At 46.5% G+C, this 110,931-nt stretch carries 132 protein-coding genes and 2 pseudogenes; 38 read left to right on the forward strand and 96 right to left on the reverse strand.

What is annotated here, in order from left to right:
- Positions 1-308 (forward strand): annotated as a pseudogene (locus tag M0P91_RS07455) (chemotaxis protein); the annotation flags it as partial.
- Positions 305-1,048, forward strand: coding sequence for a methyltransferase domain-containing protein (locus M0P91_RS07460; protein ID WP_295066140.1), 744 nt, complete (start codon positions 305-307; stop codon positions 1,046-1,048). The pseudogene M0P91_RS07455 and the gene M0P91_RS07460, both read left to right, overlap by 4 nt.
- A 225-nt stretch (positions 1,049-1,273) precedes the next feature.
- Here M0P91_RS07460 and M0P91_RS07465 read toward each other — a convergent pair whose 3' ends face one another.
- Positions 1,274-1,402, reverse strand: a complete 129-nt coding sequence (locus M0P91_RS07465; protein WP_295066141.1) for a hypothetical protein — start codon at positions 1,400-1,402, stop codon at positions 1,274-1,276.
- Positions 1,403-1,568: 166 nt separating this feature from the next.
- Here M0P91_RS07465 and M0P91_RS07470 point away from each other — a divergent pair, with 166 nt between their 5' ends.
- A complete protein-coding gene (locus M0P91_RS07470; protein WP_295066142.1) occupies positions 1,569-2,774 on the forward strand; it encodes a diguanylate cyclase in 1,206 nt (401 codons plus the stop codon).
- A 20-nt stretch (positions 2,775-2,794) separates the two neighbouring features.
- On the opposite strand, the gene M0P91_RS07475 is transcribed toward M0P91_RS07470, so the two are convergent.
- From M0P91_RS07475 to M0P91_RS07500, 6 genes are all read right to left on the reverse strand, one after another.
- Positions 2,795-3,394 (reverse strand): hypothetical protein, encoded by a 600-nt coding sequence (locus M0P91_RS07475; protein ID WP_295066143.1) that lies wholly within the window; start codon positions 3,392-3,394, stop codon positions 2,795-2,797.
- A gap of 87 nt (positions 3,395-3,481) precedes the next feature.
- Positions 3,482-3,823, reverse strand: a complete 342-nt coding sequence (locus M0P91_RS07480; protein WP_295066144.1) for a type II toxin-antitoxin system RelE/ParE family toxin — start codon at positions 3,821-3,823, stop codon at positions 3,482-3,484.
- Complete coding sequence (locus M0P91_RS07485) at positions 3,820-4,017, reverse strand: hypothetical protein (protein ID WP_295066145.1); 198 nt, start codon at positions 4,015-4,017, stop codon at positions 3,820-3,822. Before M0P91_RS07485 ends, M0P91_RS07480 begins: the two co-directional genes overlap by 4 nt.
- Positions 4,018-4,097: 80 nt before the next feature.
- Complete coding sequence (locus M0P91_RS07490; RefSeq protein ID WP_295066146.1) at positions 4,098-4,442, reverse strand: VanZ family protein; 345 nt, start codon at positions 4,440-4,442, stop codon at positions 4,098-4,100.
- Positions 4,443-4,478: 36 nt separating this feature from the next.
- Complete coding sequence (locus M0P91_RS07495; RefSeq protein WP_295066147.1) at positions 4,479-4,778, reverse strand: hypothetical protein; 300 nt, start codon at positions 4,776-4,778, stop codon at positions 4,479-4,481.
- A gap of 176 nt (positions 4,779-4,954) precedes the next feature.
- Positions 4,955-5,326, reverse strand: coding sequence for a hypothetical protein (locus M0P91_RS07500; protein WP_295066148.1), 372 nt, complete (start codon positions 5,324-5,326; stop codon positions 4,955-4,957).
- 155 nt (positions 5,327-5,481) lie between these two features.
- On the opposite strand from M0P91_RS07500, the gene M0P91_RS07505 reads away from it, so the two are divergent.
- The 3 genes from M0P91_RS07505 to M0P91_RS07515 all read left to right on the forward strand — a co-directional run bounded on the left by M0P91_RS07505 (position 5,482) and on the right by M0P91_RS07515 (position 6,926).
- Positions 5,482-6,246 (forward strand): hypothetical protein, encoded by a 765-nt coding sequence (locus M0P91_RS07505; RefSeq protein WP_295066149.1) that lies wholly within the window; start codon positions 5,482-5,484, stop codon positions 6,244-6,246.
- 177 nt (positions 6,247-6,423) lie between these two features.
- A complete protein-coding gene (locus M0P91_RS07510; RefSeq protein WP_295066150.1) occupies positions 6,424-6,717 on the forward strand; it encodes a BrnT family toxin in 294 nt (97 codons plus the stop codon).
- Complete coding sequence (locus tag M0P91_RS07515; RefSeq protein ID WP_295066151.1) at positions 6,714-6,926, forward strand: BrnA antitoxin family protein; 213 nt, start codon at positions 6,714-6,716, stop codon at positions 6,924-6,926. Before M0P91_RS07510 ends, M0P91_RS07515 begins: the two co-directional genes overlap by 4 nt.
- On the opposite strand, the gene M0P91_RS07520 is transcribed toward M0P91_RS07515, so the two are convergent.
- From M0P91_RS07520 to M0P91_RS07540, 5 genes are all read right to left on the reverse strand, one after another.
- On the reverse strand, positions 6,910-7,560 hold the full coding sequence (locus M0P91_RS07520) for a 3-methyladenine DNA glycosylase (RefSeq protein WP_295066152.1): 651 nt from the start codon (positions 7,558-7,560) through the stop codon (positions 6,910-6,912). The two genes, M0P91_RS07515 and M0P91_RS07520, sit on opposite strands and share 17 nt — an antisense overlap.
- A gap of 1 nt (position 7,561) precedes the next feature.
- The gene (locus M0P91_RS07525; RefSeq protein ID WP_295066153.1) at positions 7,562-8,371 is read right to left on the reverse strand and encodes a TIGR00282 family metallophosphoesterase; all 810 of its coding nucleotides are present in this window, start codon (positions 8,369-8,371) and stop codon (positions 7,562-7,564) included.
- Entirely contained in the window at positions 8,368-8,949 is a 582-nt protein-coding gene (locus tag M0P91_RS07530; RefSeq protein WP_295066154.1) for a hypothetical protein, read from the reverse strand. The genes M0P91_RS07525 and M0P91_RS07530 overlap by 4 nt, the downstream gene beginning before the upstream one ends.
- Before the next feature lie 308 nt (positions 8,950-9,257).
- Complete coding sequence (locus tag M0P91_RS07535) at positions 9,258-10,526, reverse strand: GGDEF domain-containing protein (RefSeq protein WP_295066155.1); 1,269 nt, start codon at positions 10,524-10,526, stop codon at positions 9,258-9,260.
- The gene (locus M0P91_RS07540; protein ID WP_295066156.1) at positions 10,526-11,086 is read right to left on the reverse strand and encodes a hypothetical protein; all 561 of its coding nucleotides are present in this window, start codon (positions 11,084-11,086) and stop codon (positions 10,526-10,528) included. The genes M0P91_RS07535 and M0P91_RS07540 overlap by 1 nt, the downstream gene beginning before the upstream one ends.
- A 227-nt stretch (positions 11,087-11,313) precedes the next feature.
- Here M0P91_RS07540 and M0P91_RS07545 point away from each other — a divergent pair, with 227 nt between their 5' ends.
- Positions 11,314-11,826, forward strand: a complete 513-nt coding sequence (locus M0P91_RS07545; protein WP_295066157.1) for a YgjP-like metallopeptidase domain-containing protein — start codon at positions 11,314-11,316, stop codon at positions 11,824-11,826.
- Between the two features lie 44 nt (positions 11,827-11,870).
- Here the strand turns inward: M0P91_RS07545 and rlmC are convergent, their stop codons facing one another.
- The 10 genes from rlmC to yajC all read right to left on the reverse strand — a co-directional run bounded on the left by rlmC (position 11,871) and on the right by yajC (position 25,719).
- Entirely contained in the window at positions 11,871-12,989 is a 1,119-nt protein-coding gene (gene rlmC / locus M0P91_RS07550) for a 23S rRNA (uracil(747)-C(5))-methyltransferase RlmC (RefSeq protein ID WP_295066158.1), read from the reverse strand.
- Positions 12,989-15,976 carry a DEAD/DEAH box helicase gene (locus M0P91_RS07555; protein ID WP_295066159.1) on the reverse strand — a complete coding sequence of 996 codons (2,988 nt, stop codon included), beginning with the start codon at positions 15,974-15,976 and terminating at the stop codon, positions 12,989-12,991. Before M0P91_RS07555 ends, rlmC begins: the two co-directional genes overlap by 1 nt.
- Before the next feature lie 79 nt (positions 15,977-16,055).
- Positions 16,056-16,931, reverse strand: a complete 876-nt coding sequence (locus M0P91_RS07560) for an Abi family protein (RefSeq protein ID WP_295066160.1) — start codon at positions 16,929-16,931, stop codon at positions 16,056-16,058.
- Positions 16,932-17,180: 249 nt separating this feature from the next.
- Positions 17,181-18,326: a bifunctional folylpolyglutamate synthase/dihydrofolate synthase gene (locus M0P91_RS07565; protein WP_295066161.1), complete on the reverse strand. Its 1,146-nt coding sequence runs from the start codon at positions 18,324-18,326 to the stop codon at positions 17,181-17,183.
- Positions 18,323-19,858: a GGDEF domain-containing protein gene (locus M0P91_RS07570; protein ID WP_295066162.1), complete on the reverse strand. Its 1,536-nt coding sequence runs from the start codon at positions 19,856-19,858 to the stop codon at positions 18,323-18,325. The genes M0P91_RS07565 and M0P91_RS07570 overlap by 4 nt, the downstream gene beginning before the upstream one ends.
- 3 nt (positions 19,859-19,861) lie before the next feature.
- Positions 19,862-20,365, reverse strand: coding sequence for an LPS assembly lipoprotein LptE (lptE, locus tag M0P91_RS07575; RefSeq protein ID WP_295066163.1), 504 nt, complete (start codon positions 20,363-20,365; stop codon positions 19,862-19,864).
- A gap of 2 nt (positions 20,366-20,367) precedes the next feature.
- A complete protein-coding gene (gene leuS / locus M0P91_RS07580) occupies positions 20,368-22,797 on the reverse strand; it encodes a leucine--tRNA ligase (protein ID WP_295066304.1) in 2,430 nt (809 codons plus the stop codon).
- Positions 22,798-22,905: 108 nt separating this feature from the next.
- A complete protein-coding gene (secF, locus tag M0P91_RS07585) occupies positions 22,906-23,883 on the reverse strand; it encodes a protein translocase subunit SecF (protein ID WP_295066164.1) in 978 nt (325 codons plus the stop codon).
- A 2-nt stretch (positions 23,884-23,885) separates the two neighbouring features.
- Positions 23,886-25,463, reverse strand: coding sequence for a protein translocase subunit SecD (secD, locus tag M0P91_RS07590; protein ID WP_295066165.1), 1,578 nt, complete (start codon positions 25,461-25,463; stop codon positions 23,886-23,888).
- Positions 25,453-25,719 (reverse strand): preprotein translocase subunit YajC, encoded by a 267-nt coding sequence (yajC, locus tag M0P91_RS07595; protein WP_295066166.1) that lies wholly within the window; start codon positions 25,717-25,719, stop codon positions 25,453-25,455. The genes secD and yajC overlap by 11 nt, the downstream gene beginning before the upstream one ends.
- Positions 25,720-25,788: 69 nt before the next feature.
- Between yajC and M0P91_RS07600 the strand changes: the two genes are divergently transcribed.
- The 4 genes from M0P91_RS07600 (at position 25,789) to M0P91_RS07615 (ending at position 29,052) form a co-directional block, all read left to right on the forward strand.
- Complete coding sequence (locus tag M0P91_RS07600) at positions 25,789-27,006, forward strand: apolipoprotein N-acyltransferase (protein WP_295066167.1); 1,218 nt, start codon at positions 25,789-25,791, stop codon at positions 27,004-27,006.
- Between the two features lie 75 nt (positions 27,007-27,081).
- On the forward strand, positions 27,082-28,005 hold the full coding sequence (cysK, locus tag M0P91_RS07605) for a cysteine synthase A (RefSeq protein ID WP_295066168.1): 924 nt from the start codon (positions 27,082-27,084) through the stop codon (positions 28,003-28,005).
- Complete coding sequence (locus M0P91_RS07610) at positions 28,006-28,575, forward strand: aminotransferase class IV (RefSeq protein WP_295066169.1); 570 nt, start codon at positions 28,006-28,008, stop codon at positions 28,573-28,575.
- A gap of 18 nt (positions 28,576-28,593) precedes the next feature.
- A complete protein-coding gene (locus tag M0P91_RS07615; RefSeq protein ID WP_295066170.1) occupies positions 28,594-29,052 on the forward strand; it encodes a hypothetical protein in 459 nt (152 codons plus the stop codon).
- A gap of 77 nt (positions 29,053-29,129) precedes the next feature.
- On the opposite strand, the gene M0P91_RS07620 is transcribed toward M0P91_RS07615, so the two are convergent.
- Positions 29,130-30,029: a LysR family transcriptional regulator gene (locus M0P91_RS07620; RefSeq protein ID WP_295066171.1), complete on the reverse strand. Its 900-nt coding sequence runs from the start codon at positions 30,027-30,029 to the stop codon at positions 29,130-29,132.
- Positions 30,030-30,155: 126 nt separating this feature from the next.
- Here M0P91_RS07620 and M0P91_RS07625 point away from each other — a divergent pair, with 126 nt between their 5' ends.
- The 8 genes from M0P91_RS07625 (at position 30,156) to M0P91_RS07660 (ending at position 35,929) form a co-directional block, all read left to right on the forward strand.
- Entirely contained in the window at positions 30,156-32,204 is a 2,049-nt protein-coding gene (locus M0P91_RS07625; RefSeq protein WP_295066172.1) for an ATP-dependent helicase, read from the forward strand.
- Positions 32,205-33,035, forward strand: a complete 831-nt coding sequence (gene truB / locus M0P91_RS07630) for a tRNA pseudouridine(55) synthase TruB (protein ID WP_295066173.1) — start codon at positions 32,205-32,207, stop codon at positions 33,033-33,035.
- Positions 33,029-33,259: a carbon storage regulator CsrA gene (gene csrA, locus M0P91_RS07635; protein WP_295066174.1), complete on the forward strand. Its 231-nt coding sequence runs from the start codon at positions 33,029-33,031 to the stop codon at positions 33,257-33,259. The genes truB and csrA overlap by 7 nt, the downstream gene beginning before the upstream one ends.
- A complete protein-coding gene (locus M0P91_RS07640; protein WP_295066175.1) occupies positions 33,256-34,020 on the forward strand; it encodes a 4-(cytidine 5'-diphospho)-2-C-methyl-D-erythritol kinase in 765 nt (254 codons plus the stop codon). Before csrA ends, M0P91_RS07640 begins: the two co-directional genes overlap by 4 nt.
- Positions 34,021-34,085: 65 nt before the next feature.
- Positions 34,086-34,373, forward strand: coding sequence for a toxin (locus tag M0P91_RS07645; RefSeq protein ID WP_295066176.1), 288 nt, complete (start codon positions 34,086-34,088; stop codon positions 34,371-34,373).
- Positions 34,363-34,653 carry a hypothetical protein gene (locus tag M0P91_RS07650; protein ID WP_295066177.1) on the forward strand — a complete coding sequence of 97 codons (291 nt, stop codon included), beginning with the start codon at positions 34,363-34,365 and terminating at the stop codon, positions 34,651-34,653. The genes M0P91_RS07645 and M0P91_RS07650 overlap by 11 nt, the downstream gene beginning before the upstream one ends.
- A 47-nt stretch (positions 34,654-34,700) precedes the next feature.
- Positions 34,701-35,153 (forward strand): SsrA-binding protein SmpB, encoded by a 453-nt coding sequence (smpB, locus tag M0P91_RS07655; protein ID WP_295066178.1) that lies wholly within the window; start codon positions 34,701-34,703, stop codon positions 35,151-35,153.
- A 2-nt stretch (positions 35,154-35,155) separates the two neighbouring features.
- Positions 35,156-35,929 (forward strand): CorA family divalent cation transporter, encoded by a 774-nt coding sequence (locus M0P91_RS07660; RefSeq protein ID WP_295066179.1) that lies wholly within the window; start codon positions 35,156-35,158, stop codon positions 35,927-35,929.
- A 100-nt stretch (positions 35,930-36,029) separates the two neighbouring features.
- On the opposite strand, the gene rplS is transcribed toward M0P91_RS07660, so the two are convergent.
- The 12 genes from rplS to M0P91_RS07720 form a co-directional block, all read right to left on the reverse strand.
- A complete protein-coding gene (gene rplS / locus M0P91_RS07665; RefSeq protein WP_295066180.1) occupies positions 36,030-36,389 on the reverse strand; it encodes a 50S ribosomal protein L19 in 360 nt (119 codons plus the stop codon).
- A complete protein-coding gene (trmD, locus tag M0P91_RS07670; protein WP_295066181.1) occupies positions 36,379-37,074 on the reverse strand; it encodes a tRNA (guanosine(37)-N1)-methyltransferase TrmD in 696 nt (231 codons plus the stop codon). Before trmD ends, rplS begins: the two co-directional genes overlap by 11 nt.
- Positions 37,074-37,649 carry a ribosome maturation factor RimM gene (gene rimM, locus M0P91_RS07675; protein ID WP_295066182.1) on the reverse strand — a complete coding sequence of 192 codons (576 nt, stop codon included), beginning with the start codon at positions 37,647-37,649 and terminating at the stop codon, positions 37,074-37,076. The genes trmD and rimM overlap by 1 nt, the downstream gene beginning before the upstream one ends.
- On the reverse strand, positions 37,609-37,848 hold the full coding sequence (locus M0P91_RS07680) for a KH domain-containing protein (protein WP_295066183.1): 240 nt from the start codon (positions 37,846-37,848) through the stop codon (positions 37,609-37,611). The genes rimM and M0P91_RS07680 overlap by 41 nt, the downstream gene beginning before the upstream one ends.
- Before the next feature lie 2 nt (positions 37,849-37,850).
- A complete protein-coding gene (gene rpsP, locus M0P91_RS07685; RefSeq protein WP_295066184.1) occupies positions 37,851-38,081 on the reverse strand; it encodes a 30S ribosomal protein S16 in 231 nt (76 codons plus the stop codon).
- Positions 38,082-38,230: 149 nt separating this feature from the next.
- Positions 38,231-39,577: a signal recognition particle protein gene (gene ffh, locus M0P91_RS07690; protein ID WP_295066185.1), complete on the reverse strand. Its 1,347-nt coding sequence runs from the start codon at positions 39,575-39,577 to the stop codon at positions 38,231-38,233.
- A 75-nt stretch (positions 39,578-39,652) separates the two neighbouring features.
- Positions 39,653-40,387 carry an RNA pseudouridine synthase gene (locus M0P91_RS07695; protein WP_295066186.1) on the reverse strand — a complete coding sequence of 245 codons (735 nt, stop codon included), beginning with the start codon at positions 40,385-40,387 and terminating at the stop codon, positions 39,653-39,655.
- Entirely contained in the window at positions 40,384-41,556 is a 1,173-nt protein-coding gene (gene waaA, locus M0P91_RS07700) for a lipid IV(A) 3-deoxy-D-manno-octulosonic acid transferase (RefSeq protein WP_295066187.1), read from the reverse strand. Before waaA ends, M0P91_RS07695 begins: the two co-directional genes overlap by 4 nt.
- The gene (locus M0P91_RS07705) at positions 41,549-42,274 is read right to left on the reverse strand and encodes a zinc ribbon domain-containing protein (protein WP_295066188.1); all 726 of its coding nucleotides are present in this window, start codon (positions 42,272-42,274) and stop codon (positions 41,549-41,551) included. The genes waaA and M0P91_RS07705 overlap by 8 nt, the downstream gene beginning before the upstream one ends.
- Positions 42,275-42,310: 36 nt before the next feature.
- A complete protein-coding gene (locus M0P91_RS07710; RefSeq protein ID WP_295066189.1) occupies positions 42,311-43,033 on the reverse strand; it encodes a Nif3-like dinuclear metal center hexameric protein in 723 nt (240 codons plus the stop codon).
- Positions 43,030-43,779, reverse strand: coding sequence for an NYN domain-containing protein (locus tag M0P91_RS07715; RefSeq protein WP_295066190.1), 750 nt, complete (start codon positions 43,777-43,779; stop codon positions 43,030-43,032). The genes M0P91_RS07710 and M0P91_RS07715 overlap by 4 nt, the downstream gene beginning before the upstream one ends.
- Positions 43,776-44,366, reverse strand: coding sequence for a tetratricopeptide repeat protein (locus M0P91_RS07720; protein ID WP_295066191.1), 591 nt, complete (start codon positions 44,364-44,366; stop codon positions 43,776-43,778). Before M0P91_RS07720 ends, M0P91_RS07715 begins: the two co-directional genes overlap by 4 nt.
- Positions 44,367-44,431: 65 nt before the next feature.
- Here M0P91_RS07720 and M0P91_RS07725 point away from each other — a divergent pair, with 65 nt between their 5' ends.
- Genes M0P91_RS07725 through M0P91_RS07755 form a run of 7 tightly spaced genes read left to right on the forward strand, consistent with a single transcriptional unit; the run spans position 44,432 to position 49,943 of the window.
- Positions 44,432-46,531 carry an RNA degradosome polyphosphate kinase gene (locus tag M0P91_RS07725; RefSeq protein ID WP_295066192.1) on the forward strand — a complete coding sequence of 700 codons (2,100 nt, stop codon included), beginning with the start codon at positions 44,432-44,434 and terminating at the stop codon, positions 46,529-46,531.
- Positions 46,532-46,542: 11 nt separating this feature from the next.
- Positions 46,543-47,079 carry a gamma carbonic anhydrase family protein gene (locus tag M0P91_RS07730; protein WP_295066193.1) on the forward strand — a complete coding sequence of 179 codons (537 nt, stop codon included), beginning with the start codon at positions 46,543-46,545 and terminating at the stop codon, positions 47,077-47,079.
- Positions 47,072-47,698, forward strand: a complete 627-nt coding sequence (locus M0P91_RS07735) for a TRIC cation channel family protein (protein WP_295066194.1) — start codon at positions 47,072-47,074, stop codon at positions 47,696-47,698. Before M0P91_RS07730 ends, M0P91_RS07735 begins: the two co-directional genes overlap by 8 nt.
- Positions 47,698-48,564, forward strand: a complete 867-nt coding sequence (gene mtgA, locus M0P91_RS07740) for a monofunctional biosynthetic peptidoglycan transglycosylase (RefSeq protein WP_295066195.1) — start codon at positions 47,698-47,700, stop codon at positions 48,562-48,564. The genes M0P91_RS07735 and mtgA overlap by 1 nt, the downstream gene beginning before the upstream one ends.
- A 51-nt stretch (positions 48,565-48,615) precedes the next feature.
- Complete coding sequence (locus tag M0P91_RS07745; RefSeq protein ID WP_295066196.1) at positions 48,616-49,383, forward strand: carbonic anhydrase; 768 nt, start codon at positions 48,616-48,618, stop codon at positions 49,381-49,383.
- Positions 49,384-49,435: 52 nt separating this feature from the next.
- Complete coding sequence (locus M0P91_RS07750) at positions 49,436-49,645, forward strand: hypothetical protein (protein ID WP_295066197.1); 210 nt, start codon at positions 49,436-49,438, stop codon at positions 49,643-49,645.
- On the forward strand, positions 49,635-49,943 hold the full coding sequence (locus M0P91_RS07755; RefSeq protein ID WP_295066198.1) for a type II toxin-antitoxin system RelE/ParE family toxin: 309 nt from the start codon (positions 49,635-49,637) through the stop codon (positions 49,941-49,943). The genes M0P91_RS07750 and M0P91_RS07755 overlap by 11 nt, the downstream gene beginning before the upstream one ends.
- Positions 49,944-50,278: 335 nt before the next feature.
- Here M0P91_RS07755 and M0P91_RS07760 read toward each other — a convergent pair whose 3' ends face one another.
- The 14 genes from M0P91_RS07760 to M0P91_RS07825 all read right to left on the reverse strand — a co-directional run bounded on the left by M0P91_RS07760 (position 50,279) and on the right by M0P91_RS07825 (position 61,927).
- The gene (locus tag M0P91_RS07760) at positions 50,279-51,505 is read right to left on the reverse strand and encodes an MFS transporter (RefSeq protein WP_295066199.1); all 1,227 of its coding nucleotides are present in this window, start codon (positions 51,503-51,505) and stop codon (positions 50,279-50,281) included.
- A gap of 120 nt (positions 51,506-51,625) precedes the next feature.
- Positions 51,626-52,645 (reverse strand): tRNA 2-thiouridine(34) synthase MnmA, encoded by a 1,020-nt coding sequence (gene mnmA, locus M0P91_RS07765; protein ID WP_295066200.1) that lies wholly within the window; start codon positions 52,643-52,645, stop codon positions 51,626-51,628.
- Positions 52,645-53,427: a TIGR00730 family Rossman fold protein gene (locus M0P91_RS07770; protein WP_295066201.1), complete on the reverse strand. Its 783-nt coding sequence runs from the start codon at positions 53,425-53,427 to the stop codon at positions 52,645-52,647. Before M0P91_RS07770 ends, mnmA begins: the two co-directional genes overlap by 1 nt.
- A 2-nt stretch (positions 53,428-53,429) precedes the next feature.
- Positions 53,430-54,293, reverse strand: a complete 864-nt coding sequence (fliY, locus tag M0P91_RS07775; protein ID WP_366934068.1) for a flagellar motor switch protein FliY — start codon at positions 54,291-54,293, stop codon at positions 53,430-53,432.
- Entirely contained in the window at positions 54,283-55,380 is a 1,098-nt protein-coding gene (gene fliM / locus M0P91_RS07780) for a flagellar motor switch protein FliM (RefSeq protein WP_295066202.1), read from the reverse strand. The genes fliY and fliM overlap by 11 nt, the downstream gene beginning before the upstream one ends.
- Positions 55,380-56,072 (reverse strand): RNA polymerase sigma factor FliA, encoded by a 693-nt coding sequence (locus tag M0P91_RS07785; protein WP_295066203.1) that lies wholly within the window; start codon positions 56,070-56,072, stop codon positions 55,380-55,382. Before M0P91_RS07785 ends, fliM begins: the two co-directional genes overlap by 1 nt.
- Entirely contained in the window at positions 56,069-56,392 is a 324-nt protein-coding gene (locus tag M0P91_RS07790) for a hypothetical protein (protein ID WP_295066204.1), read from the reverse strand. Before M0P91_RS07790 ends, M0P91_RS07785 begins: the two co-directional genes overlap by 4 nt.
- A 65-nt stretch (positions 56,393-56,457) precedes the next feature.
- Positions 56,458-57,330, reverse strand: coding sequence for a MinD/ParA family protein (locus M0P91_RS07795; protein ID WP_295066205.1), 873 nt, complete (start codon positions 57,328-57,330; stop codon positions 56,458-56,460).
- Positions 57,327-58,592 carry a flagellar biosynthesis protein FlhF gene (flhF, locus tag M0P91_RS07800; RefSeq protein WP_295066206.1) on the reverse strand — a complete coding sequence of 422 codons (1,266 nt, stop codon included), beginning with the start codon at positions 58,590-58,592 and terminating at the stop codon, positions 57,327-57,329. The genes M0P91_RS07795 and flhF overlap by 4 nt, the downstream gene beginning before the upstream one ends.
- Entirely contained in the window at positions 58,573-59,097 is a 525-nt protein-coding gene (folK, locus tag M0P91_RS07805; RefSeq protein ID WP_295066207.1) for a 2-amino-4-hydroxy-6-hydroxymethyldihydropteridine diphosphokinase, read from the reverse strand. The genes flhF and folK overlap by 20 nt, the downstream gene beginning before the upstream one ends.
- 3 nt (positions 59,098-59,100) lie before the next feature.
- The gene (aroQ, locus tag M0P91_RS07810; protein WP_295066208.1) at positions 59,101-59,574 is read right to left on the reverse strand and encodes a type II 3-dehydroquinate dehydratase; all 474 of its coding nucleotides are present in this window, start codon (positions 59,572-59,574) and stop codon (positions 59,101-59,103) included.
- Between the two features lie 68 nt (positions 59,575-59,642).
- Positions 59,643-60,938 (reverse strand): sensor domain-containing diguanylate cyclase, encoded by a 1,296-nt coding sequence (locus tag M0P91_RS07815; RefSeq protein ID WP_295066209.1) that lies wholly within the window; start codon positions 60,936-60,938, stop codon positions 59,643-59,645.
- Positions 60,935-61,552 carry a chemotaxis protein CheC gene (locus M0P91_RS07820; protein WP_295066210.1) on the reverse strand — a complete coding sequence of 206 codons (618 nt, stop codon included), beginning with the start codon at positions 61,550-61,552 and terminating at the stop codon, positions 60,935-60,937. The genes M0P91_RS07815 and M0P91_RS07820 overlap by 4 nt, the downstream gene beginning before the upstream one ends.
- 15 nt (positions 61,553-61,567) lie before the next feature.
- Positions 61,568-61,927: a response regulator gene (locus tag M0P91_RS07825; RefSeq protein ID WP_295066211.1), complete on the reverse strand. Its 360-nt coding sequence runs from the start codon at positions 61,925-61,927 to the stop codon at positions 61,568-61,570.
- 184 nt (positions 61,928-62,111) lie between these two features.
- Here M0P91_RS07825 and M0P91_RS07830 point away from each other — a divergent pair, with 184 nt between their 5' ends.
- Together M0P91_RS07830 and sppA are read left to right on the forward strand one after the other, a co-directional pair.
- Positions 62,112-63,326, forward strand: a complete 1,215-nt coding sequence (locus M0P91_RS07830; protein WP_295066212.1) for an aminofutalosine deaminase family hydrolase — start codon at positions 62,112-62,114, stop codon at positions 63,324-63,326.
- A gap of 2 nt (positions 63,327-63,328) precedes the next feature.
- Positions 63,329-64,201: a signal peptide peptidase SppA gene (sppA, locus tag M0P91_RS07835; protein WP_295066213.1), complete on the forward strand. Its 873-nt coding sequence runs from the start codon at positions 63,329-63,331 to the stop codon at positions 64,199-64,201.
- A gap of 3 nt (positions 64,202-64,204) precedes the next feature.
- Here sppA and M0P91_RS07840 read toward each other — a convergent pair whose 3' ends face one another.
- The 7 genes from M0P91_RS07840 to M0P91_RS07870 all read right to left on the reverse strand — a co-directional run bounded on the left by M0P91_RS07840 (position 64,205) and on the right by M0P91_RS07870 (position 66,832).
- Positions 64,205-64,429 (reverse strand): DUF2442 domain-containing protein, encoded by a 225-nt coding sequence (locus M0P91_RS07840; protein ID WP_295066214.1) that lies wholly within the window; start codon positions 64,427-64,429, stop codon positions 64,205-64,207.
- Positions 64,430-64,461: 32 nt separating this feature from the next.
- On the reverse strand, positions 64,462-64,869 hold the full coding sequence (locus M0P91_RS07845; RefSeq protein WP_295066215.1) for a type II toxin-antitoxin system VapC family toxin: 408 nt from the start codon (positions 64,867-64,869) through the stop codon (positions 64,462-64,464).
- On the reverse strand, positions 64,862-65,155 hold the full coding sequence (locus M0P91_RS07850; RefSeq protein WP_295066216.1) for a hypothetical protein: 294 nt from the start codon (positions 65,153-65,155) through the stop codon (positions 64,862-64,864). Before M0P91_RS07850 ends, M0P91_RS07845 begins: the two co-directional genes overlap by 8 nt.
- A gap of 148 nt (positions 65,156-65,303) precedes the next feature.
- A complete protein-coding gene (locus tag M0P91_RS07855; protein WP_295066217.1) occupies positions 65,304-65,696 on the reverse strand; it encodes a type II toxin-antitoxin system HicB family antitoxin in 393 nt (130 codons plus the stop codon).
- Positions 65,697-65,885, reverse strand: a complete 189-nt coding sequence (locus M0P91_RS07860; RefSeq protein WP_295066218.1) for a type II toxin-antitoxin system HicA family toxin — start codon at positions 65,883-65,885, stop codon at positions 65,697-65,699. It lies immediately after the preceding gene.
- Between the two features lie 307 nt (positions 65,886-66,192).
- Positions 66,193-66,546 (reverse strand): DUF86 domain-containing protein, encoded by a 354-nt coding sequence (locus M0P91_RS07865; protein ID WP_295066219.1) that lies wholly within the window; start codon positions 66,544-66,546, stop codon positions 66,193-66,195.
- Positions 66,539-66,832, reverse strand: a complete 294-nt coding sequence (locus M0P91_RS07870; RefSeq protein WP_295066220.1) for a nucleotidyltransferase domain-containing protein — start codon at positions 66,830-66,832, stop codon at positions 66,539-66,541. Before M0P91_RS07870 ends, M0P91_RS07865 begins: the two co-directional genes overlap by 8 nt.
- Positions 66,833-67,064: 232 nt before the next feature.
- Here M0P91_RS07870 and M0P91_RS07875 point away from each other — a divergent pair, with 232 nt between their 5' ends.
- The 3 genes from M0P91_RS07875 (at position 67,065) to M0P91_RS07885 (ending at position 68,460) form a co-directional block, all read left to right on the forward strand.
- The gene (locus M0P91_RS07875; protein WP_295066221.1) at positions 67,065-67,463 is read left to right on the forward strand and encodes a hypothetical protein; all 399 of its coding nucleotides are present in this window, start codon (positions 67,065-67,067) and stop codon (positions 67,461-67,463) included.
- A gap of 22 nt (positions 67,464-67,485) precedes the next feature.
- Positions 67,486-67,941, forward strand: coding sequence for a hypothetical protein (locus M0P91_RS07880; RefSeq protein WP_295066222.1), 456 nt, complete (start codon positions 67,486-67,488; stop codon positions 67,939-67,941).
- Positions 67,942-68,046: 105 nt separating this feature from the next.
- Entirely contained in the window at positions 68,047-68,460 is a 414-nt protein-coding gene (locus M0P91_RS07885; RefSeq protein ID WP_295066223.1) for a hypothetical protein, read from the forward strand.
- A gap of 59 nt (positions 68,461-68,519) precedes the next feature.
- Here the strand turns inward: M0P91_RS07885 and xseA are convergent, their stop codons facing one another.
- The 37 genes and pseudogenes from xseA to nadA all read right to left on the reverse strand — a co-directional run bounded on the left by xseA (position 68,520) and on the right by nadA (position 99,333).
- Entirely contained in the window at positions 68,520-69,800 is a 1,281-nt protein-coding gene (gene xseA, locus M0P91_RS07890) for an exodeoxyribonuclease VII large subunit (RefSeq protein WP_295066224.1), read from the reverse strand.
- Between the two features lie 11 nt (positions 69,801-69,811).
- Positions 69,812-71,779 (reverse strand): RNA-binding domain-containing protein, encoded by a 1,968-nt coding sequence (locus tag M0P91_RS07895; RefSeq protein WP_295066225.1) that lies wholly within the window; start codon positions 71,777-71,779, stop codon positions 69,812-69,814.
- A gap of 47 nt (positions 71,780-71,826) precedes the next feature.
- Positions 71,827-72,537 carry a bifunctional demethylmenaquinone methyltransferase/2-methoxy-6-polyprenyl-1,4-benzoquinol methylase UbiE gene (gene ubiE, locus M0P91_RS07900; RefSeq protein WP_295066226.1) on the reverse strand — a complete coding sequence of 237 codons (711 nt, stop codon included), beginning with the start codon at positions 72,535-72,537 and terminating at the stop codon, positions 71,827-71,829.
- Positions 72,538-72,545: 8 nt separating this feature from the next.
- Positions 72,546-73,547 (reverse strand): bifunctional diaminohydroxyphosphoribosylaminopyrimidine deaminase/5-amino-6-(5-phosphoribosylamino)uracil reductase RibD, encoded by a 1,002-nt coding sequence (gene ribD / locus M0P91_RS07905; protein WP_295066227.1) that lies wholly within the window; start codon positions 73,545-73,547, stop codon positions 72,546-72,548.
- On the reverse strand, positions 73,547-73,978 hold the full coding sequence (locus tag M0P91_RS07910) for a ribosome maturation factor RimP (RefSeq protein WP_295066228.1): 432 nt from the start codon (positions 73,976-73,978) through the stop codon (positions 73,547-73,549). The genes ribD and M0P91_RS07910 overlap by 1 nt, the downstream gene beginning before the upstream one ends.
- Complete coding sequence (gene rbfA / locus M0P91_RS07915; RefSeq protein WP_295066229.1) at positions 73,968-74,333, reverse strand: 30S ribosome-binding factor RbfA; 366 nt, start codon at positions 74,331-74,333, stop codon at positions 73,968-73,970. The genes M0P91_RS07910 and rbfA overlap by 11 nt, the downstream gene beginning before the upstream one ends.
- Positions 74,330-76,870: a translation initiation factor IF-2 gene (gene infB, locus M0P91_RS07920; protein ID WP_295066230.1), complete on the reverse strand. Its 2,541-nt coding sequence runs from the start codon at positions 76,868-76,870 to the stop codon at positions 74,330-74,332. The genes rbfA and infB overlap by 4 nt, the downstream gene beginning before the upstream one ends.
- Positions 76,860-77,114 carry a DUF448 domain-containing protein gene (locus tag M0P91_RS07925; protein ID WP_366934069.1) on the reverse strand — a complete coding sequence of 85 codons (255 nt, stop codon included), beginning with the start codon at positions 77,112-77,114 and terminating at the stop codon, positions 76,860-76,862. The genes infB and M0P91_RS07925 overlap by 11 nt, the downstream gene beginning before the upstream one ends.
- Positions 77,115-77,135: 21 nt before the next feature.
- Positions 77,136-78,017: a homoserine kinase gene (gene thrB / locus M0P91_RS07930; RefSeq protein WP_295066232.1), complete on the reverse strand. Its 882-nt coding sequence runs from the start codon at positions 78,015-78,017 to the stop codon at positions 77,136-77,138.
- A gap of 9 nt (positions 78,018-78,026) precedes the next feature.
- Positions 78,027-78,479 carry a hypothetical protein gene (locus tag M0P91_RS07935; protein WP_295066233.1) on the reverse strand — a complete coding sequence of 151 codons (453 nt, stop codon included), beginning with the start codon at positions 78,477-78,479 and terminating at the stop codon, positions 78,027-78,029.
- Entirely contained in the window at positions 78,472-79,353 is an 882-nt protein-coding gene (gene lpxC, locus M0P91_RS07940) for a UDP-3-O-acyl-N-acetylglucosamine deacetylase (protein WP_295066306.1), read from the reverse strand. The genes M0P91_RS07935 and lpxC overlap by 8 nt, the downstream gene beginning before the upstream one ends.
- Before the next feature lie 42 nt (positions 79,354-79,395).
- Entirely contained in the window at positions 79,396-80,766 is a 1,371-nt protein-coding gene (locus tag M0P91_RS07945; protein WP_295066234.1) for a M23 family metallopeptidase, read from the reverse strand.
- A complete protein-coding gene (locus M0P91_RS07950; protein WP_295066235.1) occupies positions 80,763-81,713 on the reverse strand; it encodes a DHH family phosphoesterase in 951 nt (316 codons plus the stop codon). Before M0P91_RS07950 ends, M0P91_RS07945 begins: the two co-directional genes overlap by 4 nt.
- Before the next feature lie 191 nt (positions 81,714-81,904).
- On the reverse strand, positions 81,905-82,813 hold the full coding sequence (locus M0P91_RS07955) for a DUF302 domain-containing protein (protein WP_295066236.1): 909 nt from the start codon (positions 82,811-82,813) through the stop codon (positions 81,905-81,907).
- A gap of 9 nt (positions 82,814-82,822) precedes the next feature.
- A complete protein-coding gene (locus M0P91_RS07960) occupies positions 82,823-83,257 on the reverse strand; it encodes a DsrE family protein (RefSeq protein WP_295066237.1) in 435 nt (144 codons plus the stop codon).
- A 2-nt stretch (positions 83,258-83,259) separates the two neighbouring features.
- Positions 83,260-84,162, reverse strand: coding sequence for an MBL fold metallo-hydrolase (locus M0P91_RS07965; RefSeq protein WP_295066238.1), 903 nt, complete (start codon positions 84,160-84,162; stop codon positions 83,260-83,262).
- An 11-nt stretch (positions 84,163-84,173) separates the two neighbouring features.
- A complete protein-coding gene (locus tag M0P91_RS07970; RefSeq protein WP_295066239.1) occupies positions 84,174-85,664 on the reverse strand; it encodes an OprD family outer membrane porin in 1,491 nt (496 codons plus the stop codon).
- 29 nt (positions 85,665-85,693) lie between these two features.
- Complete coding sequence (gene soxB / locus M0P91_RS07975) at positions 85,694-87,460, reverse strand: thiosulfohydrolase SoxB (RefSeq protein ID WP_295066240.1); 1,767 nt, start codon at positions 87,458-87,460, stop codon at positions 85,694-85,696.
- A gap of 9 nt (positions 87,461-87,469) precedes the next feature.
- The gene (soxA, locus tag M0P91_RS07980) at positions 87,470-88,243 is read right to left on the reverse strand and encodes a sulfur oxidation c-type cytochrome SoxA (RefSeq protein ID WP_295066241.1); all 774 of its coding nucleotides are present in this window, start codon (positions 88,241-88,243) and stop codon (positions 87,470-87,472) included.
- 3 nt (positions 88,244-88,246) lie between these two features.
- A complete protein-coding gene (soxZ, locus tag M0P91_RS07985) occupies positions 88,247-88,573 on the reverse strand; it encodes a thiosulfate oxidation carrier complex protein SoxZ (protein ID WP_295066242.1) in 327 nt (108 codons plus the stop codon).
- A 260-nt stretch (positions 88,574-88,833) separates the two neighbouring features.
- Positions 88,834-89,306 (reverse strand): annotated as a pseudogene (gene soxY, locus M0P91_RS07995) (thiosulfate oxidation carrier protein SoxY).
- Positions 89,307-89,406: 100 nt separating this feature from the next.
- Positions 89,407-89,928, reverse strand: a complete 522-nt coding sequence (gene soxX, locus M0P91_RS08000; protein ID WP_295066245.1) for a sulfur oxidation c-type cytochrome SoxX — start codon at positions 89,926-89,928, stop codon at positions 89,407-89,409.
- Positions 89,929-90,290: 362 nt separating this feature from the next.
- The gene (locus tag M0P91_RS08005; RefSeq protein ID WP_295066246.1) at positions 90,291-91,457 is read right to left on the reverse strand and encodes a HAMP domain-containing sensor histidine kinase; all 1,167 of its coding nucleotides are present in this window, start codon (positions 91,455-91,457) and stop codon (positions 90,291-90,293) included.
- Entirely contained in the window at positions 91,447-92,100 is a 654-nt protein-coding gene (locus M0P91_RS08010; protein WP_295066247.1) for a response regulator transcription factor, read from the reverse strand. Before M0P91_RS08010 ends, M0P91_RS08005 begins: the two co-directional genes overlap by 11 nt.
- Positions 92,097-93,224 (reverse strand): cache domain-containing protein, encoded by a 1,128-nt coding sequence (locus M0P91_RS08015; RefSeq protein ID WP_295066248.1) that lies wholly within the window; start codon positions 93,222-93,224, stop codon positions 92,097-92,099. Before M0P91_RS08015 ends, M0P91_RS08010 begins: the two co-directional genes overlap by 4 nt.
- A complete protein-coding gene (gene flhB, locus M0P91_RS08020; protein ID WP_295066249.1) occupies positions 93,224-94,291 on the reverse strand; it encodes a flagellar biosynthesis protein FlhB in 1,068 nt (355 codons plus the stop codon). The genes M0P91_RS08015 and flhB overlap by 1 nt, the downstream gene beginning before the upstream one ends.
- A 3-nt stretch (positions 94,292-94,294) precedes the next feature.
- A complete protein-coding gene (nadC, locus tag M0P91_RS08025; protein ID WP_295066250.1) occupies positions 94,295-95,110 on the reverse strand; it encodes a carboxylating nicotinate-nucleotide diphosphorylase in 816 nt (271 codons plus the stop codon).
- Positions 95,111-95,144: 34 nt separating this feature from the next.
- Entirely contained in the window at positions 95,145-95,381 is a 237-nt protein-coding gene (locus M0P91_RS08030) for a BrnA antitoxin family protein (RefSeq protein WP_295066251.1), read from the reverse strand.
- Positions 95,374-95,652, reverse strand: a complete 279-nt coding sequence (locus M0P91_RS08035) for a BrnT family toxin (protein WP_295066252.1) — start codon at positions 95,650-95,652, stop codon at positions 95,374-95,376. Before M0P91_RS08035 ends, M0P91_RS08030 begins: the two co-directional genes overlap by 8 nt.
- Positions 95,653-95,973: 321 nt before the next feature.
- Positions 95,974-96,219 (reverse strand): DUF2442 domain-containing protein, encoded by a 246-nt coding sequence (locus M0P91_RS08040; RefSeq protein WP_295066253.1) that lies wholly within the window; start codon positions 96,217-96,219, stop codon positions 95,974-95,976.
- Between the two features lie 10 nt (positions 96,220-96,229).
- Positions 96,230-96,490 (reverse strand): DUF4160 domain-containing protein, encoded by a 261-nt coding sequence (locus tag M0P91_RS08045; RefSeq protein WP_294871052.1) that lies wholly within the window; start codon positions 96,488-96,490, stop codon positions 96,230-96,232.
- Positions 96,491-96,507: 17 nt separating this feature from the next.
- The gene (locus M0P91_RS08050) at positions 96,508-96,801 is read right to left on the reverse strand and encodes a nucleotidyltransferase family protein (RefSeq protein WP_295066254.1); all 294 of its coding nucleotides are present in this window, start codon (positions 96,799-96,801) and stop codon (positions 96,508-96,510) included.
- 58 nt (positions 96,802-96,859) lie between these two features.
- On the reverse strand, positions 96,860-97,270 hold the full coding sequence (locus M0P91_RS08055; RefSeq protein WP_295066255.1) for a HEPN domain-containing protein: 411 nt from the start codon (positions 97,268-97,270) through the stop codon (positions 96,860-96,862).
- Complete coding sequence (locus M0P91_RS08060) at positions 97,251-97,589, reverse strand: nucleotidyltransferase domain-containing protein (protein ID WP_295066256.1); 339 nt, start codon at positions 97,587-97,589, stop codon at positions 97,251-97,253. The genes M0P91_RS08055 and M0P91_RS08060 overlap by 20 nt, the downstream gene beginning before the upstream one ends.
- A gap of 105 nt (positions 97,590-97,694) precedes the next feature.
- Entirely contained in the window at positions 97,695-97,952 is a 258-nt protein-coding gene (locus M0P91_RS08065) for a Txe/YoeB family addiction module toxin (protein ID WP_295066257.1), read from the reverse strand.
- Positions 97,930-98,199: a type II toxin-antitoxin system Phd/YefM family antitoxin gene (locus M0P91_RS08070; protein ID WP_295066258.1), complete on the reverse strand. Its 270-nt coding sequence runs from the start codon at positions 98,197-98,199 to the stop codon at positions 97,930-97,932. Before M0P91_RS08070 ends, M0P91_RS08065 begins: the two co-directional genes overlap by 23 nt.
- Before the next feature lie 135 nt (positions 98,200-98,334).
- Positions 98,335-99,333 carry a quinolinate synthase NadA gene (gene nadA, locus M0P91_RS08075; RefSeq protein WP_295066259.1) on the reverse strand — a complete coding sequence of 333 codons (999 nt, stop codon included), beginning with the start codon at positions 99,331-99,333 and terminating at the stop codon, positions 98,335-98,337.
- Positions 99,334-99,483: 150 nt separating this feature from the next.
- On the opposite strand from nadA, the gene plsY reads away from it, so the two are divergent.
- The 4 genes from plsY to hsrA all read left to right on the forward strand — a co-directional run bounded on the left by plsY (position 99,484) and on the right by hsrA (position 102,008).
- Positions 99,484-100,098: a glycerol-3-phosphate 1-O-acyltransferase PlsY gene (gene plsY, locus M0P91_RS08080; protein WP_295066260.1), complete on the forward strand. Its 615-nt coding sequence runs from the start codon at positions 99,484-99,486 to the stop codon at positions 100,096-100,098.
- Positions 100,095-100,421 carry a dihydroneopterin aldolase gene (locus tag M0P91_RS08085; protein WP_295066261.1) on the forward strand — a complete coding sequence of 109 codons (327 nt, stop codon included), beginning with the start codon at positions 100,095-100,097 and terminating at the stop codon, positions 100,419-100,421. The genes plsY and M0P91_RS08085 overlap by 4 nt, the downstream gene beginning before the upstream one ends.
- Positions 100,422-100,516: 95 nt before the next feature.
- Positions 100,517-101,158 carry an OmpA family protein gene (locus tag M0P91_RS08090; protein WP_295066262.1) on the forward strand — a complete coding sequence of 214 codons (642 nt, stop codon included), beginning with the start codon at positions 100,517-100,519 and terminating at the stop codon, positions 101,156-101,158.
- Between the two features lie 175 nt (positions 101,159-101,333).
- A complete protein-coding gene (hsrA, locus tag M0P91_RS08095; protein WP_295066263.1) occupies positions 101,334-102,008 on the forward strand; it encodes a homeostatic response regulator transcription factor HsrA in 675 nt (224 codons plus the stop codon).
- Positions 102,009-102,060: 52 nt separating this feature from the next.
- Here hsrA and M0P91_RS08100 read toward each other — a convergent pair whose 3' ends face one another.
- Both M0P91_RS08100 and M0P91_RS08105 read right to left on the reverse strand, forming a co-directional pair.
- Positions 102,061-103,650 (reverse strand): DUF3365 domain-containing protein, encoded by a 1,590-nt coding sequence (locus tag M0P91_RS08100; RefSeq protein WP_295066264.1) that lies wholly within the window; start codon positions 103,648-103,650, stop codon positions 102,061-102,063.
- A complete protein-coding gene (locus tag M0P91_RS08105; RefSeq protein ID WP_295066265.1) occupies positions 103,640-105,157 on the reverse strand; it encodes a response regulator in 1,518 nt (505 codons plus the stop codon). Before M0P91_RS08105 ends, M0P91_RS08100 begins: the two co-directional genes overlap by 11 nt.
- A gap of 215 nt (positions 105,158-105,372) precedes the next feature.
- Between M0P91_RS08105 and M0P91_RS08110 the strand changes: the two genes are divergently transcribed.
- The 3 genes from M0P91_RS08110 (at position 105,373) to M0P91_RS08120 (ending at position 108,516) form a co-directional block, all read left to right on the forward strand.
- Positions 105,373-106,677 carry a HAMP domain-containing sensor histidine kinase gene (locus M0P91_RS08110; RefSeq protein WP_295066266.1) on the forward strand — a complete coding sequence of 435 codons (1,305 nt, stop codon included), beginning with the start codon at positions 105,373-105,375 and terminating at the stop codon, positions 106,675-106,677.
- 123 nt (positions 106,678-106,800) lie between these two features.
- Positions 106,801-107,055, forward strand: coding sequence for a YfhL family 4Fe-4S dicluster ferredoxin (locus M0P91_RS08115; RefSeq protein ID WP_295066267.1), 255 nt, complete (start codon positions 106,801-106,803; stop codon positions 107,053-107,055).
- Positions 107,056-108,516 (forward strand): Ppx/GppA phosphatase family protein, encoded by a 1,461-nt coding sequence (locus M0P91_RS08120; protein ID WP_295066268.1) that lies wholly within the window; start codon positions 107,056-107,058, stop codon positions 108,514-108,516.
- Positions 108,517-108,558: 42 nt separating this feature from the next.
- Here the strand turns inward: M0P91_RS08120 and bamA are convergent, their stop codons facing one another.
- Positions 108,559-110,811: an outer membrane protein assembly factor BamA gene (bamA, locus tag M0P91_RS08125; protein ID WP_295066269.1), complete on the reverse strand. Its 2,253-nt coding sequence runs from the start codon at positions 110,809-110,811 to the stop codon at positions 108,559-108,561.
- Positions 110,812-110,931: the final 120 nt, after the last annotated feature.

Here is a 110,931-nt window from a genome sequence, read left to right on the forward strand (position 1 = left end):
CCGACCTGATCGGTGAGATCTCCATCTCCGGCCGTGAACAAGCAGAGGGGATGAACCAGATCAATCAGGCTATGGGACAAGTGGATCAAGTGACCCAACAAGTGGCCGCCAACTCCGAAGAGGCGGCGGCCGCCGCCGAAGAGCTCAACGCCCAAGCCAGCGCAATGATGGAGACGATTGCCGTACTGGCCCAAATGGTGGGGATGCAGAGCGAAACCCATGTCCCCGCACCGAAACGGCAACAACGCAGTTCTCTGGAACTCAAACCCTCAAGCGCCCCGCGTAAAAGCGCTCAAATTTATCTATGATGCAGAATAGAGCTAACCATTTTGACACCATCGCCGATGAATTTAACGGCCTTTGGCAAATGACCCCGGATTATCGAAACTGGATGAGCGAAACCATTGTCTCTGTTCTGGATTTGCGCTCCGATGAATGTTTTGTCGATCTGGGAGGGGGAACGGGATCCTACACCCGACTCATCGCCAAAAAAGCGGATCTGCAAAGCCCTGCACTCTGTGTTGAACCATCAAAAAAGATGCTCTCTCAAATCGAAGAATCCGATCATCTCAAACCGGTACATGCCGATGCATTATCCTTTTGCACAAGCGAAATCCGCTACGACAAAATCCTCCTCAAAGAGATGATCCATTTTGTTGAAGAGAGAAAAGCTTTATTTCAAGGGATTAAACGGCAGCTTTGCGAAAACGGAAGGGTATTGATCGTTACCCGTCCGAAAAATACCCCTCTGCCGTTTTTTACTGCGGCATTAGAGCGATTTGCCCAAGGGCAGCCTTCCGTTGAATCGCTTGAAAAAGAGCTTGAAGATGCCGGCCTACGCCCCTTTTCACGCACCGAGGAGTTCTCCTTCGGTATCTCCAAAGAGCGGTGGTACGGTATGCTACGAAACCGTTTTATGTCCAATCTTCAGAACTTTACCGATGAAGAGATCGAAGAGGGGATCGTTCAGCTGGAAAAAACGTTTGAAGCACAAACAATTATCGCGTTTAGAGACCGGATCATCTTTATCTGCGGGGAACCGCTCTAAGCTCCGGCTTAGTTACTGACCTTACGCACCTTGTCTAAACAAGTGCGAAAAGGTTAGTAATCTCCCGTATCCGAAAGATACGGGAAGCTTTAGGGGGTTGTATGGGTGAAAAGCGTCAAAAAAGCCAACTGCTTGGCTTTTTTAGCTTAGGAGCCGATGCACGAAGTGCCGGCTGGGCCGTCCCTGCCACTTTCCGGGCTATGAGCGAAAAGTGCGTAACATCACTTAGTTATTCGTTCCGCGTATCACCCGTTTCACATCATCGAACCCTTCGCTCACCCCTTGATTAAACTCTTTTGCACTGCACCCTCCCAGTATAACAACCGTAAGCAGTGAGATCATCACGTAACGCATCCATTCTCCTAATTTTTTTGAAATTATAGCTATCTTACGGTTTGCATTTGGTTTGCACCCTCTTTTTTTTCGGAGAGCAACATAAATCACAAAAAAATTACTTTTTTTTCCCTAATCACCCCATTTTCGCTACAATAACCGCTCCATTAAAAAATGACTTGCAGTTATGAAAAAGGTAAGCGATTTGTTCCGATATCTTCTTCCCGAAAAGGGTGATTTTGCCGTCACAGCAGAGCAGATTCGCCTCCTCTACCATCAAGGAAATACGATCCAGATATTGGGGATAGTGGCGGCGGGTGTCAGTGTAATTATGTTCTGGAACGTAGCGGATCATCTTCTCCTCTCCCTTTGGTTCACTGCTCTTTTTCTCCTCTCCGTTATCCGCCTTATCGCCAATTTTCGCTTTACCCAAATCTCTTTTGAGAATCCCGACACCTTCAATAAATGGAAAAATATCTATCTTTTGGGGACCTTTCTCTCCGGATGCCTATGGAGTATGCTTGCATTTTTTTACGATCCCTCCTGGCCTGCCCCCAATCAGGTGATGTTATTTATCCTCTTTACCGGCATTATTGCGGGTGCTTTAAACAGTAACTCCTCCGTATTTATCGCTTTCCCCGCGTTCTACCTCCCGCTGGTTTTTAGCCTGATGTACGTTATGCTGAGCCAAACGGATGAGGGGTTTTATCCCCTCTTGACGCTCTTCATCATATATACCGCATTGATGTATATCTCTTCGCTCAAATACCATAACCGCCTGACACACTCGCTCCGATTGCGGTTCGAAAATGAACAGCTGGCGGAAAAACTGGCCCAATACAACAAAAGGTTGTTGGAACTTGCCGACACGGACGAACTGACCGGCCTCCATAACCGACGTTCACTCAACCGATATCTCAGGATGGCATCGAATCAACATTTTCTAGATCAGCACTCTCTCTCACTCATTTTTATCGATTTGGACTACTTCAAACAATACAATGACACCTATGGGCATGAACGGGGGGATCAGTGTCTGGTCCAAATCGCCACCATTCTTAAATCCAATGCGCGCCAATCCAGCGACATGATGACACGCTACGGAGGCGAAGAGTTCACCCTGATACTGGCCAACACAAACGCACGGCAGGCACGCCTGATAGCCGAAAGGATCCGACAGGATCTGAATCAGCTGCATCTTCCCCATGCAGCGTCACCGATCTCCGATCACGTTACAATCAGTATCGGCATCGTGACGATGATCCCCCAACAACCCGACAGTTGCGCACATCTCCTCTCTATCGCGGACAAAGCCCTTTATGAAGCCAAAAAAACGGGACGAAACCGTATCGTTCATGCTTCCGAAGAGTCATTTGCTGATAAAGCCGATTAAATAGGGACCGGTAATGGAGATTACCGCTTGCGAAATCCGAACAGTTCGAGCGAACTTTTCGTCGCGCGGGCGATGATGCTCTGCTCCGGCCGAAACATCGCGTTCGATATCACTTTCACGCACTCCGTGATCCCCTCAAACCCGTGATCGGGGTAGGTGCTTTGCAATACGATTTGATCCATACTCATGGCACTGAGCACCTCCGTATCGAACGCCCCGACATTGCCCGCACCCATGGCGAGCAAAAAATTCGGCAATGCGGGGTACTCCTGCGTCGCATTGAGGATGATCCCCCGGCATTCGCCCAACAAAGCGATGAGCCCCTCATTCAGCACCGATTCGTCAATGACAACCGGTTTGTCGGAAATCGGAAGGAGTCCACCGTCTTCCTCACTTTTTATCGAGAACGCAACGCAGCGATTGTCCGCTTTAGCGCGCAAATGGAGCGGAACGGAGTAGAAGAGACTCCCGTATTCTTCCGCAAGCGCTTTGGTCTCATCGATCTCGACAAGCGATGAAGGGTGGAGAATAAACATCTGCACCATCGACTCTTCGATGATATCCTCCAGATTATCGATGAACTCCGCATCGGCACGGTATAAATTGACGTCGATCGTCATGTTTCCCCTTTGAACGGTTATCCCTCAGGGTATGCAAATGCGGTTCCAGCCACAGGGGAGCGGGACGGGTTAAAGAGGTGTTTAATGCTATTTCAATGAAGCCAATACTAACCCATCTATCTCATTTTCACTGAGATTTTCGAAATCACATTTATCATAGATAAACAATAAGTAGAGTTCATTATCGATGAGTTTGAAATAGGTGATGAGTCGATAGCCACCGCTTTTGCCACTTTTTTTGTCTGAGTTGGCAATGCGCGCTTTATACACTCCATCACCCAAATGAACCCCTAAATCTTCTTCATGCTCGATATTGTCGACAAACTTCGCACAATCATCTTCGATATGTCGAAATCGTTTTTTGAGTTTTTTTACGGATTTGGAAAATTTTTCGGTCTCAAAGATAACGACGGAGGAGAGTTTTTTCACTTTATCGTTCGGATACTTTTTACCCGTCCGGCTTTGACATCCTCAAAAGCTTCTTTGATATTATTTTGCAGAGTTTCAATCTCTTGGGATTTTTTATCTTCGGCGATTTTTACCGCTTTTTTCGGGAGCATATCCACAAATGCGACAAATCGATCAAAATAATCATCACTGATTTTAAGTGTCAGTGTACGCATTTTATACTCCTTGTAAATTCATTATGGAAATTATAGCACAAACGGAGAAATGGGAATGATGAGCAGGGAAATGGAACGAGTTAAAGAGGTGTTTTGATTTTTATGATGAGCTTATAGACTCCGATCCCGATCACAATCCCTATACAATCTGCGACAATATCCATGAGAGAACAAAATCTATTGGGGATAAAGTATTGTGTTATCTCGATTTGGAAACCGACGAGTAGCAAAAGAGCGCTTTTCGCGCGTGTGGATAGATGTGTATATGCCAAACTTAACAATACATAGAGGGTAAAAAAAGCGATAAGGTGGTTTTGTTTATCCCAAAAGCTCGCTACCATTTCGATATTTTGTGGCGTAATGGCGAGATATTCGATACCTAAAAATGCTGTGTAAAACGCTGTTTTAAAAAGATTTATTTTCACTAAGTTCCTATGTCATTCACTTCGAAGTATAGATGTTTATTGCAATAGAGCCAAAAAGCGAGGATCACTATAGAGGGATTTTAAAAATGCCTCGATCCCTCGTGTAAAGTTTTGTCCTGTCGCATTGCACACATTTGCCGCAACAAAGTATGTACCGTATTCGTGTTTGTAAGAAAATGTTTCACTTTTATTATTGTTTGAGAGGGTCATTTCATATTCCCATGTGGCTGTGCCGACCGTATTGAAATTGGTTTTGATGCTATCTATAGCCGTCCTTTCGCACCCAATTCTTTGAATTAATTTGCGTATTTTTAGCCGATAAAGAGCTGTTTTCATGTAATTTCAGAGAAAAAGTTCATTTTTTTAAGAGCTTATTCAGGATCATATTGATCTCTTATTGAGTCAATAGATGGCAAAGCTATTCAAGCAAGTAAATTTGTATGCAGATTAAAACCAATGTTCCTATTCATAAATTTAAAATCAGTTCATAAAACCCCGTAAAATAGGGATTTTTAATTATTCAAATAGAGGTGCGAAAGGACGGCTATAGAGATAACTACTCCGTCTTTGTCAGATAAAATCCCCCCTTGCGCCAACTCTTGTGAAAATGCTTTTTCGATTACACTCTCAAATGTTTCGGATTGCGTTGTAACGATAGGAAACCATCCTCGGCATAGTAGACTGTTGGAGCTTGTATTTTCGTCCACTTTGTTCCGCAAAACAATGTGAATATTTTTTTCTTTTAGGGTTGATAGTACCGATACGTTTTTAGCGGCTACTTGATAGGTGTCGATTGGCATCCTGCTGGAGGGTTGAAGTAAAAGCACCTGACCCCACACACTGCTTGAAAAAATAATCGCCACTAAAAAAACAAAACCTCTCATGAGTCCTCTTTCCGATAATTTATCTGATAGTATCTTATCTCGTTGTATTTTGTCAAATTAGGCGTAGGAAGTGGAACGGGTAAAAGAGATATTTTAGTCAATTTTGAAAAAAGTCAGATAAAATAATTTTCACTTATTCTCTTCAAAGGTATATAATGAATCTCAGTAAAATAGAACAAGAAGAATATTGTACGTTTTTATTATTTAAACGTCATGTAGAAGTTTTACATACTTTACGCCCTGATTTATATATGTCATTTGGGAATGATGAGCATACTTTTAGCATAAAAGGAGAAGATGCAAAAGGTATGGATGACTATGAGTCAAAAAGGCAAATAGTAATGGCATTAAATGCTTCTATCATCCTAAACACAACAAGTTTTTTTGAAGGTTTTTTAGAAAATATTCTACTTAGAAAAATTGGAAAAACAACCTCTCTTCCTGAGCATATAAAAAGTATTATCGAAGAATATCAACAACAAATATTACGAATAAGCTCATTTGCTGAATTCAAAAAGTACTTTCAAAAGCTTTTTCACAAAAAAATCACTGACGTCCTTAATATGAAAAAAAATGATTTAGATTTTATTGATAAGTTCTATACTGTAAGGCATTTATTATCTCATGGTTCATGTTTAGATACTGCATCAATAAAATTAGAAATAGGCAGAAAGCTTTTTCATACGGATAGTGCTTACATCGCATTGATGAAAGCCATGCAAGAAAGATACTCCCATAAATATGATTTGAATATTGATTTTATGAGCCTATTAAATTTCAGTGAAGTTATAGATGATTTTAGTAACACAATTTTTGATATTGCAACAGAATTAGCTGAAGAATTGAAAAAAAATAACTTGATTGATTCTTCAGGATTCTGGGGAGATTTTTCAGGACGAGGAATGTGGGGGGAAATTTAATCTACTCTTTTAATCTTAAAGGCTATTTGAAAGTGTACTAATTTTAACTTCTTTCCCCTTACTATTCCCCTTCACATGCTCCACTATCATCCCATGAAACCGCGCAAACGCGGTGGGAAGTACAAAACAAAATAAAAATATCTTGACAAATCATGATATTATCATTATAGTATCTATATGAAATCGTTAAAATTTGAATGGGACGAACCAAAAGCGTCGTCAAATATCACCAAACACGGCGTATCATTTGAAGAAGCCAAAACGGTATTTGATGATGATTTTGCCCGTATGATTCCCGATCCTGACCATTCGGAACAAGAAGAACGATTTATCTTGTTGGGGATGAGCTATACACTAAAAATATTAGCGGTAGTCCATTGCTACAGAGATCAAGAGGGAATAATACGGATCATATCCGCCAGACGATCGACCAAAAACGAAGAACGCCAATACAAGGAGCTATTACAATGAGAGAAGAATACGATTTTTCACAATCCGTCCAAAATCCCTATGCCAAAGCGGTAAAAAAACAGATTTCGCTCAATGTCGAAGTAGAGACGATAGAGTATTTCAAACAACTTGCCCTCAAAACGGGATTACCGTATCAAACGCTGATGAATTCGTATCTAACCGACTGTGCCATCCGACACGTCGAACCGCAGGTTAAATGGTCGAGCTGATCCGCTCTACATTGACCGCTTTCCCCTTACAATTGCTCTTCACATACTCCACAATCATCCCGTGAAACCGCGCAAACGCGGCAGGGAGCTGTACCTCATCAAAAGAATTTCTCACCCCTGCTTCGCACCACTCGCTCATATCATCATAACTCTCGAACTCATACCCAAACGCGTTTAACAGCCGCGCCGTGTAGCTATCAACGACCATAGCAGGACGCTCGCAGGCGTAGCATAGTATGGAATCCGCTGTCTCAGGGCCGATCCCTTTTTGAGATAACAGCCAGTCACGATCTACGCTGAGTGAAAAAGTCTCGAAATCGCCGAAATCCTCGATCATGTTATGGGACAAACGGATGAGATTGGAAGCTTTGGCTTTAAACAATCCGCTCGGACGGATCAGCTCCATCAGTACTTCAACATCGCAATGAGCTAAAGCATCAGGAGATAAGAGTCCGTTATTACGAAGATGATCGAGAGAGATTTGGACCCGAGACCATTGGGTGTTTTGGGTGAGGAGGGCACCGACGACCACCTCAAAAGTGCCGTAGGCGGGCCACCATAGCGGCGGGGAGTTTTCGAGGAGTTTAAGACGCTCTAATGCGCAAAAAAGCTCCCACGAATCGTGCAGCTCCACCTTATCCCTCTCTCCACGCATCGGTGCGGATGGTTCTGCCGTCGTCGAAAATTTTGAGCTTGAACGCTTCGGTGCATCTCCCCTCTTCGAGGTTCATGATGGCGATCTGGAGAATCTTGCGGCACTTTTCGGGGACTTCAAACCGTCCGGCCATACCGGTGAGGAACCGTTCCAACGGCACTTTGGCATCCATCCCGATGACGTTGTCGCGGCATCCGGAGAGGCCGATGTCGGTGACGTACGCCGTGCCGTGAGCAATCTGCAAGTCGTCGCTCCCTACGTGGGTGTGGGTCCCCATGATGCCGCTCACTTGTCCTTGGAGGAGCATCATCATCCCCCGCTTCTCGCTGGAGGCTTCGGCGTGAAAATCGAGGAAGATGTGTTTTACCCCCTCTGCTTTAAGCTGGGCAACGGTGTCGCGGGCGCAGCGGAACGCGTTATCGACGTAGGGCATCCCGTAGTGCCCCATGATGTTGAGGACCGCCAGTTTCTCTCCCGCAACGTCGAAAATGCGGCATCCGCTCCCCGGAACCCCCTCGGGGTAGTTGTGCGGACGCAGCAGGGGGAGCGACTCAAGGAGGGGGAGGATGTCTTTTTTATCCCACGTGTGGTTCCCTCCGCTCATGCAGTCGATCCCGCTCTCCAGCAGCTCATGGGCATTTTTGACGGTCAGCCCGAAGCCGTGGGAAGCATTTTCGTAGTTGGCGATGACGAAATCGATAGCGTGCTCGCGGCGTAGTTTTTTAAGATGCTCTTTGATCATCACCCGTCCCGGACGGCCGACGATATCCCCGATAAAGGCTAGTTTCAATTCTTCTCCTCCTGTAATTCTTCACGCAGCTTTTTCTGCCCTTTGCGGTAGCTGTCACTGTCGCCGTATTCAAAAAAGTTTTTGTAGTTGCTGTGCATGATTTTCACCCGCGATGCATGGCGGATCGGGCACCAATACTGCTCCGTCCGCCCCGCGATCTCGCTGACATAGCCCATCAGCCCGTTGAAGTAGCCGCAATAGAGGCAGTTGAGCTTTTCGATCGCATTCAGATACCCCAGACGGTGACGGTCGATGATGATGTAATCGCTCCGCTTTACTTTAATAATCTTATACACCGGAAAACAGAGCGCCTGATAAAGCGTTACCACACCATCTAAAAACAGAGCCGGAATCAGGCAGGCCCAGATAAAGGGGACGGTAAGGAGGTGGAGGGCCGGCGTCGTTAGCAGATAACGCAGCAATCCTTCCCGGTCACGACGGTACGAGGCGAGGATCTCTTCACCCTTTTTGGTGATTTCGCAGGTAAACGTTTCATACTCTTTGTGCAGTTCGGATTCAAGTTCGGCTTCAAGCACTTTGATTTTAGCAACCAGTTCATCAATTTTGGTATGCTCCATCCCTCATCCCTTATTATAAATATCCGCCCTAAGCAAGGTGAGCTTAAGTGCTCAAGCATACTCAACTCCATGAAACTATACAACAAGATTGCCAAAGGTCTCGTAAGCCCTATGAGCGCAGTGTCCCTTCCCGCGATCCTAGACTGACTTTCCGGGTAATAACTGAGATCTTACGCACCTTGTCTAAAGAAGTGCGAAAAGGTTAGTAATCTCCCGTATCCGAAAGATACGGGTAGCTTTAGGGGGTTGTATGGGTGAAAAGCGTCAAAAAAGCCAACTGCTTGGCTTTTTTAACATCAGGTATTAAGTTAATTTCCGACGGATACGATACGATCGCGTCCGCTCTCTTTTGCCTGATACAAAGCCCTGTCTGCCAGCTTGATTAAATTATGATATTCACTCATCTCATTCGGCACGATACTTCCTATCCCGAAGCTCATGGTCACCGGTTTCAATTTCACATCATGATATTCAAATCCATTTGCCGCTTTAAGGTTATTTTGAATCGTACGGCCCAGCTCTTCCGTCCCCATAAGATCCGTATCATACAAAACGATAATAAACTCTTCACCGCCGTATCGCGCAATAAAATCGGTACTTCTCTTAATCGATGACTGAATGATCCGTGCGACGTCTTTAAGTACAAAATCCCCAATGATATGGCCATAGATATCATTCACCTGCTTAAAATGGTCAATATCCGACATAATAATCGAGATATTGACCGAATTACGCTTCGCAAGCTCCCATATCTTCTGGAGATGATTCTCAAGATGCCTTCGATTCGGAAGCTGTGTCAAAGGATCCGTCGTGGAAAGTTCCTGAAGTTTCAAGTTTGCGTCCTGAAGTTCTTTGGTCCGTTCTTCGACTTTTAACGCCAAAGATTTATTAATCTCATCTAGCATGACGGTAAAGGTATTGATATTCTCCACCATCCCGACAATAGCGTTATGGATAATTCCGACTTCATCTTTTCGATCGGTTTTAGTCAGGGCAAAATGGTTGCTATAGGGATCGTACTGTAGGACATTTTCACTCAGCTTTTTCAAAAACGTGAACTCTTTTCGAATATAAAAGATAAACCCGGCCAAAATAATCAAAGCAATCGCAAAAATTTTAATGGAAACGTATTGATTTTTTTGAAGCATAACCTGATATTCATGATGATCGAAAAAGAGAGAAACGGTTGCGATTTTTTCACCGGTTACCGGATCTTTGATCGATTCGACTGCATGATAGATACCGTCAATGTGCGGTGTAGACGCTATCAGTCCCCCCTGCGTATGGTGGTAAAGCATTTGACCGTCTGCTCCGGTGAGGTCAAACCGAAGTAAATCCGGATTTTGTTTGACAATCTTTGTCAGATACTCCTGATTTGCACTCTCCAGTCCCAAAGAAATATTCAATCCGATGACAGGTGAAATCGTATCGATCAGCAGTTTGTTTTTCGCTTTTTTGGATTCCAGAAACTGCGCCACAAGATTCTGAGAAAATTCGTACCGCTCCAAACCTACCAATAACAATGCGAAAAAGATAGCACCGAAAATCATTTTTATCTCTATACTGATATTTCGCATTATCGGCCATCTCCTTTCGAATAGATTTTGGATATTTGGACCAATGCATTGTCCAGTTCAATTCTACTTTGTTGCAGTGCGCCGATATTGAAGTAGGGAGTCACTTGTCTTCCGAGAAAAAGGGAAGAATCGACTCCATATTCAAGATAATTCGGATTATAAGAGACTGAAAATATCCCGTTTTTATTCAAATAATGGACCGTAGCGGTTATTGTCCGCAAATCGGTGTCAAACATGAACGCAATCTGGCTTTTCCGGCATACCTCGATATTATTATATTCACTCATAAGCAATTCAATCGGATAGTTTTTAATGCCGGAAGGATAATTTTTTCGGATTTTCTGAATGAGCGCATAAGCATCTCTTTCATCCAGCTTCTCATGTACAATACAAATATTAAGCTGATGTTGGATGCTGTTTTTCTGGGAGCTCATCAGGACAAAACGGGGAATTATTTTTGAAAAAATCTCTAAGGTATTCTCATCATACGAAGATCCATACGATGCATTGAAGAGAAGGCTTATGGTGATAAAAGCAAAAAAGACAAAACGTTGGATCAAAACTTTCTCCCCCAATCACGGCCATTTAATGTATTTTTACTGACCTTTTGACACAAGGTCCACCCCCCATGACAAAACGTTTCATCCTATTATAGTGTTTTATTGACATCCTTCTCTACATCTTATCCAAATAATCTCACCAATATCAACGATTTTAAGTCTCTTTGAGTAATTTGGCAAAAAAAATCGTAAATATAAAGCACAGTGAACCTGTATTACAATTGCACATGCAACGACTCAAATATTTACACCACTACAACGAAGAGATACGGCATCAGGTGCGGCAATTGATCGATCAAGAGACGTTGGGGGGGTATATCCTCTCCCGTTATCCCGAATGTCACCCTTATGCTACCGACAAAACCCTCTATGATTACGTCGTAGGGTTCAAAAACACCCATTTTCGCCAATCGTCACCGATCTCAAAAGTCTACTATGACACCAAAATCCGTGATCTTCAGTCGGCGTTGGGGACCCATACCTTCGTTTCGAGGGTGCAGGGGGGGAGACTCAAAGCCAAAAACGAGATCCGAATCTCCCATCTTTTTAAAAAAGTGCCTGAACCGTTTCTACGGATGATCGTCGTCCATGAACTGGCCCATTTCAAAGAAAAAGAGCATAACAAAGCGTTTTACAAGCTCTGCACCCACATCGAACCCCATTATCATCAGATCGAATTCGATGTGCGCCTCTATCTCACCTATCTCGATACCGCCATGCACCCTCTTTGGGCCCGGTAACGATCACTCCCCTTCGATGAAGGGTTAGGGTAAACGTTATCCCCTCACCGCTTTTCCAGCAAAAGCAGTACCTCATAATGTTCCGTATGGGGAAACATATCAAACAGCTGCACCTGCACACACCGATACGAGCTCAACCGCTCCAAATCTTTTGCCAGAGTAAGCGCATTGCAGCTTGAATAGAGGATGTGGGAGGGGGAGATGCTCTCCACCCATTCGCATAACTGCTCACCGATCCCTCTGCGAGGGGGATTAACAATAATCACATCTGCTTTACTGTGCGTATCGGTACTGAAACTCACCGCATCAAGTGCCTCAAACCGGATGTTCTCAAATCCGATGAGTTTTGCCGAATCGCGCGCACAGGCAATCGCTTCGGATTCAATCTCAATTCCGATAATCTCACGCTCCGGCGCAGCACAATGGAGGGCAAATCCCCCCACTCCGCAAAAAAGGTCCCAGATAGTTTTGGGCTGTATCCCATCAATCCACTCCGCCGCATGCTTATAGAGTTTCCCCGCCACTTCGGGGTTGGTCTGAAAAAAACTTTTGGGACGGATAAAGAGGGGAATACCGCCCAGCCGCTCTTCGATACGGGTTTTTTCGGTCAAAAAAATCTCCTCCTCCCCCTCTAAAATCGCCATCGGAACCGGCTGAATATTGACGCTCACCACCTCTCTCTCACTAAATGCGGCCATCAACTCATCAAGGGCCCGCTGAAGCCGGCCGATCACTCCATGGGATCGCAAGACAAAACGGAGCATCATCGTTCCGTTCGCCGAACTTCGGGTCAAGAGGACGTATTTCAATTCCCCTTTACGCTTTTGAACATCATACGCTTTGATCCCCAGATCCCTCAGCCACTGCTGGATAAAGGAGAGGGCGTGCTGCATTGCCTCATCGTACAACGGGCACCCGATCAGGCTCACCTCTTCGTTGATTCCGAGAATAACCCCTTCGGCACTCTCTAAAGCGACCATTTTGGCTTTATTCCGAAACTTTGTTGCAGGGCCGGCAACCGCAGGGAGCCATTTCTCCGGAGCGAATGGGTCCAATAACCGGTGCAGACTTTCACTTTTACGGGCCAACTGCTCCGCGTAGGGGAGATCGATCCACGTGCAAGAACGGCATTGATGGGCATCATAATAACGACAAAAACCCATTAGAACCCCTTCGGTTTCGCGGTGCGCAAATAGTGAAGCACCGACCCGATAAGATCGTCATCGTCTTTGCTTTTGCTCTGTAGCGTCTCTTTGGAGCCGTTTTGATACTCGATCGTTATATTTTGGTTGTAGTTGCTCACCATTTTGATCTTTTTCTCGATGCAGAGGAGTTTGATCACCATGATCTCGAAAAACTGCTTCGTAGGGGTATCGGATTTGCCGAAACGGTCCCCCACCTCCTCTTCGATCTCATAAATTTCCGAAGGGGCCTCGCAATGGCTGAGACGGCGGTAGAGTTCGAGGCGCAAACGGTCTTCGCTCACCACCTCGTCGCTAATGAAAGCGCTAACGGTGAGTTTAATATCCACTTTTGCCCGTACTGCGGTCGTTTGATTGGTGAGAATCTTGATCGCATCCTCCAGCATCCGCAGATACAGGCTGTAGCCGATGTTTTTGATATGACCGCTTTGGGCATCTCCGACGAGGTTCCCCCCTCCCCGGATCTCAAGATCGTGATACGCCAGCATCGAACCGCTTCCGAGAAAAGAGTTTGATTCGAGGGCGACAAGCCGTTTTTTCGCCTCTTCGGTGAGGTTATCCTTGTCATCGACGATGAAATAGGCATACCCCTCGGTATGCCCCCGTCCGACCCGTCCGCGCAGCTGATGCAGATCGGCCATTCCGAAGCGGTCTGCCCCGTCGATGATCATCGTGTTGACGGTGGGCATGTGGATTCCCGATTCGATAATCGAGGTGGCCAGCAGGACGTCGTACTCTCTGTTGGCGAATTTTGCCAGCTCCTCTTCGGTTTCATTGGCACCGATTTTCGAGTGGAGGATCAATATCCGGAGATTGGGGAGGATCGCTTTGAGTTCTCCCGATTTGATCACCATCGAATCGATCGAATTGTGGACGTAAAACACCTGCCCGCCCCGGCGCAGTTCGCGTAAAATCACCTCTTTGATCAGCTTTTCGTCGTAGTTTTTTACAAAAGTCCGGACCCCCAGCCGCTCGGAAGGAGGGGTGAGGAGTTCGGACATCGTTTTGATCGAGCTGAGGGCCTGATTGAGGCTACGGGGGATCGGGGTCGCACTCATGGAGAGGAGGTGGACGTTTTCGTAGAGACTCTTGAGCTTCTCTTTTTGCTTCACCCCGAATTTGTGTTCTTCATCGATTATTACCACCCCCAGCGTCGAACAGCTCACCCCGAAAAGGGCATGGGTCCCGACGATACAGTCGAGTTCCCCCGCCGCGAATGCTTTGAGCGCCGCATTTTTCTCTTTCGTGCTGACAAAGCGGTCCAGTTTCGCGATTCGCAGCCCAAACGGGGCCAGACGGTTTTTCAGCGACTGGTAATGCTGTGAACTTAGCAGCGTCGTCGGGACGACGAGAAGCGACTGATACCCTCCCCGTGCCGCCGCAAAAATGGCATTCATCGCCACTTCGGTTTTGCCGAATCCCACATCCCCGCTCAACAACCGGTCCATAATCTGCCCCGATCTCAGGTCGCGGACGATGGAGTCGATGGCGCTGCTTTGATCGGGGGTATACTCAAATCCCGCCCCGGCTTGAAACCGCTTGAGTTCCCCCGCATCGACCGTTATCACCGCCGCTTTGAGCAATGCACGACTCGCGGCGACACCGACGATTTCCGAAGCAATCTCAAACAATCGGGCTTTAACCGACTCTTTGAGCTTACCGAAACTCCCTTTCCCCAATCGATCGAGTACGGGAAGGGAACCCGAAGCGATGTAGCGGTCGATCGTATCGAGATTTTCCACCGGAAGGAGAAGTTTGTCGTCCCCCATGTATTTGATGACGACCAGATCTTTGATCCCCCCCAGAATCTCCGCCTGTTCTACCCCGTCAAATATCCCGACGCCGTACTCTTCGTGGACGACGTAATCCCCCACTTTGATATCATCGAGAAGAATCGTCGTTTTTCGGCGGCGCCGCTTTTTTTCGTGGCGATTAAGAGAGACAATCACCTCATCGGGACCGACGAGGTTGAGGACGATCCCCGATTTTCGGACATTCAACCCCTGCAGATCAAAAATTCCCGCCCCTTTGATTTGCGCGTCGCTTGCGGCAATCAGGGTAAATTTTTTATTTTTATGGACGCTTCGCAGCATGTCGAGATTCGGGGCAATGAGCGGTTGGTATTTTAGCGCTTCGGGGATCACCTCTGCTTCGAGCCGTTCACGGGGTAACAAAGGGGCATTCGACCCGTACGATTCGTCCAACAGCGCTTTCATCTCCCGGATCCGCAGGACCGATTTGCCGTCGGTAAAATCAACCCCCTCCTCTCCCATGACCCAAAGTCCCAAAGAGGCAATATCTTTGACAAAACTGTCGCTCTGCGCCGCAGCAATCGCCTTCTCAAACCGATTGAACTGCTCTTCGTCGAGGGAGAAAAAGGCACTGGTCACCTCGATGGAGACCAATTCCTCTTTTTCGGTCCGCTGTGTCTCGACGTCGAACGCTTTGATCTCCTCCACTTCATCGTCGAACAGACTGATGCGGTAGGGATGCTCATGCGTCGGGATAAAGATATCGAAAATATCGCCACGGTGCGACACCTCCCCCTCCATCTCCACCATATCGACAAACGTATATCCCCAGCGGTGCAGCATCTCTTTAAAACTGCCAAGATCGATGCGTGAAGCAAATTCGATCGTCGTACTCTGAAGCAGTTTTGCATTCGGAAGCGGATAGAGGAGGGTTTTGAGCGGTGAAATGACCAACGGTTTTTTGGCACTGCCGTAATAGCGACGGAGTGCTCCGAAAAGGGCAAACAGCTCTTCGCCAAATGGACGGAGATCGTCCAGATACATCGCACGAAAATCGGGAAATACGATGGACTCAATCTCTAAAAAACGGGCAACATCGGCAAGTTCGGAGGCCTCTTTGGCATCTTCGCAGATAATAATGTCGCACCGCTTTTTTCCATGTGCTTTGAGATATTCATAAAACCGTTCTTGTGACATTATTTTCCTCTTCGCTTGTTAGTCAAAATCTTTTTTCAAATCGTTTGCTCATTTTAATTCAGCCTCGTTTTCTCTAACTTTAAATTTTCACCTGATAATTTGTGAACCCCATCATACTTTTATTGATTCGATGTTTATCTGCCAATTCCAATACATCTTTCATTAATACACTATTTGGCTCTATCTTCTTTAAAATATAGTCACACATGACAATCGTGTTATAAATCGATCCCAACAAATTTTTATTGCACTGATTCTCTAAAATTTTCGGTATACCAAACGTAATTTCGGATGTATGATTATAGAGCCGGCTATGATGGGCGATGTGATTTCTGATAGTTGAGAGATGGTACAGTACCGATTCAAAAATTTTCATGTCCAAATCATAACATCGTGCGATTTCTCTTTTGACTTTGGTATTTTTAATATTTTTCGTCAACTGCGAGAGCAATCCGAAAGTCATCACTTCGACGCATACCCACAGCGGAGGAAGTTCCTCTGCGTATTTTTCACGGTAATGTTTGATAAAATTCCGATCTTTTTGCCGCTCTATCTCCGATTGCAGTTTTGCATACGATTGAGCGAAATAATACCCATTCGTAAAGTTTTCCGTTTTGAGCGGATGGGGGCCATGCGCTTGGGCAAGATAATACGCAAACTTGGTTTTCGCCGATATTTCGATCGTTTCCAATGCCTGATACAACAACCCTTTTAAACCACTGTCAAAGAGATAGAGATTGATAATATCTTCGAAATAGAGGTTTGATTCAAAACTATCATCCGGTTGTTTGAACGGGAGCCAGTATCCGCTTAGGCGGTAATAGTTCAGATTGAGCAGATAATGTTTTGCCTGATCTTCATCACGAAACAACATACCGCGAGATTTCAGCAGTTCGATTTGTTCATCTATGGTTTTAAAGGATTTGTTATACGATTGAGGAAGATCTGAGGTCATTTATAGTCCTCCCCCTGTGAGCATTGTAAAGAGGCTTGGGAGGCTCTATCGATGTAATGATAGTCTCTATAAACTAAATGTATACTAAAATTTATTGTATTGTTAAGATAACTGCTCATTTAGTTCTTCCTCTCCCATCGTTTGCTCACGCTTTCCTTTCATCGGTATTTTTCTCCCACTCTCCTGAGTGGGAGAGTATAGCATTTGTCTGCATTCCCACTTGGAAAGTGGGAACGAGAAAGAGACAACTTATTTTACCCTCTTTAAAAACGCTTCGGCCACGCTAAAAGAGCCGAAGACGAGGTACTCTTTCTCTTGCTCTATTGCTTCGAATCCTCTGTACGGAATCGCCAAATCGTTCAAAGCCTTTTCCAGAAACTCGCGTTGCACGATCCGATTTTCATTCACATCGATGATCTCCACCGATTCGATGATCGGGGAGAGGATCGAGAGGATCTCTCCATAATCCTTGTCACGGTAGGTGTTGTAGACCAGCGTCACCTTTTTTCCCGCATACGCTTCGGCAATCGCCGCAGCTGCCAGAGCATTATGCCCGACATCAAGCGTCACGTTCGGGGCGATTTTGGTCAATCTTCCGAAAAGGGCTTCTTGGTCAAACATATCCTCTTTCACTTCATATCCCAAGAGGGTGTAAGCGGCCATCGCCAATTCCAGATTATCGCGCAAATAGTCGCTGAGACCGTTTTTTAAGGCAAGCTGCAATGCAAGATTCTGATCTTCCGGATTTGTAATCTCTACAACACGGTGCAGTCGGCACCCTTTTTCCTCGGCAATAGCTTCTGCAATCGTTTCGACTTCGGGATGTTTTTGTTTTCCGAGTAAGGCGGTATGTTCCATACTGCGCAATTTCGTCGAAGCGATGGAGTTGATGGTGTTTCCCAAAAATGTCGAATGATCAAAATCGATCGGGGTAAAAACGGAGAGTATTTTGTCAAAAACGTTGGTGGCGTCGTATTCCCCGCCCAGTCCCGCTTCCAGAACAACGTATTCGCACCCTTCATATGCGATCATCGCAACCAGCGTCGTATACTCGAAATAACTCAAAGACTCTGCGATTGCAGAGTCCATCACGCTCAGCAGCTTTTGGTGGGACGTTTCGAGAAGAATATCGGAAATCTCTTCGCCGTCGATCCATATCCGTTCGTTAAACCGCAGGATATGCGGTGAAGTGTAGTGCCCAACCTTTTTTCCGGTACGCTGCAGCGCACGGCTTAAAAACCGTCCGGTCGACCCCTTGCCGTTGGTACCGACGATGTGGATGATTTTGGGCAACGTCAAAAAAGGGCGAAGCGATTCATAGGCTCCGGGGAACCTTCCGTAATCGATTACATCGTAATAAAGGGGCTTCTTGGCTAAAAATTGATCTAAATTCATGCAGGTTCGATGCGGTTACGCCCTTTTCTCTTGGCATCGTACAACCGTTCATCCGCCCCGTTGACAAGCGCTTTAAGGGAGGGATAATCGCCGCGCTGGGCGACACCGCCGCTCACCGTCACCTCGATCCGTTTTCCCTGATACATAAAATGGGCCGACTCGACATGGGAACGCACTTTTTCACAAAATATTTTTCCCCCCTCGATATCGGTATCCCCTAAAATAGTGAGAAACTCTTCGCCGCCGTATCTCCCGACGACATCACTCGTTCTCGCCTCTTGTTTGAGAATTTTGGCAAAAGCAATCAACACCGAATCCCCCGCCTCGTGTCCGTAGGTATCATTCACCGCTTTGAAATAATCCAAATCAAACATCGCGATGCAAAACCCCCGCTCATACCGGCTGAATTCCGCATCCTTAATGATCATCTGCTCTTCAATCGCCCGCTTATTGGCAAGTTTCGTCAAAAAATCTTCACGAGAAGCCTGTGTCGCATGCGCCAGTTCCGCTTCAAGCGTCGTGATCCGTTCACCCATTTCGGTTACTTTGCTGTTATGTACCTTAAGATCCCGGCTCAAGACTTCCACTTTCTCTTCCAATGCACTGGCGATCACATAAAGCCGCTTATGGGCACTCTTGAAATCACCCGGCTTATTCCCCTCCAATGCTTCCAGATCACGTTTTACGTTTTGAATTTCACTCGTCGAATTTTCACTCTTTTCAATCAGATCGATCAATTGGATCGATAATTTTCCCAGTAGCTGATCCAAGACATGCACCATCTCTTCAACGCTCCGTTTGTCAAGGGCAATTCGCATCATAATGGCGGATCTAACCTCTTTTTCAAACGAATCTGCCGATACGTACTCCGGATTTTCTTTCAATTTTTTCGATAGCTGCGCGGCTTCTTCGTTCAAACTCGGTGCAATCGAGGGGACCAAAGAGGTGATCAGCATACGGACGATTTTGGCGTTAACGTCGGCCGTTTCTGGGGCGGCTTCGAATTTCAACCCTTCAATCGTTTTTTTCAGATTGTTGGTATCCACCTCGCCGTGAGGGGCCAACTTTCGTAAAAAAGTGTCATCGTAAATGGATAAAAAATTGTTCCATGCCTGTTTCAAATAATCGATTTGATTAACGCCCGCTTTGGCATCCAATACCGTAATGGTTTTTTTTGCCAGAGCGGATGCTTCGGGGTTGTGAAGAATATCAATACTTTGCGCCATTTTTTTGGACAAATCGCACAATTGTTCAAGAAGCATCGATGCCTCGTTCGGGCTCAGGCGGTTCAGTTTGGAAATTAAAAAACGGATCAGTTCGGCGGATGTTCTTACACGGTATTGCTTAATTTCATCGACCGTTTTTTTGTCGAAAAGGGGGAGAAAACGGTCAATGCCGCTGCAATCTTCAACCGTGACACCCGCTTTTTTGGCTTCGATACAAAATGCCTCGGCATACGCATCGGGCGTCCATACTTTCCCCTCGGATTTGAGCCGCTCAATGGTATTGCGGATAATTTGGTTAATGGTCATCCACTACTCCTTAGACAATCGGGCACCCTGAGCGGAAACCTCGGCGACAAACGTATCAATCGCTTTTTGGGCCCCCTGAGAAATGGCTTCAAATCGGGACTGATCGGAGATAATCGAATTGGGCTCAATATCAAAATCGTAAATTCCGTGCGTCGTATAGGTACTCTTCTCCCCGTTGAGCGTTTTATCGATACTCATACTGACGGTTGTCCGGTAGGTCACGACATAGCCGTTGGTATCGTAACGCAAAGGGGTAAAAGCAACCGAAGAGACCGCGATTTTCAGATGGGTCAGCGCTTCATTTTTTGATTTCAACGCCGTCCGAAATTTTGTAATCACCGCCCGATCCACCGCATCTTTGATCAGGACCGTATTTTGAGGGTCTTCCATTGAGATCACCACGTCGGTGCTCACACTCTCACCTACCACCGATTTTGCATAATACGATGCCGGTGCATAGCCGCAGCCGGTGATGGCCAAGATCAATCCAAGTACCCATACGCGCATCATTACCCTTTAATAACGAGATTCACCAATTTGCCCGGTATGACAATCGATTTGACAATCTCTTTCCCCTCCAGCCATTTTTCAACGGCACCTTTTGCCGCTTCGATAACCGCCTCTTCACTCGCCGTAACACTGACTTCAATTGTAGCACGATTTTTGCCGTTGATCGAAACCCCGAGGGTAAGGGCTTCGACCTCAAACACCTCTTCGCACACGCTCTGGGCACCGAGATTTTTGCCGCTGAAAAGGGTGTGGGAAAGCTCCCAGCACAGATGCGGAACGATCGGTTCCATGATCGAGGTCAAAATCCAATACCCCTCACTCCACACCTCACGATTATTTTGCTCATTCAGCGCATTCATCGCTTCCATGACTCCGGCAATCATCGTATTGAACGTATAACGCTCTTCGTACACTTCCTGTGCACGCTTCAATGCTTCATACACTTTCTTACGGGCATGTTTCTCCTCTTTGGAGAGAGACGCATGGTCAATTTTAGGAATCGTATTGCTTTTATTGACGTTTTGGCTTCGATCGGCGAATCGTTTCAGAAAGCGAAATGCCCCCTCGACCGCGCTGTCGTTCCACTCCAGCTCCTGCGTCGGAGGGGCGGCGAAGAGGATAAAGAGCCGCGCCGTATCGGCACCGTATTTTTGGATCAATGCATCGGGATCGACGGTATTTCCCTTCGACTTGGACATCTTCGCCCCGTCTTTGAGAACCATCCCCTGCGTCAGAAGCTTCTCGAAAGGTTCATCAAATGAGACGTACCCGAGATCCCGGAACACTTTGGTAAAAAACCGCGCATACAGCAGATGCAAGATGGCGTGTTCGATCCCGCCGATATAGTGGTCGACTCCCATCCAGTATCGGATCTGCTCACCGGAGAACGCTTCGCGCTCCCAGTTTTCCGGCGATGCGCAAAAGCGGAGGAAATACCAGCTTGACTCGACGAAGGTATCCATCGTATCGGTTTCGCGCAGAGCCTCTTTGCCGCATTTCGGACAGCTGCAGTGCTTCCATGTCGGATGTTTCTCCAGCGGATTCCCCTCGCCCGTAATCACGATGTCTTCAGGAAGGGCGATAGGAAGATTCTCTTTCTTCTCCATAACCAGACCGCAATCGTCGCAGTGGACGAACGGAATAGGAGCGCCCCAATAGCGCTGGCGCGATACGCCCCAGTCTTTGAGTTTGTAATTGGTCGTTTTCTGCCCCAGTTTCAAACTCTCGAAATACTCAATGATCTTGCTCTGCGCCTCTTTGGAATTGATCCCGTCAAACTGCTCTGAGTTAAACAGTACGCCCGCTTCGGTATAGGCTTTGCTCACATCCGCTTCACCCTCAGCCGGCTTGATCACGGCATGAATCGGCAAGCTGTATTTCTGTGCGAAATCAAAATCCCGCTCATCATGGGCAGGAACCGCCATTACCGCACCGCTGCCGTAGTCCATCAGGACGAAATTGGCGATCCATACCGGAATAGATTCATTCGTTAGCGGATGGATAACATTCAGCCCCAGAGCCAAACCGCTTTTTTCTTTTTGTCGATCGATCGAAGAGCTGTTTTTCATCTCCTGAATCTGCTCGATGCTCTGCGCATCCAGCAAGCCGTTATCAATCATATAGGAGACGATCGGGTGCTCAGGAGCCAAGGCGGTGTACGATACACCGTAGATCGTATCGGGACGGGTCGTAAAGACATCGAAACGCTCAAACGCTCCGCCCAGTTTTGCTTTGCTTGCTTCATCGAAAAAGAGATCGAACGCCAGACCGTTCGATTTTCCGATCCAGTTCTCCTGCATCGTCAAAACCTGCTTCGGCCAGCCCCCCTCCAGCTTTTTCAGATCTTCCAGCAATTCGTCGCCGTATTGGGTGATCTTAAAATAGTACTGATTCATATCTTTTTTGACGATCGGGGTATCGCATCTCCAGCAACATCCGTCCACGACCTGCTCGTTTGCCAACACCGTCAAATCGTGCGGACACCAGTTGAGAAGGCCTTTTTTACGATACAACAGCCCTTTTTCATACATATCGATGATAAAGCCCTGCTCAAACTTCGTATAGAGTTCATCGCTCGTCGCCAGCATCCGCTCCTGCGAAAACGAGAAACCTAAAGAAGCGAACTCCTTTTTCATATAATCGATATTGTCATACGTCCACCCTTTGGGATGGGAACCGTTTTTGATCGCCGCGTTTTCAGCAGGCATACCGAAACTGTCAAAACCGATCGGGTGAAGGACATTAAACCCCTGCTGACGGTAATATCGGGCAAAAGCGTCGCTGAGGGTATAATTTCTCACATGCCCCATATGGAGCCGCCCGCTGGGGAACGGGAACATGCTGAGGATATACTTTTTGGGCTTGGAAAAATCGTTGGAGGGTTCAAACGCCTTGGTCTCAGACCAAGTACACTGCCATGCAGCTTCGATAGAGGCAGGGGAATAATTCAAAAAAAACTCCTATTGTTTTAGAACGCCAAAAGGGGCAAAATCACTTTTGACTACGCTAGCCTCTGTGAGGCAAATTAGCACCGATAATTATACGACACCCTGTTCAAATTGGGCGCGCATTTTCTCTTTTTCGGCATGCTGACGTCTCTTCTCCGCCTGTGCCGCTTTGGCTTGGGCCACATCGTAACCGAACCAGATCAAAAACGGGGAAGCGACGAAAATCGAGCTGTAGGCTCCGAAAATAACCCCGATCAGCATTGCGAAGCTGAATCCGTGGATAATTTCTCCCCCAAACAAGAACAGCGTCAAGACGACAAAGAATACGGTGGTAATGGTTAAAATTGTTCGCGAGAGGGTATTGGTAACACTCTCGTTGATAATTACCGACATTTGATACTTACCGCTCTCTTTGGTATCATGGATCGTTTCGCGGATACGGTCGAAAATTACAATCGTATCATTGATCGAAAATCCTAAAATGGTCAACAGCGCTGCTAAAACGGTCAAATCAAACTCAACGTTAAAGAGGCTCACCATCCCCGCCGTAATCAATACGTCGTGAACCAACGCAATAATCGAAGCAACGGCAAAACGCCATTCAAACCGAAACGCGACGTAGATCAAAATACCGATCACCGAGAACAGTAGGGCAATCGTCCCCTGGGTCTGAAGCTCTTTTCCCACTTTCGGCCCCACCATATCTACGCGGCGTATCTCAAATTTTCCGGTTCCGCTGAGGGCATCAGAGACTTGCGCAGCCGTGTCTTTAGTCACATCAGCCGTCGTATTTTGCAAGCGCAATACGATTTCGCTCGAAGAACCGAATTCCTGAATCCCCGCCGAAGCAAACGGTGTGGTTGAGAGGTGTTTGCGGATTTCGTCTATCCGTACCGGCGCCTCGTATTTCACCTGTACAACGGTACCGCCGGCAAAATCAATCCCGTAGACAAACCCTTTGGTCACTATTAAATAGATAGCGACCAACGAGATCACTAATGAAAATGCAAAAACGGGTTTGACCCATCCCATAAAGTTAAACGCTTTTCGGGCTCTAAAAAATTCCATGTTTACCCCTTATGTCCGAGACGAATCCCGAACCATCGATTCATATTCCCGCTCTTTTCAATACGGTTCATGAGCATTTGGAAAATCCCGTGGCTCCCCATAATCGCCGTAAACATCGATACCAATATCCCTACGGCAAGGGTTACGGCAAACCCTTTGATCGGCCCGGTTCCGTACACGTACAAAGCAACCGCAGCGATCAATGTCGTGAGATTCGCGTCCACAAGGGTGCTGAGGGCATTATCGTACCCCCCCTCGATTGCACGACGGACCGAGGCCCCTTCCCGAAGGAGTTCCCGTATCCGTTCGTTGATAATAACGTTAGCATCCACTGCCATCCCGACAGTCAAGACGATACCCGCCATCCCCGGTAAGGTTAAGGTTGCACCGAAAAGGGCCATAAATGCGATAATCAAAATAATATTGACCACCATCACCGTTGTGGCCACCACTCCGGAGTACCCGTAATAGGTGATCATAAAGAAAACAACCAAAGCAGCACCCGTCGCAAATGCCACCAGGCTCGCTTTGATACTGTCCGCACCCAGACTCGGGCCGACGGAACGTTTTTCCATCATGTAGATCGGAGCGAGAAGTGCGCCGGAACGGAGGGCAATCGCTAGGTCGTTTGCCTCTTCAACCGTATAGTTGCCGCTGATCTGCCCGCTTCCTCCGCCGATCCGTTCATTGATGACGGGGGCCGAATAGACTTTTCCGTCCAGAACGATCGCGAGGCGTTTGCCGACACTTTTACCGGTGAAATCACCGAAGATTTGTGCCCCTTGGGAATTAAGCGAAAAATTGATGACGGGACGGTTGTTCTGATCGTACCCCACCTGTGCATCGGTCAACATCGTCCCGTCCAGAATCGGGATATCGTTCACCAGATGTTTCATCTTCGGCTGCAACGCATCTTCGAGGATTTTGTCTCCGAAACTGGCCGCTTCGGCATCGTCCAACTCCATCACCCGCATCGCGCGGTCTTCATCGACTGCCATGAGTTCAAGTTTCGCCGCACGCGAGATCAACTCACGTGCCCGCTGCTCTTCCTGAGGGGTTTTAATCCCCGGTAATTCTACGAGGATTTTATCGACCCCCTGCTTGGCAACCGTCGGTTCGGCCAAACCGAACTGATCCAGACGGTTTCGAATCGTCTCAATCGCCTGATCGATCGCCTGAACTTTGAGTTTTTCGACCGATTCAGGTGTTACCGACAACACGTATTTCCCCTCCGAAGCATGGACAATGGTCCCTTCCACGCTTTTGAGGTATTCATCGATTACCGTTGTATCGTCATTATCCAGTAATTCAAAGGTAACGGTACGATCCTGAACACTAATCCCGTCCAATAAAATATCGTTATGCTCACCGAAATGTTTCAAACCCGATGCGATCGATTTGAGCTGCGAATCAACCGCTTCTTCGGTTTTCACCCCAAGAAGCATATGCAATCCCCCCTGCAGATCAAGGCCGAGAGTCACTTTTTTCCCCTCGGAACTCTGAGTAAACGAAGGGAGTGAAAAAATCAATCCGAAGATTGTTGCCAGGAGCAGTAATATAACGCGGTAATTAAGCTTCATCCTCGTACTTTCTTGCGACGGCATCTTTTACCAATCGCCCCTCAACGTCGTTATTAAATTTTACGGCAAAGAAATGTTCTTCCACTTTTTTGATTTCAACGATCAAACCGCCGCTGGTGACCACTTTATCCCCTTTTACTAGGGCATCCAGCATCTCTTTATGCTTTTTTGCCTGCTGCTGCTGTGGACGGATGATTACAAAATACATGATTGCAATCAAAAAGACAAACGGTAGGAGTTGACTAACAATTTCCATAGGTATCCTTAATTCGGGTAATATCGCCGCATTATACTCAAAAGTGTTTAACATCGCTATAATTGCGCCATGAAGTTACTACCCATTACCTGGCGCCTCTATCTCTTTTTGCCGCTTTTGATCGCAGCGGCATTTTCCTCCTTTATCTATTGCGAACACGTTGGGTACACTTCCCGTCTGTTCAATACCCTGATGGCACTCGGTGCTCTTTACGGCCTCCTCCATGCTCCAAAACGGGTTATCCCCGTTGCCGGATTTTGGATCGGTCTGCTATGGTGCTACTGGATCGGCTTTAGTTTCGAGTTTTATAACCTTAAATGGGCTATTTGGCCGATTGCCTTTGGCTTTGGGATCGTATATGCCCTCTTTTACGGGGTGATGGGGTTAACCCACAATCCATTGTTCCGTGCACTCATACTTTTCGGCCTCACTTTTATCTGGCCGATGGATTTCAACTGGATGCAGCCGGAGCTGATCTTTGTCGAGAGCTACCTCGGTTTTGAAAAATGGCAATTTCTCCTGATCCTCATTGCCATCGCTTCCAGCGCCTATTTTTCGGGATTTAAGAAATTGCTTCCGGCTCTTATCCTTCCGATCGTATGGCAAACCCCCTATTCCCCCCCTCCGATGCCGCCGCTGAAGGTCAAGCTCATCACCACCGACACCCCGCAGGACCTAAAATGGGAACCATCGGAGCAATTGAGGCTAACCCGTGAAAATCTCACTTATATCCAAGAAGCTGCTGAATCAGGCTACGATTTAATCGTCCTTCCCGAAGCGGCATTCGCCCTCTACATGAACCGTCATCCAAAACTAACGGCCCGCTTGCAACAACTCTCTTATAAAATTCCTATTTTGACCGGTACCCTTTACAATGACAATGGGTTACACTATAACGTCACCTATCTCTTCCAAAACGGAACGGCCACCATGGCCAAGAAAACGGTCCTCGTCCCGTTCGGAGAGTACATCCCCCTCCCCGGTTTTTTACGCGAGTGGATCAATCAAGCAGTTTTTGACGGAGCTTCCGATTTCCTCACGGCCGATAAACCGACCGATTTCACCATCAAGGGGATTAAATTTCGTAATGCAATCTGCTACGAAGCAACCCGCGAAGAGCTGTATACCCCCGAGGTGCGCTATATGATCGCTACCAGCAATAACGGATGGTTCACCCCTTCCATAGAACCGACCCTCCAAAAACTTCTGATCCGATTTTATGCCCGTAAAAATCACACCATTGTGTTTCATTCGGCAAACGGTGGGGGAAGCGGTATAGTGTACTAATCCACTATGGATTAAAGAATTTCATAAGAGTTTCCTACTACAATCTAACCCATCTTTAATATCAGCGGAGACCTTATGAACATTGCGTCCAATATCACCGAACTTATCGGAAACACCCCTCTTGTACGGTTGAATGCTCTGTGTGAGGAGTATGATGCTGTCATAATAGGAAAATGCGAATTTATGAATCCAACCAGTTCGGTCAAAGACCGGATTGGATACAACATGATTAAAACCGCCATGGAGGAAGGGAAAATCAATGCCGATACCCTCATCGTCGAACCGACCAGCGGCAATACCGGTATCGCCCTTGCTTCAATCTGTGCCGCTTTAAATCTGAATCTTACCCTCACCATGCCCGAATCCATGAGCATCGAACGACGTAATCTCCTCAAAGCGCTTGGGGCAAATCTTGTCCTTACCCCCGCATCTTTAGGGATGAAAGGGGCGATTGATGAAGCCAATCTCATTGTTGAATCGCTCCAAAACGCCGTTGTTCTCCAACAATTTTCCAACCCCGCCAATCCGGCTATCCATCGTACCACCACGGCACAGGAGATTCTTCGGGATACCGGAGGAAAGGTTGATATTTTCATTGCCGCCGTCGGCACCGGGGGGACCCTGACCGGTACCGGAGAGGCGCTTCGTGCCGTACTTTCCGATATTGAGATTATCGCCGTCGAGCCCAAAGACTCCGCCGTCCTCTCCGGAGGGAAAGCGGGCGCCCATAAGATACAGGGGATCGGAGCGGGATTTGTCCCCGAGGTTCTCAATACCGCTTTGTACAACGAAGTGATCACCGTCAGTAACGAAGACGCCATCGCTATGGCCAAGAGTCTGGCCAAAAACGAAGGGATCCTCGTCGGCATCTCTGCCGGTGCCAATGCCCATGCTGCGGCTCTGGTTGCCTCGCGTCCCGAAAACAAGGGGAAAACCATCGTCACCATCCTCTGTGATACGGCAGAACGTTATTTAAGTACCCCTCTCTTTGAAAATTAAATGTTTCTGGAGACGATTCTCTGCAGGGAGGGGAAAGCTCACCATCTCCCCTACCATCAGCGGCGTCTTGACGCTACGCTGCGGATATTAGGATTTACCCGAAAGTACACGTTGAGCCGGCTTATCACCCCTCCGCAAAGCGGGGTTTACCGCTGCCGATTCCTCTATGACGGTTTGGATTTCACGATTGAATACCACCCCTATGTTCCCAGAACAATCTCCTCCTTGCGTGTACTCATCGACGATACCATCAACTATCCTTTGAAAACTACCGAGCGTGAAGCGCTTGAAGCGCTCTATCGGCAGCGCGACGGATGCGACGATGTCGTGATCGTCCGCAACGGCTTTCTAAGCGATACCACCGTTGCAAATATCGCCGTCTTTGACGGATACCGTTGGTTAACGCCGGAGAAACCACTTCTCGAAGGGACGACACGATCACGCCTGATCGAGGAGGGGACCCTTTTTCCTGCACCGCTTCGGCTTGATGATATTGCCGCTGCCCGTAAAATTGCCGTCATGAATGCACTCATGGGATTTGTTGAAGTCGAAAATGGTATAATTATTTAAAAAGCAGGTCTGAACACAATGCTATTCGACATTATTAAAAGCCCTTCGTATGCCCGATTAATGGAAACGCACATCCGCGATATGCTATTTTACCTCTTTGAAAATGAACAAAACTTCGGGATCTTATGTAAAATCGAGCACCTTGAGTTTGACCCGCCCCTTCCAAAATACATTAGTGACGAATTTAGAGCGATGACCCTCTTTTTCCTTGCCGGCTATACCTTTGAAAGTGCCCGGATCAACAATGACATTTTGATTTTCGAAGCGGGATTCGGTCAGGAAAACATAGGGAGCTTCGTCAGCGTCCCTCTCCTCTCCATTGTACAGATTATTATCGATGACACCCCTGCTTTTGTCAACCTCGCCCTTTTGCAAGAGCGTCAGAGCATACCGGAAAAAGAGAAAAATGAAGGGGTTGTAAATTCGATGAACTCATTCCTCTCGAACCCGGAAAATCAAAAGTTTCTGAAAAAATAAAACGTGTAGTACGATAGAAGAGAGAAATGAGTGACTGAGCTTACGCACCTTGCATTAACCGGTGCGTAAGGGGAGCGCTATAACTTTAATCCAAGCAGGTATGTTACGACATTATCGATAAAGGCATCGTGCTTGCGCTCTTTGCTGTAAGCGATATAAAACTTCCGTTTGATTTTAAAATTCTTGATTCGCGCCTCAAACAGTTTCCCCTCCTCCACTTCATCGCTGATAACATGCCGTGAAATCACCGAAACAACCGGGCGCGGAGCCTCTTTCGGAGAGCGGAGAATCGTCTCTTTGATCGCGGTAGAACTCGCCACCACACCAATGACACTAAAACCGGAGCACTCTACTCCGATCTCTTCGAATACTTCCGCAGTAAGTTTTCGGGTGTGGGAATTTTCATCACGGCAGATCCAGTCGAACTTGTACAAATCCTCTTTGCGCAGCTGCTTGGGGAGCGGCTGATTGGAAAAAATAACCAACTCATCCTCTTCCCATTCCCGATAAATAATCCCCTCTTTAAAGATAGGAGATTCGATCAGCGCAATATCGATCTGCTTTTCCAGAAGCTGATCGATAATCTCTTCCGAAAACGCCACACGGATATGAACTTCATTGTTAATTTTCTCTTTGAGCTTCCCGAGATAAGAGGGGAGGACGTAGTTTCCGATCGCATAGGATGCTCCGATGATAAACGTAAACTCTTTGTTGATAATCTTCAAAAGCTCTTTTTCGCTCGATTGGATCGCTTTCTCAAGCTTTATGGCAATTCGATAAAGATCTTCACCCTCTTTGGTGAGCTTGATCCCGTTTTTTTTGCGTTCGACAACACGGGTATCAAGATAATCCTCGATAAATTTTATCTGCTGCGTTACGGCAGGCTGTGAGATTCCCAATTTTGCGGATGCTTTTGAAAAACTTTTTTCTCTGACAACCGTCAAAAAAGTGATTAGTTTTGCAAAATCTTTTAACATAATATTTCCTATAAGTTAAATCTATAGACATATTATAACATATAATTATACACATTGCAAGAGAGTTTCTCTCCTATTTCTCTTAGGAAAATTGGGCTATAATAAGACAATCTAAGGAGCCGAAGTATGGATACAATTCTCGAAGGTCTTAACGATGCCCAACGCAGTGCGGTAGAACAAATCGACGGTCCTTTGCTTATTTTAGCGGGAGCGGGAAGCGGAAAGACCAAAACCATCACCTCCCGTTTGGCCTATCTGTTGGATACCGTAGGGGTCCCTGCAAGCAATACCCTCACCCTCACCTTTACGAATAAAGCGGCAAAAGAGATGCGCCAGCGGGCCATGGGATTGATACGGCAGAATTCGTTTCCTCCGTTGTTGTGTACCTTTCATAAATTTGGACTCCTCTTTTTAAAATTTCACATTCACCTTCTCGGACGTGCCAATAATTTTGTCGTTATCGATACCGATGACAAAAAAAAGATTCTGAAGCGAATCAATGCGGACCTGCCGCTCCCCCTCATCGCAAGTGAAATATCCCGTTACAAAAATTCGTTGATTGACCCTCAGGAAGCCTATGCCCAAGCCGAACTGACCAATTACAAGCATATTGCCAAAATTTATGAAGAGTATGAAGCGTATCTGCTAAAAAACAACCTTGTCGACTTCGATGATCTACTGTGCCTCACCTATCGCCTCCTCGACGAGCACACCGATTTGTGCCGGGAAACCAGTGAAAAATACCGCTATATCATGATCGATGAGTATCAAGATACGAATGAGCTGCAGCTTCGTCTCCTTCAAAAGCTCTGCTCTACCCACGATAATCTCTGCGTCGTAGGAGATGATGACCAGAGTATCTACGGTTGGCGCGGTGCCCACGTACGCAATATCCTCGAATTTGATCAAGATTTTCAAAATGCCACCGTTGTCAAACTTGAGCACAATTACCGCTCTACCCAGCCTATCCTGACGGTAGCCAACGCCCTGATCGAGCATAACCGTTCCCGTTTGGGAAAAACGCTGATTGCGACAAAAAGCGGTGGAGACGATGTCGCGACCATAACCTCCCATGATGAGAGTGAAGAGTCACGTAAAATCGCCTCCGCCATCCGTTCCCTTCTTGCCCAAGGGGTTCGTGCCAACGAAATTGCCGTTTTATACCGTATTAACGCCCTCAGCCGATCCCTTGAAGAGGGGCTAAACCGGGCCGGAATTGCCTATAAACTGGTAGGAGGGTTGCGTTTCTATGACCGTGCCGAGATCAAAGACCTTATCAGCTATTTACGGGTCATTACCAATGTCCATGACAACTTCTCGCTGAAGCGGATTATCAACAAACCCAAACGGGGGTTGGGAAAAGCCTCCATCGATAAACTTGAGCTCTCGGCGCTTCAGTCGGGGAGGTCAATGTTCGAGTTCATCTCTACCTTAAGCGACAGCGAACTCGAAGCCCTCGTACGGAAAAAAAGTGCCCAGGAACTGCGTGAATTTATCCATGAAATTTACGAACTGCGTTCCGTTGCCGAAGAAGCGATGTACCGTTTCATCGATCTGCTCGAAGAGCGCTTCAAAATTAAAGAGACCCTCAAAGGGCTTCCGGATGAGAGCGACAAAATTTCTAATATCGATGAATTTTACGGTCTCTTTCGCGATTACGTCAAACAAAATCCGGATGCGGCTTTGGCCGAGTTTCTCAACGATATTACCCTTCAGAGCGAACAAGATCAGGTAGAGGGGGAAAGCATCTATATCATGAGTATCCACGCTTCCAAAGGGCTGGAATTTGAGCACCTGTTTGTCATCGGGATGGAGGAGGGATTTTTGCCGCTGATCGGTGATGGAAGCGATCTCGAAGAGGAGCGGCGTCTCGGCTATGTTGCTTTTACCCGTGCAAAAAGCAATCTTACCCTCTCGAACGTTAATAGCCGATTTTACAAAGGGCGACGTACCGATCTGCAAAAAAGCCGTTTTATCAACGAAGCGGGATTGTGTGAAGGCTCCTTGATTTTAGAAAAAAATACCTCCTTTAAAAAAGGGGACTTGGTCCGTCACAAAATCTTCGGTGCCGGGCGGGTCGAGGGGGTCAGCAAATCGGGACGCGAATTTAAACTTCTCCTTAATTTCGGCGGAACCAAACGGGAAATTCTAGCCTCATTTGTGGAGAAACTCTAATTGAAAAATCAAAATCGTCTTTTCGTTGCCTATAAACCGACAGGAATGAGTTCCAATCAGCTCCTAAGCCGAATCAAACGGCGGTACGGTATTAAAAAGGCGGGGTATTCCGGCACCCTCGATCCCTTTGCCAAAGGGGTACTCATCATCGCGTTCGGCAATCACGGACGACTGTTCCGTTTTTTAAACAAAGCGCCCAAACGCTATCGCGCCACCTTATGGCTGGGAGCCTATTCTCCGACACTCGACATCGAACAGATCGAACAAATCGACACCCTCCCCCCGTTTCCGGAGGAGACGCTTCGGTCCGTAATCGATTCGCTCCGGGGTGAGCTCACCTATCTCCCCCCGAAATTCAGCGCCAAACGACTCAACGGCAAACGGGCGTATGAATTCGCACGCGCCGGCATCGAAGTCGAACTCAAATCCGTCACGTCCACCGTCCACGACATCCGTCTTCTCCATTACCGCCATCCGTTCGTGACGTTTGAAGCGACCGTTTCGGAGGGGAGCTACATCCGCTCTCTGGGCGAGATGATCGCCGACAAACTGGGGTGTGCCGGTTCTCTGAGCGCTTTGGAACGGCTTAACGAGGGGCAGTTCATCTATACCGATGAAGCGCCGATTGATATCAAAACAGCCCTAGCACTCCCCAAAAATCGTTATAATGGCGTCCTTGAATCGGTTCTATTGGGACAACCCTTGCTGCGGGAAGATTTTGAGTTTCAAGAAGAGGGTATTTACTGGATCGACAACGGTCAAACCCTCTCTATTTTAGAGATCACCCCCGAAGGTGTCCATTATTTACTGAATAAGGTTGAAGCATGCTGATACTCTCGCGCAAAACGGATGAATCTATCGTGATCGCGGATACGATTGTTGTCAAAATCATCTCCATTGAAAAAGGGGTGGTTAAACTCGGCATCGATGCACCGACGAATATACGGATACTCCGTAGCGAATTGATTCGGGCGGTTGAAGATTCCAACAAAGAGGCTTCACGATCCAAAGATGAATCCCTACTTCAACAACTTGTCCAAAAACTCCGATTATGAACCGATACCGCGCCTACGCCAAAGTCAACATTTTTCTTAAAATTACCGGAATGCGGGGAGAGTATCATACTCTGAGTTCCCGCTTTATGCGGGTCAATTCCCTCTTCGATACCCTCTGGTTTGAGAGTAAATCGACCCCCGAATTTGAAATACGGGGCAATTTCGACTGTAACGTCCACTCCAATACAATCTATAAAGCCTATAAGCACCTTCTCTCCGTCACCCGTTCCGACACTCTTTCATCCTTTTTTGAAAACAATGCGGTATGCGTCGAAAAAAATATCCCCTCATTCGCAGGTCTCGGCGGCGGAAGCTCCGATGCAGCAACCTTTTTAAAGATGTGTAACGAAACATTGCAATTGGGTCTGAATATCGATACCTTAGCCGAAATAGGGGCGAATATCGGTGCGGATGTCCCCTTTTTCGTTTACGGCTATGAAAGCGCCAATGTCAGCGGTATCGGAGAAATAGTTGAACGCTTCGATGAGTCTCTCATCGATTTTGAGGTGGTTACCCCCGATATACAGATTAGCACCCCTGCGGTATACCGATACTATCGTGAACATCTCTATGCGCCAATCAGCAGCACAGAAGCCTCACAACTCGAATCAACCCCTTCGCGCACTATTCTCGCCGCTATAGATCCCAAAGAGGCAAACGATCTGTACCGTTCCGCACTCGGATGCTATCGTGAACTAACCGAAAAAGAGGGGTGGTTTTTCTCAGGCAGCGGCAGCAGTTTTTTTAGGATCATAAATTAGTCTTCATTTTTGTATTGACAATACATCTACAACTTGTTACAATCGGATATAAATAAAGGATAGTCATGTCCAAAATAATTCGTTGGAATGAAGAGAAAAATCAACTCCTCCAACTCCAACGAAATATCAGTTTTGAACACGTGTTAAAGAAGATCGAAAACGATGAGATCATCGATCGATATGTTCATCCCAATACTGAGAAATACCCCAATCAACAAATTTTTGTCATCGAGATGGGTGAGTATGTATGGTATATCCCTTTTGTCGAGACGGAGGATGAAATATTTTTAAAATCGATCATTCCGAGCCGAAAACCAAATGCTGCTTACGGAGGCACAAAAAATGAAAAATGAACCAATCTACCTCGACCAAGAGGAAAATGAACTCCTCGGTGAAATAGAGGGTGGAGAATGGATGAGTAAACCACTCTCAGCACAAGAACGCAATGAATATCAGAACAATGCAAAATACACCAAATCGTTACAAGAAAAACGGCAAACGACCATCCGATTTTCGGTTAGCGATTTAGCGGCTATCAAAGCAAAATCTAAAGAGATGGGAATCGGGTATCAAAACCTAATCCAAGCTCTCGTCCATAACTATGCCGTAGGAAAAATAAAGCTCGAAGCCTAAAAGGTTTCATACGCTATCATTCGATACTTATTTTCAAGGATACAAGCGTGGGTGAAAACATCGCCACCAATAAAAAAGCTTTTTTTGACTACTACATCGAAGAGAAATTTGAAGCAGGTCTCGTCCTTCAGGGTTCCGAAGTCAAAGCCTTGCGCGCCGGACGGGTCAATCTCAAAGAGGGATTTATCAAAATCGTCCGAGGTGAAGCTTTTGTCTTTAATGTCCATATCGGGGTATTGGATACAACCCATCACTTCTATTCTCATGAAGAGCGCGGAAGCCGTAAACTCCTTCTCCACAAGAAACAGATCGATAAAATGTTCAAAGCGGTCGAAAAAGAGGGATTTACCCTCGTACCTTTGAGTATTTACTTCAATGATCGAAACCTCGCCAAAATGCAGGTTGCCATCGTTAAAGGGAAAAAGCTTTACGATAAACGGGATGACCTCAAAGAAAAAAGCCTCAAACGGGATATGGAACGCGCACTAAAAGGAGAATAACAATGGTCGAATTACACGAACTCCATCTACAAGACCTTCAAAATCCGCTCCATCCCTCTACTTTCGAAGAGTATAAAGATTATCGGATTCTCGTCCTGCGTCTGCCCGAAAAAATGAGCCAAAAATCAAAAATAACCTCTTACGGATTTATTCTTGCCGAAGATTCCGTCTACTTTTATGATAAAAAGCACAAAGACTTTAACCAACTTCCCGATGCACTCGATGAGATGTACCGTTTTTTAGACGGTAAGATTGATACCTTGATGCATGACATTGAAACCATTCAAGAGATCATTGTATCGCTTGAAGAGAACCTCTACAGCAAGTTTAGCTCTGCATTTATGGATCAATGGCATAATCTCAAAAAAGAACTCTCCCGCTCGGAACGTATCATTTTAAAAGCGGTCGACACATTAAGACTCTTTATTGCAAAGTCAAAAATATCCGATCAATTTCCGCTCAATGAATTTAGTGATCTGCACGAACACTTAGAACGAACTCTCCGTTCCAATATCGCCGCAAACGATCAGCTCGACAATCTCTACCGCTACTACAATCTCCGTTCCGGCGATCGGATGAACCGCAGTATCTATATCCTCACGATTATCTCCGTCATATTCCTGCCGCTGAACCTCGTCGTCGGTTTTTTCGGTATGAATACAGGTGGACTCCCCTTTCAAGGACACCCGCTTGGAACGGCCTATGCCTTCATGACCATGATCATTTTTGCTGCCATACTCACAACAGCAGTATTGTGGAAAATCAAAAAATCATAACGGTGCCTGATCAAATTGCAATGGCATAAATTATTGTATGAAGAAAATAAATAAGTGAATGAGGAAAAGAAGTTGCCGCTCAAAAGAGCGACAAAGGGGATTATTTGCGGCGAATTTCTTTAATACGCGCTGCTTTACCCGCAAGGTCACGAAGATAAAACAATTTAGCGCGACGAACGCGACCACGGCGAAGAACTTCGATTTTTTCTAAGCTGTCGCTGTAGATTGGGAAAACACGCTCAATACCGACGCCGTTAGCACCGATTTTACGTACCGTAATGGTTCTTCCCGTACCTTCTCCACGAATAGAGATACATATACCCTCGTAATTTTGTACACGAGATTTATCACCCTCTTTAATTGTAACGGCCAAACGAAGTGTGTCGCCCGCACGGAAAAGTGGGATATTTTTTTCTGCGATTTGCGCTTGCTCGAAGCTAGCAATGTACTTATTTTTCATAAGATATCCTTATTTTATGCTTTAGAAGCTGCTCAGGTCTGAAGTATTTTGTTTTGCATTCAGACAGGGCCGATTTTAGTTCTAGAATTTTACTGTGGTTTCCCTTTAAATATTCTGATGGAACGACCAAATCATCATATAAAGGGGGCTTACCAAACGATGGTGCTTCTAAAAGTGCCGTTTCAAAACTCTCGTATTCTAGAGATTCGCTATTGCCTAACACACCGTCGAGATTGCGCACGATGGCATCGGTCATGACCAGCGAGGGTAACTCACCTCCGGTAAGGACATAATCACCGATACTGAATACCTCGTCGGCAAACGTTTCGATCACCCTCTCATCAATCCCTTCATAGCGACCGCTGACAAAAACAACATGCTCTTTTTCAGCCAATCGCTTGGCATCGTTTTGGGTAAAAGGTTTCCCGACCGGGGCAGCAAAGATGATATGCGCCTCTCTCCCCAACGTATTTAACGTATCAAACAACGGCTGAGGGGTCATAACCATTCCGGCACCCCCCCCTACCGCCGTATCATCGACTTTATGGTGACGTGAGGCACTGTAATCTCTAGGGTTGAGGAAACCCACCTGAAAACGACCGGCCTCGATTCCCCTCTTCAGAATGGAGTCTTGAAAATACCCCTCGATCAGATTAGAGAAAAGGGTGACATAGGTAAAGCGCATCAGGAAGCTTCCAGCAGATCCAATCCGCCCGATACATAGATACGCTTCGATTCTATATCACTTCTTTCAATAAATCGATCGATATAAGGGATTAGAAACGTTGCCGAAAGCCCTTTGGAAACCAAAGAGGGATCGGTAGTGACCAAAAGATAATCCAACGGCCCGATCCGCTCAATCTCCTGCACCGTTCCCAATCGGATCTCCCCTTCCCTTACCTCAAGACCGATAAAGTCAAACCAGAAAAACTCTTCCTTCCCCAAAGCGCATCGTTCCCGTGTCGCTTCAGGAGTCGTAAAAAGCCGGGTATTCGTCATCGTCTTGGCCGACTCAGGAGTTTCAAATCCTGCCAAACGGACCAGCTCACGCTCCGGACTGTAGCTTAGAATTTTTATTTCAACCCCTTTATCGGTGATGAACGTGGCATTCTTGACAAACTGTTCGGGAAAGTCGGTATGGAGGTTCAGCTTCATATCCCCTTTAAGGCCGACAATCCGGCCAAGGGTGGCGACATGAAGCAAATGGGTATCGGGTGAATTACGAAAGCGGTTCGACATTGATTCGGTAACTTTTGCCATCTTTGGCTTTGCATCCGGAAATGACCGTTTTAATCGCTCCGATCATTTTCCCCTCTTTGCCGATCAGCTTGCCTACGTCTGCCTGATTGGCATACAAGACAATCTCATTCACTTCGTCACCGTCATGCGCTTCAACTCTGATCTGATCAGGATAGGTCGCCACGAGTCGGGCGAATCCCGCAACGAAGTCGGCTACCATTTTTATTTACCGGTAATTTTTTTAACGCGGTCAGACATTTGTGCGCCGACACTGAGCCAATAGCTCAAACGTTCTTCGTCTACTTTGGTAGTGATAGGGTCTGTCATCGGGTTATAGTATCCGATCAATTCGATCCAACCGCCGTCACGACGTTTGCGGCTATCGGTTACCGCGATACGGTAGAAAGGTTGTTTTTTACGTCCCATACGGGTTAAGCGAATGACTGTTGCCATGTGTGTTTCCTTTTAAAGTATAAATGTTTCGCGCCAAGTAGTTTAGAAGCCTGTTTTACCCACAAAAGTAAAAGAAAAGCATCTAAGCCGCTTTAAACGCTAAAGTATCCGTTTTAACAAGCGGATACTTTAGCGTTTAAGGGCGCTTATTATCGCGGTATACGCGCCCCTTGCATCTGACCCATCATATTTTGAAGGTCCTGCATCCCTTTTTTCCCGGAAAACCGTTTTGCCATTTTCGAAGCATTTTTAAACTGCTTCAAGATCCGGTTTACTTCGACGATCGAGAGACCGCACCCTTTGGCCAAACGGGCTTTACGGCTATTGTTTAAGAGTTCCGGATCTTCACGCTCTTTCATCGTCATTGATGAGACCAACGCTTTGATACGTTTCAACTCACCGGAGTTTTCAAGATCAACATCCTTAAGAGCCGTTGCCATGTTGCCCATCCCGGGGATCATCCCCAGAATAGACTTCATACTCCCCATTTTTTTGAGGCTCTCCATCTGTTCGAGGAAATCATTGAAATTGAATTCCCCTTTTTTGATCTTTTTGCTCAGCGCTTTTGCTTTTTTCTCATCAATGACCGATGCGGTTTTTTCGGCAAGCCCTTCGATGTCACCTAGCCCCATAAGGCGGTTGACGATACGATCGGGGAGGAACACCTCGAGGTCTTCCATCTTCTCGCCCGCACCGATAAAGCGCAGCGGTACCTGAATCTGCGACGCGATTCCCAGAGCCACGCCCCCTTTGGAATCCCCGTCGTATTTGGTCAGAATCACCCCGTCGATGCCGATCTTCTGGTTGAAGGTATCGGCGGTACGGACCGCATCCTGCCCGGCCAGTGAATCGGCGACGTAGAAAATCTCGTGCGGCTGTGCGACCGCTTTCACTTCGGAAAGTTCGCTCATCAACGCATCATCAATCGCCAAACGTCCGGCGGTGTCGATCAAAACGACGTCAACCAGCGCTTTTTTGGCGTGTTCCAGTGCCCCACGGACCACCTCGACGGGGTTTTTCGTCACTTCATCACTGTAGAGTTCGACATCAATCGCACCGCACACCTGACGCAGCTGCTCGACCGCTGCCAGACGCTGAAGGTCGGCTGCGACAACGAGAACCCGTTTTTTCTGGCGCACCTTGAGCCAGTTGGCCAGCTTTCCGGTCGTCGTCGTTTTACCCGATCCCTGCAAACCGGTCATTAAAATAACCGTCGGTGCTACAGGGGCGAATACGAACCCTGCTTTCCCCTTTACGTCCAAAAGGGTATAGAGCGACGTACGCAAGGCACTCAGAAACTGATCTTTTCCGATTACACCCTGCTTCATCTGATGTTCAACCGAATCGATAAGATCTTTGACCACCTTATGGTGGACATCGGCTTTCAGGAGAGCTTTCTTAAGCTCTCCCAATGCTTTGGTCAACGCCTTTTCGTCGTCATGAAAACGGATTTTGCGTATCGCTGATGTAAACGATTCTGTCAGTGTTTCAAACACTCTAACTCCTAAATGCTTTGATGCAGGGTCTATTAAGTGTCGAATTCTACTTAAACTATGCTTAGAATATGCTTTTTAGCTGCCGAAATGTCCAAATACCTTCGGTTCCGGGGCTTCGAACGTTCTTCCCATCAACGTCACTTTTTTAGCATGGAGCATCACCCTCTTTGACTGCCGCCCGCCGTAACTCTCATCGCCGATAATCGGATGCTGTGCATATTTCAGGTGTGCCCGTATCTGATGGGTGCGGCCGTGGTGGATGATCAGCTGTACCTTGGTTTTTTTTGCCGATACTTCGAGAGGCGTCACTTCCGTAATGGCCGGTTTCCCTTTTTTGGAAACTTTCGTATACGCTTTGTTTCCGCTCTTTTCGGTAATCAGAGGCTGATCAATCACAAACGGTTCGCTGATGATCCCCTCAACCCATGCGACGTACTCTTTGTACACCTGATCTTTTTTGAATTCGCCGATTGCTTTGAGACGAAACTCTTCATTTTTGACCAGCATCAATACCCCGCTCGTTTCACGGTCTAACCGATGAAGCAGCTGCGACCCTTTAAACTGCCGTTCAATCTCGTCCGAATTGACGAATGCCGGCTTATCGACAACGATCAAATCGTCATCTTCGAAAATCGGACGCACTTTTTCCACTTTATGGACAATAAAGGTGGTCTTCGGGCTAATCTCACCCCGTGCAATCATCACTTTCGAATTGCCGACATAGACTAATCCCCGGTCAATCAGCGATTTGGCTTCGGAATTGGATATCCCCTCTTGTGCCGCCAATACTTTGTATGCTTTTTCTTTCATTCTGTTTTCTCCGTTTTTAAAAACTGTAGTACTCTCTCTAAATCAATCGTCTCATTCACTTGAGACGGAGGATAATGTTCTGAATGGACCAATGCCTCTGCAATGGATTCCATCGTGACAAATTGTACATGCGAAACGTATTTAAAGAGTTCCCGCTGTAAAAAAATCTCTTTTCCCGTAATAATCTTGCACCCGAAATGGGCCGGTTCCAGCGGATTATGTCCGCCGATCGGGACAAATGCCCCCCCAAGTATGGCCACATCACTGATGGCGTAGAGGTTGTTCAATTCCCCCATTGCATCGATCAGGGTGATGTCGGCATGAATCTCCCGCGAATCGCTCCAGCGTGAAAGACTCAACTCTCCGCACACCCGGCCGATCAGCTCACCTACCTTGACAAACCGTTCCGGATGGCGCGGTACGACCAGCAGTTTTGCATCTTTATTGCGTTTTTTGTATGCCAAAAAAGCTTCAAGGATCTTCTCCTCTTCCCCCTCATGGGTACTTGCCGCGACGATCAGCGTACCCTCAGGCTTGGGAATATCACGTGACGCGACGATTTTTTGTGCCAGTTTAATGTTTCCAACCACTTCGACGTTGCGTGCACCCAAAGCAATAAATCGGGCCATATCTTCGCTGCTTTGGCAAAAAATGCGCTCACAGTTTTCCAGTAAAAGGCGATAAAACCACCGCATCCGAAAATATTTCGGGAAACTCCGTTCACTGATGCGGGCATTCAGAGCGATCACCCTGCCCCCTCGTGTATGGGCCAGCCGAAACAATAAATACCAGAATTCCGCCTCCAGTACAACAACCGTTTTCGGGGCGCGGATCCAAAACCAAAGCCACAATTCATACGGAAGATAGCGGACCTGCGCTCTGTATTTTAATGCCGCCTCAAATCCGGTATGGGTAATTACGCTGATTGCAACGGATCTATTCTCCAGCCCTTCCAAAATCGGGGCAATCGCTTTTGCCTCGCCCAGAGAACAGACATGAAACCAGATATCATGTGGGGCAAACGGGGGATTTTTCCAACCAAAAAAACGTGCGGGGAGTGAATCTCGGTATTTTTTTTTGAGTGAAAAAATCAACAAAAGGGGAAGTGCGATGACGTATAAAAACGCCGCCGACACCGTGTAGAAAAGGTCAAAGAAGACGTTACGCACCGACAGCGTCAGAAGACGGTTCGAGGAATAAGATGCGTCCGCAGTGAGGGCAAGTGGTAATATCTTCCCCCTTGATCACATCGGAATAGACTTTGTCGCTGACAATCATGTAACACCCCATGCACGCTTGGTTACGTACCGGAACCGCTGTGGTGTTTTTTGCCCAACGGCGGATTTTTTGGTAAAACGAAAGCCCTTTTTGGTTCATCGCACCGACCAAAGCCTGTTTTTTTGCAAAAACTTCTTTCCGTTCTTCGTCGATTTGTCCCAATTTGATATCCACTTCAGCTTTTACGGTAGAGAGGTTCCCCTCAATATCGCTTGCTTTGGTTTCAAGTTCATCAATTTTCGCTTGTTTGTGCGCAATCAATTTTTCCAAACGGGCAATCTCTTCGTTTGCAAAGTTGACCTGCTCTTTTGCAATCTCTTCTTCAAGCTGAAGCGATTTCATCTCCCGCTCGGTTTTAATCTCGGCGCTTTTTTTACTGTTTTCAACCAATTTCGCAGAAAGCTCTGCCAAATGAAGCTCATTTTTCTGTTTTTTGAGTTGTTCGTCTTTGATCTCTTGGGTTAGTGAGGAGATCTCGTCCACAACGCCTTTTTTCGCCGCCAAAAGGGCATCATATTGGAGGCTTGCTTCCTCTATCTGAGGTTCAAACGCATCAATCTCTTTATCAATCATAGAGAGGTCGATCAGCTGTTGTAAATGTTTATTCATCGGTTTCCTTTGTCGGAGTGACATGTCGCGAGTGCCCTATAAATAGGTGAAAGGGTTCTTTGATGGCGAAATTATAACACTCAATCCTAAATTTTTCAAATGTTCGGCTAAAATCTCCCCAAAAAAGCGCTCGCTTTCGTAATGTCCGATGTCAATCATCGAGAGTCCAAGCGCTTTTGCCTCCATCGCATCGTGGTATTTAATATCACCCGTCAAAAAACAATCGGCCTCAACCGACCGCAGCAACGAAGCTCCTGAACCGCTCACCAATGCACAGGTGTGAATATGCGAATGGGACTGCACTCCCCGTATATGTTCCAATCCTAACGATTTTTTGATTCTGGCGGCAAACACGGCAAACGGTTCATCCACTTCAAGATAGGCGGCGAAACCCTCTTTTTTAATCATCGGATACCCTAATATCCGTGTTGCAACATAATCGTTCAGATGGGTTTGATCGAAATTGGTGTGCATGGCGATATTGGCGATATTTTTACGGATCATCGGAATCAGCATATTGGCCGGATAGTGATGGGATTGAAGCTGCTTAACCCCTCCGAAAATAATCGGATGGTGGGTAATGAGCAAGGTATTCTCCTCCAGCGAATCGATCAGTTCCGCATCAATATCGATGGAGAGCACCACCCGAGAAATCTCCTGGGAAAAATCGCCGACCATTAACCCCGAGTTGTCCCATTTCTCCTGAAGTTCAAAAGGGGACAACCGATCCAAAAATGTGTAGATTTCGCGTACCGTCATTTTTCATACGACCTTTTTTTCCGTTTTACCCGGATGTAGATCGATTGGGAACCTGAGAGCGGATCGGAGGTTTTAAACTCGAACTCCCCCAGCCCTTCAATCAGATCGCCCAGTTTTTTATACCCGTAATTGCGAGGATCGAATTCGGGAGATTTATTAATCAGATTTTGCCCTATGGCTCCGAGGTAAGACCATCCCGCTTCATTGGCGGTATCTTCGACCGCATTGCGCACCAGAGCCAATACCGCATTGGTATCGTAATTAATTTTTGAAGAGGCGGAGGGGGTATTCTGGGCATTCGGTATCCGACGAAGGTTTTCGGTATAAATAAATTTATCGCACGCGCCGATGAACGATTTGGGCGTTTTTTGTTCCCCGAAACCGTATACTTTTACCCCGGATTCACGAATTCGACTCGCGAGACGGGTAAAATCGCTGTCACTGGAGACGATGCAAAACCCGTCAAAATTCTTGGTATACAGCAGGTCCATCGCATCTATGATCATGGCGCTGTCGGTCGCATTTTTTCCCGTTGTATAGGCAAACTGCTGCATCGGGTGGAGTCCGTACTCCAGCAATACGTTTTTCCAGCTTTTCAATTGGATATCGGTCCAATCGCCGTAAATACGCTTAACGCTGGCAATTCCGTGTGCCGCAATCTCATCCAATAACCCTGCGATAATAGAGGGCTGTGAATTATCCGCATCGATCAATACCGCCAGACGGGCCTGATTATCGGTATTCACTTTTTCCCCCGCAACGCTTCGAGTGCTTCGCGTGCCTGAGGGAAATCGCTCTGAAGCTCAAGGGCTTTGAGATACATTTCGCCGGCTTTAAGCGTATTGCCCATATCACTGAGCAAATTGCCGTAATTGAAATAGGTCTGAGGATATGCGGCATCAATCGCAAGAGCTTTTTCATAATGTTCCTGCGCCAATGCCCTCTCCCCCTCAATCCGGTACAAAGAGGCCAGTGCGTTGTGGGTTAGATCATCCCGTTCATCCAAAAGCAGTGAACGTTTGTACAACGCTATTGCTTCAGAAGTTTCACCCGTTTTGGCCGTCACAAATGCAAGCTTATTGAGAATTTCGCTACTGTTTTCATCTTGCTGCACGGCTTGTTGAAGTCTCTCTTTGGCAGTGGAGAGCTCCCCCTTTTGATATGCCTCATCCGCCTCCTCCACTAATGCTAGAGAGGAGGGAAAAGGGATATTTTCATCCTCAAAACTATGCGGTTCCGAAGGTTCCGAATCTTCTAAGTTTTGTACATGTCGAAAAATCTGATACGCAAAAAAAAGTGTCGCCCCAAACATTAAAATTTGAAAAATACTCATATCTCCCCTTTTTGTTACCTAAGTATAATATAATAACAGTACAATCACTAATTAAAGTAGTCACTATGCCCCATAATTATAAAGATCCAGCACTCTATATCAACCGTGAACTCTCATGGCTCCAATTCAATACCCGTGTTCTCAAGCAGGCGCAGGAAGAGTCTCTTCCGCTGTTTGAACGACTCAAATTTTTAGCGATTTACGGAACCAATCTTGACGAATTTTACATGATCCGTGTCGCGGGACTCAAAAAACTTTTCAGTGCAGGGGTCAACGTCTCCGGCGCCGACCGCTTCACCCCGCTGCATCAGCTCCGTGGGATTCGTGAATACCTCCATAACGAACAGCAAGTCGTCGAACACTGTTTGCAGGGGATTATGAAAGAACTCGAGAAAGAGGGGATTTTTTTCAAATCGTACAAAGAGGTGACCCCGCAGCAGCGCCAATATCTTGACCGCTATTTTTTCGAAAACATCTATCCTGTCGTCATCCCCATCGCTGTCGATGCGACCCATCCGTTCCCCCATCTCAACAATCTCGGATTCGGGCAGATCGTTAAACTACGAGACAAAGAGGACGCCAACATTGAGCGCTACGGGATCATCCGCATTCCGAGGGTTCTACCCCGCTTCGTCGATATCGACAACCGGATCTACATCCCGATCGGGAGCATTGTCGCCGAACACATTCAGGATCTTTTCCCCGGGTACGAACTAATCAAATTTGCCGCCTTCCGGGTCACCCGAAATGCCGATATCGCGATCGAAGAGGAGGAGGCCGATGATTTTATGGAGATCCTCGAAGAGGGGCTGAAACTCCGTAAAAAAGGGGAATTGGTACGCCTTGAGCTGAGCATCCATGCCGACGATGATCTTCTGAACTTCTTCAACCGCCATGCGAATGTCTACAAAGACGACATCTACCGCTTCCAGACCTACCTGAACCTGGGAAGCCTCTGGCAGGTGGTCGGCAACAAAGATTTTGCCCACCTCACAAGCCCCAGTTTCAAACCCCGCAATCTCCCCCCTCTGGACGCCGATGAGAGCCTCTATGCAACACTGGACAAACAAGATCTCCTCCTCTATCATCCGTTTGAAAGTTTCGAACCGGTTGTCCGATTCATTCAGGTGGCGGCCAAAGACCCTGATGTCGTCTCCATCAAAATGACCCTTTATCGCTCAGGATCGAATTCACCGATCGTCCATGCCCTCGTCAGTGCCGCCGAATCAGGCAAACAAGTCACCGTCATGGTCGAGCTCAAAGCCCGTTTCGACGAAGAGAACAACCTCCATTGGGCCAAGGCGCTTGAAAATGCGGGTGCGCACGTCATCTACGGAATTACCGGGTTTAAAGTTCATGCCAAGGCGGCTCTGATCACCCGCCGTGTCGACGGAAAGCTCAAACAATACGCCCACATCGGAACCGGGAACTACAACCCCTCCACCGCGACGATCTATACCGATATCAGCTACATGACGTCCAATGACGCCATCACCTACGATTTAACCCGATTTTTTCACTTTCTTACCGGATTTAGTAAAAAAGGGAAACTGGCCGAACTCTATATGGCTCCGACGCAGATCAAACCCAAAATTCTCTCTCTCATCCAAAATGAGACCCGTATGGGGAGCGAAGGGGTGATCATCGCCAAGATGAACGCATTGGTCGACGAGGATATCATCCGCGCGCTTTACAAAGCCTCTCAGGCGGGTGTCAAAATCGAACTGATTATCCGTGGGATCTGCTGCCTGCGCCCCGGTATACCGGGAATAAGCGAAAATATTCGTGTTATTTCAATCATCGGTAAATATCTCGAACACGCGCGTATTTTTTATTTTAAACACGCAACGCCGCAAACCTATATTTCAAGTGCCGATTGGATGCCTCGAAACCTCCTGCGACGGATCGAACTCCTCACGCCGATCAATACCGAAGAGGCTTCCAATAAATTAATCCAGATTTTACAACTGCAGTGTTCCGACAATCTCCTTGCCCATGAGCTTCAAAGCGACGGCACCTACCTGAAAGTGAAGCACGAGAAGGAGAATATGATCGACAGCCATAAAATTGTTGAAACCCACACCAATAAAGTCTATAATTCGGTCAAAAAACAGGCTCCCAATTATATTCGGCAACTTACGACACGGCTGTTCAAAGAGAGCTAAAAAGGAAATTCATGATCGGAAATTATCTCAATTATACCCCTACGATGAAAGAACGGGTTTGGATAGCGGATTCGGCTGATGTCATCGGACGGGTCACTATGGGGGAGGATGTCAGTATCTGGTTCGGGTGTGTCGTGCGCGGCGATGTCCACTTCATCCAAATCGGGGATCGCAGCAATATACAAGACCTCAGCATGTTGCACGTCACCCATCATAAAAAAGAGGATATGAGCGATGGCCATCCGACCATAATCGGCAACGATGTCACCGTCGGTCACCGTGTCATGCTCCACGGATGCACGATCGAAGACGGCTGCCTCATCGGTATGAGCGCTACGATCTTAGACGGTGCCATCATCGGTAAAGAGTCGATCGTCGGAGCGGGAGCACTCGTGACGAAAAACAAAATCTTCCCGCCGAGATCACTGATCATGGGAAGTCCTGCAAAAGTCGTTCGGGAGCTCACCGATGATGAAGTAGCCGAACTTTACGCATCCGCAAAACGGTATGTGAGTTTTAAAGAGAACTACCGCGCTCCGAATGAGTGAATTCAATCTCGTTGTTGCTGCCGATATTCTCGGTATCATCGCCTTCACGTTAAGCGGTTTTCTCGTCGGCGTACGCAATACCCTCGATTTGCTTGGACTCATTATCTCTGCTTCGCTAACCGCACTGGGAGGGGGAGTCGTACGGGATGTCATTTTGGACCGTACCCCTTTTGCTTTTAACGAATACTACCCTGCCATCACCGTTATCACGACCATTGCATTCGCATTTGCCTTTCGCCTCTACCGGCGTGAACAGTTGGAACGGCAATGGCTGTTTGTCATCAGCGATACGATCGGTCTCGTCGCCTTCAGTATTACCGGGGCATTATTGGCCATCGATGCGGGATTCAATTTCTTCGGGGTGATTATCCTCAGCTTTCTCACCGCCATCGGAGGAGGAGTTCTGCGCGATATCCTGATCAATCAGGTTCCCGCCGTATTGGTCAGCGATTTTTACGGCTCGATAGCGTTAATCGTTTCGGTTTTACTCCTTATCCTCAGCCCATGGATCGGTCTCTCAACCCCTACCGTCGCCACCGTCGCGGCAGTTGCCGTTGCACTGCGGTTATTGGCCTATATCAAAGGGTGGCACCTTCCCACCCTCAAAACGGAAATCTAATGCAAAAATTTAAAATCATCCTTCTCTTAATCGTTGCAGCGGGGGTTATCGATGTCGGCCGCTATTTCATCTATCCGAATATCTCCGATCTCAAGGAGATACGCCCCATCCCGACCGCCTTTATGGAGTATCGTCAAAACGAATGGGCAGACAACAATCAAGATATCCAAATGGAGTACAAATGGGTCACTTTTTCTCAAATCTCCCCCAATGTTATCAAAGCGGTTCTCATCGGCGAAGATGATAAATTTTGGAATCATGACGGTTTCGATGTAGAGGGGATGGAGCAGGCATTGGAGCGCAGCCTGAAAAAAGGGTCCGTCGCCGGAGGGAGTACCATCAGCCAACAGCTCTCCAAAAATCTCTACCTCTCCCCGAGTAAAAATCCGGTGCGAAAACTAAAAGAGGCCATTATTACCTGGAGAATTGAAAATACCCTCTCCAAACGGCGTATTCTGGAAATTTACCTCAACATTGCCGAATGGGGCGAGGGAATATTCGGAATCGAAGCGGCGGCACGCCATTACTATCATAAAAGCGCTGCCTGTTTAAGCGGGCGCGAAGCGGCCCGTTTGGCGGCCGTCTTGCCCAATCCGATCAAATACAATCCTACCGGAAATCAAAAATATGTGAAAAATAGATCCAAAATTATCTATAAAATTATGCAGCGGCGCGGTATCGTTATCCCGGAATACAAAGAGGTGATGCATCCACCGAAAGAGGAGATCAATACCGATCAAACAGAACTCAATCAAAGTGTCGCCGATCCGTTTTGTGAAACACAGGAGTCCCCGCTCTCTTCGGAGCCCGAGGCAACCATTCCGCCGACCGGCGATAATGAGGAGAACGGGTCTTTGACCTTTTGAGTTATCCCCCTTTTATGTTACACTACCCTAAGTGCTTAGGAGGTTTTGCTCATGGATAAACGTAGCTTTCTTAAATTTTTTGCCGCCGCTTCGGGTTCTCTCGCACTCGGGAGAGGGGGCGAACTTTCCGCTTCTTCTCTTAGCGGTACGACCAGTCCCCAAGAGCTGCAGCACTTGGCCCAAAAAATGTTTGCCGAAGTGATCTCCCAAAACGACTATTATGTCAACCGCCAGGGATCGACATTTTTCGAACGGTTCAAAGATTCGCAACACCCCCGTGCTACAGTGATCGGATGTTCGGATTCCCGTTTCCAAAGTGATGCGCTCGACGCAACCGCTGAAAATGATCTTTTTGTCATCCGCAATATCGGAAATCAATTCAGTTCGAACATGGGGAGCGTCGAGTACGGCATACGGCACTTAAATACACCGCTCTTACTGATCGTCGGCCACTCGCGCTGCGGTGCCATCAAAGCGGCATTAAGCGATTATTCGGCTGAAGGTCCGCACATCATCCAAGAGCTCGATTCCCTCTCCCTTTCGGTTCGTAAAACCTCGCTCAGCGGTACCGAAGAGACCCAATGGCTTGCTGCCGTTGTGGGCAACGTTCACCAACAAGCCTTCTATGCTCAAAAAGAGTTTAAACAGGATGTAGAAAGCGGCAAACTCACCATTGTCGGAGTCGTTTACGATTTGGCCAATGATTTCAACAATGGGTACGGAAGACTCAAAATCGTCAACATCAACGGTGAAACCAATCCTGAAAAACTGATTCAGTTCCCTCTTATGAAATCAGTCTTTAGGCCCGTACACGTGTAAGTGAAATAGATGTTATAATTCTTGAATCAACTTTCCTCAAAAAGGGGACAATATGTTAGCCTATCATCTTGAATTAGAAGACGAATCTGTAGCAGATAAAGTGATTGCATTTCTTAAATCACTTCCCGAGAATACTGTAAAACTCTCAAAAGAAGAGTATGACGAAGAATTAGAAGCACTAATCGATGAGGGTTTTAAATCTCCAGTTATCGGAACACACGAAGAGGTATTTGCCAAATTGAGCGCAAAATATGCCTCATAATATCGTCTATCTCGAACACGCTTACACTGATCTTGAAGTCATTTTAGATCATATCACAGAAGATTCCCCCTCTCGTGCCGTCAAATACCTCGAATTTCTCAAAAATGGCATTGCGAAATTAGCTAATTTTCCCCACTTGGGTGTTATGTGCAAACGTAAACATATCCGTAGAGAATGCCGTGTTCTCATCATCGAAAATTATCTCGTTTTTTACAAAACCAACGAATCTTCAAAAACTATTATCATCGGAAGGGTTTTACATCGCAGTATCAATTACAAAACAAAAAAGCTTTTTTAAAATTTCTAAATCATTATGCAAAGCTTCGCGGTCGAGGATGTGAAAAAGATGCTTCAAGAAAGTATGGAAAAGTTAGAAAGTGCGGGGGAAAATACAAAGGGGGCCAAGGGGTAAAACCCCTCGGCTACACTCAATTGAGCATAGGTGCATAAATGCACAAAAGTAATAGTGCTAGTATATACTTATCCATAAAGACCCCCTCATTGTGATTTTTGGAGGGCAAAAAAAAAGGTCGAGGGGTAATTAATCCCTCGACCTTAGCGTTACCGCTCCATCAATCACAATGAAAAGTTATACTAGCAAAAAAATTATACCATATTTTCAACCAACAAAACTCAATTTTTTACACGCCTAAGAACACCCCATCCGATCAGCGATGTCACGGCGATCAAATACGCCGGGGCAAAGGGGTCTCCGCTCAGTTTCTCAAGTGAGGTCATCAGTGCGGGGGTAATCCCGCCGACTATCCCCGCAGCACTTCCTAGTATGACGGCCGTAAACGAAGCCCTGTAGCCATGATACGACAATACCTGCACCGTAGCCGCAAAAATCGGGGCTTGAAATGCGCATAACAGTATCACCAAAGCCAGCGTACCCGCCAATGCACCCCAGTATCCCGTCATACTCATCCCGTACAAAAGCGGGTAAATCCCCAGAGCAAGCGATAAAGCGGCCATCCGCATCACCCGAAGCGAACCGATCTTATCCGCCGCCATTGCCATCAAAGGGATAAAAATTGCCCCGACAATGATCGATATCGTATTGATCTGTCCGGCTTCCGGTTTGCTCAGATGGGCACTCCCCTCCAACCAGATCGGAAGATAGACAAAAATAGTGTAATAAAAAATCCAAATTGCCGATGCTACGGTCAAAAACTGCCAAAACTCACGGCGGTGATGACGCAAAATCGCCACGATGGGGACTGTTTTATCTTCGCTTGGGGCATAGTCATCGGTTAAGTTGCGGCGCAGATACAATCCGGCCGCCGCAATCACAATACTCACCCAAAACGGGATTCTCCATCCCCACTCCCCCATCGCCTCTTCACCCAGATACCACAACAACGCTCCGCAGAGCCCTGATCCCAGTGCCATACCGATTTTCGCGCCGACAGAGACAAAAGAGCCGTATAGGTTTTGACGATTCACAGACGATTGTTCTACCAGATAGACAATGGAACTGGCATACTCTCCCCCGACCGAGAGCCCTTGAATCATCCGAAGGGCGACAAGGAGTATCGGGGCCATAATCCCGATCTGTGCATAGGTCGGCAAAAAGCCGATCAAAAAGGTGGGCAGAGCCATCAGTACCAAAGAACTCATCAGCGCAAAGCGCCGACCGATCCGATCACCGATATGCCCAAAGACCAAAGCCCCTACGGGGCGCATGATCATCCCGGCCGCAAATGCTCCGAACGAACCCAATAAGGAGAGAAACGGATCGTCAGAGGGGAAAAAGAGATTTCCCATCATCACCGCCAAAAAACCGATGAGGGCGAAATCGTAATATTCAATGACATTTCCGATAATCCCTGCGGCGATAATTTTCTTTTTTGAAGTCATTATATTCCCTCTAATATCGCCTTAAAACTCTCAAAAAACGTGTTTTTTGTAGCTTTAGGGGGTTGTAGGGACATTTGTCCCTGCCACTAAAACGGATGAATTCGTTTTAGTACGTAACCTTTATAGGATCCATCCGCCTCCGAGAAGTTTCTCCCCCTCGTAAAAAACACCCGCCTGCCCGGAGGCGACACCCAATACCGGCTCATCCAATTCAACAACAGCCCGGTCACCGTCGACGACGACACGGCATTTGACCGCAGTGGTTCGATAGCGCAGCTTCACCTCACATTCAAACGCCTGACGGGTATCAAACAGATTCACCCGCTCCAACTCGACACGGTGACACTCCAGCGCCTCACGCGGTCCTACAACAATCTGATTCGTGTCGGGTCTGATCTCTACGACAAAATGGGGATCATGCGCTCCGCGAACCGTGAACCCTTTACGCTTGCCGATCGTGTAGTGCATGTACCCTTTATGGGTTCCGACCACGTTCCCTTCCAGATCAAGCACTTCCCCCTCCTGATCGACGGCAGCGTAGGGTTTGAGCACGTCCATATAAGTGGTTTCGACAAAACAGATTTCGCTCGATTCGCTCTGAGACGCAAACGATTCCAACCCTTCAATCCCTGCCGCATACGCTTTAATGTCGCTTTTGTGCTTCTCCCCGAGAGGAAACAGCAGCCTCGGTACCAATTGGGGGTTAATATAAAAAAGGAAATAGCTCTGGTCTTTCGTATCATCCTGCGCTTGAAGAAGATACTGTCCGTCGTGACGGATATAGTGCCCCGTTGCAACGTACTGAGCCCCTAACGTATCGGCAAATGCCACCATCGCACCGAATTTGATGTTACGATTGCACAGTGCACACGGATTCGGAGTTTTCCCCTCGCGGTACGTTTCGATAAACGGCGTAAACACTTTTTCGTTGAATTTCTCTTGCAGATCGAGAATATGGAGCTTCACACCGGCAAAATCGGCCGCTTTTTGGGCGCGTACCTGATGTATCTCATGGTAACCGGGTTTGGAGTGGAGTTTCATGTAAACCCCTTCCACCTCATACCCCTGCTCTTTTAACAAAAGGGTGGATACGGTCGAATCGACACCGCCGCTCATCCCGATCAGCACTTTTTTACCCATTATTCACTCCCTCCCTCGGCATGTTTATCGGCATAATAACTCGAAAGAGCTTTATAGTATTTTGTATTATCCAACCCTTGCTGTTCCATCGTCGAAATTTGAGAAACCAGTGATTTTTCGATTTCACTCACGACCGAAGACAAATCGTCGGTCAGGATAATCAATTTCAGATCACTCTCTTCTATCATCCCCTGCGCCAACACTTTATCACGGATAAACTGTATCAAAGGGGCATAAAATTCGGTCCCGATGACAAAAAGGCGTACCCCCCACACTTTTCGGGTCTGAATCAGGGTCAACGCTTCGAACATCTCATCCAGCGTTCCGAATCCGCCGGGAAAAATAACGTACGCCATCGAATATTTCACCAGCATTACTTTACGGGAGAAGAAATAATCAAAACTGCGCCCTTTCGTAATGTAGGGATTGGGTTGCTGCTCTTCGGGAAGCTCAATATTAAGTCCGATCGACTCAACATTTTCATATTCATAGGCTCCCCGATTTGCCGCTTCCATTATTCCGGGACCTCCGCCGGTGATGACATTATATCCCCTCGCCCCCAACATGCCGGACAACTCCATCGCCATTTGGTAATAAGGATGGGTTTCATCCACGCGGGCACTCCCGAAAATGGTCACCGATGGTCCCAAATCCCCTAATTCGTCAAATCCCTGTACAAAATCGGCAATAATTTTAAAAACACTCCAGACATCCGCTGATTTAATATCCTTGACATAACGGTTACTCTGGTAATTCTTCGTTCTCCCATGACGGCGAGGCATCCCTATCCTTTTAGTTTATTCAGTCGATCCCGTTTTGTTCCGATAGAGGTAATTTGAACGCCGAAGTTTCCATCCACGATCACCACTTCACCCTGTGCGATCACCTTATCATCCACCAAAATATCAAGCGGATCGTTCGCCAGCTGATTGAGCTCGATGACCGATCCGATATCCATGCTTAAAACATCCTTCAAGAGCATTTTTTTCTTCCCGATCCGTACACGGACGGGGAGTTTAATATCCATAATCAGGGCAATATTTTTCATCTCACCGTCATCAAGCGGCTTGGAAAGAGGTGCCGGCGTATCAAAAACACCCCGATTGTCCGAATTTTGCGGAGCAGCCGGGGCTTTGGCGTTTAGGGCATTGTTTATCTGAGAATCAATGACAAACATCATCAGAGAATTAATCGTACCGATCGAAAAACCGAAGACAAACATTTTTGCATAGGCGTCCAGGTTAACCTCTCCGTGTTCCCCTATAAATTCAGCCGATTCAGCCTTGATCGTTAATTTCGGAAGCTCTTTTTGTGATCCGAGTGTCGTGCTCATCGCTCCGAGGATATTCGAGACGATCTCTTTTGCCGCATCCAGATCCTCATCGTCCATCGACTCTTTCGTATCACCCTCACCGCCGAGCATCATATCCCCCAGCGCCGTTGCCAGCTGAGGAGGAATCATGACGATCCCCCGTCCTGAAACATCTCCGCTAAAACTCACCTTGATCAAAGCGATCGGCGGAATGACGTTAGAAACAATCGAGATCTCTTCCGCCTCTTTCAACGTTACCCGAGGAGCTTGCCCCGTCAACCCTTCGATCGTCGCTATCGTCTCATGTGCAAACAGCTCTGCAAAATCATTCATCATCTTCATACTCCTCGGCTAAGGGGCCTCGAATCATCTCTTTCACCCCGCTAATACGCTCTTTACGTTTGGTTTCGAACTCTTTAAGTGCCCGTTTGACTGCATCTTTTTCCGTATCGATAATGGACGTAATCTGAATCGATTTGCGAAACCGTCTCAATCCCATTTCACCGAGGAATCGCTCTTTTCCATCGACACTGACATTGACGACATCATCGGCCGGAATACTGAGACGGATAATATCCCCCTCTCCCAGCTCCAACAATTCACGCAGCGTCAATTCCGCTTCGCCGAGGGTCACCTCCACGTTGACGTGCGCCCCCCCCAGTAACACCTGAAGTTCCTGATTACGGCTTTTTTTCGAACTCTTCTCATTCAGCATCAAGTCACGGCTTGCAAGCTTCGGCAAAACCGGTTCGAGGGCAATGACCGGATAGCAGATGTTCATCATCCCCGAACTGTGCCCGATAATAATCTCCATCACGACCATGACGACAATCTCGTTTTGCGCCACGATCTGAACAACGTTCGGGCTCGATTCTTTCGATTCGATCGTCGGATAGAGGTCGGTGACCGGGCCCCATGCTTCTCGAAGGGTCGCCATCATCACCCGCAACACGGTATCAAACAACGAGAGTTCAATGTCTGAAAACTCCCGGTTTGCCTCAAACGGTTCCCCTTTTCCCCCTAAAATCCGGTCCAGCATCGGAAAAGCGATCGAAGGGTTGATCTCCAATACTCCGTTCCCGTCCAGCGGCTTCATCGAGAAGACGTTAAAACTCGTCGGATTCGGAAGCGACATCAAAAACTCCCCGTACGTCATCTGATCGACCGAATGGAGCTGAATCTCAACAATAGAACGCATAATCGCCGAAATCTGAGAGGCTATCGATCGCGCCATTTTATCATGGATCCCGCGAAATGCACGAAGCTGCTCTTTTGAGACACGGTTTGGCCGTTTGAAATCGTAGAGGGTAATTTGACGTTGCGGAAACAGGTTGTCGACTTCCGCGTCTAATGCACTGTCCCCCTCATCATCAACAACGTCCAAAAGGGCATCAATCTCTTCTTGCGATAGGATGTCCGCCATTATCTCCCTCCAACCGCATCGCGAATGCGCCGGATAACCGTTTTGTGGATCTGCGAAATACGCGACTCGGTAATGTTGACAATTTCGCTGATCTCTTTTAACGTCAGCTCTTCAAAATAATAGAGTTGGATAATAATCTGCTCCCGTTCATCAAAACCGTGCAGCACTTTTTTGATGGAATCAATCAAATCTTCTTGCTCCAACCGTTCCAGCATCCCCCCCTCTTCCGGGGTCCCTAACTGATCGTCCAGGGACATAACGGTATAGATATCGGACGCGATTCGCGCTTCATGAATTTTTTCCTCTTCAATTCCCAAAACGGATGCCAGTTCCCGATTCGAAGGTTCATCATCATGATCGGCCATATACGCTTCGATCGCATGGTCAATCTCTTTGATCAGTTTGCGGCTGGAACGGCTCACTACGTCTAACGATCGAAGGTAATCAAGCATCGCTCCGTATACCCGGGTTTTTGCGTACCCCCAAAACGAATCATTCTGTGCTTCATCGTATCTTCGGGCCAATTTGACCAACTCTTCGGTCCCGATGGCACACAAGTCCATATAATCGATCGAACTGGGGAGTCTCTCTTTCAATCGGAACGACATGGCCTTGACGGCAGGAAGATATTGAAGGGCGAGCTGATCTTCCCGATGTTTTAGCTCCCGGGAATAGGGGTGCGAAGCGCTCATTTTGTCTCCCCTTCCTGTTCGCTGAGCAGTTCCGCCTTATTGTGGTAGAACGCATCGATAAACTGTTCACGCTTATTGATTTCACGGACAAAAGTATCCAGATTACGCTCATGCGACTGTCTAGGAAAAGAGTTCCCTTTGATCCCGAGCGTTTGAAAATAAAATCCGACGCACATGTGGGCAAAAAGGTAAAAAAAAGTGGTGATGAGGAGGGTAAAACCCAAAAAGCTCTCCGGCGATGTCGATTTGAGTACCCCAAATACGATACCGATAAAAAACCCCTGTACCGTTAAAAAAGAGACAAAATTCGAACTCCGCATACTTATCTTTCCTCAAATCATCCACAATTATTCCGCCGTCAAAGGACGACCTTACTGCAAGTATATTAAAAGTGTTCCATTAATCGCTTAAACAGCCCGCCAAGCCCACTCTCTCTGGGATTCACAAGCACATTTCGTTCCAATTTCTTTGCGATACGCTTAACAATTGCTTCTAATTCCAACGACGGAGTCGAGGTTGGAAACTCACGGCTAAAGAGTGCCCGTTTTTTGACACTGTTCACGATTTTCTGATCACTGGAAATTTGTCCCAGATACAGAAGATTCAGCTCTTTTCCGATATTAATTTGCGCCACTTTATGGATTTTGTCAAACAGAGCCTGCGCTTCACGCTGATTCCGTACCTGATTCATAATAACATTAATTTCATTACGGACACGTGAGGTTACCTTGATCGTTGCGTACGCATCGGTAATCGCCGCAGGATCGGGGACGGTCACCACAATCACATCGTCACATGCCCGTAAAAAAAGTTGGATATGTTCTCCGATTCCCGCCCCCGTATCGATAATCATCACATCCAGATCATCCAGCACACTCGACTGATCCATAAAGCGCTCAAACAATCCCGATGAAGCGTACTTAAAAATCTCTTCCCCGCTCTCTCCGGGGATTAAAACAAGATTTTTCTCGATCGGAACCAAAATCTCTTCAACCGTCGCTTCCCCTTTCAGGACATGGAGAATATTCTTTTTAATCTTGACATTGAACATCACATCCAAATTGGCCAATCCGATATCGGCATCGAAAATTCCCACTTTTAGCCCGTATCGGGCCATAATATAAGCCATATTGGAACTTATCGTACTTTTTCCGACCCCGCCCTTTCCGCTGGTGACGGCAATAAAACGGGTTTTTTTAGCAACCGTATTTCGACTCTGATTCACCAGTTCTTCAAGTTTTGCGGCTTGATGGCTCATGATCGTTCACCTTTGCGATATCCTTGCAACAAACAATCCACCAGAAAATCGCTGCTTGCCACAACCAAATCCTCCGGTACCTCTTGCCCCACCGAAAAATAGCTGATGGGAACCTTGGTCTCATACACAAGTGAAAAAATATTGCCGAATCCCCGTGTTTCGTCGAGTTTGGTAAACATCATCGTATCAATCCCCAGCGGTGCAAAGTTTTCATAAGTTGCTTTGAGGTCATCGTATTTAATGGAGCTTGGGAGGACCAAGATCACATCAACACTGTAATCGGTATTATTGGCACGCAAACACTCATGAATTTTTTCAATTTTCCCTTGATCGTACGGAGAGGACCCCATCGTATCAATCAAAATATAGTCACTGTAGCGAAGCGAATTCAGCGCATTGGAAAATTCGGGAGGGTCCACCACCGTTTCGATTCCCAGTTTCATCATGCGGGCATATTGCATCAATTGTTCTACCGCTCCGATACGGTAGGTATCCAGAACCACCAATCCGACTTTGTATTTCTTCTCCAAAAGGTAAGAAAAACGGGCCGCGAGCTTCGCAATGGAGGTTGTTTTGCCGACTCCGGTAGGACCCACGAGCATCAACACTTTTTTAGTGCCGCTTTTGGGAGGGGTTTCAAGACGTACCGGAATCATTTTTCGCATCAGCACTTGGAAATAACGCTTAACCGTTACCGAATTTTCACGCATTCGTGAAGGCATATGTTCCAGTGTCAGCTGCATAATTTGATCGAGATGGGCCTGATCCATCCCGCTTTGTTGAGAAAGGCGGTAAATTTCCGCAAATTCGGGAGGGATCGCCATCTCCATTTTAGGCGCTTTTTCATCCCAAAACATATGCTGGATCAATTTGACTTTATCTCCGAGTTTTTCAATCTCCTCTTTGATTCGCTTCAAATCTTCACTCTCACGGCTGCTTCCGTGATGCAGCAAGCGCTCTTCATCGGTGACTTCGGCAATTTTTGAGATCTGTTTGGCCGCTTCGGAGATATTGTAAAGGACATCACTGCTTTTCTGGGCAAGGGGGCGCTGTTCGCGCAAAGGTTCCGGAGGGGGGCGTCGTCGCGGTTTTTCGGCTATCTCTTCTTCCACTCCGACAACGATCTCATAAAGTGCGCTTTTACCGAGTGATTTTTTCTGTATTTCGCGGGTTTCGATGAGCATCGCCTCTTCACCCACCTCCAGTTGCGCTTTTTTAAGGGCTTCGGCTGGGGTAGAGCCGCTAAATGTCAAAATTTTCATATTCTCTCCGAAAAGTGCGGCGCATGCTCCGCAAAGGGATTCTGACACTAAGGCGCATCCTCCAATGAGGATGCGGAACAATCAATTCCGGATACGTTAGCACCCGATTTTCAAAGAATATCATATCCAAATCAAGGGTTCTGGGAGCATTGGGAAAACTCCGTTTACGGCCGAAGTGTTTTTCAATCCGCCACAATAGCCGTAAAAGCATTCTCGGCTCCAATGATGTTGCGATCTCTATCGTCGTATTGATAAAATCGTCCTGCTCTACGTATCCGAACGGGGGGTTTTTAAGCAATATACCGCTTCGAACCGGCTGAAGCAGACGTTGGCGTCTCAGATAAAACCACAGATGATGCAACCGTCGTCGGGTGTCTTCTACGTTTCCTCCGACACCGAGAACGGCACGGTAACGGAATGAGCGGTGAATAGGGGTGTGCACTGCCGGAAAAACTCGATCCACGTAAATACGATGGTTCTCATCCAGCGTTCTGCACAGCGGCATTGCTTACGCTTGCCCCTCTTGCTGCGCTTCGCGAATGGCCGTAATTTCACTCAAAATCTGGAGCATTCCGACCATCGCCAAATGGTATCCGAACGGACCGAATCCGATAATGGACGAGGTGCACACCGGTGCCGTCATACTTTTTTGACGAAACTCTTCACGGCGGTAAATATTGCTGATATGGACTTCGATAGTCGGCAGCGATACCGCCGTAATCGCGTCACGAATAGCGATCGAGGTGTGGGTGTACGCTGCCGGATTGATGATAATACCGTCAGCATCCCCATAACACTCCTGAATACGGTCAACAATCTCCCCCTCCAAATTGCTTTGGTAAAATTCAATCTCTACACCGCTTTGGGCTGCAACCTCTTTCATCTGTGCATGAATCTGCTCAAGTCGCATCGGTCCGTAAACCTGCTGTTCGCGTACGCCGAGCATATTAAGATTCGGGCCTTGGATTACCACTATTTTCATATTGTACCTTCGGAAATATTTTAGGGGTAGATTATAAGCGGTTATAGATTATAAGGAACTAAATTGCACTAGGAGAAAATCGATTCGACCCTATTTCTCCCCTTCTCTTTTGCACGGTACAACGCCTGATCGGAGCGGTGCAGCATACTCTCCTGAGTATCCCCTTCGACGAATACCGTCACCCCGAACGATGCGGTGACTTTTCCGACGGCGGGAATCTCTAGCATCTCGATAGCGCGGCGAAGTTTCTCAGCCGCATACAGAACTTTCCCGCTATCCACATCCGGGGTCAGTACAACAAACTCTTCCCCTCCCCATCGGGCTAAGACATCACCGGTCCGGACGGTCTGGGAAAGTATATCGGAAACCTCTATCAGTACGCTGTCTCCCGCCTGATGCCCGTAGGTATCATTGACTTTTTTAAAATAGTCCACATCGATGATAATCAAACCGAACGTATACTCTTTCGTCCAATGACGACGCATCAACATCCCTCGGCAAACATCATCAAATTTTTGTCGATTAAACAGTTTGGTCAGGGGATCGGTTACCGACAGCATCTCGATACGCTTTTTATCGGTAATATCGTGATAAATCGCCGTATAACTGATAATTTCGCCATATTCGTCCACAAACGGTGAAATCACCGTATCCATCCATACGCAATCGTTGTTTTTGGTAATGATCTCTACCTCGCCCGACCACCTGTGCTTATTTCTCAAGACCTCTTTCATCTGTTCAAAATCATCGCTGCCTGCATCAAGAGCATAAAATCGGGACAAAGAACCCCCGATCAGCTCCCCCTTCGTGTAACCGAAAAAATCACAAAACGCCTCCGTCGCATCTACGATTTCGCATCCGCTGTCCGTTTTAACAATCATCAGATTGGCATTGATAATCTGTTTGTCTTGTTGAAGTTCGCTGTTGAGGAGGGCAATCTCTTTCATCCGCTGCTGAAGCGTCATCTTGAGCTCATGCAGATCGCTGATATCATGAATCGAGATCATCACTTTTTTTTCTGCGGGAATATACGGGGCTATTGTCACCTGAAGCTGCATAAAGGATAAAAGGGAACTGGTTATTTTGTGCCGGGGAATCTGGATAAATCGATTGCTCAGAGAAGCATCATAAAAGGTAGGGGTATTAAGACGCAGCGTTGTCCGTATTTTTCGCTGTAGCCCTTTGTAATCCACTTCAGGATAAAAGAGCTCCAGATTTTTTTCGATAATCGATTCCGCTTCTATCCCCGTATTGATCTCAAGCCATTTATTCCATGACCAAACGACACACTCTTCATCCACAACCAGCGTCCCGTTTTCCAAAGAGTCGAAAACGATATTACATTGTTTCAGCATATAATTCATGCATACAGTTCTTCAAGCTTTTGATCGATCAGCTCCCGGAGCCGTTGAATCATCCCGTCTTTTGTCAGGATAAAAATCTGACCGCTGATCTTATGGCTTTGGAACTCCATCACCGTACTCACAATAATAATCCGGTGGTAATTGAGGGTCTCTTCCTGAGAGATCAGGTTATTTCCCGAAATTATTTCGGTCGAAGGGGGAAAAAACTGCACTTTGGTATTCAGCTCTTCAGTTAAACGGCTGATAATCGTCGAACTTAAAATATTGGTCAATTCAATAACAGCGTCCAAGATATCGGCATCGCTTGGAACATCCACGTCATACAGATAATGGCCCAGATTGGCCGCCGATTCATTCGTCATGACAAAAACAAACTCCCCGCCGAACACTCCGCCGAACAGCTGTTTGGTGACGTATGAATGCTGATCCGAAGGGACGGCCTCTTCAATATAACTTTTCAGCCCGTCCATATCGCTGATGGAGATATGGGGAATGTGCATCGTCCCAAACGCCTGAAGCAAGTCGGCGATACTGGCCGTCGCATTCCCCATTGCGATATTCATTAACTCTCTCAGCACATCCAAATGGTCGCTTGAAAATTCCGTGGATTCCATGATTTACCTTCGTTTTTAAAAAACCAGCTGCTGAAGTACACCCAGCATTTTATCGGCATTGATCGGTTTGGGAACCATTAATTTCGCCCCCAATGCCAATACCCTCTCCTGCGCCTGTGTCTGGATATCGGCAGAGACCACAACCACCTGCGCTTTGGGATTAATGTGCATCATCCGCTCCAACGCTTCAAAACCATCCATGACCGGCATCGTCAAATCCAGAAAAACAACGCGCGGGCTCTCAGCTTGAAAAACCTCTACCGCAACCGCCCCGTTCTCCGCTTCCAATATTTCCGCAGAAGGCTCATACTCTTTCAATGTCTTAATCAGTGTCAAACGGGCCAATTTGGAATCATCGACTACCAATACCTTCATGAAATACCTCTATTACTCTAATTTTACAATATCTTTAAAATTAACTTAAATATCATTCAAAGTCAATAATTATAACCAAAATTTTTACAAAATAGCTCAATTCGTCCTTATTCCATCCCATTTTTGAGCGGTTTCGCCCTAAAAAGCTTGCTATACTTACACGAAAAATTGCCAAAGGTTTATTGTGAAGATCCTTTTACCCGACGCCCTGTTGACCGGGACCTCTCTTTTACGTCACCACGGTATCGTCTTTGACAAAACCATCCTCGAAGTAGCTCCGAATGAGGTGCTGCGCGAGCGTTATGGGTCAAAGTGCCAAGAACTGGGTGAGGGATCGGTAATTATGCCGGGGCTCATCAATCCGCATGTCCATCTGGAGTTCAGTGCCAACCGCTCTACTTTGACCTACGGAGGATTTATGCCGTGGCTCAACAGTGTCATCGCCAGCCGTGATGAACTGATCAACGAATGTGATGATACGTGTATTCAAAAAGAGATTGAAGAGATGCTTTCGCACGGAATTACTGCTTTCGGTGCAGTGAGTTCTTACGGATATGATCTCAATGCCGCAGCCGCTTGTCCCCAGAAGGTGGTCTTTTTCAACGAACTTATCGGTTCCGATCCTGCAATGGCGGATGCCCTGTATGCCAATTTTCAAGAGCGTCTTTTTGCCTCTCAAACAGTCAAAAGAGAGGGATTTCACCCTTCTATTGCCATCCATTCCCCCTACTCCGTCCATCGGGTATTGATTCAAAAAGCCCTTAAATATGCACAAGAACATGAACTGCGCGTCACCGCCCACTTTATGGAGAGTCTCTCAGAGCGGGAGTGGCTCGATGAAAACGGCGGCGATTTCAAACCATTTTTTGTCAATTTCTTGAAACAGCACCATGCTGCGAACACTCCAGCCGAATTTCTGAGTTATTTTAAAAATGTCCCTACCCTCTTTACCCATGTGATTCATGCCTCAAATGATGAATTAACGCAATTACAAGAGGGGAAGCATACCATCATCCACTGCCCGATTTCCAACCGTCTTCTCGGCAACGGCGCACTCGATTTGGAACGGTTGCAAGCCAATACTATCCGATGGGTAGTCGGAACCGACGGGCTTAGTTCCAACTACACTCTCGATCTCTTCGAAGAGATGAAAATTGCCCTCTTCATGCACCATTCACAAGAACTTATTGCGCTGGCTCAAAAACTTTGGCAAAGCGTTACGGCAGATGCGGCAGAAGCGTTGAAATTAAATTGTGGTAAAATCGTCCCTTCTTACGATGCTGATATCGTTATCGCGCAGGTCGATTATCCTATCAGCGATCAATTACCGCTGCATCTGCTGTTGCGGCCTCCACTGATCGAGTCAGTCTATATTTACGGTGAAAAAGTAAAAGGATAAATATGTTGGAATTGTTCAAAAAAATCGGCTCATGTCTGGCGAACGGAATCCGATTTATCCAAGCCCATTTTAAAGCCACCCTTTTGGTCCTTTTCGTTTTATGGATACTCATCCCCTCCGGCAGTGACGGGATATCTCCCCATAATCTTCAAAAAATCGTCCTCACCGGCCCGATTCTCGATGCGACGCCGATTATCGAACAACTCGACGAAACACGCGAAAACAAAGATGTCAAAGGGGTATTATTCAGCATCGACTCTCCCGGCGGTGCCGTCGCACCGTCAGTGGAGATCGCCTATGCCGTGAAACGGCTCCGTGAAGCCAAGCCTGTCGTCGTGTATGCGGCGGGGATTATGGCCAGCGGCGGATACTATTCGGCCATCTGGGGAAATGAGATCGTCGCCAATCCCGGCAGCATGATCGGCTCCATCGGCGTTATCATGGAAGGAGCCGACATCTCCGAACTGATGAAAAAAGTGGGGGTAAAAACCCAGGTTGTCCATGCGGGAACCTATAAACAGGTGGGGACGTTTGATCGCCCGTGGAGCAGTGTTGAACGGGCAGAACTCGATAAAGTGATCGGCGGAACCTACGATCTCTTCGTCGGAGACGTCGCCCGTGCGCGCAAACTCGACCTGAACCGAAGCGCCGATTTCGCCGATGCCCATATCTTCACCGCCGCTCAGGCCAAAAAGGTCAAGCTGATCGATTCCATCGGTGTCGAATTTGACGCCAAAAACCGTGTCGCCGCACTCTCAAAAGTCAAAGATCCGGTATGGAACAAAGAGGATCCGATGGACCGCTTTTTCAAACGGTTTGCCGCAGAGGGAGCCAGTTTAGCTCATATGTATTTTCCGCCGGTTACATTGAAATAACGGTTATACACTCTTCACAAACGTATAGAGCGTTTTTGGCTCTATATCTACCGAGCCGTTTTTAAATTCCAAACATCCCCACTCTTCATCAACATGAGCGGTATTTGTCTCATCTTTGGATATATATTGCGAAATTAACGGTTCAATATTCGCCTCTTTTTTTTCTCCGTTTTCAAAAATGAAAAGAAATTTATACCCTGAAATATTTTGTGCTTCTTTGAGTTTCATAGTATTACTCCAAGGGTGAAATCGAGTGGAAATTAGCCTAAAAACTGCTCACTACTCACGATATTTAAACCGCAACCATAAAACCCACTGTCGTTGGTGATGATCGTTTCACACCCGTTATGCTTCGCACAAAGGCATTGCAAGGTATCTTCCAAATCCACCCCCTCTGTCAATGCGATATCCACCCCTTCGTGGAGTGTCTCTTTGCCAAAACTCAAAATCTCCCAATCCACCAAAATGACATTTTTGAAAAATTCCAGAGTCTGCGCTTTGCTTTTTGAGATATAAAATAGCGTCGTGAGGATATCTTCACTGATGCAAACACCGCAATCATCCTCGATCAGTTTTTCCATCATACGTATAGCTGGGGAGTGGTTGACTCTGTTGGCATCGATGAGATCAGCGACAATATTGGTATCGAGAAATATCTTTTTACCCATTGAGTTTTTCCAAAGAGACCGATTCTTTTAGCTCTTTGGAAGAGAGATGATTGTATTTTTCATCGATACTCCCTTTTCCGGCATACGCTTTTAGTCTCGATAATTTATCCTCTTTCTCTTTTTTAGACTTTTGTTCCAAATACTCTTTGAACTCTTTGGCATAGGACGGAGAGAGAAAAAGCCCCTTATACTCGTGTGTTTTTTTATCTTCGATATCTACATAATCATAATTTTGCAACATATCGATATTTCTTACTAAATCTCTAATACCTACTATTGTTGTCATATAAACTCCTTATCGTCTTTTAGTACTATATGCCACTATGCTGATAATATCGTTTTTAGTATAAAGATATTCTTAGGATGTAGGATGATTCGTTCTTCTCGCTCCTACTCTTCTGAATTGAAGTGTTTGACATCTACATTATAACGCTTTACGCCCCGATACTCAGACGCGCGATATATCCGCTGCGCGTCTCTCCCGCCTCTTTAGCTTTTGCATCGAGTCTCGCTAACACACGGCGAGGTAGTGTAATATTGACCCTCTCGGCTTTATCATCCAATATAGCAGGATCAATCTCGACAATCGCCCAAATGACCCCTGCATACTCTGCTAATGAGCTGTATCGGCTGACAGGCGACGGAGCGGGTATCGTTTCATTATCATCGAACAGTCCGTCGATATGCAAAGTGATCGCCTCTTTGGCATTATCAATCGCTTCATCGAGAGTGTCACCTGCCGAAAAGCACCCCACAAGATCAGGGACGATCACCCCGAATGCTGTTATCTCATTACCGATTTCGATGGCGATAGGGTAGCGAATCATTTATTCCTCCTTAAGTCCGGCTTGTTTCATAATCGCCCGTACCAGTCCGATCCCCAAATCTTTTTTAGGATGGGGGACGGTGACTCGACCAGTTTTGGTCGGATGTTTGAACTGATGGTGACTTCCGCGCACGGCAACCAATACCCAACCATCAGCCAACATCTTCTTGATTATTTCCGAACTTTTCATGAGACTATTATACTTACTATACACACTATTGTCAAATTTATCTGTAGACTCTGTCTATATTTTTGTAACGTTTTGTTACTAATATGCTATAATTTTATTGATACCAAAAGGAAGACGCGGTGAATCTCTCGGCCGTACCGCCTTTAATTAGGAACGGGTCTTAGAAGGGGATGAGAGTCCTTTGCCTTTTGGCAGTGTATGAAAATAGTGGATGATTTCTGTATTCATCGGTTCACGATTTTATTGCTGAATAAGTTTGAGTAAAATGTTCATGGTTCGACAGGCTCACCACGAACGGCTAGTCCAACTAATTTTTTGCATCCAAATACTTCTTCGCTATTTGTTCAACGATCTCTTCAAACATAGCAAAATCATCTGCCAGAGTATCCCATAAAACCTTGTCATCCAATCCAAAATAATGATGTGTTAGCACATCTCTCATTTTAGCAATTTCGCTCCATGGCACACTGCTAAATTCATCTTGTATCTCTTTGGGTATTTGTTTAACCGCTTCACCGATGTTTTCAAATGCTTTTGCCGTTGCATACACTTTTTCAGTATTCTCGGTAAACTCTTCAAACGTTATATTTGCCGTAAATTTTCGAATATTCTGACACTCAGCGAGAATATCTCTGAGATAAAACTTCCAATCCCTAGACATAAATCATGTCCTTGTAGATATAAGGTTTTAAATCACTTTTGATGGTTTCAGCTCTAACTAAATCGACTTTATGATTGAGATATTTTTCCAGATCAGCGAGATATTTGAGATATTTAAACATCGAAAAGGATTTCCCTTTTTCGATCTCATAGACAATATCAACGTCACTATCGCTCTTCTCTTCACCGCGTGAGAAACTGCCGAACAACCCGACGAGGATCAAGCCATCTTGTTGATAGCGGGGCTTTAGAGCTTTGAGGATTTCAAGAATTTCGTTTTTTGTCATCTCATTCAATTGTATTGATTTTATAGTGATATTGTACACTCAAAAAGGGAAAATCATACTTCTTCGTCATACCCCAAGGGTACAAGAACCTCTACGAGGTTCCCAACCTGATCGGGCGAAGTGCCCTTTAGGGTGAATCCAGAGCTTGGGAGCGAGAGATCATTTGAATTGTTTTATCAAAGTTATATTAAAACTTAAGTAGAATCAGAAAACTCAAAATTCGAGGTATATAATGAAAGTTATTATTTCAATTGCGATTGGCCTAGCAATTTGGTTTGCAATTGGTTCATTTACTTATGAAATAACTCGCAGCCGTGAATTAGCTTGGGTCGTTGGAATTTTATTTGGTGCTACTGCAATATATATAAGTTTTAAAAAACTTGTTAGTACTTCTTTTAAAGAAAGTATTGCAAATGGTGTTGCATATATCAAAACTGCGACTGAAGATATATCATCACTTATAGATGATAAAGATTCAAAGTTTTATGCTACAGCAGAACAAGAAATTAAAGATACTATTATAGATAATGGTTTATGGTCACAAGCATTAGTAAAAGCAAAAGGTGATGAAAATCTTAGAAAAGTAGAATATATGAAATTACGAGTCAAACAATTAAAAAAAGATATATAAATTATATATTATAAGGGCTTAAATGGATTTAGTAACAATCTCAACAGCACTAAGCAGTCTTAAAAGTGCTTATGACTTATCAAAAGTTATAAGTGAAAGCGCTGATTCTTTAGAGCAAGCAGAGATAAAATTAAAACTAGCGGAATTGATGGGTGCATTAGCTGACACAAAAAGTCAAATATCAGATATTAAATTAGAACTAATAACTAAAAATGAAAAAATTCAAGAATTAGAAAATCAAATTAGAATTCAAAATCAAGTAAAATTTGAACAACCATATTATTGGAAAATAACTAATGATAATAGAGATGGACCTTATTGTCAAAAGTGCTATGATGACATCAAAAAACTAATAAGGCTACAAGATGAAAAACATGGTAGTTGGAGATGTTTAGTTTGTTCTTCATATTTTAGAGATAAAAACTACAAAGAAGAAAGTTTTGATGATAGTGATAGCCCTTATAATTCATATGTGTAAGATTTTAAATGCTTAGCGAAAATAGTTTGAAAAAATGCAAGAAAAAACCGAAATGTATATTGAACAAACATCGGTTGAGTTTCTCATTTTTAGAGGATATATAAAGTGGAATTGATAACGCTTATTTTAGGGGGTTTGATTGGTTTTTTATCTGCTATTGGAAAAGATTTATTATTAGAAAAAAAGAAAAATCAGATAAAAATCAAAGACTTTAAACGCCAAAAGCTTGAAGAAATTTTTTTATTAATGGATCAAGTAACACGAGAAGCTATAAAACCATTAAAATATAAAGATTCACTTGATGGAGTGGGAGCAAAACTAGGGATGATAATAAGATTTTATTTTCCAGAGTTAAATACTAGTTATGATCAATTTATACAAGTATTTCTGAGCACGTCACAAAAAACAATGACTTATGACGACAAAATAAGCTTGTCCCAAGAAGAAATACTGGCTTATTATGAAGCACATAGAATTTTCTTAGATAAAGTAGTCCAAGAAGCTAAGCAATATATCTAACGCTTCCTTCCAAGTGAACTGAAATATGTAGAGATATTCCCGTGTCAAGCCCAAAGACCTTACAGAGGTTCTTGTACCCTTTGGGTATGACGAGTAATCTTCACAACCTCTGATGTCACCATAGTTGTATCATTCATCGCATCGAACTGCTCCCCGACACTGAGCGCATCTAAATCAATCACTTTTCCCTCACGGGCGATCTGTGCAAATCCGCTTTTGTTTTTATTTTTGGGATGGTTGGCAGTAAACCCTTGCTCTAGCTGAGTAATCATAAACTGCTTTTGTCGCAGGGTTGATTCGATGCTCTGCGTTAACCGCTCCATCAACGGAGTGATCTCCCGTCGGCTTTGTTCTAGCCGTTGTGTCATCTGTCGGTTCAAACGCTCTCGTAGCTCTTTGATCAGCTCGCGCTGCACCTCTAACCGATGTTCTACTCCGTGGCGGTTAAACGCCTCTTGCATCGAGAGGAGCTGTTCACGTTTGCGCTCCAGCCGCTGCTGTACCATCCCGTAAGCACTGTATCGAATCTCATCGATGCTTTGACGCAGTTCGTTGCGATCGGGTAATATCATCTGCATTGCGGCGCTCGGTGTCGGGGCGCGCATGTCCGCTACATAATCGCTGATCACCCAGTCGATCTCATGACCCACCGCCGACATAACGGGGGTGTTCATTGCGAACATGGCATTGGCAACGATCTCTTCGTTAAACGCCCATAAATCCTCGATGCTTCCGCCGCCCCGTCCGACAACGACCGCAGAGGCGTTTAAGGTATCGGCATATCTCAGAGCATCGGCTATCTGTCCCGCCGCACTTGGTCCTTGAACCAATACATCCAAAACGATGAGTTTGACCAGCGGCCATCGATGTGAGGCGACGCGCTGCATATCTTGCAGTGCGGCCCCCGTCGCGGAGGTGACTAAAATAATCGTTTGGGGAAATTTAGGGAATGTTTTTTTACGGGTCGGGTCGAAGTACCCTTTGGCTTCCAACTTTTGCTTGAGTTGCTCAAACGCTACCGCCAAAGCCCCCGCACCGTAAGGTTCGGCACTAAAGGCGTTGATCTGATACTCGCCGCGCGGTTTATAGAGGCTGAGTGCCCCGTGCAAGACGATATGAGCCCCCTCTTCGAGAGAGAATTTCAAACGGGCGGCATTGCCCTTGAACATCACACATTTAATCGCCGATTCATTGTCTTTTAGGGTGAAATAGATGTGCCCGCTGCCGTGTTTGGTGACGCGGGAGAGCTCCCCCTCGACGCTGACAAATTCGAAGGTTGTCTCTAAAAGGGTCTTAATCTGTTCGTTCAAAGAGGAGACACTTAACATTGTATTTGACATCTTCTATCCCACTATTTTATATCGGTTGCTTTGTATGCTTGTTTTTCATGAGTCGGTGTTGCAGGAAATGCCAATAGTAATTGACGATCCCGTACCATCTCAGTCAAATGTTGCTTACGTAAGGCGTCAGGACTTCTATTGAGAAAATGCGCCAAAACGGATAACGGTATATATTGACCTGAACAAATATCGAGAATGATTCTTCTCATAACTTGTTTCGGCAAACGTCCATCTGTAGTTTCTTCTGCCATAGATAATATAAATTTTAAATACTCAGGGTCTATGTATCTCACATCATCAATCACGGGTGCATCCAGATGATCACTTACCAACCGACCTTGTTCATCTCGAACTGCATCCGATATTCCTAAGCTACCTTCGGATATTCCTAAGCTACCTTCGGATATTCCTAAGCTACCTTCGGATATTCCTAACCTCTGAGGTAAATTATGAGTAAATACATCATCAGGTGTTGGCAATTGTACGCCAGGTAATACATAAACAGTACCTCGTGACTTCCCGGAAGATTCTAAAAATCCATTTTTCACTAATTTCTGCAATGCCATAGATATATCATGAGCATGATCAGAGACAAGCTCAAGCAACCGATTGTGAGTAACCACATTTTCTAAAGCAGCAGTTATCATAGCAGTACGTTCTAATTGATTTAAACTATCAAAATTTTTACCAAACATACGTCGTAAAACTTCTATTACTTCGGTTGGATATAAATCGATCATACGAAGCTCAAGTAATGTTTGTTCAGGTTCATCTTTTTCATATAAAAATGGTGGACGCCATTCTTGACTTTTCCATCCGACAAAGATTTTTGGAACTCCGGAACCTGCGCGTTCTCCAAGCCCGATCATAAGAAACATTTGATGCATTAATCGATTTCTACAATCACTCTCCCCACCTTGCATCACTTGTTCAATCGGAAGACGTAAATTACCTGGATTTCTAAATCCAAACATATCAGGTCGTTTAACAACTAAAATAGAAATTCTTCCTGAATAATCTGCATGAACAATAGTATTTACTAACGCTTCTCGTAGTGCTTCGTGTACGGGAGTATCGTCACGTCGTTGATCTCCTTTGAGTTCAAAAGGAGTCTTCAAATCAGCAACAAGTTTACGATAGACTTTACGGTAAAAATCAAATAAGTTTCCCGACCATGTCCCATCTGGGACAATACGATCTACCCACCGTTTTTCCGTTTTTGCTTCAGGTCTTTCTTGATAATCGACAAAATAATGTGGCATAGCTTCTTGAATTGAAGGCCATTTACCAAACATCAACAATCCTGCTATAGTTAAACCTACTTCTTTTGTCTGGCGGTCTTGTCTCCAACCATTAAGTTGTCTCAAAAACTCAAGTCCATCATAATCAAGAAACGGATGTGTCGGATTACGATCTCTCAACATCTGACGATAAATGCGTAAGCTTTCCAAATCGATATCATCAAGATTATATCCATCTAAAATTTTACTATCCCGAATGTCTTCAACTTGTTCCGCCAACATCCGCTTAACAGTTTCATCATCACACTTTCTATCCCCTTCATGAAGACGTCGATAGGTATTTCCTCCAAAAGGATTAGCATTTAGAAATACAGGTTTTTGATGTCGAGTTGCACGAGGAATATCAATGATTATAATTTCTGCCTCACCGATAGGCAAACGTTGGATATCTTTGTCCACTATGAGATTATGACTTACTTTTTTGGGATTGTTAAGATTATCAAAAAGTTCTTTCACTACTTTTTCTGCATCCGGGACACCTTTTGGCTCAAATACCCCATGCTTTTCTTTGACTCCGAGTATAACAACTCCGCCATGTGTATTAGCGAAAGCGCTGTACGTTTCCCAAAAACTTTCAGGTAGTTTTCCACGTCCATCTTGCCCAATAGCAAGTTTACATTCTAGCTCTACAGATTCAGATAACCATTGTAAATCATCAAGCGAAGATATGGTAACCATTTTTTTCCTTTAACCTACCGCGTGATACAGTAGGCCTTACCACACGATTACTTTTTACGGGCGATCATCAACGTCGAAATGTCCATCGAGAAACTTTTGGAATAGAGCATCTCAAAACCAGCTTCTTCCAACTCTGTTCTCATTTTTCCAACCGTCAAGAATCCCTCAATCGAATCGGGGAGATAGCGGTACGCTTCGTAGTTGTTGGAGATCAATCCACCGATGCGGGGGAGGACATTGTTCATGTACCAATCGCGTATTTTTCCGAGTGTGGAAGGATTTTCATTTTTCATAAATTCCAAAATAACGACCAATCCCCCCGATTTGAGAACACGGTTAAATTCGCGCAATCCCGCTTGGCGTTCTACGACGTTGCGGATACCGTACGAGATACTGATAATGTCCGCAGAGGTGTCTGGCTTGGGAAGCTGTGTTGCGGGAGCAATGTGAAACGACATCTGAGGAAATTTATCCCGTCCCACACCGACCATCCCCTCTGAGGGGTCGATCCCGACAATCTCACGGACAGCGATTCTCGCTTTATCGGCACGCCGTTTCCAATACCCCATCATATCGCCGGTGCCGCACGCCACATCGACAATAGAGTCTATGGACGGACTCAAACAATACCCAAACGCCAAATCGCATGCCTTTCGACGCCAAAAGGTATCGACACCCATACTGAGCACCCGATTGGCACGATCATACGTCGGGGCGATATCGTTGAACATCGAGACGATTTTTTCTTGTTTGGTCATAAAAATTCCTATCTTTTCTTCATCCAAAGGATAATATTATCGGTGATTTTAGCGTGCAGTACCTCAAAATCCTCTTGTACGGTGCCAAGAGTTTGTGTTCCGCCTCCGATTTTAGGAGCAATGTAACTAAGACACCAATCGATGTAGCTAGAGGCACTTTCCATCATCGCTGATCCCCCCTCAATCATAACAAGAGCATATTGTTCGATTCTATCCAATGAAGATTCAATAAATACTTGACGATCCGGGATATGAAAAAGTGGAATCGAACGATCAAACTCTGCATTGCGCGAATAGATCAATACATCGGGAGCGTTCCCCCCGATCAATCTCGCATCGAGTGTCGGTCGATCGATGCGCACCGTATTGCCCCCGATCACAATTAGATCGCATCGGTCACGAAGCGCATGAACATGTTCTCGTGAAGTAACAGAGCTGATCGACCCCTTATCAATCGATCCGTCTAAACGCTGTGCCCATTTAAAAAAGACAAAAGGGGTGTAGTGCCATTTCAAAAACGGCTCCAGCAGTTTTTCCCCTTCATCTTCCAAAATTCCAAATTCACACGCAACTCCGGCTCCCTTTACGATCTCGGCACCGCCTGATGCTATGGGGTTTGGATCTTTCATACTTATATAGAGTTTTTGTATCCCCAAATCACGAATCAGCAAGGCGCATGAGGGGGTTTTTCCGCTATGGGAACACGGTTCCAGTGTCACCGCCATCGATACCGTTTTAAAAATACCGTTGTGATGAGACCGTAGGTAATCGTGTATATAATGGGAATCATCGCTATCAATAATAGCCTTGTCGCCGGATAAGATTGTGTAGGCATCCCGCAGGGCATACACTTCCGCGTGGGGACCGCCCGCTTTTTTATGGGCCGCTACGGAGAGTATCTCACCGTGTTCACCGATACAGACGGCACCGACGGCAGGATTGGGAAAAGTAAGAAGCTGATACTCCCACGCCGCATTAAGGGCAAGGGTCATGGCGTGTGAGGGGTTCATCACCACTCGAAGTAGGTCTTAGCCTTGCTGATCGAGCGGAAAGGGAGAGTGTGTTCCTCCCCCTCTTTGGTTCGGATCGTGATCTCATCGTTTTGGGCACCAATGAGTTCCCCGTCGTATTTGGATTTGTCAATCGTAGAAAGTAGAACCTTTTCGCCGATCGATTGAACAAAATGGGAGAATGTTTTCAGCTTGCGCTCAATCCCGGGAGAACTCACTTCAAGGCGATAATCCCCTCCGACCGGAGGGGTAACGTCCAGAAGCGGTGAGATCAGATGGGTCGCTTCGACACATCGGTCCAGACTCACCCCTCCCGGAGCGGTCACGCTTACACGGAAAATCGTTTGGTCATTTTCATTTAAAATCGCCGTATCGTAGAGGGAGAGTCCTATCGACTCGACCATTTTTTTAATGTCGCTCTCAAGACTCATCTTTTTTCTCCTTGGCAATTTTGGCGAATAACGCCTCTATATTTTGACTCCGTTTCAACGTATCGTCAAAAACAAAGGTCAAGCGGGGCGAACGGAACCACCCCTGATCCCGCATGCAGTGCTCTTCGATAATCGGACGTGCTTTTTCAAGCTGCTTGATAAAAGCGGCCTGCTCTTGCGGCGTGTAATCGTGCGGGTCTAGATAGACTTTCGCATCGCTGCGTCCGCGTGAGCAGCTGACATCAATAACATCTACTTCGCGTACCCGCGCATCGGCCAGCTGCGAAATCGCTTCAGGGATGATCTCTTTGAGGATCGATTCCGTACGTTTGATTTTTATTTGTGCCGGTGTCACAGGGTTACTTTAGTCTCGATTTTTTTGAACGTTTCGATAACGTCACCCACTTTGACATCGGTGTAGCCGTTCAGGACAACACCGCAATCGAACCCTTTGGTTACCTCTTTGACATCGTCTTTGAAACGGCGAAGGGAGGTAAGGTCACCCTCATGGATAACGACACCCTCACGGATAACACGAACCATACCGCCGCGCACGAGTTTACCGTCCACAACCACACATCCGGCAATGGTTCCGGTACCGCGAGGCATTGGGAAGGTATCACGAACTTCCGCTTGCCCGGTATTTTCTTCACGGAATTGCGGTGCCATCATACCGCCGAGCAATAATTTAACATCATCGATCAACTGATAAATGATAGAGTAGGTTTTAATCTCTACCCCCATCTGTTTTGCCATAGCATTTACATTACCCGTAGGACGGACGTTGAACCCTAATAAGGCACAGTTTTCACTGTTGTTAACCAATGCAATGTCATTTTCGGTAATACCGCCGACACCGCTGGAGATCACTTCAACTTTAACCTCTTCGTTGCGCAATTCTGCAAGAGCTGATTTAATCGCTTCGAGAGAACCGTGAACGTCGGTTTTAAGTACCACTTTGAGTGCCTTAATACGACCCTCTGCGATCAACGAGGTCAGATCATCAAAGGATGCTTTAGTACTCAATGAAAGTTCACGGTGACGATCATACTCTGCCCGTTTTTGTGCTACTTCACGCGCTTCACGATCGCTCTCCATCGCCATCATCACTTCACCTGAGGGCGGTACGTCGCTCAAACCGACGACAACGGCTGTTTGACTCGGTCCGATCTCCTGAAGCTGTGCTTTACGATCATTGATCAACGCGCGAACGCGTCCGTATGCACCGCCGCACACGATGTTGTCACCGACACGGAGTGTTCCGTTTTGCACGATAACGGTAGCAACCGGTCCACGCCCTTTTTCCAGAGTAGACTCGACAACAACCGCTTTCGCCATAACATCAGGGTTTGCTTTGAGTTCCATCACTTCCGATTGAAGCAAGATTGCTTCCAAAAGCTCATCAATACCGGTCATTGCTTTAGCCGATACGCCGACGAATTCGACATCTCCGCCCCACTCTGTAGGGTTAAGTCCGAGTTCCGCCATTTGCGCTTTAACCATGTCCGGATTCGCACCCGGTTTATCCATTTTATTAACCGCAACGATTACCGGTACTTTTGCATCTTGTGCATGTTTTACCGATTCGCGGGTTTGAGGCTTAACACCGTCATCCGCCGCAACAACGATTACGATGATATCGGTAAGCTGTGCACCGCGTGAACGCATCGCACTAAACGCTTCGTGCCCCGGAGTATCGAGGAACGTAATCAGTTTCCCTTTTTGTTCTACCGAATACGCACCGATATGCTGGGTAATCCCCCCTGCCTCGCCGTGTGCTACTTTAGCGTTACGGATTGCATCCAAAAGGGATGTTTTACCATGGTCAACGTGCCCCATGATCGTGATAACCGGAGGACGTTCAACCGCACCTTCACTGTCTTCGTGCTCTTCATCATACGCGCTTTCAAGATTAAAGGCATCTTTTGGATCAATGGTCGTGACTTCAACACCGAACTCACTCGCCAAAATTTCGATTTCATCCTTGCCCAAAAAGTCATTTTTGGTAACCATCATTCCAAGGTCAAAAAGGACTTTAATAACGGCAGAAATAGTTTGTCCCACTTTTTCGGCAAATTCATAGACACGGATATCTTCTGCTATTTCGACGTGGGTAACCACTTCGTCTTCTTTTGCATCTTTGGTGTATTTTTTACGGGCTTCACGGGAAACTTTACGCGGTTTACCCCGGTTTGCCCCCTGCTTTTTACCCGCATTGCGTCCGATCGGTTTTTTCTCTTTCGGCTTTTGTTGCTCTTCTTCCGGGATAACGTTTTGACCCAAATCGTTAAGGTCCATCAAAACGACCTGATTGTCATCGTAATCCATAGAGATTTCGGACATCGATCCGCCGAAAATATCGAGTTTTACCCCTTGCTCTTTTTTCTGGACCGGGCTATTGCTCTGAGCTTTTTTGGCCCGTTTCGCTTCTAACTCCTGCTGCGCTTCGGCACTTAATTTCCCGTACTGGGAGACATTAAGATTTTCGTGTCGCACCGGTGCGACAAATTCCTCTTCGATCGGGCGCTTTTTCTTGACAATCTTAAGACCCGAACGTTTCGGAGCTTCCGGGACCGGGGCAACCTCTGCCGCTTCTTCTACGACAGCCCCTTTTTCTACCGCAACGCTAACTTCGGCAATTTCATTCGGTATTACGACGGCTGGAGCCGTTACTTCTTCTTTAACCGGAGCTTTTGTCGCAGGTTTAGGTGCGGAATTCTCGGCAGTTGCGCCGCTCATGATATAGTTCATGATTTTTTCGGCTTCTTCGATCGAAACGGTACTCGAAGCGGTCTTAACGTTCAACCCCATTGCTGCCGCTTTATCGACTACCTCTTTGGAATTGATACCAAGTTCCTTGGCAATTTCATGAACTCTAACTTTATCCATCATTAACGATGATCTCCTTTAACCGATTCATAAGCATCTGGGGCGCACTGCTCTTACATTGACGCGCCAACTGGCCGGGTGTCTTTTTGTGCCCTACGCATGCAGTGCACAAATAAAAACTTCGTCCTTGACCCGTGTAAAACTCGAGAGAGCCTTCGTGACACTGAAGCCGCACGAGAGCAGATTGCGCAAAACGTTCACGACACACTACGCACATACGTACAGGTTGATTTAAATTTGGCGCCATTATACCTAAATTTTCCTTTAATTACCGCTCTACTATTAGTCCGTCGTTATCAAAATTAAGAATCTTGACATCAAAATCTCCAAACGATTCTTTAAATTTATCGGCCATCATTTGCGCATCCTGATCGTAGACCATATTAAAAAACGTCGATCCGCTGCCGGAGAGGGTAGACATCAATGCGCCGTTATCATACGCGATCTTCTGTATTGCGAAGAGTTCCGGAAGCATTTTCATCCGTATCTTTTGATGAAATCGGTCCTGCGTCGAAAGGCGGAGCATCTCCCAGTCTTCATTGAAAAATGCCGATACCGTAACGGCTGTGTGGGAGAGGTTAAAAACCGCGTTCTCTTTACTGTACGACTTCGGAAGCGTCGTTCGCGACTTCGCCGTCGAAATCGGTTTGTTGGGGATCACGACAACCGCTTTGAGGTAATCGGGAAGATGCTTTTGCTGGGAGAAAACTTTTTGTTTCTCCACCATCGCGGCATTAAATCCCCCCATCACGGCCGGGGTGATGTTGTCGGGATGGGTCTCATACACCAGGGCGTGATTTAAAATACGGCGCTTGGAGACCTTGACCCCGGCCGCTTCATGCGCACAGCTGATGGCGCTGACGATTACGGCGGATGAGCTTCCCAATCCACGGGACATCGGAATTTGATTGTAAAACGTAAATTTAAAATTTTGCCGTTTTTGGGTCAAGCGGCGATAATGGTCGTTAAAAATACTGACGAAAAGGTTATTCCCCTTGAGACGGGGATTATTTTCCCCCTCCCCTTTGATGGAGACGGTAAAAAAACGAGACGGCACCAACTCGACTTGATTCCGTAAATCAACAGCAAGACCGAGAGAATCAAATCCCGGTCCCAAATTAGCACTGGTGGCAGGTACACTAATGAACAAAAACTATCCTTATCCTACCGCATCAATTCCGTAATACGGGGCATTATCGGTATCAAAATTTTTCGAGCTTATCGTCCGAGGAAGGGTAAATCCTTTGAGGAGCGGATTCTCCAACGGCACCATCGAAATTGTATTGCTATTTTTAACGAAATAGAGCTTTCCAACTGCTTTGATGGGGTGATTTTCGTTAAAAAAGAAAGCATCCGTCGCCAAAAGGGGGATTTTTTTAACGATGCTCACGGTCTGGAGAAAAAGATAGGTCACTTTGATCCCCATAAAGCTACCGGGCCCTTTGGCATATACCAGACGTTCAACGTGATATTTTTTCAAAAGGGTGTCAAAAATCTCAGGGAGAGCATCCGAACTCATCGCCTCCGTTGAAATCTCTTCGATCAATTCGCCGTTCTCGTATACCCCTACGAGAACCGGTGAGGAGAGGGCGATCACGACCGCTTCATGCATACGCTTTTGCCAGCTCTTTGGATTCGGCACTGACCAATTCAACAATTTCATAATTGGCCGGATCTTTGAGAAGTTCCAACGTCAATTTGTGGTTCAGATCGTGACTCCCCGCAAATGCTTCGTAATTGCCGATAAAATTCATCCCGATCAGCGACATATCACCAATCGCGTCGAGAATTTTATGCCGTACGAATTCATCCCCGAATCGTAACCCTTCCGGATTCAGAACCTTTTTGTCATCCAAAACGACGGCATTTTCCAGACTCCCCCCCAGGGCAAGCCCTTTGGAGCGGAGATACTGCACTTCATGGACGAATCCGAACGTCCGGGCGCGTGCGATTTCGTTTTTGTAATTCTCTTTGGTAAATTTCAAAATGTAACTTTGCTTATCGATGACCGGATGTTGGAATTTAATCGTGAAATCGTAACTTAGGTCATTGGAGGGGGAGAGTTTGACGTATTTATCCCCCTCCTTTACCTCAACCTCTTTTTTAATCCGCATAATTTTTTTCGGAGCATCCTGAGCCACGATCCCCGCTTCATCCAGCAGCATGCAAAAGCTCATCGAAGAACCGTCCATTACCGGTATCTCGTCCGCATCCACAATCACACGGAGGTTGTCAATACCGTACGCATAAATCGCCGAGAGCATATGCTCAATCGTCGAGATAAAAACCCCCTCTTTTCCGATGACGGTCGCCATTTTGGTATCAATAACGTTTGAGGGGGCGAGAGGGATCGAAACGCCGGCATCACTTCGGAAAAAAACAATGCCGCTATTACTCCCCAGCGGTTCCAAACGCAAACGGACGGGAACCCCTTTATGCAGCCCGATTCCGACAAGTTCGACACTTTTGCCGATGGTTGTTTGCATCGTCATCGTTTTCTCCTTTTTAAGACCTATTATACCGTTTTTTTATCTTTGGTTAATATACTGCTTTGCACTCTCGATAACACCGGTAATATTATCGGCAATCCATTTGGTATCCATCCACTCTTCCGGACGCACTTCAATCCCCTGCACCAAAATACCGAAATGGAGATGATCCCCCATTGCATACCCGCTTAACCCGGTTTTGGCAATCTCTTGTTCTGCGGCAACGGCATCATGCTCCTGCACGTGGACTTCGGAACAGTGGCCGTACAACGTATAAAGACCAAATCCGTGATCAACAATCGGAAGGTTTCCGTAAATGCCGTTGGGTTGTGAAAAAACAACTTTCCCGCCGTTTGAAGATTTGATCGGTCCGTTATGAACGCTTGCAAGATCCAGCCCCATATGGTACGCCTGGCTTATGTTCTCCTGCCCTTTATAGCTGTAAATCCGGTGATCCCCGAAATCGGCGACTTTTTGTCCGTTGGCCAGCGGATAAAACGGTGCCGGATTGAAATCGACAACCATTTTACTGGAGACTTTCGAGGTCACTTTATGGATAATTTTTTCATTGTCGGCACGTACTTTTTCGTTGATGATACGAAATTGTTCCAACCGGTCATCTACCCCTGCCGTCTGCTCGTATTCGTTCGCCAGTTCCGCAATTTTGCCGTCCAAAAAGGCATCGCTCAGTTCAATATTCGACGTACGGTAAACGTGGTCTTTCAACCGCAGCGGAACAGAGCCCCGCGTCTCATTTCCCGCACTGTCACGTGCTACTACGGTCGCACTGAAATTTTCACTCTGGACCGGCCAGGCAAGTAAAGAGGCGTAATACCCCTCTTTCATAAACGGCTGCGCCATAAATGTTTTGCCGTAATTGGTCTCGATTTTCAACGTTTGCAGATGCGGATCGGTTGCTTTGAAAATAACGATCGCCGACCCCCCTTTTTGGATTTTATAGGAATTGGCGATAATCGAGAGAACCGGACGACGCTGATCGATCACCAGGGTCAGTTCCTCTTTGAGGGTGTTGCCCATAAACATCCCCCACAAGCTGTTATCGGTCGCTTCGATGGTTAACGTTACCGATTCGGACTCAACGCTGCGCACCCCTTTTGGAGGGAGAACCGTAAAGGTTTTTTTATCGGCGGTGCTTGGGGTGTTCTCATCAACGACAACCCAATCGTCATGCGGCGTGAAGAGGGTCGCTTTAAACGATTTTAAGCCGCTTGCATCTTCAACCTTCACCTGAATCGGGTCTTTAAAGTTCCAATACCCGCTGTGGCTCAGAATCAATTTCGGGTCTTCCCTCTCAAATTTAGGGGAGAACGCGATAAATCCGATCCCTCCGATGACCAATCCACTCAAAATCCATCCGATTATTCCCGAACCTTTTGCCCCTCTTCTCACATCAACTCCTTTTTTATCCTCTGTATAATCTCATCTAAAACCGTTTTATCGCTTCTCTCGATTCTCGTACCTGCTCGGTTAATGTGTCCGCCGCCGCCGGACAATGCCATAATACTCGACGCATCCACCGTCCCATCGGTTTGAAGTGAAATCCTCACCTCCCCTTGCGGATGTTCAATCTGCATGAGCGCTGCTCGCACGGTCGCCAGCTCAAGCGCCTCTTCCAACACCTGCTTGCACTCATAGAGTGTCGCACCGCTTTGTTCCAGATGGCGGGTAGTTACCTCAAAAAGGGCAAGAGCCCCGTCTGCATGAAGCTGCATCTCTTTTAAAAGAATAGCGCGCAGCCGAAGCGATGCCAATGAACGGCGCCGATACATCCACTCTACGCATACCGCATGATCCGCCCCCAGCTTTATCAAATCATGGGCAAGTGCAAAGACTTTGGAGGAGCAAGCAGCGGAACTAAAACATTTCGAATCATCTAAAAGCCCGGCGTAAAGCGAAAGCGCCATTTTACCATTGATTTTTATATCATTGGCAATAAAAAAATCATAAAGGAGCTCCGTCGTACTGATAGCGGCGGTATTGACCAGATTAATCGTTCCGAAAAGGTCATTGCTCCGATGGTGATCGATATTGATCAAAGGCAAAGAGGCCTCACACCCCAACCGATCACGGTTAGCGCAATCAAAACTGATCATCAAATCGGCACCTTGCGGAAAACGGTCGGTTATTTTATCAAACCAGGGGAGAAACGCCAGATTGGGATCGACTCCTTTGGAAGCACAAAAGAGGGTCACTTTTTTGTCTCCCCGAAGAAGGTGGGAATAAAAGGCACATGCCCCCCCCAGCGAATCAGCGTCGGGATTTTGGTGTACAATCAATACGATATGATTTGCTGCATCGATCTGCGAAAGTAGCATTGCTTCCTCCAACCCTGCCATAACAGGAAAATGGGGAGGATTATACCTTTTTTAGGCCAAATAAAATCCATCGGCAGAGCCGGAAATTCAATGGATTATTAGGGATGACTGCGAAGTTGTTGTACTTTAGGAGAGAAATCGAAACATCTGAAAAAAGGGAGATTCAGGTCATCGCAGTCATCAGTAATAATCATTATCGAGGCTGCGGAGATTTACTCCGTAGCCGATTTTAAAACCTGTTCAAAATCTTTTTGAGCCTGCATCAATACCGATTTGGCATCGGCATCTTCGACCCGTGAACTGCTCATCCAGTTGTAGACGCCGGGGAATCCCATCACCATCTCATCCGCATCTTTTTTCTTATAGACCATTAAGGTACACGGTGCGAAAGCCGCCGCTTCCGGACGCGTTTTGGCCACAGTATAGATCACTTTGAGCTTGCAGATCGAATAGGTGTCGTAAAAATCAAAAGGGCTCTCTGCACCGTTTGCACTCAATTCGGATTGGAAATCGGTAAAGTTTGACATCACGAAACCGGCCGGTTTTAATCCGTTCTCAATCATCATCTCCACCTCTTCCTTGTCATTTTTCCAGCTTAGCGCATCGCTTGGACGGACAAACCGGCTGAGCAGCGGCCCCTGTGCCGGGAGCGATGTTTCACTGAAGGTGTGTTTTGCCTTCGGAAGGGTTTTGTTGAGAGTTGCGAGGATCTCTTTTTCGATCAACGCAAACTCCGGGGCATCAAATCCGGCGATCTTCTTTTGTGCCTGCGCACTCAGAACCGATACGTGAAGCTCTTTATCCCCTTTTCGCTGATAAATCCCCACTCCCATCGGAACAAATATTCCGCCGTCCGGATGCGCTTTCACCAAAGAAGCCGCATATTTTTTATGAAAAACCGTCAACAGATTAAACGCCGTAAAATCACTCTGCTGAAACTGTTTCATAAACGGTTCGTTCATCTCACTGTTGCCCGAGATGACAAATCCGTTTGCTTCGAGGGCTTTTTCAACAACCGATGCATTGTATTTTCCATTTGCGTTGGGAACACTAAAAAGGTGCAGGTCACCGCCAAAAAGGGATAAAAGTCCCGCCATGATTGATATAAAAAGAATTTTCATCGTTAACTCCTAAGGTTGAATGTAAAATGCGCCCTCAGTGGCGCGCTCGATCACTTCGGCAATCCCCGCGCTGACGATCTCGACATCGTCGGTCAATGCCGATGCGGGGATTTTTTTGGTCTCCATCGTATTGCCGCATGCGACGAATTCAACCCCGTATTGCTGTAGTGCCCGCACACGTAAAGCCATCTCTTTTTCACTTTTTAAAAGCGTGCGAATACCGTGATAATAGGCAACGATACGCAAGTGGATTTTTTCAGGACCGTAAAATTTAAGGACATTGTTCGCCGTACTAAGACCATGATGAATCGATTCATCATCCCCTTTACTGATCCCCATTACCACTTCACGGGGTTTATCGATGGAAGGGATCGGTTCGGCAAAACGGACATCCCCAAACGCAAGGGTCGAAAACAAACACCCAAAAAACAGCAACCGCTTCATCATTATTCCCACTCCAGTAGCCGATACGAGGCTTCCACATTTGCACGGTGCAGCGTCTCATACATCCGCAAAGATTTAAACTCCTCCATCGTGATTTTTTGGACCGCATCATCAATTCCCACCCCATCTTCGAGCGCCTTGCGGATTTCCGAGCGCATCCGGGTGAGATAGCTATAGGTCATCTCCGTCGTGTTAGCGTCGGTACGGTAACCGTGTCCTCCAATGATCGTCGTGGCATTCAATTCTCTCAACGCATCCAGTGCGTCAATCCACCCGTTGATATTTCCTCCGTTGAGGGAAGGGATACGGTCGTTAAAGACCAAATCTCCGGCAAAGAGAGTTTTTAATTTAGGTAAAAAAATCACCATATCTTTTTCGCTATGGGCTTTTTTCTTCATCAGATGAAGTTCAATCTCCTGATCCCCCACCCGAAGGGTTTGATCCGAATGGATCAGGGTATCGGGAAGTATCGGAACGGTCAGGGCGTACGCTTCGGGAGAGATATGGGTTTGGATTCGGGTAGGAGAATCGATGGTTGCGTTATGTACAAAATCGTCCGAACCCAAAACCTTAACTCCCTTTTGGGCAAAAAATCCGTTTCCCAGCCAATGGTCGTCATGAACATGGGTATTGATAACCCATGCCACCGGCAACGGTTTGATCCGCTGCATCGCTTTATAGCCCGATTCGGCATACGCGTACGATGAGCCGCTGTCGATGACGACATAGGACTCTTTCGTATCGATATAACAGGTATTGACCATATTGCCGTTATTCGTCGTATTCATCACTTCGGGTTCGCCGAAAAAGCAGGTAATACCCGGAGCGACATTTTTCGGTTTGAGATCAAACTCGTATGCGCCGGCACTCGCGGCGATCAGTAACGGCAACAGTATCCGGCGCATCGGTCGATCCTTTAGAAGAGGTAGTTAATTTCGAAACGGTATTCGTTGTACGAGTTGTAATCAATACCGCCGACCGTGGATGGCTGCGCATCGACGGTTGCAAAACGGAGTTTAAACTCGGCATTTGGAATCGCTTTAAATGTTTTCCACATATCGACGTGAAAAATATCACGATCGGTAAATCCGGAGGTAGCTGCTTTAGCATCGTCGAAATTCATATTTTCATAATCGGCGGCCACTTTGAACCCTGAAACAAGACCCGCTTTTCCGAAATCATAAACGGCTTTTAGTGCCCAGTTTTTCGTGTTGGCAATCCAGTCTACCTGCGCCATTGAACGGGTATATCCACCCGTCGGGAATCCGCGCCACGGAGCGATGATATCGGCATCATCGGAGATTTTGGAATATCCGGCAGTCAATTCCAACGGACCGTTAGCGGCTACCAAACGTCCCATAATAATACTTCCATCCGCACTGTTTGGATCGGTATAGCCACCTTTTGCTCCGGTATATGAGGTATTGCCTTTAAATTTACCGCTCAGAGAAGCACCGCCGATGGCACCGGCACCGTCATCCATTTGACGAAGGTAACGAATCCCCGGGGTCAACGTCCATCCATCGCTCACTTTGATTTTATAATTCGCTTCGGCAATCGCGGTATTGACAAAACCGTTCACCCCTACGTACTCTGCATTCAATTTCAAATCAGGGATGGAGGTATTTTGTGCCGTTAGCAATACCATTTCAGGGTTTACATCTTCACCCGCACCGCTGATTAAAGCGGGCGTTAACCCTTTGTGCGCACCCGAATCATCATTTTCATTGTATTTTTCAAAAGCGATAAGACTGTGAAAGTTTTGGTGGTCACGAAGTTTTTGAGACATGATATAACCGGCACGAACCGTCGTATTGGCGATATCTTTGTTTTCGATTACGGCTGCTTCAAAGGTATTGGGAACCATTTTTGTGTCATTCGTTGCCAACATGATACTGTCTATCCCTTGGCGACCGATTTTTACGTCTGTTTTGCCGGCTTTGTATTCGCCGTACGCTTCCGCAAAAACACCGATAGAGCCTTCACTACCGTCGGCACGGGTATGGTAGGTATCTTTACCCGCTTTTCCATAGTTTGCAGTCGGGTTAAAGCCATCCTTATTATCATTATGCAAGGGAACTGTTCCGTAAAAACCTACCGTTGCACCGAATCCTTTATAAAAACCGGTTTTATAGACCAAACTTCCGCCAAGACCCCACATGTTGTTATCCGCCGTAACTCCATTGTTTTGGTTATCCCAATCCCACCAAAATGAGTTTGAGCGGAGGCGTCCGTAGAGTTCACCCCCGGTAAACATCTCACCGATCGAGTTTACCGCGCCCGGAGCTTTTAGGTATTCTACTTGATAATTCCCTTTAACATTACGGTCTTCGGTTTTGAGTGCGTATGCCGATGTCGCTAACAGACAAGTAGCCGCTGCCGCAATACTTAGATTGACTAATTTCATCTTAACTCCTTAAATAATCTTAAAACTGCCTAGCAGCTTTTTGAGCCCTTGCGTGGGCAGCCGCAATCGTAATCCAGAATCTTAACATTACTGTTTCCGTTAATGTTAACATTTTTCTGGCGACGGATATAGGCCGCCGCCACATCGTATACCGGACGGGTCAGCTGCTCTTTGAGATTGGTTCCCGCATTTTGCAGGTTTCCGCCCCATGATGATACCTTATAGATTTTTTTATCCTCCAAAGGTTTCCCTTTGACTAGGATATTCGTGATCCGTTTTCCGCTCGGAGCACCGATCTTGATATCGTAAGTCACACCGCCGAGGCGGCTCATGTCTCCCCCCTGCTGGTACAGAGGGTTCGGATTGAACACGTTATCGGCGATATCTTCCAGCAAACTTCGGATATGTTTCCCCATAAGTTCAAAGGTATACACGTTCGGATAAGTGATCGCCGTCATCCCGTAGACGTCATCCATCGTGATCGGATCCCCCGCCAGTACCGTGGTCCCCCAACGATACCCCGGAGTAAAGGAGATATCCGAATCCATCGTATCGATAATCGCATCGTTGATGAGTTCATCGAACGGCGAATGGAAAGTGTCCCGTTTGTAGAGGACGTTTTTCGTCACGCCAAGCACTTCCCCGAACTCTTTCTCATGCGGTGCGTACAATGCGTTCACGAGTTCGACCCCTTCAGGATCGGCCGGAATAAGGTTTGCCGCTACGGGGATCAGTTTGTACTCGTACCCTTTAACCTTATGGTTTTTGATATCGATATCGAGGCGTCCGACGTATTTGCCGTGACTTCCCGCGATGACGATGACCGTGCCGTTGATGACCGTCGGCTGCGGAGAGGGGTCATGGGTATGGCCGCTGAGGATAAAATCGATCCCCTTCACCTGACGGGCCACCTCCTGGTCGACGCTGAACCCGTCGTGCGACAAGACGACGACACAGTCCACTTTCTCTTCCTGACGCAATTTATCGACGTAGGTTTGAAGGGTATCCAGACGCAATCCGAAACTCCACCCTTGGGTAAACTCTTTCGGATTTGCCGTCGAGGTAAACGGAAACGACTGTCCGATAATCCCGATCTTCGCTCCGCCGCGCTCCATGATCGTGTACGGTTCAAAAATCAGCTCTTCGAAATCATCGGCAAACGAATCGTCCCCGATGATATTTTGGGAGATGAATTTGGCATTGAGCATCTCGATGAGTTCGCGAACCCGTGTCTTGCCGTAGGTAAATTCCCAGTGGCCGACCATGACGTCTACCCCCAGATAATTCTGCGCCTTGACGATCGCCTCCCCGGTCGTTTTGAGAGCCACACCGGTCCCCTGCCACGTATCGCCCGAATCGAGGAGCAATACGTTATCGGCTCCGCGCTCTTTTTTGATATGATTGATGAGGGTTTTCATATGGGCGATCCCCCCCATCTTCCCGAATTTATGGGCCAACGCGTCAAAATTCATAAAAGTATCGAAATAGGCGTCGAGGGTTTTTCCCTTCATCCCGTAGTGTTTTAAAAACGATTCACCGCACAAAAACCCGGGGGTTCCCGTCAGGTTCGGTGCCGAAATCAGGGTTGACGGTTCGCGCCAATAGAGAGGTTTGATGTGCGCATGCATATCGCAAATGTGCAGCAGCGTTACGTTCCCTTTTGCATTAAAACTGTAAATCTCTTTTAATCCCACTTCATCAACCCGTTTCGGAGCCGATGCCGCCGAAGCGGCTGCCGGCAATCCGATCCCGAGGGCAGCGGCTATATGGAAAAAATCTCGTCGTGATACATCCATAACCGACCCCTATCGCTTCACGCCGGGAACTTGGATGGCGTTGCCTTTGGTCTTGTTTGTGATATAGACTTCAAGGGCCACCATCTCTTTGGAACCGAGGGGGATTTTGGCTAAGAGGGCGTTATCCATACACTGCTGAAACCGTTTGTCCAACAGGGTCGTTTCGCTTTTGGTCATACGATACGCCGGCCATGTCCCCGCAGCAGCGGTGACACTTGCACCCAAATCGGGAAGCGGCTGCATCCGTAGACGCTGTCCGACGATATCGGCACTGTGACAGCTGTTGCACGAAAGACCGCGTCCGCCGCGTCGCTGTTCAAATACGTCCTGTCCGAGTGCCATCATCTCTTTCATCGCTTTGTTGGCTTTGACATCAATGTTGGTTTTTTGCTCATTGGCAAGCGATTTGAGGTACGTCGTCATTTTCAGCATCTCTTTGCTCTCGAGTTTCGGAACCGCTTGAGAACGATCCGCCATCGCCATCTGGATCGTTTGAGACAACGTTACGACCCGTTTAGCCGCCTCGACGTAGCGCGGAAAGCCCGCAATGTAAGCGGGAAGATCTTTCTCTTTGACCCCGACCATTTTCGCGTAGGCTTCGGTACCGATCGCGGCGCTGAAGAGTTGTTCCCCCTCGGCTACGTCCATCTCGGCAGGGTTGTTGTCAACCAGTTCGGCATACATTTTTTTATCGGCATCGCTCATACTCAGTTTCTCTTCCGCGTTGAGCGCACCGCACAGTGCCACGGAAAGGAGTGCCGCACAAATAGACAAAGTACGCATCATTTATCCTTTCGGGGTAATTTCGGAGCTGGTCTCGACACTTTGACCTTTATTGTCTTTGGCAATAACTTTTAATGTCCCTGCGGAGGGAACTTTAAAACTGATACTCATCAGAGGATTTACCGACAGCGATTCCCAGATCACCATCTTCGTGATCAATTTATCGTTGAACATGAATTTGACTTCATCGATATAGTGAGCCGGAATCAGGGCCCCCGTATCTTTATCTTTACGCATCCCGGTTTCCATCGGGTGCATCGCCATAAAATCGATTTTAATAATCTCGCCTGCCGCGTAGGTTTTCGGTTTGATTTTAATCAGTGTTTTCATAGTGTTTTCCTTTAATCTTCTTTTTTATAACTGATGTTACGCACTTTTCGGGCAAAGCCCGTAAAGTGGCAGGGACTAGGGTCCCTACAACCCCCTAAAGCTACCCGCATCTTCCGGATGCGGGAGATTACTAACCTTGTCGCACTTGTTTAGACAAGCTGCGTAAGGTCAGTTTATAACTGAAAATAGCCGTCATCCTCGGACTTGGTCCGTGGATCCAGCTGGATTCCCGCCTTCGCGGGAATGACGTTGATTCTAAATCAACCGCATCCGCCGATCGTTACTTTGACGTTTTGTTTCGTGCTCAGGAACGTTCCGTCGCTCATCTCCGCGATCGCCACGATGTCCTGAGTTCCGCCGAGTTTCACACGGGTTCCGAAATACGCCTCTCCGTTGGCCGGGGTCAAATAGATATTGGCACATCGGACATTGCCGTTTTCGATGCCAAAACGTGGATTGCTTTCACATACTCTTTATCGCTCATCGGGCTTTCAACCGTTACTTTTACCGGCACAACCGCACCGTTTTCTGCAATCTCAGGGGCCGAGAGGGTCACTTTAGATGAGGGAGTCAACGGCTTTCCCCCCGTAATGGCCGAAACAGCGGTATCGTAATTCATCTCGTTCGGACTTACCACTTTTTTTGCTTCGTCCGCACCGCTTGCTACATGGGGAAGGAGAGTTGCACATGCCGCTACCGCTCCAAATCTTTTTAAAAATGATCGACGTTCCATTTTTTCTCCTTAATTCATCATTTAAACGCCAACGAGGTAAAACCCCGCCGGCTACGCTAGCCGCTATGGCACTGAAGCTTGTCTCTATCGAGACAGAACTTTACTTTTTAACCGATACGATGTAAGAGGCAAGGTCACACACTTCGCGCTCATTCATCAAGCCGTTCGTCAAATTCACCGTCATGTGCGATGTCGGATTATCCACACGCGGATCGGCAATTTTCTGGTACACAAAAGTACCGTTCCGTACCCCGCTGTCCATATAAAGCGCTTTGTAGTTGCTCAGATCCGGACCGATATTTCCGTACCCTTTCGCCCCTTCGATATTATGACAGGCGACACAGTTGCCGTATTGTTTCTCTTTCCCGTCAGGAAGTATTTTGACCAGCCCTTCGGGTGCGGGCTCTTTTGTCTCTTTTCCGTTCAAATTATGAAAAATGTATTGTCCGCGTGCAATCGCTGCGGGATCATCACTGATACACCCCTGCGGCATCACATAGGTTTTGGCTGAGGGAAGGGCATCTTTTTTTAAAATGGCAGACGCATCGGGACTCTCAATCACTTGCTGCAGATCGGCTGCTCCCAAAAAGGTGGCGATTCCAAGCAGTATCATTTTTCGCATTGGCTCTCCTTGATTCAATTTTCAAGGAGCATTGTAGAGAAGGAGTGTAAAATTAACGTAAAAAAAAAGAAATTAGTAGGTATCTACCCTTACGTATCTTGCTTTACTAAGCGCATCAAGGGAATTTTCTCCCGCATCCGAAAGATGCGGGTAGCGTTTCAGGAAACATCCCTTCGGGAGCGCTTCGCTTGTTTTGGGGGTTGTAGGGACGTCAGTCCCTGCCACTTTACGGGCTTTTCTTTAGTAAGCGCGTAAAGTGGAGTTAATCTCTCGCATCCAAAAGATGCGGGTAGCTTTAGGGGGGTGCAGGGGACAAATTGTCCCCTGCCACTTTACGGGCTTTGCCCGAAAAGTGCGTAACATCAGTTCTTTTGAAAGATCGGAGGGGCAAAACGGTAGCTAAACTGGCTCCCTTTTCCGTATTCTGAATCGATTTGTAGATCAATGCCGGCTTTGTCGATGATCGATTTGACAATATTCAACCCGATTCCAAATCCCCCCTTCTCCTGATTTTCCCGATAATAGCGTTCGAATATCCGACTGACGTCTTCGATCCCGATGCCGTCATCTTTGAACCTCATCACGCAATACTCCTCATGCTTCTCCAGCTTCACCTCGATCTTCCCCTCTTCGTGCGAATACTTAATCGCGTTGGAGAGGTTGTTGTCAATGATCCGCTGCAGCTGGGTCGGATTAAAGGATAATGTGACCTCCTCATCGATGCATACCGAGATCGTGATATTTTTAAGGGCGGCCACCTCCGAAAAATAGTCGATCCTCTCTTGGAGAAAACGGCTCAAATCGATCGGTACATACGCAAACGAAAGCCTCTCGTTTTTGATCAGATAGTCCATGTCGTTGTACAGCGTTGCGAGGGTTTTCGTCGCCGCCTTGATCCGTTGAAGGTATTTATTATGGGGATTGGCCCGATTGTACAGATCGATATTGACGTTGATAATCGAGAGGGGGGTATTGATCTCATGCATCGAATCTTTAATAAACCGGTCCAGCCGTTTGTTGACCCTCTGAAACGGCAAGGCAAAACGGTCCAAAAAATAGAGGGACAACACAAAAAAAATGGAGGTGATAAAAAAGAGGATGATGACGGCATCCTGATAAATAGGGGCATACGCAAGTTTCCCCCCCACGACCAGATAAGCGGCCTCAAAATAGCGCCTCTCCGGTAACGGCACGATCAGATAGCCGTAATTGTCCTGAATATGGTAACCCGCTTTCTGGATCTTCAAAGGGGCCCTAATGAGGGTAAAAACCGGATTGAAGTGTTCATCGTACAGCCCCGATTGAAAGGTCCGAAATCGCGGATAATCAAAAACCTTCTCCTCTTGCTGGCTAAACGTCTCCATGGCCTGCACGATCAGATGCGACTGCTGTTTGAGTTTAAACTCATACTGAATCTCATAGACATATTTCATATACGTGACGTATAGGTAGGTCGGGACCAGCAGCAGCACCGCAATGAGTATCGTATAGAGAAACGCGTTTTTGAGGGCGTAGCGGTTATCGTTCAATGATGTACCCTAATCCTCGACGGTTTTGGATGATCTCGACGGGGAGCTTCTTGCGCAGATTATTGATCTGTACCCGTATGTTGGCCGGATCGACGTATTCTCCCCATATTTCGTCTTGAAACATCTCCACCGATACGATTTGATTGACATGCTTGAGGAGTACCCCCAATATCTCTTTTTCGGTCTTGCTCAATCCGATATTCGCCCCCTTGAAACTCAGCGTAAAGTTTTCGGTATCGTAGATCAGCCCCTGGCCGAAATCGATCTGATTTTCCCCATGGTGGTAATAGCTTTTGAGGGCATGGATAATCCGAAACTGCAATTCGGTCAGGTCAAACGGCTTGCGGATATAATCGCAGCATCCCGATTTGTACCCCTCTTCCAGATTGGCCACATTGACCATAGAGGTGAGGAAAATGGCCGGCGTTTTATTCCCCTCTTTGCGCAGGGTTCGAAGCAGCTCAAATCCGTCTTTCCCCGGAACGTTGACATCCAGAAGGTAGAGATCAAAATGGGTTTCGTAAATCGCTTCATACGCCCTCTCCCCGTTTGAAAATCCGATCACCTCAAATCCGAGATCTTCCAGAAATTCGGTAATACTGACCCGTAACATATACTCGTCTTCCAGCAACAACACCCTCATCGTATCTCCCCTTTTATCTCTTTGGATACCTTATACCCCAGCATCATCCCGATCAACTCCTCTTTGGAATAGCCGTTGAGCCGTTCACGCGCTTCATCCAAAAAGAGTTCCCGATCTTCCGGAGGGACGATATCTTTTAGATAGAGTAAATCATTGTCATAGCTGTTCTGAAACAGTGCGTTTTTCATCGACTTTTTGACCATAACATCGTAGAGTTCGTTTCGGGAGAGGTGCATCAGCAGCGATATATCCTCTTCGTCCGAATGGGCATAGGCTTTAATCTGCTTCGGGGAGAGGGAAAATACAAAGGCCCCGACGATCTCCCCCTCTCCGTTGCTCATCGGCTCATAAAAGAGATAACGCCCTCCGCTGAAAACCGCATGCGTCTGTTTCAACCGTTTAAAATCGATCCCCTCCAGCAGCTTCAAATCGCTTTGGGTATATTTGGTATTGACCAGGATGAAATCTTTTCCGATCGCCGGATTCTCCTGCATAAATACGGCAGTTTCATAAAATTTTTCATCCATCAAAATATACAGATCAATCCCCAATCGGTCGAAATACTCCTGCGCCGTCTCGAAAAAAGAGACCACTTCGACAAAACCGATCATTTTTTCTTTCTGATACACCGGAACCGTCGCCTTGATCCCCAGCTTCCGCCCCACCTCAATCGCCGAACGGGGTTTGCGGTGATTTTGAAAATAGAGGAGATCGGGACGATGAAACTCCAAAGGCATCCCGGCGTACGAGTTGTCCCAGCTACGGGCAAAAATAACATAATCGGAGGTAATAACCTGCGCACGGATCAATGAATTGGTATGGACTTTAATCGATTCCATCCCCTCAGAGAGGATTTTAAACCCCTGATCTTCATCTTCTTGCTCCAAAGCGTTGATCAGTCCCGTATTCTGAGAAAGGATCAGTGCATTTTGCAGCGCGCTGTCGCGCTCTTTGTCCAGCTGATTGTTCAATGCCAATGAGAGCTGATCGCTCAGCCGTTCCAGCGTTTGGGAGGTCACCTTTTGTTCCAAATACCAAAACACCCCCCCCAAACAGAGGATAATCGCCGTAAAAACAATCCCGATCACCCTCTTCTTGGCTATTAGTTCCAAAAACCGCTCCATCAGAGATGATCCTTTCGCTTTTTTCCCATCTTGTAGACGTACGCGAGCACCTCGGCGACTGCGGCAAACATCATGTCCGGAATCGCCCGATCCAACTCCACCTCTTTGTACAGCGAACGGGCCAGCGGAGGATTCTGGACAATATGGACTCCGTTTTCACGGGCCACTTTTTTAATCTGAATCGCAATGTTATCCACCCCTTTCGCGACTACGACGGGGGCAAAATGTTTGGTTTCATCGTATTTGATCGCCACGGCATAATGGGTAGGATTGGTGATAACGACATCGGCAGTCGGAACGGCGGACATCATCCGCTTGCGCGCCGCCTGCATCTGGATTTGACGAATCTTCGCTTTGATATGGGGATCCCCCTCCATATTTTTGTATTCGTCTTTAATCTCCTGCAACGACATTTTCAGCTTGTCAAAATACTCTTTACGGGTGATAAACAGATCCACCAGCGAATAGATAAAGATAATAATCAGCATAACGGCGGCAAGGACGATCGCTTTATCCCTCAGCCACCCCATTTGATCTTGAAGCGTAAATAGTGCTACCGTCGGAAGCTCTTCCATATACCCCCAAAAAAACATAAATCCGACACCAAGTGCCGTCATGGATTTAAAGGTGATTTTAAGCGATTCAATCACTTTTTTAACAGTAAACAGGTTCCCGATCCCTTTGATCGGATCGATTTTTGAAAAATTCGGCATGAGCGGTTTGGTCGTAAAATTAAACCCGATCTGCGCAACCGTCCCCAATACCCCGGCGATCGCAACGATCAACGTAATCGGTATGATCATAATCAGGGATTCGCGGAACGTTACGATCGCCATATCCAGCATCCCTTCCCTGTCCAGAGGGGTTCCGATAAGCGAAAAATAGTAACGGGAGAGGAGAAGCACCCGGTCACTGATAAAATCAAACATGACCAGTAAAGTGAGAATAGCAACAAAAAGGACAGCGACTCCGACAATATCCTGACTTTTGGCAACATTCCCGTCCGCACGGGCATCTTCGATTTTCTTGGCGGTGGGTTCTTCGGTCTTCTCCTGATCGTCAGCCACAGATTAATCCATTTTCATCGATACATCTATCCAATTGGCCTGATGGATCAATGAACCGGTACTGATCGCATCGACGCCGGTTTTAGCGTAATTTTCGATGGTATCGAGCGAAATATTTCCACTCGCTTCGAGCAGCACACGGCTGTGGTATCTCTCTTTGTATTCCACAACGTCGCGAAGCTGATCCGGTGACATATTATCGCACATGACGATATCCGCGCCCGCCGCCATAGCACGTTTCGCCATCTCAAAATCTTCGGCTTCGATCTCGATTTTCGAAGTGAAGGGGATCTTTTGTCGCGCCTGCGCCATAAAGAGTTCGAGGTTGTCGATCGTTTTGAGATGGGTATCTTTGAGCATCAGCGCATCGTCCAGCCCCATCCGGTGGTTCGTCGCCCCCCCGATCCGGGTGGCGTATTTCTCGAACGTCCGAAGCATCGGACGGGTTTTTCGGGTATCGAGGAGCTTGGTTCCATACGGCGCGATCAGATCGACGTATTTGCGGGTCAGCGTCGCAATCGAACTGGCGTGCAGCAGTATGTTCAGCAACGTCCGCTCGATCCGAAGAAGGGTATGCGAATCTCCCTCCAACTCCATCAGCACATCTCCTTTGATGAACCGTTCGCCGTCTTGTTTGTGCCAGACGATGACAAATCCTTCGATATGGGCCAGCACCCGCAGATATTCTTCCCCAGCCAACACACCGTCACTTTTAGCAATGATTTTCGCAGATGCAGAGACAGGATCGGAGACCCGTGCATACAAATCCCCGCGCCCTACGTCTTCGGCCAATACTTCACGGATAAATGGTTCGATCATACGGTTACCTTTTTAACTTTTTTCAGACGTTGATTCAGACGGTAGCTGTCGTCGCTTGAATATACTTACGCAATGCCATATTCATAAGCGTTTGATACCCCTGCTTTTCAGATAACGAGAGCTTTTTAAAATACATCACGATGTCATCATCCAGACGCATACTAACGGAAACTTTATGAGGGGTATAAAAATACCCGCGAACGGCTCCGCTCATATCCACTTCATCAGGAATCTCATATTCCGCTTCCATCTTTAAAAGTTCATCACGCATAGTTTTGTACCTCCTTTGGAGTTGCTTTTCGGGCAGAGATAATACGGATAACAGGCTCTTGATGCTCATCAAAATACAGATGCGCCACCATCGTAATCATCCCTTTTTTGGTTGCACCGATGCTGAACCATCGCTCCTCGCCATACGCATACCGCAGATCAAGCTTCGAAATCATCATCGGATCGTTAAATATCTCCGATGCTTCCTCAAAACTTATCCCATGCTTGATAATATTGGCGCTGTTCTTCGTATCATCCCATTCATATTTCATAAAACAATTTTACTCTTATGTATGGACAATGTCAAGATAAGTGTTTTATAGATTCCGTGTCGTAGCACGGAATGACAGTGGCAATTTATTTTTGATTTCAATATGCCCCTATTTCAAAAAGACAATTTTTATTTTATTGGATAAAAACGTGTAGCTATTGCACAAGCATGTCAAGCGACATTTAAAAATGACCATCTGCGCCAGATAAAAATTTGCTTTTAATAGTAAATCAAATCCTGATAAAAGGGTATTTTTAGCCAAGTGCGCTTCTTGCGCTAGTAGACTAAAATTTTTATCAAAACCAATTTGATGCACTTTTAATTATCCAACCATTTCATAAAGTCGCTCAGGAGCAATATCCGCACCGTTTGCCCATACAATCGTGTCTAAATCACTGTCAAAGCGAACTGTTTGAAAGATTTTCAACTCTTTTAACGGGGCAAAAACCGTCTCTTCATTTTTAGATTTGATGTAATTTTCCAAATCAATTTCCGACTCTTTGCCGTCATTAAATCGAACAAATACACGATAATCACCGCGATATGCGGCATCAACCAACCAAACCATTTCCGACCTCCTATACCAAAGGTTCTATTTTTTGTGGTTCTTTACCTGCACGGGCAAGTTCCCAGTCCGCCAGTAACTCATCACGATGATCGTATGCCCATTCAAGAACTAATGAAACGACTTTTTTTGGTAAATTTCCTTCTTGAATTTTCAATTCATGAATGAGAAAACTAGCTCGATATTCATTGTATTTTACATGAAAATGAGGAGGATTATGTTCATCGTAATAAAACGAGATGATAATCCCCAAGAAACGGCTAACTTCAGGCATCTATTCCTCCTCTAAAATCATACCGCTATCTTCTCGCTTTCTACCTGCTCAAACAATTCGGCTCTAAGTTTTCGTCGCGGAACCAAATCGACATTTCGCCCCAATACCGCTTTTATCTTCTCTTCGAGTTCGATAAATCGGAGTAAATCAGGAGTATCGGAGAAATCGACGAGTAAATCGACATCACTGTTAAGTGTTTGTTCCCCACGGGCGAATGAACCAAAAAGGGCAAGTGATGTAATATGATAGCTCTGCATTATTTCGGGTTTTAAAAGGGTGAGTTTTTGTAAAATAAGCTCTTTTTCGTTCATCTGCTTCACCCTTCAAAAGTTTTCTCTTATTGTAGCATATTGGGGATTTTGAACCATTTTACAGAACTTTAATCTCTTCGATAGAAATATTCAAAATCGTACAAACATCTGCGAATAAGCTATTTGTGAACTCCAGCATAGATTTAATTTCTTCTCTTGAGGGTAACCTTCTATGGGGTGAGGGATACGATTCACGGATATGGTATTCACTTATAATGTCTAAAAAAGAGAGATCACACTCAGGTAGAGTGAATCGATGTTTTATAAGCTTGTATATTTCTATCAAATCGTGAATTTTTACTATTTTACTATTTTCAAATGCTAATATCGATTTTAATGTTATTTCAGTAGAATAATGAATTTCAACGGCAACAATATCGCTGTAATGGTTTAGATCATACAGTAAATTAGCCGTGCTTAAGTGATGCCAACCCTTTGTTAACCACTCTTTAGCTGACGTTTCGTTCATACAACACTTTTCCATTTTGCAGAATGTCTACTTTGTAAAAATAATCTTCCCGTGCATTGATAAAACTCGATGGTGCGGATAAGATATCGATACCGTTGGTATGATGATTCATGATGATGGGTCGCAGTTGTTTTCTTGCTTTTAAATTATAATCTCTGCCATCTTCTATGCTCATATCATCTTTGACCAAAAACAGATCAATGTCACTATCTTCCGTAGGAGTCCCATAGGCATAAGAACCAAACAAGATTATCTTATCAGGATCAAGAGGCTTCAGACATTCAACAATTTCATGTTTGAGCGCTTCAATATCTACCATCTGATCCCTCCTGTTTGTTATTGAGTAAATTATATCCCAAAACTCATCAAGAGATTCAAAACAAAAGGATCAGATATTCAGTATTCACTTTACCAACAATTCCCATCAACTATAATGAAACCTCGCCGCGATGATCCTGATCGTCCCCTCTTCCACTTCATAAATCAGCCGATGTTCGCTGTCGATACGCCGTGACCAACATCCTGAGAGCTCAAATCTCAGCGGTTCGGGTTTACCGACCCCTTCAAAGGGTGTCCGCTGAATCGATTTGATCAGTTCATTGATTTTTTTAACCATTTTTTTATCGGTCGTTTGCCAATAAAGATAATCATCCCACGACTCATCCGTCCAGTGCAGATTCATCGATCAGATCCTTTGCAAACGTTTTACCGCTGCGCGCTTTGGAGAGCGATGTCAAAAGCCGCTCACGGTTGGCACTGTTCGAGAGAAGATACTGACTCTCTTTCATCGCATTATATTCGCTAAAAGGGATCACGACAACGTTTTCTCCCCCTTTACGATGGATAATAACCTCTTCGTTATCGGTATAGACACTGTCAAAGATAGATTTGAGATTGTTGCGTGCCGTTGAATAATTAACCACCTGCATTACATCTCCTTGTACAATATTTTGTTTGCTATATTGTACAACTTTCAAATGATATATGCAAATGCAAACTGGATTCCCCCGCAAGGGGCACAATGCCCGTTTTCACGGGAATGACGGGGGAAATAATGGTGATGACTATAGCGCCATCATCCGTTCAAGGGCAATTTTCGCCCAGTAGGCAGTCTCTTCGTCCACTTCGATCTCGTTGATCGGTGCACCGTCCTCGATCGATTTGAGGGTCAGATACAGATCTTCCAACGTCGTTTCGTTCATCGTCGGGCATTCGGGCTTCGTCGAGGAGAGGACGTAGGTGTTTGCCGGGCGGAGGCGGTTGACCATATTAAACTCGGTTCCCACCGCCACTTTTTGATCTTCGGGAAGCTCTGTAATATATTTGATCAGCTGCGACGTCGATCCGACAAAATCGGCCCGTTCGCAGATGGCGGGATCACACTCGGGATGGACGGCGATTAGAATCCCCGGATATTTGTTTCGGTAAAACTCGATATCCTCCACTGTAAAGAGCTGATGGACGGAGCAGAATCCGTCATAACAGATGATGTCGGCCTCTTTGGGATCGGTTCCGTCTCCGAGTACGCACGATTTCAATCCCATCATGTTGGCGATGTTCTGCCCCAAACAGCGATCAGGGACGAAAAGGATCTTTTTCCCCTCGGCGAGCGCTTTGGTGATGATCATTTTGGCATTGGAGCTGGTGCACACCATCCCCCCCATTTTTCCGACGCGGGCTTTGACATCAGCATTAGAGTTGATATAGGTAATGGGGAGGATATTCTCTTGCGCTATTCCTGCCGCTTCCAGCTTGGCGATCGATTCGTCATAATAGAGGCCGTCGATCATCTTCGCCATCGCGCAACACGCTAATTTCGGCATAACGACCCGTTTGTGAGGACTGAGGATTTTGACACTCTGCCCCATAAATCCGACGCCGCAAAAGACGACGAACTCTTTGTCATCCGCCATGGTCCGTTTGGCCAGCTCCAACGAATCGCCCGTGATGTCCCCCATCTCGAACACTTCGTCACGCTGATAGAAATGGGCGACTACGGTAACGCTGAGACGCTTTTTGAGGTCAATAATTTTTTGTTTTAACGCTTCGGTTGAGATGTCCAAACCTGCATCCTTCTTAAGAACTTGATAAAAGCCATTATAGCTTACTCACATCTAGCCCACCTTGAAGCGGCAAAAAAAAATCTCGATTTTTAGTTCGTTGTAACGATGGGTGATTTATAATGCGCTCCAAAATACGTCCTAAGGTTCTCCATGGAATTTTTATTTAATCTAAACGTCCAATTTTATCTGGCGGCCTATCTCCTCGGCGGTATCCCGTTCGGAATGATTTTGGCCAAACTCTTTGCCGGTGTCAACATCAAAGAAGCAGGTTCCCAAAGCATCGGTGCCACGAATGTATTACGGGTGGTGAAAGAGACCAATCCCGCATTGGCAAAAAAACTGAGTGCCGCTACGTTGGCCCTCGATGCGTTCAAAGGGATTATCGTCGTATTGGCCGCCAAATACTTCGAACTCAGCGACAGTGTCCAGTGGATGGTCGCCGTCCTCGCCGTTATCGGCCACTGCTTCAGCCCTTACCTGTGGTTTGAAGGGGGCAAAGGGGTCGCTACGGGAATGGGCGTCATGGCCGTGATGCTCCCCGTCGAAACCGCTATTGCCTTGGTCGTCTGGGCTGTTGCGGCCAAAACGATCCGTATTTCGTCCCTTTCGTCGATGCTTGGCCTTTTGGCTCTCGTCGTCGCCTCGTTTTTCCTCCATCCGGTTATCTTTCATGCACCGGTATTGTTTATCGCATTTATCCTCTTTTATAAACACATTCCCAATTTTATCCGTCTTTTCAAAGGGGAAGAGACCCGCGTCGCATGAAGATCCTGATCGAGGATCTCACTTTTGACGCGATCATCGGGATACTGCCGCAGGAGCGGACGACGCCGCAACGTGTCCGGATAGAGTGCATCATCGATTACCGCTACAGCGACGGAAATTTTATCAATTATGCCGATGTGGCCCACCATATCGAGCATTCCGTACAGCACAACCGTTTTCAATTGATCGAAGAAGCCCTCGAATCTTTGTCGTCCACACTGAAAATAGAGTTCCCCCTTATCCAGACCCTCACCCTGACACTGCGTAAACCGGACATTCTCGCGAACTGTTCGGTAGGGCTCTCCAACGTTTTTCACTATTAATTTCAGCTAAACTTCTCTTTCGATTTACCTTTTCTTATCCACGAAATCGCTATAATTCCACGATAGAAAAATTCCCATTATACAAAAGGAAACAGATGTACAAATCACTCTTATCGACCCTATTGGCCGGATTTTTACTCGTAGGATGTGCCGGTACCGATACGGGATTGACCAAAGCACAAACCGGTGCCCTTATCGGCGGTGTAGCCGGTGCCATTGCCGGCAAAGCTACCAGCAACCATAGTACCAAACGGACCGTTATCGGCGGAGCCGTCGGAGCCCTTGCCGGTTACGGTATCGGTGCGTATATGGACAAACAGCAAGCCGAACTGAATCAGGAGCTGCAAGGTTCAGGTATCGCCGTACAGCGTAACGGCGATACGATCAATCTGAATATGCCGGGAAACATTACCTTTGATACGGCAAAAGCCAATATCAAACCGAACTTCAATCCGGTTTTGGATGATCTCGGCAACGTTTTAAACAAATACCCCGAAACCATTCTGGAGGTTCAGGGATACACCGACAACGTCGGAAGCGATTCGGACAACCAAAAACTCTCTCTTTCACGGGCCCAGAGCGTCAGCTCGGCACTTGCAAACCGTGGAATAGCCTCCAGCCGGCTCAAATCGGTAGGATACGGAGAGAGTGCCCCTGTCGCGTCCAATGAGTCCCCGGCCGGAAGAGAAAGCAACCGAAGAGTTGAAATCAAGATCATCCCGAATCCTGCCAAGTAACCCTTTTTCCTGCGGAATTCTCAGGCAGCAGCCTGAGAATTCAAACCGTTTTCCCCTCTTAAATACCCTTTTTTACTTAAAATCATACTCCTACCTAAAAGTTTTTTGAAAAAAAGTTTAAAATTTCCTAAAACTGTGCTATAATTACGCCAAAATTTCGCTCCGAGGAACGTGAATGCGCATTCTAATCATTGAAGATGAAGTAACCCTCAACAAAACCCTTGCAGAAGGGCTTAAAGAGTTCGGCTACCAAAGCGATGTCGTCGAGACACTTAAAGACGGTGAGTATTACCTCGATATCCGTAACTACGACCTGATTTTAATGGATTGGATGTTGCCCGACGGTAATAGCGTCGACATCATCCCTGACATCAAAACCAATACCCCAAAAACCGTTATTGTCGTCCTCTCCGCACGTGATGACAACGAAAGCGAAATAGAAGCTCTTCGAGCCGGTGCCGATGACTACATCCGCAAACCGTTTGACTTTGATGTCCTTATTGCCCGTATCGAAGCCCGTTTGCGCTTCGGCGGCAGCAACATCATCGAAATTGACGATTTGATCATCAACCCTGAAGAGGAAAAAATCATTTATAAAGAGAAAGAGATCGAACTAAAAGGGAAACCGTTTGAAGTATTGACTCACCTCGCACGCCACCGTGACCAGATCGTCTCTAAAGAGCAGCTTTTGGATGCGATTTGGGAAGAGCCGGAACTTGTCACTCCAAACGTTATCGAGGTAGCGATCAATCAAATCCGCCAAAAAATGGATAAGCCGCTCGGTATCACCACGATTGAAACCGTTCGTCGAAGAGGCTACCGTTTTTGTTTCCCGAAAGAAGTTAATTAACTACTGATGTTACGCACTTGCTAGGGCAAGGTGCGTAAGGTCATGACCTATTTTACCCCTCTAAGCGTGGAAGCCACACACTAAAACACGTTCTATCCCGCTCATCATCTATTTTTATTTTCCCTAAAAGATGATTTTCAACAATAATTTTAGACATATAAAGGCCAAGCCCCGTCCCGTTCAACTCCTCTTTGGTCGTAAAATAGGGGACGAATACCTCTTCGCGAATCGAGGGATCCACTCCGATACCGTTGTCGCACACCGTTGTAACGATCCACTCTCCCGCTTCATAAATCACAACCGATATTTCTTTGGAGTCCGTTTCGACCCCTTCGCAGGCTTCTTTCGCATTTTTAAGGAGATTCAGATAGACCTGCAGCAATTCATGGGGAAAACCTAAAACCAACCCCTCGGTCGAGGATTCAATTTTTAATCCTATCCCCTTGTTCTCAATCCCTTTTCCGATCATATTCACGGCCTCTTCAAAAACCTGATACGGAGAAAAAATCTCTTTTTGCTTATTGGGCTTAAAAAAATCGGTAAAATCATCGATGGTCTTGGAGAGATAGACCGCTTGGGCAATAATCTCCTCAGCATCCTTCTCAAAGCCTTGAAGATCAACCTCATCGAGTTCGATGTCCATCACCATCTTATTGGCAACCATCGAAAGGGTTGCAACCGGCTGACGCCACTGATGCGCAATCATTCCGATCATTTCCCCCATTGCCGCATGACGCGACTGAAGAATCATCATTTCATCTTTGATTTTATTCTTTTTTATCTCCTCTTTAACCCTGCTTTCGAGAGTAGCGTTAAGTTCTTGTAACTCATTCGTTCGTATCCGGACAATCTCTTCAAGCTCTTCATTCATACTATGCAAATGCTTATGATGCCGAAGCATCGATACGGCCAGAAAAGACAACAAGGTACCCACGATCAATCCCAGTATTCCTATCCCCCATTGAACCTCTCGGGTGTGTCTTTCAACAAGGTGTTTCGAATATTTGAATTTTTCAAGCGGCAGTTCGATACTGATCCCCCCTCGAACGTCGCCAATTCGATAACCCATCTCACCATGACATCCCATACACCCTTTTTCAAAATAGAGGGCACCGACAAACTGAAATTTCTGCTCCTCTCCAAAGCGATAATAGTAGGTTTTAGAGCGATTTTTTTGCAGATATTTCATCGCATCCGTCTCGAACGTATTCGGAGTATTTAAGGGGTTGATCGGTATGAGTGAGGTTAATTTGTAGTGTTCTTGCCGATTCAGATTCGATATTTGCGCAATTTCACGTGTCATCCATGCCGGATTAATCTTGATCATTTTTTCATTTTCTTTGCATGTGATCAGATTCTCTTTCAAATAGGGATTCGGTTGCATAGTGCCGTGCTGTTTGACAAATACCCCGTTATGACTGGCATTCCATCGCCGTACGGCAACCATATCGTCAAAATGGCTGATCGCATCACTGACGACACTTTTTTTTAACATCGCTATCTGCTGCTCCTCAGCACGATTCACCTGCACTATCAGGATAAAGACGATCGTTCCGATCACCCCCCACAAAAATGGCAACACGATCGGCAACCGCATCCACAGATGCGGTTTGCCTTTCGCTCTCAAATGTTCACTCCCCATATTGCAGTCCTTTAAATTCACGGATCAAATCCAGTTGCCGTGCGGCTATGTATTCGACGAGATTTTTATTTTTCTGATCATGAAGTTCATACATAAAAACCACCTCATAGTGATTTGGCTGTTCGCTGATCCGAAATACGGTGGCTTTGGTATTAATGATCAAAGGGCGGTGGGACATCATAAGAACCAAATCGAGAATCACCTCCGTAGAAACACGCATCCCCGAAGGAAGCGATGCGAGCTTAAGCCGGGTAGCGACGATAGAGATATCGAGCATTGCCATATCCGTATCAAATTTATGCCCCTGATAGAGCAAGGTTGCCCGGGCATTCTCATCCGGAAGAACCCGTATGTATTGACGTCGTGTAGGACTGGTCAGGGCAATTTTACACTCCCCCAGTATGACCCTCTGCTGTTCAAAATTGATCTGTTTGATATCGATGGATTCAATGATTATCGGAAATATGTCGGACACCAGAATAATCCGTTTTTCGAACTGTACTGCTTTGAGCTGCATAAAGGTTGTGCTAATGGAGATCTGTTTCTCATCCACTTCCAGTACGACACCGTCATTCGTAATACTCAACCCTTTGTAGAGATTATGAAGTTTGATTTTCGCATTATTGCGTTTGGCCATCTCCAACAAACCGCGCAACGCTTGTTTGTCTTTCTGTACCGCTTCGCGCTCCATGGCACCCGCATCAAAAAGTTTTAAAAGATTCAGTTCGGTAACATCGTTCAACGAGAGGACATAATACTCCTCTTTATCGGGAATTTTTTGAATACTTAAAACGAAATGGTGACTCTTGCCGTTGGTATCGCCGATTTTGACATTAAAAAGCTTGCTGGGGTTTTGTTTCATCTCATTAAACCATTCAACCCCCTCATGATTATAAAGGAAACTGGTGTGTTCCAAAAGCAAATCCCCGAAATTTGTAAATTGTTTTTTAAATATCTCAATACTCGAAGCTCCGAAAAAATCGAGACATGGCTGATTCACCATCACGACCGATTGCTGCCGCAAAAGGATCACCAGATTTTGTTGATAATTAAAAATATTATGCAAATACATATTGAAAAGATTCTCATGCATACGGGAGCGGAACTCATCGGCACAACGGATCAAAACGTCGAGGACATTCTGTATAGTAATCGGCTTCACCAGATAGTCCATTGCGCCGAGTTTTAACGCCTCGTGCAAAAGTTCGTTTTCGTTGTAAGCGGTCGTAAAAATAATTTTGGTTTCCGGGGCGATTTTCAAAATCTCTTTCGCCATTGTCATCCCGTCCATTTTCGGCATTTTAATATCACTAATGACGATACGGGGACGATGCTGCGTATAAAATTCAAGCCCCTCTTTCCCATCGGAAGCACTGATGACGGTGTCAAAAAATTTTTGGAAAAGGGCGGTACCGCGTGTATTTAAACTGACGTTGTCCTCTACATAGAGCAATGTTACGTTATGAAGAGCATTTCGAACTTCTTTTAACGCATTGGGATCTATCATCTCCTACCTCTCTTGCCAATTTACCGGATTACTATAGCAAAAAACTACTATGTTTTATCGATAAAATCGTATATCTCTTGAGCGTATCCTATTCCCTTCAGGTGAAAACAGTGTTCTAAATGAAATGTTTTGTATAATACTCCCCGCTTCAGAAAAAAAGGTGCAGGGAACTTCATCACACACCGCTGTATCCACCTCAAAAAAGGGAAGAACTTTTGTTTTCAAAAAGAAGTATACGGCGCCGTTTTCTTTTCCAGCTTATTGTCGCTTCAGCGGCTCTTGTCATTTTAGTCTCGAGTATTTTGTACCTCTTTATCAAACAATCCATTTACGACGAAAAGCAAGCGGAGCTGATCGGTTTTGCCGAAAATATTGTGGCCTACAAATCGCTCCTCTCCGCGCAACAGCAAACCAGCGCCGATAGCGTCATGGGGCTCAGCGTTGAACTCATCACCCTCACGTCGGATGAAAAACATCTCGATTTTTTTGAAACGACGGCCAATAACAATAAAACGACCCTGACTCTGATCTACCCGTTTGATTTCCTCCACTCCTCGTATCTTAAAATAAGTCGGGACATTACCCCCACCAAACAGCTCTTGCATAAAATACTCAACTCGATTTTTCTCATTAATGCGGTAGGTTTCATTGTTATTATCCTCTACGCCATCGCTTTTTCTAAAATGCTCATTGCCCCCATTACCGCACTTAGCCGGCGTCTGGCCAATATGAACGAACATCTGATCCGTCCCATCAAAGTCGAACAGCTCCCCGATGAATTTGAACCGCTGGGAGAGACGCTCAACCGCCTTATGGCCCGTATCCAGAATTTTGTCAAATACCAAAAAGAGCTCTTTATCGGTGCCGCGCATGAGCTTAAAACTCCCCTTGCCGTTATTAAACTGAAAAATCAGGTGACCCTGATCAAAAAACGGACCCCCGAAGAGTACATCGAAGCGATTAAAATTACCAATCAAAGCGTCGACGAGATGAACAAAATCGTTGCCAATATCCTCCATATAGGGCGACAGGAGGGGGCTCAGCTTGAGATACCGACGGAAGCCGATATTATCAAAATTCTTAAAAAATGGGAGGGGGATTTTGCACTGCTGACCCACAGTGAAAACAAAATTCTCCAAACCCATTTTGAGCCCGATTCCTTTATGGCCCTGTTGCAAGTGACCCTATTTAATCAAATTATCCAAAATTTCCTCCAAAATGCGATGAAATTTACCCCGGAGGGGAAAACGATTCTGTTCCAAAGCCGTCTCAACGATATCGGTATCGTTATCGAAGTTATTGATGAGGGGTGCGGTATTGACGAGAGCGTTGATCTTTTTGCCCCGTTCAAACGTCAGGGGAACAAATCGGGTGCCGGACTCGGCCTTTTCTTAGCCAAAAGTGCGGCGGAAGCGATCGGGGCGGAGATTAGTATCGCCAATCGCACCGACGGCATTGACGGAACGGTGGCACGGATTGTTTTGGCATCCAAACTGTGTTGTGTCCTTCCGAAACGGTAATAAGAAACCATTTAAAAATGCTCAAAGCTTCCTTGCGCTATAAATCGCGGACCGATAAAATTAACGTAAAGGGATTTTTTCCCTTTAATGTTAAAAACTAATAAAATTACCAGAGGTTTAAAGATGCCATTACTCATAGTCGATGAATGTATAGCGTGCGACGCATGTCGCGAAGAGTGTCCTATGGATGCCATCGAAGAGGGTGATCCGATTTACATTATCGATCCGGATCGTTGTACCGAGTGTGTCGGAACCTATGATGAACCGGCGTGTATCGCGGTGTGTCCGGTCGATTGTATCATCCCGGACAAAGACAACGTCGAAACCATGCAAGAGCTTCTCTACAAGCACAATCAGCTTATGGAAGAAGAGCAATAGATGGCAAGTTGTACCGCTATTATCGATATTGGAAGCAATTCCATGCGGATGGCGGTATTTCAAAAAACCAGCCGTTTTGCTTTTCACATTATTCACGAAGTCAAAAGTTCCGTCCGCTTAGGGGAGCATGCCTATAAAAACGGCGGCAATCTTCAACCTCTGCCGATGGAGCGGACGGCACTGGCCCTCGGTGAGTTTTTAACGATCGCAAAATCGTTTGATGCGCGAAAAGTCCTTTGTGTCGCAACCTCCGCCTTACGCGATGCCCCCAATTCGAACGAATTCATTTCCCGCATCCGACGTGAACACTCCCTCTCCATTAAAATCATTGACGGCGCGCGCGAGGCCTATCTGGGAGGGATGGCGTGCGCCAATTTACTCGCACCCATGGAAGCGATCACCGTTGATGTCGGAGGGGGATCGAGTGAATTTGCCCACCTTTGCAACGGCAAAGTGGAATCGATGTTTTCTTTGAATATCGGTACGGTACGGATCAAAGAACTCTTTTTGGATAACAACGATACGGAAGGGGCCATCCGCTACATCGATGAAGCGCTCAAATCGCTCCCCCCCTTCCAAACCGATACCCTCGTCGGGATCGGAGGGACATTTCGGGCACTGACGCGCGCATTGATGAAGAGAGGGGACGCTCCCCTTAAAAAACTCCACGGTTTCACTACCGGTACCGAGACTTTTTCCCAATTCGGCGATCAGATTCTCCAAGCCTCACCGAAAAAACTCAAATCCCTTTATATCAAACCGGACCGTTTTGATACGATCAAACCCGGTACTCTCATTTTGCTGAGGATACTCAAACACCTTCAGGCCAAAAAACTGATTTGTAGCGGCGTAGGGGTACGCGAAGGGGTATTTTTAAGCGATATGCTCCGCAATGCGCGCGACAGATTCCCGGCCAACTACAATCCAAGTGTCCGTTATCTGCTCGATACCTATGCCGTCCATAGCGATCACGGTATCCATTGTGCGGCGTTGGCCAAACGTCTCTTCGAACTCCTCAAAGCTCCGCTTCAAATCGACGAATCGTTTCGTTACGAACTGGTCATTGCGGCGAAACTCCTCCCGATCGGCGTAGGGATTCGATACTACAATTACCGCTACCATAGCCATTATCTGGTCCTCAGCGCCCTGGATTATACCCTGACCCATCATCAGATTGCCCTGATTGCCCATCTGCTCCTCTTTAAAAAAGGGCATACCTCTTCGGAACTGATTGCAAAAAGCAGCTATCGCCCCCTCTTGCCCGATACACGGACGCTCAATGCGATCCACACAATCCTCTGGCTTTCCCACACCCTTCTGGCGCAGCGGCAAAAGTCTCAGGAGATCGCCCTCGCGTATCAAAACGGTGCCCTTGAGATACAAGGAGAGCACCTCTACCTCGCCCGCGAAAAGCTCAAAGATCTCCCTCTTCCGAAAAGTCTCACGCTGACATTTCTGTAAACTCCCCCTCTTGGAGGGTCTATAGGGCTCTTCGCCACCCCTTTAGAATCGCTGTCCGATCGTAAATTCGAAGTGGGCGACACGGTCATCGGTTTGGGTGTTAAGCGGATTGGCGAATACCAATTGAAGCGGCCCGACCGGAGAGAACCACTCCAAGCCGATTCCGTAACCCCCACGCTCCATATTGGTCAATTTGTCGTCCCCGATCCAACCGTAATCGATAAAGGCGGTAGCGCGCATACGTGCTTCGGGAACCAGCGGCACACTCACCTCAAGATTGTGCGAAAAGGTCTGTCTCCCCCCGATTTTCCGAGGCAAGCCGGTCGACGTCTCTCCGTTGATCGGAGAGATGGAATAGCTTTGATATCCGCGAACCGATCCGATCCCCCCCATATAAAACTTTTCGGCCATCGGAAGGAATCCGGTATCTTCGGCATAGTTGAAGCGGGCTTTGTAACGGAAAATGATATCCGCGTCCAGCCATTTCTGGAGTCCCTGATAAAATCCGAAGCTCGTGCGGCTTTTAATAAAATCGGCCTGACCTCCAAGCCCCCCCTTCTCAATACTCTGAGAGAGGGTGATCCCTTCTCGCGGAACGTAGTAATCGTCCGTATTGTCGTAAACGGCCGAAACGAGGAGCGAACTTTTTGAGTAATTCTGATAATAGGTCGGATCGAACAAGAGTCCGGTCGTCGTCGTTGTATTCGTATCAAAATCGCTGTATTGATTCTGGGAGTAGTTGTATCCCAGATTGCCGGTCACATAACGGTTAAAACGGTGCCCCGTACCGAGGCTCATTCCGGTGGAGTTGACCGTATAGGTCGTATACTTCGTTCCGCTTTTGAAAATGGAAAAGTTTCCGCTGAAATCGCTGTCGTTGAGACGCGGATTTGAGATGTTGAACGAATAGTTGCTCGTTCGTACGGAACGCTCCAGATGGAGCCCCATATTAATCCCCGAACCGAAAATATTACGGTCACTCACCGCAACGCTGAGCATGATCCCCCCGAAACTGCCGTATCCGCCACCCAGCTGAATGTTCCCGGTCGGTGCCTCTTTGGTCTGAACGATCAGGTCCATCGTCTCATCGTCGATCCGCTTCTCTTCAATCGTATTGCTCTCAAAATACCCCGTCCGGCCGATCGCATTGCGGGAATCTTTGAGTTTACTCATACCGTAAACATCTCCGGGCCCTAAAAAGAGTTCACGCCGTACAATCCGGTCCAGTGTCCGGCTGTTTCCCGAGACGATCACATTGCGAATCCGCACTTTTTTTCCGGGGATGATCCGATAAACGACATCAACGCTTTTCCCCTCTTTGTCTTTTTTCAAATCGGGTTGAACCTGTACGTAGGCGTATCCCAAATCGGCAATCTCGGTTTTAATCCGATCGGCGTCTTCCCGAAAGGTTTTGATGTTGAACGGTCTGTTTTTTTCCAGCTTAATCACTTTCAGCAACGCTTCGTCTGCGATCACTTTGGTATCCTGAAAAATCAGAATATCGCTTACGCGATACACATCCCCTTCAAATACGGTGTAATCCATTTGCGCTTCGTAACGGTCAAAATCGACTTTGACGAACGGGTCATCCACCTTTGCGTCCAGATATCCGTTCTGCATGTAATAATCCCGGATACGCAACGGATCGTATTGGATCTCCGAAAGCTTCATTTTACCGTCATTACGCCCCCACAGCCATCCCATAAACTGCCGCTCTTTGTTGGCAATCACCGTATTGAACTCTTTGTTGTCGATCCCTTTGGTCCCGACATAACGGAGTTTTTTGATAATGATCTCCGCCCCTTCATTCACGATAAATTTGACCTGCATGCTGCCGTTTTCCAGTTTTTCACTCTCAATCTCGACAACCGAATCGATCTTCCCGTCCTGGCTCAAAGCATCGATAATCCGCTTCTTGGCACTTTCCAACCGCTTTTCATCGAACAGCGACCCTTTCTCTATCTGAAGAAGCGTTTTTTGGGCTTCGGCATCGTTCTCCTTGTACCCTTTAAGCTCGATTTTGGAGATAGAGGGTTTCTCTTTAAAGTGAAACGTTACTTTTCCCCCCTCCTCCTCTGCCCACACATCTTCGAAATACCCCTGATCAAAAAAGTTTTTAGTTGTTTTATCAACTTCGGCAAGATCCAGCGGTTCCCCGATTTTGAGTGTATTAAGACGTTTTGCAGCCGCTTCGGAAATGTGAACCATGCCGTCGTATTCGATCGATTGGACGTTTTGTGTCGATGCATGAAGGAGGGCACTCGCCACTACCAATGAGAGGGTGATTGTTTTCAAGCCAGAATCCGTTGCGTTAAAATAGTCTCCTATTCTATCACCCTAACGATTAATGTTCCGTAAATTTAAACATAAAACGGTTAATATTGCGTTATCACACTTTACACGTCAAAGGTTTTA

This window comes from Sulfuricurvum sp. (genome assembly GCF_023229695.1).
Taxonomy (GTDB): Bacteria; Campylobacterota; Campylobacteria; order Campylobacterales; family Sulfurimonadaceae; genus Sulfuricurvum.

What these genes read in the sequence shown, in the direction of transcription:
- M0P91_RS07460 (WP_295066140.1), top strand. Translation starts at nt 305, where the DNA reads ATGATGCAGAATAGAGCTAACCATTTTGACACCATCGCCGATGAATTT.
- M0P91_RS07465 (WP_295066141.1), bottom strand. Translation starts at nt 1,402, where the DNA reads ATGCGTTACGTGATGATCTCACTGCTTACGGTTGTTATACTGGGAGGG.
- M0P91_RS07470 (WP_295066142.1), top strand. Translation starts at nt 1,569, where the DNA reads ATGAAAAAGGTAAGCGATTTGTTCCGATATCTTCTTCCCGAAAAGGGT.
- M0P91_RS07475 (WP_295066143.1), bottom strand. Translation starts at nt 3,394, where the DNA reads ATGACGATCGACGTCAATTTATACCGTGCCGATGCGGAGTTCATCGAT.
- M0P91_RS07485 (WP_295066145.1), bottom strand. Translation starts at nt 4,017, where the DNA reads ATGCGTACACTGACACTTAAAATCAGTGATGATTATTTTGATCGATTT.
- M0P91_RS07495 (WP_295066147.1), bottom strand. Translation starts at nt 4,778, where the DNA reads ATGAAAACAGCTCTTTATCGGCTAAAAATACGCAAATTAATTCAAAGA.
- M0P91_RS07500 (WP_295066148.1), bottom strand. Translation starts at nt 5,326, where the DNA reads ATGAGAGGTTTTGTTTTTTTAGTGGCGATTATTTTTTCAAGCAGTGTG.
- M0P91_RS07505 (WP_295066149.1), top strand. Translation starts at nt 5,482, where the DNA reads ATGAATCTCAGTAAAATAGAACAAGAAGAATATTGTACGTTTTTATTA.
- M0P91_RS07510 (WP_295066150.1), top strand. Translation starts at nt 6,424, where the DNA reads ATGAAATCGTTAAAATTTGAATGGGACGAACCAAAAGCGTCGTCAAAT.
- M0P91_RS07515 (WP_295066151.1), top strand. Translation starts at nt 6,714, where the DNA reads ATGAGAGAAGAATACGATTTTTCACAATCCGTCCAAAATCCCTATGCC.
- M0P91_RS07530 (WP_295066154.1), bottom strand. Translation starts at nt 8,949, where the DNA reads ATGGAGCATACCAAAATTGATGAACTGGTTGCTAAAATCAAAGTGCTT.
- M0P91_RS07535 (WP_295066155.1), bottom strand. Translation starts at nt 10,526, where the DNA reads ATGCGAAATATCAGTATAGAGATAAAAATGATTTTCGGTGCTATCTTT.
- M0P91_RS07545 (WP_295066157.1), top strand. Translation starts at nt 11,314, where the DNA reads ATGCAACGACTCAAATATTTACACCACTACAACGAAGAGATACGGCAT.
- rlmC (WP_295066158.1), bottom strand. Translation starts at nt 12,989, where the DNA reads ATGGGTTTTTGTCGTTATTATGATGCCCATCAATGCCGTTCTTGCACG.
- M0P91_RS07555 (WP_295066159.1), bottom strand. Translation starts at nt 15,976, where the DNA reads ATGTCACAAGAACGGTTTTATGAATATCTCAAAGCACATGGAAAAAAG.
- M0P91_RS07560 (WP_295066160.1), bottom strand. Translation starts at nt 16,931, where the DNA reads ATGACCTCAGATCTTCCTCAATCGTATAACAAATCCTTTAAAACCATA.
- M0P91_RS07565 (WP_295066161.1), bottom strand. Translation starts at nt 18,326, where the DNA reads ATGAATTTAGATCAATTTTTAGCCAAGAAGCCCCTTTATTACGATGTA.
- M0P91_RS07570 (WP_295066162.1), bottom strand. Translation starts at nt 19,858, where the DNA reads ATGACCATTAACCAAATTATCCGCAATACCATTGAGCGGCTCAAATCC.
- lptE (WP_295066163.1), bottom strand. Translation starts at nt 20,365, where the DNA reads ATGCGCGTATGGGTACTTGGATTGATCTTGGCCATCACCGGCTGCGGC.
- secF (WP_295066164.1), bottom strand. Translation starts at nt 23,883, where the DNA reads ATGGAATTTTTTAGAGCCCGAAAAGCGTTTAACTTTATGGGATGGGTC.
- secD (WP_295066165.1), bottom strand. Translation starts at nt 25,463, where the DNA reads ATGAAGCTTAATTACCGCGTTATATTACTGCTCCTGGCAACAATCTTC.
- yajC (WP_295066166.1), bottom strand. Translation starts at nt 25,719, where the DNA reads ATGGAAATTGTTAGTCAACTCCTACCGTTTGTCTTTTTGATTGCAATC.
- M0P91_RS07600 (WP_295066167.1), top strand. Translation starts at nt 25,789, where the DNA reads ATGAAGTTACTACCCATTACCTGGCGCCTCTATCTCTTTTTGCCGCTT.
- cysK (WP_295066168.1), top strand. Translation starts at nt 27,082, where the DNA reads ATGAACATTGCGTCCAATATCACCGAACTTATCGGAAACACCCCTCTT.
- M0P91_RS07610 (WP_295066169.1), top strand. Translation starts at nt 28,006, where the DNA reads ATGTTTCTGGAGACGATTCTCTGCAGGGAGGGGAAAGCTCACCATCTC.
- M0P91_RS07615 (WP_295066170.1), top strand. Translation starts at nt 28,594, where the DNA reads ATGCTATTCGACATTATTAAAAGCCCTTCGTATGCCCGATTAATGGAA.
- M0P91_RS07620 (WP_295066171.1), bottom strand. Translation starts at nt 30,029, where the DNA reads ATGTTAAAAGATTTTGCAAAACTAATCACTTTTTTGACGGTTGTCAGA.
- M0P91_RS07625 (WP_295066172.1), top strand. Translation starts at nt 30,156, where the DNA reads ATGGATACAATTCTCGAAGGTCTTAACGATGCCCAACGCAGTGCGGTA.
- csrA (WP_295066174.1), top strand. Translation starts at nt 33,029, where the DNA reads ATGCTGATACTCTCGCGCAAAACGGATGAATCTATCGTGATCGCGGAT.
- M0P91_RS07640 (WP_295066175.1), top strand. Translation starts at nt 33,256, where the DNA reads ATGAACCGATACCGCGCCTACGCCAAAGTCAACATTTTTCTTAAAATT.
- M0P91_RS07645 (WP_295066176.1), top strand. Translation starts at nt 34,086, where the DNA reads ATGTCCAAAATAATTCGTTGGAATGAAGAGAAAAATCAACTCCTCCAA.
- M0P91_RS07650 (WP_295066177.1), top strand. Translation starts at nt 34,363, where the DNA reads ATGAAAAATGAACCAATCTACCTCGACCAAGAGGAAAATGAACTCCTC.
- M0P91_RS07660 (WP_295066179.1), top strand. Translation starts at nt 35,156, where the DNA reads ATGGTCGAATTACACGAACTCCATCTACAAGACCTTCAAAATCCGCTC.
- rplS (WP_295066180.1), bottom strand. Translation starts at nt 36,389, where the DNA reads ATGAAAAATAAGTACATTGCTAGCTTCGAGCAAGCGCAAATCGCAGAA.
- trmD (WP_295066181.1), bottom strand. Translation starts at nt 37,074, where the DNA reads ATGCGCTTTACCTATGTCACCCTTTTCTCTAATCTGATCGAGGGGTAT.
- rimM (WP_295066182.1), bottom strand. Translation starts at nt 37,649, where the DNA reads ATGGCAAAAGTTACCGAATCAATGTCGAACCGCTTTCGTAATTCACCC.
- M0P91_RS07680 (WP_295066183.1), bottom strand. Translation starts at nt 37,848, where the DNA reads ATGGTAGCCGACTTCGTTGCGGGATTCGCCCGACTCGTGGCGACCTAT.
- rpsP (WP_295066184.1), bottom strand. Translation starts at nt 38,081, where the DNA reads ATGGCAACAGTCATTCGCTTAACCCGTATGGGACGTAAAAAACAACCT.
- M0P91_RS07695 (WP_295066186.1), bottom strand. Translation starts at nt 40,387, where the DNA reads ATGAAAGAAAAAGCATACAAAGTATTGGCGGCACAAGAGGGGATATCC.
- M0P91_RS07705 (WP_295066188.1), bottom strand. Translation starts at nt 42,274, where the DNA reads ATGAATAAACATTTACAACAGCTGATCGACCTCTCTATGATTGATAAA.
- M0P91_RS07710 (WP_295066189.1), bottom strand. Translation starts at nt 43,033, where the DNA reads ATGACGGTACGCGAAATCTACACATTTTTGGATCGGTTGTCCCCTTTT.
- M0P91_RS07720 (WP_295066191.1), bottom strand. Translation starts at nt 44,366, where the DNA reads ATGAGTATTTTTCAAATTTTAATGTTTGGGGCGACACTTTTTTTTGCG.
- M0P91_RS07725 (WP_295066192.1), top strand. Translation starts at nt 44,432, where the DNA reads ATGCCCCATAATTATAAAGATCCAGCACTCTATATCAACCGTGAACTC.
- M0P91_RS07730 (WP_295066193.1), top strand. Translation starts at nt 46,543, where the DNA reads ATGATCGGAAATTATCTCAATTATACCCCTACGATGAAAGAACGGGTT.
- M0P91_RS07735 (WP_295066194.1), top strand. Translation starts at nt 47,072, where the DNA reads ATGAGTGAATTCAATCTCGTTGTTGCTGCCGATATTCTCGGTATCATC.
- mtgA (WP_295066195.1), top strand. Translation starts at nt 47,698, where the DNA reads ATGCAAAAATTTAAAATCATCCTTCTCTTAATCGTTGCAGCGGGGGTT.
- M0P91_RS07745 (WP_295066196.1), top strand. Translation starts at nt 48,616, where the DNA reads ATGGATAAACGTAGCTTTCTTAAATTTTTTGCCGCCGCTTCGGGTTCT.
- M0P91_RS07750 (WP_295066197.1), top strand. Translation starts at nt 49,436, where the DNA reads ATGTTAGCCTATCATCTTGAATTAGAAGACGAATCTGTAGCAGATAAA.
- M0P91_RS07755 (WP_295066198.1), top strand. Translation starts at nt 49,635, where the DNA reads ATGCCTCATAATATCGTCTATCTCGAACACGCTTACACTGATCTTGAA.
- M0P91_RS07760 (WP_295066199.1), bottom strand. Translation starts at nt 51,505, where the DNA reads ATGACTTCAAAAAAGAAAATTATCGCCGCAGGGATTATCGGAAATGTC.
- mnmA (WP_295066200.1), bottom strand. Translation starts at nt 52,645, where the DNA reads ATGGGTAAAAAAGTGCTGATCGGGATGAGCGGCGGTGTCGATTCGACC.
- M0P91_RS07770 (WP_295066201.1), bottom strand. Translation starts at nt 53,427, where the DNA reads ATGCCTCGCCGTCATGGGAGAACGAAGAATTACCAGAGTAACCGTTAT.
- fliY (WP_366934068.1), bottom strand. Translation starts at nt 54,293, where the DNA reads ATGATGAATGATTTTGCAGAGCTGTTTGCACATGAGACGATAGCGACG.
- fliM (WP_295066202.1), bottom strand. Translation starts at nt 55,380, where the DNA reads ATGGCGGACATCCTATCGCAAGAAGAGATTGATGCCCTTTTGGACGTT.
- M0P91_RS07785 (WP_295066203.1), bottom strand. Translation starts at nt 56,072, where the DNA reads ATGAGCGCTTCGCACCCCTATTCCCGGGAGCTAAAACATCGGGAAGAT.
- M0P91_RS07790 (WP_295066204.1), bottom strand. Translation starts at nt 56,392, where the DNA reads ATGCGGAGTTCGAATTTTGTCTCTTTTTTAACGGTACAGGGGTTTTTT.
- M0P91_RS07795 (WP_295066205.1), bottom strand. Translation starts at nt 57,330, where the DNA reads ATGAGCCATCAAGCCGCAAAACTTGAAGAACTGGTGAATCAGAGTCGA.
- flhF (WP_295066206.1), bottom strand. Translation starts at nt 58,592, where the DNA reads ATGAAAATTTTGACATTTAGCGGCTCTACCCCAGCCGAAGCCCTTAAA.
- folK (WP_295066207.1), bottom strand. Translation starts at nt 59,097, where the DNA reads ATGCCGCTGTGCAGAACGCTGGATGAGAACCATCGTATTTACGTGGAT.
- aroQ (WP_295066208.1), bottom strand. Translation starts at nt 59,574, where the DNA reads ATGAAAATAGTGGTAATCCAAGGCCCGAATCTTAATATGCTCGGCGTA.
- M0P91_RS07815 (WP_295066209.1), bottom strand. Translation starts at nt 60,938, where the DNA reads ATGAATTATATGCTGAAACAATGTAATATCGTTTTCGACTCTTTGGAA.
- M0P91_RS07820 (WP_295066210.1), bottom strand. Translation starts at nt 61,552, where the DNA reads ATGGAATCCACGGAATTTTCAAGCGACCATTTGGATGTGCTGAGAGAG.
- M0P91_RS07825 (WP_295066211.1), bottom strand. Translation starts at nt 61,927, where the DNA reads ATGAAGGTATTGGTAGTCGATGATTCCAAATTGGCCCGTTTGACACTG.
- sppA (WP_295066213.1), top strand. Translation starts at nt 63,329, where the DNA reads ATGTTGGAATTGTTCAAAAAAATCGGCTCATGTCTGGCGAACGGAATC.
- M0P91_RS07840 (WP_295066214.1), bottom strand. Translation starts at nt 64,429, where the DNA reads ATGAAACTCAAAGAAGCACAAAATATTTCAGGGTATAAATTTCTTTTC.
- M0P91_RS07845 (WP_295066215.1), bottom strand. Translation starts at nt 64,869, where the DNA reads ATGGGTAAAAAGATATTTCTCGATACCAATATTGTCGCTGATCTCATC.
- M0P91_RS07850 (WP_295066216.1), bottom strand. Translation starts at nt 65,155, where the DNA reads ATGACAACAATAGTAGGTATTAGAGATTTAGTAAGAAATATCGATATG.
- M0P91_RS07855 (WP_295066217.1), bottom strand. Translation starts at nt 65,696, where the DNA reads ATGATTCGCTACCCTATCGCCATCGAAATCGGTAATGAGATAACAGCA.
- M0P91_RS07860 (WP_295066218.1), bottom strand. Translation starts at nt 65,885, where the DNA reads ATGAAAAGTTCGGAAATAATCAAGAAGATGTTGGCTGATGGTTGGGTA.
- M0P91_RS07865 (WP_295066219.1), bottom strand. Translation starts at nt 66,546, where the DNA reads ATGTCTAGGGATTGGAAGTTTTATCTCAGAGATATTCTCGCTGAGTGT.
- M0P91_RS07870 (WP_295066220.1), bottom strand. Translation starts at nt 66,832, where the DNA reads ATGACAAAAAACGAAATTCTTGAAATCCTCAAAGCTCTAAAGCCCCGC.
- M0P91_RS07875 (WP_295066221.1), top strand. Translation starts at nt 67,065, where the DNA reads ATGAAAGTTATTATTTCAATTGCGATTGGCCTAGCAATTTGGTTTGCA.
- M0P91_RS07880 (WP_295066222.1), top strand. Translation starts at nt 67,486, where the DNA reads ATGGATTTAGTAACAATCTCAACAGCACTAAGCAGTCTTAAAAGTGCT.
- xseA (WP_295066224.1), bottom strand. Translation starts at nt 69,800, where the DNA reads ATGTCAAATACAATGTTAAGTGTCTCCTCTTTGAACGAACAGATTAAG.
- M0P91_RS07895 (WP_295066225.1), bottom strand. Translation starts at nt 71,779, where the DNA reads ATGGTTACCATATCTTCGCTTGATGATTTACAATGGTTATCTGAATCT.
- ubiE (WP_295066226.1), bottom strand. Translation starts at nt 72,537, where the DNA reads ATGACCAAACAAGAAAAAATCGTCTCGATGTTCAACGATATCGCCCCG.
- ribD (WP_295066227.1), bottom strand. Translation starts at nt 73,547, where the DNA reads ATGAACCCCTCACACGCCATGACCCTTGCCCTTAATGCGGCGTGGGAG.
- M0P91_RS07910 (WP_295066228.1), bottom strand. Translation starts at nt 73,978, where the DNA reads ATGAGTCTTGAGAGCGACATTAAAAAAATGGTCGAGTCGATAGGACTC.
- infB (WP_295066230.1), bottom strand. Translation starts at nt 76,870, where the DNA reads ATGATGGATAAAGTTAGAGTTCATGAAATTGCCAAGGAACTTGGTATC.
- M0P91_RS07925 (WP_366934069.1), bottom strand. Translation starts at nt 77,114, where the DNA reads ATGGCGCCAAATTTAAATCAACCTGTACGTATGTGCGTAGTGTGTCGT.
- M0P91_RS07935 (WP_295066233.1), bottom strand. Translation starts at nt 78,479, where the DNA reads ATGCATGAAGCGGTCGTGATCGCCCTCTCCTCACCGGTTCTCGTAGGG.
- lpxC (WP_295066306.1), bottom strand. Translation starts at nt 79,353, where the DNA reads ATGCAAACAACCATCGGCAAAAGTGTCGAACTTGTCGGAATCGGGCTG.
- M0P91_RS07950 (WP_295066235.1), bottom strand. Translation starts at nt 81,713, where the DNA reads ATGGCAGGGTTGGAGGAAGCAATGCTACTTTCGCAGATCGATGCAGCA.
- M0P91_RS07955 (WP_295066236.1), bottom strand. Translation starts at nt 82,813, where the DNA reads ATGAAAATTCTTTTTATATCAATCATGGCGGGACTTTTATCCCTTTTT.
- M0P91_RS07960 (WP_295066237.1), bottom strand. Translation starts at nt 83,257, where the DNA reads ATGAAGCGGTTGCTGTTTTTTGGGTGTTTGTTTTCGACCCTTGCGTTT.
- M0P91_RS07965 (WP_295066238.1), bottom strand. Translation starts at nt 84,162, where the DNA reads ATGCGCCGGATACTGTTGCCGTTACTGATCGCCGCGAGTGCCGGCGCA.
- M0P91_RS07970 (WP_295066239.1), bottom strand. Translation starts at nt 85,664, where the DNA reads ATGAAATTAGTCAATCTAAGTATTGCGGCAGCGGCTACTTGTCTGTTA.
- soxB (WP_295066240.1), bottom strand. Translation starts at nt 87,460, where the DNA reads ATGGATGTATCACGACGAGATTTTTTCCATATAGCCGCTGCCCTCGGG.
- soxA (WP_295066241.1), bottom strand. Translation starts at nt 88,243, where the DNA reads ATGCGTACTTTGTCTATTTGTGCGGCACTCCTTTCCGTGGCACTGTGC.
- soxZ (WP_295066242.1), bottom strand. Translation starts at nt 88,573, where the DNA reads ATGAAAACACTGATTAAAATCAAACCGAAAACCTACGCGGCAGGCGAG.
- soxX (WP_295066245.1), bottom strand. Translation starts at nt 89,928, where the DNA reads ATGCGAAAAATGATACTGCTTGGAATCGCCACCTTTTTGGGAGCAGCC.
- M0P91_RS08010 (WP_295066247.1), bottom strand. Translation starts at nt 92,100, where the DNA reads ATGAGGGTGTTGTTGCTGGAAGACGAGTATATGTTACGGGTCAGTATT.
- M0P91_RS08015 (WP_295066248.1), bottom strand. Translation starts at nt 93,224, where the DNA reads ATGGAGCGGTTTTTGGAACTAATAGCCAAGAAGAGGGTGATCGGGATT.
- nadC (WP_295066250.1), bottom strand. Translation starts at nt 95,110, where the DNA reads ATGATCGAACCATTTATCCGTGAAGTATTGGCCGAAGACGTAGGGCGC.
- M0P91_RS08030 (WP_295066251.1), bottom strand. Translation starts at nt 95,381, where the DNA reads ATGCGTGATGAACTTTTAAAGATGGAAGCGGAATATGAGATTCCTGAT.
- M0P91_RS08035 (WP_295066252.1), bottom strand. Translation starts at nt 95,652, where the DNA reads ATGAAATATGAATGGGATGATACGAAGAACAGCGCCAATATTATCAAG.
- M0P91_RS08040 (WP_295066253.1), bottom strand. Translation starts at nt 96,219, where the DNA reads ATGGTTTGGTTGGTTGATGCCGCATATCGCGGTGATTATCGTGTATTT.
- M0P91_RS08045 (WP_294871052.1), bottom strand. Translation starts at nt 96,490, where the DNA reads ATGCCTGAAGTTAGCCGTTTCTTGGGGATTATCATCTCGTTTTATTAC.
- M0P91_RS08050 (WP_295066254.1), bottom strand. Translation starts at nt 96,801, where the DNA reads ATGAACGAAAAAGAGCTTATTTTACAAAAACTCACCCTTTTAAAACCC.
- M0P91_RS08055 (WP_295066255.1), bottom strand. Translation starts at nt 97,270, where the DNA reads ATGAACGAAACGTCAGCTAAAGAGTGGTTAACAAAGGGTTGGCATCAC.
- M0P91_RS08060 (WP_295066256.1), bottom strand. Translation starts at nt 97,589, where the DNA reads ATGGTAGATATTGAAGCGCTCAAACATGAAATTGTTGAATGTCTGAAG.
- M0P91_RS08065 (WP_295066257.1), bottom strand. Translation starts at nt 97,952, where the DNA reads ATGAATCTGCACTGGACGGATGAGTCGTGGGATGATTATCTTTATTGG.
- M0P91_RS08070 (WP_295066258.1), bottom strand. Translation starts at nt 98,199, where the DNA reads ATGCAGGTGGTTAATTATTCAACGGCACGCAACAATCTCAAATCTATC.
- plsY (WP_295066260.1), top strand. Translation starts at nt 99,484, where the DNA reads ATGGAATTTTTATTTAATCTAAACGTCCAATTTTATCTGGCGGCCTAT.
- M0P91_RS08085 (WP_295066261.1), top strand. Translation starts at nt 100,095, where the DNA reads ATGAAGATCCTGATCGAGGATCTCACTTTTGACGCGATCATCGGGATA.
- M0P91_RS08090 (WP_295066262.1), top strand. Translation starts at nt 100,517, where the DNA reads ATGTACAAATCACTCTTATCGACCCTATTGGCCGGATTTTTACTCGTA.
- hsrA (WP_295066263.1), top strand. Translation starts at nt 101,334, where the DNA reads ATGCGCATTCTAATCATTGAAGATGAAGTAACCCTCAACAAAACCCTT.
- M0P91_RS08100 (WP_295066264.1), bottom strand. Translation starts at nt 103,650, where the DNA reads ATGGGGAGTGAACATTTGAGAGCGAAAGGCAAACCGCATCTGTGGATG.
- M0P91_RS08105 (WP_295066265.1), bottom strand. Translation starts at nt 105,157, where the DNA reads ATGATAGATCCCAATGCGTTAAAAGAAGTTCGAAATGCTCTTCATAAC.
- M0P91_RS08115 (WP_295066267.1), top strand. Translation starts at nt 106,801, where the DNA reads ATGCCATTACTCATAGTCGATGAATGTATAGCGTGCGACGCATGTCGC.
- M0P91_RS08120 (WP_295066268.1), top strand. Translation starts at nt 107,056, where the DNA reads ATGGCAAGTTGTACCGCTATTATCGATATTGGAAGCAATTCCATGCGG.